The organism is Microbacterium mcarthurae, assembly GCF_046064585.1.
GTDB lineage: Bacteria > Actinomycetota > Actinomycetes > Actinomycetales > Microbacteriaceae > Microbacterium > Microbacterium mcarthurae.
Genome location: NZ_JAROCE010000002.1, coordinates 115343 through 230685, shown reverse-complemented (window position 1 = coordinate 230685; position 115343 = coordinate 115343). Strand labels below are relative to the sequence as shown.

The 115343-nt window shown below is 71.2% G+C and carries 102 protein-coding genes and 2 riboswitches (2 of these 104 running past the window's edge); of the genes, 69 read left to right on the top strand and 33 right to left on the bottom strand.

The features are described 5' to 3' along the window. The 3 genes in view from P5G46_RS07675 to P5G46_RS07665 are tightly spaced (at most 3 nt apart) and all read left to right on the top strand, a layout consistent with a single transcriptional unit that may run on beyond the window. Window positions 1–254, top strand: the 3' portion of a protein-coding gene (locus P5G46_RS07675; RefSeq protein WP_408905393.1) for a hypothetical protein. 148 nt of this gene lie to the left of the window's left edge; the window shows 254 of its 402 coding nt (coding positions 149–402); the start codon falls outside the window, past its left edge; the stop codon is at window positions 252–254. A 3-nt stretch (window positions 255–257) separates the two neighbouring features. Beyond that, window positions 258–668, top strand: a complete 411-nt coding sequence (locus P5G46_RS07670; RefSeq protein WP_239275634.1) for a phage holin family protein — start codon at window positions 258–260, stop codon at window positions 666–668. Further along, on the top strand, window positions 658–936 hold the full coding sequence (locus P5G46_RS07665) for a hypothetical protein (protein WP_239275636.1): 279 nt from the start codon (window positions 658–660) through the stop codon (window positions 934–936). Before P5G46_RS07670 ends, P5G46_RS07665 begins: the two co-directional genes overlap by 11 nt. A gap of 58 nt (window positions 937–994) precedes the next feature. Here P5G46_RS07665 and P5G46_RS07660 read toward each other — a convergent pair whose 3' ends face one another. After that, entirely contained in the window at window positions 995–1783 is a 789-nt protein-coding gene (locus P5G46_RS07660; RefSeq protein ID WP_408905392.1) for a bestrophin-like domain, read from the bottom strand. 203 nt (window positions 1784–1986) lie between these two features. On the opposite strand from P5G46_RS07660, the gene hemQ reads away from it, so the two are divergent. The 6 genes from hemQ (at window position 1987) to cofD (ending at window position 7961) form a co-directional block, all read left to right on the top strand. Further along, complete coding sequence (gene hemQ / locus P5G46_RS07655) at window positions 1987–2658, top strand: hydrogen peroxide-dependent heme synthase (RefSeq protein ID WP_408905391.1); 672 nt, start codon at window positions 1987–1989, stop codon at window positions 2656–2658. Next, the gene (gene hemC / locus P5G46_RS07650) at window positions 2655–3653 is read left to right on the top strand and encodes a hydroxymethylbilane synthase (protein WP_408905390.1); all 999 of its coding nucleotides are present in this window, start codon (window positions 2655–2657) and stop codon (window positions 3651–3653) included. Before hemQ ends, hemC begins: the two co-directional genes overlap by 4 nt. Further along, the gene (locus P5G46_RS07645; protein WP_408905389.1) at window positions 3650–4453 is read left to right on the top strand and encodes a uroporphyrinogen-III synthase; all 804 of its coding nucleotides are present in this window, start codon (window positions 3650–3652) and stop codon (window positions 4451–4453) included. The genes hemC and P5G46_RS07645 overlap by 4 nt, the downstream gene beginning before the upstream one ends. Continuing rightward, complete coding sequence (gene hemB / locus P5G46_RS07640) at window positions 4450–5433, top strand: porphobilinogen synthase (protein ID WP_408905388.1); 984 nt, start codon at window positions 4450–4452, stop codon at window positions 5431–5433. Before P5G46_RS07645 ends, hemB begins: the two co-directional genes overlap by 4 nt. Window positions 5434–5524: 91 nt before the next feature. After that, complete coding sequence (gene hemL / locus P5G46_RS07635) at window positions 5525–6865, top strand: glutamate-1-semialdehyde 2,1-aminomutase (RefSeq protein ID WP_239275647.1); 1341 nt, start codon at window positions 5525–5527, stop codon at window positions 6863–6865. A 130-nt stretch (window positions 6866–6995) separates the two neighbouring features. Continuing rightward, window positions 6996–7961 carry a 2-phospho-L-lactate transferase gene (cofD, locus tag P5G46_RS07630; protein ID WP_408905387.1) on the top strand — a complete coding sequence of 322 codons (966 nt, stop codon included), beginning with the start codon at window positions 6996–6998 and terminating at the stop codon, window positions 7959–7961. A gap of 1 nt (window position 7962) precedes the next feature. On the opposite strand, the gene cofC is transcribed toward cofD, so the two are convergent. The 4 genes from cofC to cofG all read right to left on the bottom strand — a co-directional run bounded on the left by cofC (window position 7963) and on the right by cofG (window position 13651). Continuing rightward, window positions 7963–8601, bottom strand: coding sequence for a 2-phospho-L-lactate guanylyltransferase (cofC, locus tag P5G46_RS07625; protein ID WP_239275651.1), 639 nt, complete (start codon window positions 8599–8601; stop codon window positions 7963–7965). A gap of 193 nt (window positions 8602–8794) precedes the next feature. Then, window positions 8795–9805, bottom strand: coding sequence for a glucose-6-phosphate dehydrogenase (coenzyme-F420) (fgd, locus tag P5G46_RS07620; RefSeq protein WP_375095102.1), 1011 nt, complete (start codon window positions 9803–9805; stop codon window positions 8795–8797). A gap of 40 nt (window positions 9806–9845) precedes the next feature. Further along, entirely contained in the window at window positions 9846–11309 is a 1464-nt protein-coding gene (locus P5G46_RS07615) for a flavin-containing monooxygenase (protein WP_408905386.1), read from the bottom strand. Next, window positions 11306–13651 (bottom strand): 7,8-didemethyl-8-hydroxy-5-deazariboflavin synthase CofG, encoded by a 2346-nt coding sequence (gene cofG / locus P5G46_RS07610; protein WP_408905385.1) that lies wholly within the window; start codon window positions 13649–13651, stop codon window positions 11306–11308. Before cofG ends, P5G46_RS07615 begins: the two co-directional genes overlap by 4 nt. 140 nt (window positions 13652–13791) lie before the next feature. On the opposite strand from cofG, the gene P5G46_RS07605 reads away from it, so the two are divergent. Next, complete coding sequence (locus P5G46_RS07605; RefSeq protein WP_239275659.1) at window positions 13792–14181, top strand: hypothetical protein; 390 nt, start codon at window positions 13792–13794, stop codon at window positions 14179–14181. A 27-nt stretch (window positions 14182–14208) separates the two neighbouring features. Here the strand turns inward: P5G46_RS07605 and P5G46_RS07600 are convergent, their stop codons facing one another. Both P5G46_RS07600 and P5G46_RS07595 read right to left on the bottom strand, forming a co-directional pair. Beyond that, a complete protein-coding gene (locus P5G46_RS07600; RefSeq protein ID WP_408905384.1) occupies window positions 14209–15027 on the bottom strand; it encodes an ABC transporter permease in 819 nt (272 codons plus the stop codon). Next, the gene (locus P5G46_RS07595; RefSeq protein ID WP_408905383.1) at window positions 15024–16262 is read right to left on the bottom strand and encodes an ABC transporter ATP-binding protein; all 1239 of its coding nucleotides are present in this window, start codon (window positions 16260–16262) and stop codon (window positions 15024–15026) included. Before P5G46_RS07595 ends, P5G46_RS07600 begins: the two co-directional genes overlap by 4 nt. Before the next feature lie 87 nt (window positions 16263–16349). Between P5G46_RS07595 and P5G46_RS07590 the strand changes: the two genes are divergently transcribed. The 8 genes from P5G46_RS07590 (at window position 16350) to P5G46_RS07555 (ending at window position 22914) form a co-directional block, all read left to right on the top strand. After that, window positions 16350–17414, top strand: coding sequence for an enoyl-CoA hydratase/isomerase family protein (locus P5G46_RS07590; RefSeq protein ID WP_408905382.1), 1065 nt, complete (start codon window positions 16350–16352; stop codon window positions 17412–17414). Window positions 17415–17421: 7 nt separating this feature from the next. Beyond that, window positions 17422–18303, top strand: a complete 882-nt coding sequence (locus P5G46_RS07585) for an LssY C-terminal domain-containing protein (RefSeq protein WP_408905381.1) — start codon at window positions 17422–17424, stop codon at window positions 18301–18303. After that, a complete protein-coding gene (locus P5G46_RS07580; protein ID WP_408905380.1) occupies window positions 18300–18821 on the top strand; it encodes a hypothetical protein in 522 nt (173 codons plus the stop codon). Before P5G46_RS07585 ends, P5G46_RS07580 begins: the two co-directional genes overlap by 4 nt. A gap of 183 nt (window positions 18822–19004) precedes the next feature. Next, the gene (locus tag P5G46_RS07575) at window positions 19005–19928 is read left to right on the top strand and encodes a DnaJ domain-containing protein (RefSeq protein WP_408905379.1); all 924 of its coding nucleotides are present in this window, start codon (window positions 19005–19007) and stop codon (window positions 19926–19928) included. A 113-nt stretch (window positions 19929–20041) separates the two neighbouring features. Further along, a complete protein-coding gene (locus tag P5G46_RS07570) occupies window positions 20042–20866 on the top strand; it encodes a DUF4397 domain-containing protein (protein WP_239275671.1) in 825 nt (274 codons plus the stop codon). 68 nt (window positions 20867–20934) lie between these two features. Then, a complete protein-coding gene (locus P5G46_RS07565) occupies window positions 20935–21564 on the top strand; it encodes a class F sortase (RefSeq protein WP_239275673.1) in 630 nt (209 codons plus the stop codon). Beyond that, window positions 21561–22139 (top strand): RNA polymerase sigma factor, encoded by a 579-nt coding sequence (locus tag P5G46_RS07560; protein WP_239275675.1) that lies wholly within the window; start codon window positions 21561–21563, stop codon window positions 22137–22139. Before P5G46_RS07565 ends, P5G46_RS07560 begins: the two co-directional genes overlap by 4 nt. Then, window positions 22126–22914, top strand: coding sequence for an anti-sigma factor (locus P5G46_RS07555; protein WP_239275676.1), 789 nt, complete (start codon window positions 22126–22128; stop codon window positions 22912–22914). Before P5G46_RS07560 ends, P5G46_RS07555 begins: the two co-directional genes overlap by 14 nt. Window positions 22915–22929: 15 nt before the next feature. On the opposite strand, the gene thiD is transcribed toward P5G46_RS07555, so the two are convergent. The 5 genes from thiD to P5G46_RS07530 all read right to left on the bottom strand — a co-directional run bounded on the left by thiD (window position 22930) and on the right by P5G46_RS07530 (window position 29049). Continuing rightward, entirely contained in the window at window positions 22930–24363 is a 1434-nt protein-coding gene (thiD, locus tag P5G46_RS07550; RefSeq protein WP_239275679.1) for a bifunctional hydroxymethylpyrimidine kinase/phosphomethylpyrimidine kinase, read from the bottom strand. Beyond that, entirely contained in the window at window positions 24360–25001 is a 642-nt protein-coding gene (gene thiE, locus P5G46_RS07545; protein ID WP_239275681.1) for a thiamine phosphate synthase, read from the bottom strand. Before thiE ends, thiD begins: the two co-directional genes overlap by 4 nt. After that, on the bottom strand, window positions 24998–25780 hold the full coding sequence (gene thiM, locus P5G46_RS07540; RefSeq protein ID WP_408905378.1) for a hydroxyethylthiazole kinase: 783 nt from the start codon (window positions 25778–25780) through the stop codon (window positions 24998–25000). Before thiM ends, thiE begins: the two co-directional genes overlap by 4 nt. Then, window positions 25772–25863, bottom strand: a riboswitch (TPP riboswitch). (Overlaps the previous gene by 9 nt.) 77 nt (window positions 25864–25940) lie before the next feature. Further along, the gene (locus P5G46_RS07535) at window positions 25941–27266 is read right to left on the bottom strand and encodes an HNH endonuclease signature motif containing protein (RefSeq protein ID WP_408905377.1); all 1326 of its coding nucleotides are present in this window, start codon (window positions 27264–27266) and stop codon (window positions 25941–25943) included. A gap of 154 nt (window positions 27267–27420) precedes the next feature. After that, entirely contained in the window at window positions 27421–29049 is a 1629-nt protein-coding gene (locus tag P5G46_RS07530; protein WP_408905376.1) for a D-alanyl-D-alanine carboxypeptidase family protein, read from the bottom strand. Between the two features lie 37 nt (window positions 29050–29086). Beyond that, window positions 29087–29196: riboswitch (TPP riboswitch) on the top strand. Here P5G46_RS07530 and P5G46_RS07525 point away from each other — a divergent pair. The 3 genes from P5G46_RS07525 to P5G46_RS07515 all read left to right on the top strand — a co-directional run bounded on the left by P5G46_RS07525 (window position 29189) and on the right by P5G46_RS07515 (window position 32063). After that, entirely contained in the window at window positions 29189–29827 is a 639-nt protein-coding gene (locus P5G46_RS07525; RefSeq protein WP_375095111.1) for an ECF transporter S component, read from the top strand. Its footprint overlaps the riboswitch before it by 8 nt. Continuing rightward, window positions 29827–31278, top strand: a complete 1452-nt coding sequence (locus tag P5G46_RS07520; RefSeq protein ID WP_239278342.1) for an ABC transporter ATP-binding protein — start codon at window positions 29827–29829, stop codon at window positions 31276–31278. The genes P5G46_RS07525 and P5G46_RS07520 overlap by 1 nt, the downstream gene beginning before the upstream one ends. Then, on the top strand, window positions 31275–32063 hold the full coding sequence (locus tag P5G46_RS07515) for an energy-coupling factor transporter transmembrane component T family protein (protein WP_408905375.1): 789 nt from the start codon (window positions 31275–31277) through the stop codon (window positions 32061–32063). The genes P5G46_RS07520 and P5G46_RS07515 overlap by 4 nt, the downstream gene beginning before the upstream one ends. Window positions 32064–32067: 4 nt before the next feature. Here P5G46_RS07515 and P5G46_RS07510 read toward each other — a convergent pair whose 3' ends face one another. Continuing rightward, window positions 32068–32553 (bottom strand): GNAT family N-acetyltransferase, encoded by a 486-nt coding sequence (locus tag P5G46_RS07510; protein ID WP_375095114.1) that lies wholly within the window; start codon window positions 32551–32553, stop codon window positions 32068–32070. A 137-nt stretch (window positions 32554–32690) separates the two neighbouring features. On the opposite strand from P5G46_RS07510, the gene P5G46_RS07505 reads away from it, so the two are divergent. The 4 genes from P5G46_RS07505 to P5G46_RS07490 are packed head-to-tail and all read left to right on the top strand — an operon-like array spanning window position 32691 to window position 36129. Beyond that, window positions 32691–33662: a hypothetical protein gene (locus P5G46_RS07505; RefSeq protein WP_375095115.1), complete on the top strand. Its 972-nt coding sequence runs from the start codon at window positions 32691–32693 to the stop codon at window positions 33660–33662. A 45-nt stretch (window positions 33663–33707) separates the two neighbouring features. Beyond that, entirely contained in the window at window positions 33708–34469 is a 762-nt protein-coding gene (locus P5G46_RS07500; protein WP_408905374.1) for an SDR family NAD(P)-dependent oxidoreductase, read from the top strand. After that, window positions 34466–35242, top strand: coding sequence for an enoyl-CoA hydratase/isomerase family protein (locus P5G46_RS07495; RefSeq protein WP_408905373.1), 777 nt, complete (start codon window positions 34466–34468; stop codon window positions 35240–35242). The genes P5G46_RS07500 and P5G46_RS07495 overlap by 4 nt, the downstream gene beginning before the upstream one ends. Then, entirely contained in the window at window positions 35239–36129 is an 891-nt protein-coding gene (locus tag P5G46_RS07490) for an SDR family oxidoreductase (protein WP_275438514.1), read from the top strand. The genes P5G46_RS07495 and P5G46_RS07490 overlap by 4 nt, the downstream gene beginning before the upstream one ends. Before the next feature lie 306 nt (window positions 36130–36435). On the opposite strand, the gene P5G46_RS07485 is transcribed toward P5G46_RS07490, so the two are convergent. After that, window positions 36436–37281, bottom strand: coding sequence for a Cof-type HAD-IIB family hydrolase (locus P5G46_RS07485; protein WP_239278463.1), 846 nt, complete (start codon window positions 37279–37281; stop codon window positions 36436–36438). Window positions 37282–37571: 290 nt separating this feature from the next. Between P5G46_RS07485 and rlmN the strand changes: the two genes are divergently transcribed. From rlmN to P5G46_RS07465, 4 genes are all read left to right on the top strand, one after another. After that, on the top strand, window positions 37572–38870 hold the full coding sequence (rlmN, locus tag P5G46_RS07480) for a dual-specificity RNA methyltransferase RlmN (RefSeq protein WP_239278473.1): 1299 nt from the start codon (window positions 37572–37574) through the stop codon (window positions 38868–38870). Window positions 38871–39059: 189 nt separating this feature from the next. Next, window positions 39060–40073: an aldo/keto reductase family protein gene (locus P5G46_RS07475; protein WP_239278475.1), complete on the top strand. Its 1014-nt coding sequence runs from the start codon at window positions 39060–39062 to the stop codon at window positions 40071–40073. 126 nt (window positions 40074–40199) lie between these two features. Beyond that, window positions 40200–41831 (top strand): DUF4407 domain-containing protein, encoded by a 1632-nt coding sequence (locus P5G46_RS07470; RefSeq protein ID WP_408905372.1) that lies wholly within the window; start codon window positions 40200–40202, stop codon window positions 41829–41831. After that, the gene (locus P5G46_RS07465; RefSeq protein WP_408905371.1) at window positions 41831–42295 is read left to right on the top strand and encodes an NUDIX hydrolase; all 465 of its coding nucleotides are present in this window, start codon (window positions 41831–41833) and stop codon (window positions 42293–42295) included. The genes P5G46_RS07470 and P5G46_RS07465 overlap by 1 nt, the downstream gene beginning before the upstream one ends. Before the next feature lie 200 nt (window positions 42296–42495). On the opposite strand, the gene P5G46_RS07460 is transcribed toward P5G46_RS07465, so the two are convergent. After that, window positions 42496–43470, bottom strand: a complete 975-nt coding sequence (locus P5G46_RS07460) for a zinc-binding dehydrogenase (RefSeq protein WP_408905370.1) — start codon at window positions 43468–43470, stop codon at window positions 42496–42498. 78 nt (window positions 43471–43548) lie between these two features. Here P5G46_RS07460 and P5G46_RS07455 point away from each other — a divergent pair, with 78 nt between their 5' ends. Continuing rightward, window positions 43549–44118, top strand: a complete 570-nt coding sequence (locus P5G46_RS07455) for a TetR/AcrR family transcriptional regulator (protein WP_239276918.1) — start codon at window positions 43549–43551, stop codon at window positions 44116–44118. 5 nt (window positions 44119–44123) lie between these two features. Here P5G46_RS07455 and P5G46_RS07450 read toward each other — a convergent pair whose 3' ends face one another. Then, entirely contained in the window at window positions 44124–44438 is a 315-nt protein-coding gene (locus tag P5G46_RS07450) for a YbjQ family protein (RefSeq protein WP_138178090.1), read from the bottom strand. 116 nt (window positions 44439–44554) lie between these two features. On the opposite strand from P5G46_RS07450, the gene P5G46_RS07445 reads away from it, so the two are divergent. Beyond that, window positions 44555–45745, top strand: coding sequence for a thiolase family protein (locus P5G46_RS07445; RefSeq protein ID WP_408905369.1), 1191 nt, complete (start codon window positions 44555–44557; stop codon window positions 45743–45745). Between the two features lie 138 nt (window positions 45746–45883). On the opposite strand, the gene P5G46_RS07440 is transcribed toward P5G46_RS07445, so the two are convergent. Continuing rightward, window positions 45884–49621 carry a choice-of-anchor I family protein gene (locus P5G46_RS07440; RefSeq protein ID WP_408905368.1) on the bottom strand — a complete coding sequence of 1246 codons (3738 nt, stop codon included), beginning with the start codon at window positions 49619–49621 and terminating at the stop codon, window positions 45884–45886. 182 nt (window positions 49622–49803) lie between these two features. Here P5G46_RS07440 and P5G46_RS07435 point away from each other — a divergent pair, with 182 nt between their 5' ends. The 3 genes from P5G46_RS07435 to P5G46_RS07425 all read left to right on the top strand — a co-directional run bounded on the left by P5G46_RS07435 (window position 49804) and on the right by P5G46_RS07425 (window position 52629). After that, window positions 49804–50526, top strand: a complete 723-nt coding sequence (locus P5G46_RS07435) for a VIT1/CCC1 transporter family protein (RefSeq protein ID WP_375095125.1) — start codon at window positions 49804–49806, stop codon at window positions 50524–50526. Window positions 50527–50608: 82 nt separating this feature from the next. Then, window positions 50609–51772 carry an acyl-CoA dehydrogenase family protein gene (locus P5G46_RS07430; RefSeq protein WP_239276914.1) on the top strand — a complete coding sequence of 388 codons (1164 nt, stop codon included), beginning with the start codon at window positions 50609–50611 and terminating at the stop codon, window positions 51770–51772. 68 nt (window positions 51773–51840) lie between these two features. After that, window positions 51841–52629: an enoyl-CoA hydratase-related protein gene (locus P5G46_RS07425; protein WP_408905367.1), complete on the top strand. Its 789-nt coding sequence runs from the start codon at window positions 51841–51843 to the stop codon at window positions 52627–52629. 78 nt (window positions 52630–52707) lie between these two features. On the opposite strand, the gene P5G46_RS07420 is transcribed toward P5G46_RS07425, so the two are convergent. Further along, window positions 52708–53235, bottom strand: coding sequence for a MarR family winged helix-turn-helix transcriptional regulator (locus tag P5G46_RS07420; protein ID WP_239276912.1), 528 nt, complete (start codon window positions 53233–53235; stop codon window positions 52708–52710). A gap of 134 nt (window positions 53236–53369) precedes the next feature. Here P5G46_RS07420 and P5G46_RS07415 point away from each other — a divergent pair, with 134 nt between their 5' ends. Next, window positions 53370–54347, top strand: a complete 978-nt coding sequence (locus P5G46_RS07415) for a cytochrome b/b6 domain-containing protein (protein ID WP_408905366.1) — start codon at window positions 53370–53372, stop codon at window positions 54345–54347. A gap of 55 nt (window positions 54348–54402) precedes the next feature. Here P5G46_RS07415 and P5G46_RS07410 read toward each other — a convergent pair whose 3' ends face one another. The 3 genes from P5G46_RS07410 to P5G46_RS07400 all read right to left on the bottom strand — a co-directional run bounded on the left by P5G46_RS07410 (window position 54403) and on the right by P5G46_RS07400 (window position 56500). Further along, window positions 54403–55065 (bottom strand): hypothetical protein, encoded by a 663-nt coding sequence (locus P5G46_RS07410; RefSeq protein WP_375095128.1) that lies wholly within the window; start codon window positions 55063–55065, stop codon window positions 54403–54405. A gap of 8 nt (window positions 55066–55073) precedes the next feature. Further along, on the bottom strand, window positions 55074–55727 hold the full coding sequence (locus P5G46_RS07405; protein WP_408905365.1) for a hypothetical protein: 654 nt from the start codon (window positions 55725–55727) through the stop codon (window positions 55074–55076). Window positions 55728–55924: 197 nt separating this feature from the next. Next, complete coding sequence (locus P5G46_RS07400; RefSeq protein ID WP_408905364.1) at window positions 55925–56500, bottom strand: TetR family transcriptional regulator; 576 nt, start codon at window positions 56498–56500, stop codon at window positions 55925–55927. Window positions 56501–56555: 55 nt separating this feature from the next. Between P5G46_RS07400 and P5G46_RS07395 the strand changes: the two genes are divergently transcribed. Genes P5G46_RS07395 through P5G46_RS07385 form a run of 3 tightly spaced genes read left to right on the top strand, consistent with a single transcriptional unit; the run spans window position 56556 to window position 58434 of the window. Continuing rightward, window positions 56556–57164 (top strand): biotin transporter BioY, encoded by a 609-nt coding sequence (locus P5G46_RS07395; protein WP_239276907.1) that lies wholly within the window; start codon window positions 56556–56558, stop codon window positions 57162–57164. Continuing rightward, window positions 57161–57844, top strand: a complete 684-nt coding sequence (locus tag P5G46_RS07390; protein WP_408905363.1) for an energy-coupling factor ABC transporter ATP-binding protein — start codon at window positions 57161–57163, stop codon at window positions 57842–57844. Before P5G46_RS07395 ends, P5G46_RS07390 begins: the two co-directional genes overlap by 4 nt. Beyond that, complete coding sequence (locus tag P5G46_RS07385) at window positions 57838–58434, top strand: CbiQ family ECF transporter T component (RefSeq protein WP_408905362.1); 597 nt, start codon at window positions 57838–57840, stop codon at window positions 58432–58434. Before P5G46_RS07390 ends, P5G46_RS07385 begins: the two co-directional genes overlap by 7 nt. A gap of 46 nt (window positions 58435–58480) precedes the next feature. Here the strand turns inward: P5G46_RS07385 and cofE are convergent, their stop codons facing one another. Continuing rightward, window positions 58481–59257: a coenzyme F420-0:L-glutamate ligase gene (gene cofE / locus P5G46_RS07380; protein WP_408905361.1), complete on the bottom strand. Its 777-nt coding sequence runs from the start codon at window positions 59255–59257 to the stop codon at window positions 58481–58483. Between the two features lies 1 nt (window position 59258). After that, window positions 59259–59765: a GNAT family N-acetyltransferase gene (locus tag P5G46_RS07375; RefSeq protein WP_239276903.1), complete on the bottom strand. Its 507-nt coding sequence runs from the start codon at window positions 59763–59765 to the stop codon at window positions 59259–59261. 147 nt (window positions 59766–59912) lie between these two features. Between P5G46_RS07375 and P5G46_RS07370 the strand changes: the two genes are divergently transcribed. After that, on the top strand, window positions 59913–60473 hold the full coding sequence (locus tag P5G46_RS07370; RefSeq protein WP_408905360.1) for an acyl-CoA thioesterase: 561 nt from the start codon (window positions 59913–59915) through the stop codon (window positions 60471–60473). Between the two features lie 143 nt (window positions 60474–60616). Here P5G46_RS07370 and P5G46_RS07365 read toward each other — a convergent pair whose 3' ends face one another. Continuing rightward, entirely contained in the window at window positions 60617–61597 is a 981-nt protein-coding gene (locus tag P5G46_RS07365) for an acetylxylan esterase (RefSeq protein ID WP_408905359.1), read from the bottom strand. A 251-nt stretch (window positions 61598–61848) separates the two neighbouring features. On the opposite strand from P5G46_RS07365, the gene P5G46_RS07360 reads away from it, so the two are divergent. Together P5G46_RS07360 and P5G46_RS07355 are read left to right on the top strand one after the other, a co-directional pair. Then, on the top strand, window positions 61849–67350 hold the full coding sequence (locus P5G46_RS07360; RefSeq protein ID WP_408905619.1) for an alpha-L-arabinofuranosidase C-terminal domain-containing protein: 5502 nt from the start codon (window positions 61849–61851) through the stop codon (window positions 67348–67350). Window positions 67351–67473: 123 nt separating this feature from the next. After that, window positions 67474–71076: a proline dehydrogenase family protein gene (locus tag P5G46_RS07355; protein ID WP_408905358.1), complete on the top strand. Its 3603-nt coding sequence runs from the start codon at window positions 67474–67476 to the stop codon at window positions 71074–71076. Window positions 71077–71134: 58 nt separating this feature from the next. On the opposite strand, the gene P5G46_RS07350 is transcribed toward P5G46_RS07355, so the two are convergent. Further along, entirely contained in the window at window positions 71135–73231 is a 2097-nt protein-coding gene (locus P5G46_RS07350; RefSeq protein ID WP_408905357.1) for an RICIN domain-containing protein, read from the bottom strand. A gap of 190 nt (window positions 73232–73421) precedes the next feature. On the opposite strand from P5G46_RS07350, the gene P5G46_RS07345 reads away from it, so the two are divergent. From P5G46_RS07345 to rocD, 8 genes are all read left to right on the top strand, one after another. Next, complete coding sequence (locus P5G46_RS07345) at window positions 73422–74432, top strand: LacI family DNA-binding transcriptional regulator (RefSeq protein ID WP_375095138.1); 1011 nt, start codon at window positions 73422–73424, stop codon at window positions 74430–74432. A gap of 132 nt (window positions 74433–74564) precedes the next feature. Continuing rightward, window positions 74565–75827: an ABC transporter substrate-binding protein gene (locus P5G46_RS07340; protein WP_408905356.1), complete on the top strand. Its 1263-nt coding sequence runs from the start codon at window positions 74565–74567 to the stop codon at window positions 75825–75827. A gap of 182 nt (window positions 75828–76009) precedes the next feature. After that, window positions 76010–76861: a carbohydrate ABC transporter permease gene (locus P5G46_RS07335; RefSeq protein ID WP_375095140.1), complete on the top strand. Its 852-nt coding sequence runs from the start codon at window positions 76010–76012 to the stop codon at window positions 76859–76861. Next, window positions 76858–77751 (top strand): carbohydrate ABC transporter permease, encoded by an 894-nt coding sequence (locus tag P5G46_RS07330; protein WP_239276893.1) that lies wholly within the window; start codon window positions 76858–76860, stop codon window positions 77749–77751. Before P5G46_RS07335 ends, P5G46_RS07330 begins: the two co-directional genes overlap by 4 nt. A gap of 11 nt (window positions 77752–77762) precedes the next feature. Beyond that, complete coding sequence (locus tag P5G46_RS07325) at window positions 77763–79019, top strand: family 1 glycosylhydrolase (protein ID WP_408905355.1); 1257 nt, start codon at window positions 77763–77765, stop codon at window positions 79017–79019. Continuing rightward, window positions 79016–80536: an arabinosylfuranosidase ArfA gene (arfA, locus tag P5G46_RS07320; RefSeq protein ID WP_375095142.1), complete on the top strand. Its 1521-nt coding sequence runs from the start codon at window positions 79016–79018 to the stop codon at window positions 80534–80536. Before P5G46_RS07325 ends, arfA begins: the two co-directional genes overlap by 4 nt. 322 nt (window positions 80537–80858) lie before the next feature. After that, window positions 80859–81743, top strand: a complete 885-nt coding sequence (gene ddaH / locus P5G46_RS07315; RefSeq protein WP_375095146.1) for a dimethylargininase — start codon at window positions 80859–80861, stop codon at window positions 81741–81743. Beyond that, window positions 81740–82954: an ornithine--oxo-acid transaminase gene (gene rocD / locus P5G46_RS07310; RefSeq protein ID WP_408905354.1), complete on the top strand. Its 1215-nt coding sequence runs from the start codon at window positions 81740–81742 to the stop codon at window positions 82952–82954. Before ddaH ends, rocD begins: the two co-directional genes overlap by 4 nt. A gap of 84 nt (window positions 82955–83038) precedes the next feature. On the opposite strand, the gene P5G46_RS07305 is transcribed toward rocD, so the two are convergent. Beyond that, on the bottom strand, window positions 83039–83971 hold the full coding sequence (locus P5G46_RS07305; RefSeq protein ID WP_408905353.1) for an SDR family oxidoreductase: 933 nt from the start codon (window positions 83969–83971) through the stop codon (window positions 83039–83041). 182 nt (window positions 83972–84153) lie between these two features. Between P5G46_RS07305 and P5G46_RS07300 the strand changes: the two genes are divergently transcribed. The 6 genes from P5G46_RS07300 to P5G46_RS07275 all read left to right on the top strand — a co-directional run bounded on the left by P5G46_RS07300 (window position 84154) and on the right by P5G46_RS07275 (window position 90811). Continuing rightward, the gene (locus P5G46_RS07300; RefSeq protein WP_239276887.1) at window positions 84154–84996 is read left to right on the top strand and encodes a helix-turn-helix transcriptional regulator; all 843 of its coding nucleotides are present in this window, start codon (window positions 84154–84156) and stop codon (window positions 84994–84996) included. A gap of 121 nt (window positions 84997–85117) precedes the next feature. After that, entirely contained in the window at window positions 85118–86284 is a 1167-nt protein-coding gene (locus tag P5G46_RS07295; RefSeq protein ID WP_408905352.1) for an alpha/beta fold hydrolase, read from the top strand. Between the two features lie 103 nt (window positions 86285–86387). Next, window positions 86388–87431: an acyl-CoA dehydrogenase gene (locus P5G46_RS07290; protein ID WP_408905351.1), complete on the top strand. Its 1044-nt coding sequence runs from the start codon at window positions 86388–86390 to the stop codon at window positions 87429–87431. After that, on the top strand, window positions 87425–88825 hold the full coding sequence (locus P5G46_RS07285; RefSeq protein WP_408905350.1) for a PIG-L family deacetylase: 1401 nt from the start codon (window positions 87425–87427) through the stop codon (window positions 88823–88825). The genes P5G46_RS07290 and P5G46_RS07285 overlap by 7 nt, the downstream gene beginning before the upstream one ends. Continuing rightward, window positions 88822–89541, top strand: a complete 720-nt coding sequence (locus P5G46_RS07280) for a glycosyltransferase family 2 protein (RefSeq protein ID WP_408905349.1) — start codon at window positions 88822–88824, stop codon at window positions 89539–89541. The genes P5G46_RS07285 and P5G46_RS07280 overlap by 4 nt, the downstream gene beginning before the upstream one ends. A gap of 94 nt (window positions 89542–89635) precedes the next feature. After that, window positions 89636–90811 carry a zinc-dependent alcohol dehydrogenase gene (locus tag P5G46_RS07275; protein ID WP_408905618.1) on the top strand — a complete coding sequence of 392 codons (1176 nt, stop codon included), beginning with the start codon at window positions 89636–89638 and terminating at the stop codon, window positions 90809–90811. Between the two features lie 102 nt (window positions 90812–90913). Here P5G46_RS07275 and P5G46_RS07270 read toward each other — a convergent pair whose 3' ends face one another. Continuing rightward, on the bottom strand, window positions 90914–92137 hold the full coding sequence (locus P5G46_RS07270) for an ATP-grasp domain-containing protein (RefSeq protein WP_408905348.1): 1224 nt from the start codon (window positions 92135–92137) through the stop codon (window positions 90914–90916). Window positions 92138–92241: 104 nt separating this feature from the next. Between P5G46_RS07270 and P5G46_RS07265 the strand changes: the two genes are divergently transcribed. The 3 genes from P5G46_RS07265 to P5G46_RS07255 are packed head-to-tail and all read left to right on the top strand — an operon-like array spanning window position 92242 to window position 95728. Further along, entirely contained in the window at window positions 92242–93960 is a 1719-nt protein-coding gene (locus P5G46_RS07265) for a circularly permuted type 2 ATP-grasp protein (protein WP_239276724.1), read from the top strand. Continuing rightward, the gene (locus P5G46_RS07260; protein ID WP_228161577.1) at window positions 93954–94886 is read left to right on the top strand and encodes an alpha-E domain-containing protein; all 933 of its coding nucleotides are present in this window, start codon (window positions 93954–93956) and stop codon (window positions 94884–94886) included. Before P5G46_RS07265 ends, P5G46_RS07260 begins: the two co-directional genes overlap by 7 nt. Continuing rightward, on the top strand, window positions 94883–95728 hold the full coding sequence (locus P5G46_RS07255) for a transglutaminase family protein (protein WP_239276723.1): 846 nt from the start codon (window positions 94883–94885) through the stop codon (window positions 95726–95728). The genes P5G46_RS07260 and P5G46_RS07255 overlap by 4 nt, the downstream gene beginning before the upstream one ends. Here P5G46_RS07255 and P5G46_RS07250 read toward each other — a convergent pair. Then, complete coding sequence (locus P5G46_RS07250; protein WP_408905347.1) at window positions 95712–97295, bottom strand: DHA2 family efflux MFS transporter permease subunit; 1584 nt, start codon at window positions 97293–97295, stop codon at window positions 95712–95714. The two genes, P5G46_RS07255 and P5G46_RS07250, sit on opposite strands and share 17 nt — an antisense overlap. A 170-nt stretch (window positions 97296–97465) precedes the next feature. On the opposite strand from P5G46_RS07250, the gene P5G46_RS07245 reads away from it, so the two are divergent. Beyond that, window positions 97466–98899: a helix-turn-helix transcriptional regulator gene (locus tag P5G46_RS07245; RefSeq protein ID WP_239276721.1), complete on the top strand. Its 1434-nt coding sequence runs from the start codon at window positions 97466–97468 to the stop codon at window positions 98897–98899. A 10-nt stretch (window positions 98900–98909) separates the two neighbouring features. On the opposite strand, the gene P5G46_RS07240 is transcribed toward P5G46_RS07245, so the two are convergent. Both P5G46_RS07240 and P5G46_RS07235 read right to left on the bottom strand, forming a co-directional pair. Further along, entirely contained in the window at window positions 98910–100286 is a 1377-nt protein-coding gene (locus P5G46_RS07240) for an MFS transporter (protein WP_408905617.1), read from the bottom strand. 5 nt (window positions 100287–100291) lie between these two features. Then, a complete protein-coding gene (locus P5G46_RS07235) occupies window positions 100292–100753 on the bottom strand; it encodes a MarR family winged helix-turn-helix transcriptional regulator (RefSeq protein ID WP_239276720.1) in 462 nt (153 codons plus the stop codon). Window positions 100754–100840: 87 nt separating this feature from the next. On the opposite strand from P5G46_RS07235, the gene P5G46_RS07230 reads away from it, so the two are divergent. The 9 genes from P5G46_RS07230 to P5G46_RS07190 all read left to right on the top strand — a co-directional run bounded on the left by P5G46_RS07230 (window position 100841) and on the right by P5G46_RS07190 (window position 110910). After that, window positions 100841–101689, top strand: coding sequence for an alpha/beta fold hydrolase (locus tag P5G46_RS07230; protein WP_408905346.1), 849 nt, complete (start codon window positions 100841–100843; stop codon window positions 101687–101689). Window positions 101690–101801: 112 nt separating this feature from the next. Beyond that, a complete protein-coding gene (lplAB, locus tag P5G46_RS07225) occupies window positions 101802–102851 on the top strand; it encodes a lipoate-protein ligase LplAB (RefSeq protein ID WP_375095163.1) in 1050 nt (349 codons plus the stop codon). Beyond that, on the top strand, window positions 102848–103816 hold the full coding sequence (locus tag P5G46_RS07220) for a DNA-methyltransferase (protein ID WP_408905345.1): 969 nt from the start codon (window positions 102848–102850) through the stop codon (window positions 103814–103816). Before lplAB ends, P5G46_RS07220 begins: the two co-directional genes overlap by 4 nt. Before the next feature lie 61 nt (window positions 103817–103877). Then, window positions 103878–104861, top strand: a complete 984-nt coding sequence (locus tag P5G46_RS07215) for an LLM class F420-dependent oxidoreductase (protein WP_408905344.1) — start codon at window positions 103878–103880, stop codon at window positions 104859–104861. A gap of 216 nt (window positions 104862–105077) precedes the next feature. After that, a complete protein-coding gene (locus tag P5G46_RS07210) occupies window positions 105078–106103 on the top strand; it encodes a LacI family DNA-binding transcriptional regulator (RefSeq protein WP_408905343.1) in 1026 nt (341 codons plus the stop codon). Further along, window positions 106100–107410 carry an ABC transporter substrate-binding protein gene (locus P5G46_RS07205; RefSeq protein ID WP_408905342.1) on the top strand — a complete coding sequence of 437 codons (1311 nt, stop codon included), beginning with the start codon at window positions 106100–106102 and terminating at the stop codon, window positions 107408–107410. Before P5G46_RS07210 ends, P5G46_RS07205 begins: the two co-directional genes overlap by 4 nt. Before the next feature lie 106 nt (window positions 107411–107516). Continuing rightward, the gene (locus tag P5G46_RS07200; RefSeq protein ID WP_408905341.1) at window positions 107517–108443 is read left to right on the top strand and encodes a carbohydrate ABC transporter permease; all 927 of its coding nucleotides are present in this window, start codon (window positions 107517–107519) and stop codon (window positions 108441–108443) included. Continuing rightward, the gene (locus tag P5G46_RS07195; protein ID WP_239276686.1) at window positions 108440–109318 is read left to right on the top strand and encodes a carbohydrate ABC transporter permease; all 879 of its coding nucleotides are present in this window, start codon (window positions 108440–108442) and stop codon (window positions 109316–109318) included. The genes P5G46_RS07200 and P5G46_RS07195 overlap by 4 nt, the downstream gene beginning before the upstream one ends. Continuing rightward, window positions 109315–110910: an alpha-amylase family glycosyl hydrolase gene (locus P5G46_RS07190; protein WP_408905340.1), complete on the top strand. Its 1596-nt coding sequence runs from the start codon at window positions 109315–109317 to the stop codon at window positions 110908–110910. The genes P5G46_RS07195 and P5G46_RS07190 overlap by 4 nt, the downstream gene beginning before the upstream one ends. Window positions 110911–111000: 90 nt before the next feature. Here the strand turns inward: P5G46_RS07190 and galK are convergent, their stop codons facing one another. Both galK and galT read right to left on the bottom strand, forming a co-directional pair. Further along, a complete protein-coding gene (gene galK / locus P5G46_RS07185; RefSeq protein ID WP_408905339.1) occupies window positions 111001–112152 on the bottom strand; it encodes a galactokinase in 1152 nt (383 codons plus the stop codon). Further along, on the bottom strand, window positions 112149–113324 hold the full coding sequence (galT, locus tag P5G46_RS07180) for a galactose-1-phosphate uridylyltransferase (RefSeq protein ID WP_408905338.1): 1176 nt from the start codon (window positions 113322–113324) through the stop codon (window positions 112149–112151). The genes galK and galT overlap by 4 nt, the downstream gene beginning before the upstream one ends. A gap of 49 nt (window positions 113325–113373) precedes the next feature. Here galT and P5G46_RS07175 point away from each other — a divergent pair, with 49 nt between their 5' ends. Beyond that, a complete protein-coding gene (locus P5G46_RS07175) occupies window positions 113374–114333 on the top strand; it encodes a LacI family DNA-binding transcriptional regulator (protein WP_408905337.1) in 960 nt (319 codons plus the stop codon). Window positions 114334–114446: 113 nt separating this feature from the next. On the opposite strand, the gene P5G46_RS07170 is transcribed toward P5G46_RS07175, so the two are convergent. Next, window positions 114447–115343 carry the 3' portion of a glycoside hydrolase family 35 protein gene (locus P5G46_RS07170; protein WP_408905336.1) on the bottom strand. It continues 822 nt past the right edge of the window, so the window shows 897 of its 1719 coding nt (coding positions 823–1719); its start codon lies off the right edge, out of view; its stop codon occupies window positions 114447–114449.

Genomic DNA, 115343 nt, shown 5'->3' with positions numbered 1-115343 from the left:
AGGCCTTCGGCGTCTCCGCGCTCAAGACCGTCCCCGGTGTCGTCTGGAAGGGCGCGAAGTCCGTCACCGGAGCGGCGTCGCAGTCCGGGAGCGTCTCCGAGCGTGCAGAGCGCGCCGGTCGCGCCGCGAAGGCATCGGCCGGTGAGGTCGCCGAGGCCGTCGAGGGTTCGGTGGACGACGCCAAGGACGCCGAGAAGAGCGCGACAACGCGCGCGCAGGCGAGCAAGAACAGCTCCACGTCGTCGGAGAGCTGACGCATGACCACTCCCCGCGGTTTCCGTGATCGCGCCGACGACAGCCTGTTCACGCTCCTCGGCGACATTCCCGAGCTCGTGCGCAACCTCGTCGTCGCCGAGATCAACGGGGCGAAGGCGTGGGCGCAGCGGACGGCCAAGGACGCCGGAATCGGCGCGGGATGGTTCGTCGGTGCCCTGATCGTCGTGTTCTGGGCCGTCCCCGTGTTCTTTGCGTTCGTCATCGCCGGACTGTCGTCGTGGTGGCCCGTGTGGCTGTCGGCGCTCGTGGTCTTCGGCGTGATGATCGTCATCACCGCGATCCTGGCGCTTCTGGGGTACTTGCGTTTCAAGAAGCTGGCGAACCGCGAGAATCCGGGCCAGGCCATCGCACAGGACGTCCGCATCGTGAAGGAGGCTGGCGATGAGTATTGAGCGTCCCGTTCCCGTGCCGCGCACGGCGGTGCCCCTCGGCATCACCGACCCCGTCGAAGAAGCACGTGCCGAGCTCAAGGCGGCATTGGCGGCGATCGAGGTGAAGGCGAACGTTCCGCGTCGCGTCAGCGAAGCGGTCGACGTGCGCGTCGCCGAGGCCCGCGAAGCCGCGCGGCGTAACCCCGGCGCCGCCGCGGCCGTGGTCGCGGGCGTCGCCGCCGCGGTCGGCCTCACGGTCTGGGCCCTGGTCCGCGCTTACGCGCGCTGATCCCCGCCCGCGGCATCCGTCGGTCCGCCGAACGCACACGTTCGGCGCGCCCGCGGGGCTAGGGCTCGTTGGCGAACAGGCCGTCGAGGAGGTCCTGGAAGTAGTCGGGGGTCACGGCGATCGGGCCCGCGTAGGCGTGATCGAAGCCGGCGATCGCGTAGAGCAGCAACGCCACGAAGAGGGCGAGCAGACCCGCCATCAGCAGGTGCACGCGAAGGTTGCGCACCTCGATGAGCGCGATGAGCACGGCGTTCAGCACGGCCCCCACGCTCAGGACGATCCACAGCACACCGGGGAGTGCGAGGTGCGTGAGCGCAATACGGTCACGCCGGTTCTCCACGAGCAGCTGGAACTGATCCAGCGACTGCTGCACGGCGAGGATCTCGGCGGGGCTCACCGGCTGCACGCTCCCGATCGCCTGCTGCATCGCCGAGATGTTGGCATCCGTCTCCACCGGGATCTGGAGCCGCTGCTGCAACGGCCAGTCCACGTCGATGACGTTGCGCGTGTAGCCGATGATCTGCTCCTGCAGTTCGCTCGCCTGCGGCTCGGGAAGCAGGGCCGCCGTGCGATAGAGGGATGCCAGTGACGACGACTCCTGCAGCACGATGCCGTCGACCTCGGTGAAGTTGCCGTACGCGGCGGCCGCGATGAGGGCGAGGGTCACACCGTAGAACACCCCGTACGCGCCCACCGCGTAGCTGAGCACGCGGTCCCACTCGTCTCCCTGCGGAGCGACCCTGCTCACCCAGCGGCGGAGGAGCAGCAGGATGCCGCAGGAGCCACCCACGACGAGCACGATGAACAGCGGCATCCCCACCGCCATCGGGAGTTGGTACAGCCACATCGGGCAAACCCTTCCGAGCGGCATCCCCCGATGCCGTCGACGCACATTACCAAGGCCGCCCCGCGGCCCCGGGCGTCCGGTCGCCGCCGTGCGCATCGGATCGCCGCCGCGCGCAGCGGAGCGCTCTTCACCCGCGTCGCCGGGTGCTCCACCGCCGAGTCAACGGGTTTGGCCGCCCGCGCCCGCAGCGCGAGACTTGACCCATGGCTCAGGACGACTCCTCCTCCGTGTACACGCTGTGGGCGGTGCTCCGCCGCGATCCCGAGAATCCCGTGACCGCCGTCGACGCCACCGAGCTGGCCGACCTCACCGCCCTGATCGAGGCGGACGGCGTCACGATCCGCGGGTTCTACGACGTCAGCGGCCTCCGTGCCGACGCCGACCTCATGGTGTGGATGTACGGCGAAGACCCCCAGGCGCTGCAGCGCGACCTGCGACGCCTGCGCCGCACCGAGCTGTTGAAGAACCTCCTGCCCACGTGGAACGCGATGGGGGTGCACCGCGACGCGGAGTTCAACCGCTCGCACGTGCCCGGCTTCCTCCGCGGCATCGACGCGAAGGACTGGCTCTGCCTGTACCCGTTCGTCCGCAGCTACGAGTGGTACCTGCTGCCCGAGGCGGAGCGCCGCGAGATGCTCATCGAGCACGGCAAGAAGGGCTCGCAGTACACCGGCGTGATCGCCAACACCGTGGCATCCTTCGCGCTCGGCGACTACGAGTGGCTGCTGCCGATGGAGTCCGACGACCTGACCGACCTCGTCGACATGATGCGCGACCTCCGCTACACCGAGGCCCGCCGTCATGTCCGTGAAGAGGTGCCCTTCTACACCGGGCGTCGCGTCACTCTCGACGAGATCCCCGAGATCCTCCAGTGAACGCCGCCCTGCGCCTGGGGACGCGGCGCAGCGCGCTGGCGATGGCGCAGTCGCAGATGGTCGCCGACGCGGTGGCCGAGGCATCCGGTCGTGCCGTCGAGCTCGTTCCCATCGTGTCCGAGGGCGATGTCAACCGCGCTTCGCTGTCGCAGCTGGGGGGACGCGGCGTGTTCGCCAACGGTCTGCGCGAGGCGCTCGCGGCGGACCGTTGCGACTTTCTCGTGCACTCGCTCAAAGACCTTCCGACGCTGCAGCCCGACGGTCTCGTCATCGCCGCGACCCCGCCGCGCGAGGACGCCCGCGATGTCGTCGTGACGCGCGACGGCACCGCCCTGTCGGCGCTGCCCGCCGGGGCCAAGGTCGGCACCGGATCGCCGCGCCGCATCGCGCAGGCCCTGCGGCACAACCCGGGGGTCGACATCCACGACATCCGCGGCAACGTCGATTCCCGACTCGCGCGCGTGCGCGACGGAGAGCTGGATGCCGTCATCCTCGCCGCCGCGGGCATCGCCCGTCTCGGGGGCGACCTGGGCGGACTGTCGGCCGAGTACCTCGGACTCGCGGAGTGGCCGACCGCGCCCGGCCAGGGGTCGCTCGCGGTCGAGACGCGCGCCGACATCGCACCCGAGATCCTCGCCGCGCTCGCCGCGCTCGACGACACCGCGACGCGCGTGGAGATCACCGCCGAACGCACCATCCTCTCGGTCCTGGATGCCGGATGCCACGCGCCCGTCGCCACACACGCGTCGCTGACCGACGGCGACCTGCGCCTGCGGGCCATCGTCTACGCCCTCGACGGCTCGCATCGGATCGGTATCGATCGGACCGTGCGCCTGGAGCCGGGGTATGGTGGGGAACCTGGCAGTGGCAATGGTGCGAATGCTGCCGACGACGGGGGACCCATCGCGCGAGCCTCGCGCGCGGGCCAAGAAGCCGCGCGTCGGTTGCTCGAACGCGGGGCGGCCGACCTGGTACCACGAGAGTCGACCACATGAATGAAGGCCATCGGCACACGCCGACCCCAGACAAGCCGCTCGCCGGCCGGCGCGTCCTCGTGCCCCGCGGCGGTCCGTGGGGTGACGGTGTCGCCGCCAGCCTTCGCCAGCGCGGAGCCGTTCCGGTCATCGCGCCACTGATCAACTTCGCGCCGACGAACGATCAGGCGACCCTCGAGCAGGCGCTGAGCGACCTCGCCGACGGGGCGTTCGACTGGCTCACGCTGACCAGCGCGACGACGGTCGACGTCCTGTACGCCTACCGCGCCGTGATCCCGGCCAGCACGAAGGTCGCCGCTGTCGGCGAGACCACCGCCGCGGCCATGCAGGCCGTGGGCTACCGCGTCGACCTCGTTCCCGACCGCGACAACTCGGCGCAGGGCATGGCCGAGCAGATGATCTCGCTCGAGACCGAGCCGCGCAGCGTACTCACGCTCCGCAGCGAGATCGCCAAACCCGTGCTGACGCGTCTGCTGATCGAGGCCGGCCACCACGTCCGCAGCGTCGTGGCGTACCGCACGGTCGGCGTCCCCGTGACCGAGAAGATCGCCACCGACGTCCACTCCGGCCGCATCAACGCGATCCTCGTCACGAGCGGTTCGGTGGCCGAGCAGGTCGTCGAGCAGTTCCCCGACATCCCGGCATCCACCGTCATCGCCGCCATCGGACCGCGCACCGCGAAGGATGCCAAGCGCGCGGGCCTCGCCGTCGACGTCGTCGCCGAGCGGCAGACGGTCGAGTCGTTGATCGACGCCGTCGCCCGCTTCACCCTCCCCCCGGAGTCCGAGACCCCCGCATGAGCTTCCCCGAGTACCGCCCGCGGCGTCTGCGCCGCACCCCCGCGATCCGTCGTCTCGCGCGTGAGACGCACCTCGTGCCGTCGCAGCTCGTGCTGCCCCTCTTCGTGCGGGAGGGCATCTCGGAGCAGGTTCCGGTGACCTCGATGCCCGGTGTCGTGCAGCACTCCCTCGACACCCTGCGCCGCACCGTCGCCGAGGCCGCGGCGGCCCGGATCGGCGGCGTCATGCTCTTCGGTGTGCCCGCCGAGCGCGACGCGGTGGGATCCGGCGCCGATGACCCGAACGGCATCCTGAATCTCGCGACCGAGGCGGTCGTGTCCGAGGTGGGCGACGCGCTCGTCGTGCAGACCGACCTGTGCCTCGACGAGTTCACCGACCACGGCCACTGCGGCGTGCTCCGCGCGGACGGCGCGGTCGACAACGACGCGACCCTCGAGCGGTACACCGCCATGGGGCTCGCCCAGGCCCGGGCGGGGTCGGCGATGCTCGGACTGTCGGGGATGATGGACGGCCAGGTGGGCGCGGTGCGCGAGGCGCTGGATGCCGAGGGGTTCACCGACACCCTGCTCCTGGCGTACTCGGCGAAGTACGCGGGAGCGTTCTACGGTCCGTTCCGCGAGGCCGTGGACTCGCAGCTGAAGGGCGACCGCCGCTCGTACCAGCTCGACCCCGGCAACGGCCGCGAGGGCGTGCGCGAGGCGCTGCTCGACGTCGAGGAGGGCGCCGACGTCGTGATGGTCAAGCCGGCGCTGCCGTACCTCGACGTCCTCGCCGACGTGCGCGCGGCCGTCGACGTGCCGGTGTGGGCCTACCAGGTGTCGGGCGAGTACGCGATGGTCGAGGCCGCCGCGGCGCACGGCTGGATCGACCGCCGCGGCGCGATCCTCGAGAGCCTGCTCGGCATCCGTCGCGCCGGTGCCGATGCGATCCTGACCTACTGGGCCCTCGAGGCCGCGCACTGGCTGCGCGCCGACCTGTAACGCGCGCGAGTCGCCAAGATTTGTCGCTTCGCTGACCGCGGAAGCGACAAATCTTGGCGACTCACGCCCGTGCGCACGGGAGAATTGACACATGACAGACCTCAACGATCAGTGGTTCGCGCGCGCCAAGGACGTCATCCCGGGCGGGGTGAACTCGCCGGTGCGGGCGTACGGATCCGTCGGCGGGACGCCGCGGTTCGTGCAGTCCGCCGCGGGCGCCCGGATCACGGATGCCACGGGTCGCGAGTACGTCGACCTCGTCGCCTCGTGGGGTCCGGCCCTCCTCGGGCACGCGCATCCCGAAGTGGTCGGGGCCGTGCAGTCGGCGGCATCCCGGGGTCTGTCCTTCGGCGCTCCGACGGGGGCCGAAGTGGAGCTCGCCGACCTGATCGCGAACCGCGTGCGGGTCGGCGACCTGGCGCCGGTCGAGAAGGTGCGTCTGGTCTCGACGGGCACCGAGGCGACGATGACCGCGATCCGCTTGGCGCGCGGGGTCACCGGCCGCGATCTGCTGATCAAGTTCGCCGGTCACTACCACGGGCACTCCGACGGTCTGCTCGCCGCCGCCGGTTCGGGCGTCGCGACGCTCGCGCTCCCCGGTTCCGCGGGGGTGCCGGCGCCGATCGCCGCGCAGACGCTCGTGCTGCCGTACAACGACGTGGATGCCGTGCGCGAGGCGTTCGCGGTGCACGGCGAGAACATCGCCGCGATCATCGTCGAGGCGGCATCCGCGAACATGGGTGTCGTCCCGCCGCTGCCCGGCTTCAACGCCGCGCTCGCCGACATCGCGCACAGCCACGGTGCGCTGCTGATCATGGACGAGGTGCTCACCGGCTTCCGCGTGCACCCCGCCGGCTTCTGGGGGCTGCAGGCGTCGCAGGGTGAGACGTACCTCCCCGACATCCTCACCTTCGGCAAGGTCGTCGGCGGAGGGATGCCGCTGGCCGCCCTCGGCGGCCGCGCCGACGTCATGGACCAGCTCGCCCCGCTCGGCCCCGTGTACCAGGCCGGCACCCTGTCGGGGAATCCGCTGTCTGTCGCCGCGGGCCTGGCGACCCTGCGCCTGGCGACACCGGAGGTGTACGCCGCGGTCGACGCCTCGGCCGCCCGCATCGCCGACGCCCTCGACGCGGCGCTCACTGCCGAGGGCGTGGTGCACACGGTCCCGCGCGCGGGGTCGCTGTTCGGTGTCGCGTTCCTGCCCGAGGTGCCCCGCGACTACGCCACGGCGCTCACGCAGCAGTCGTGGCGGTACGCCCCGTTCTTTCACGCGATGCTGGATGCCGGCATCTCGCTGCCCCCGAGCGTGTTCGAGGCGTGGTTCCTCACCGCCGCCCACGACGACCTGGCTCTCGAGCGGATCATCGACGCACTGCCCGGCGCCGCGAAGGCCGCGGCGGGCGCGGCGGATCCGACGCTGCTCGCGCAGTAACCGGTCCGTGCGCGCCCGTCCATAAACGCCATCCACGCGCATAAACGGCGTGTGCACGTGTTTCCGCGCGCCGATCGCGTTTATGCCCGTGGGCCCGCGGCCCCGTCAGCGCGGGTGGAAGACTGGACGGATGCCAAACCCTCAGACCCGCGTCGTCGTGCTCGCCGGCGGTGTCGGCGGATCGAAGTTCACCCTCGGTGTCCGTGCCGCCCTGCGGCGGCTCGGGGCGCCCGAGGCGACCGTCGTGGTCAACACCGGCGACGACCTGTGGCTCTCGGGCGTGCGGCTGCAGCCCGACGTCGACTCGATCACCTACGCCCTCGCCGGGGTCAACGACACCGTGCGCGGGTGGGGCCGCGCGGGCGACACCGAGCGCGTGAACGAGGAACTGCAGGCGTGGGGTGCGGGCTGGCCGTGGTTCACGCTCGGCGACCTCGACCTCGGCACCCACCTCGCGCGCACGGGGTGGCTGCGCGAGGGCCTCACTCCGACCGAGGTCCTCGGTCGGATGGCGGAGCGCTGGCCGCTTGGCATCCGGCTGCTCCCGATGACCGACAGCGAAGTCGACACGCACGTGCACGTCGAGGACGGACGGCGTCTGCACTTCCAGGAGTGGTGGACCCGTTACCGAGCCGCCCTGGTCCCGACGCGGTTCGAGAACCCCGGGATCCTGGATGCCACGCCCGCCCCCGGCGTCGTCGAGGCGATCGCGCGGGCCGACGTGGTGCTGCTCGCCCCGTCGAACCCGGTCGTCTCGATCGGTCCGATCCTTGCGGTTCCCGGCGTCCGGGAGGCGCTGCGGTCGACGGCGGCGCGGGTGGTCGGTGTGTCGCCGATCATCGGGGGCCGGGTCGTCCGCGGCATGGCCGATGTGTGCCTGACGGCGATCGGCGTCGAGACCTCGGCCGCCGCCGTCGCCCGGCACTACGGCGCGCGATCGGCCGACGGCGTGCTCGACGCGTGGTTGCTTGCGGAGGAGGATGCCGCTGCGGCATCCGAGGTGCAGGCGGCGGGGATCCGCGTCCTCGTCGCGCCGCTGTGGATGCGCGACGAGGACGCGTCGGCGGCGATCGCTGAGGCGGCGCTGGGGGCGTAGGTCAGGCCGCCGCAGCCGCCAGCACCGCCGCGGTCCGCGGCCCCACGCCGAGGGCTACGGCCTCGGCGAGCTGCGCGGCGGTGTCGACGTCGCGCCGCAACGTCGACCCCCGTGACACCGCGAGGTCGGTGCACCCCAGGAGACGGTGGCGGGCCGCGGAGTCGGCGCCGAAGGCCGACACCCACACCGCGCCTGGTCGGGCGGTGACGAGGGTGGAGCCGGTGCCTTCGGCATCCGGGACGAGGCCCCGTTCGACCTGACCGGCCAGTTCGAGCGCGGCGTCGAGGTCGTGGGGCGTCAGGGCCGGGACGTCCCCCAGCAGCGCCGCCCGGGGCGCCCCCTGCCCGGCAGATACCGTGCCAAGCGCGATCGCGGCATCCAGGCCCCGGACGTCGCCCTCCGCGATCACGTCGACCGCCGGCCACTGTGACACCAGGGCCGACACCTCGGCGTCGTCGGTCACGACGAGCACGTGCGAGACGCGGGGGGTGGCCGCGGCGGCCGCGATCGTATCGAGCGCAATGGCGCGGGCAAGGGCCTCGCGGTCGGTGCCCGCGGCGGTCAGCCGCGTCTTGCCGAGCGCGGCGGGCTTCACCGGCACGACGACGGTCCAGCCGTCGCGGATCTCAGAAGTGCTCATCGCCTCCATTGTGTGCCGGATTCTGGACATTTCCGGCTGGGGGTAGCGGTGCGCCCGTGAATCGTGCTGCGGCGGCGGCTCTGGCGAGGCGAGATGACCCGCGATCGCCGAGATGACGGACCATTCGTGCGAATCAGGGGGCCGCTCGCGAATCGCGGGTTATCTGGCGCCCCCGCGGCGCGGCGCCCCCACCTCAGGCGAACCGCGCCCGCAGCCGCGGCAGGATCTCCGCGCCGTACATCCGGAGGAACTCCTCCTGGTCGTGGCCGGGGTCGTGGAACACGAGGTGACGGAAACCGAGGTCGACGTAGTGGGCGATGCGCTCGACGTGCTCGTCGGGGTCGGTCGAGACGATGAACCGGGATGCCGCCCGCTCGATGGGGAGTTCGTCAGCGAGGCGCTGCATCTCGAGCGGGTCGTGGACGCTCATCTTCTCTTCGGCCGAGAGGGCCAGGGGCGCCCAGAAGCGGGTCTTCTCGAGCGCGGTGTCGTGGTCGGGGTGGTACGAGACCTTGACCTCCATGAGCGTGTCGATGTCGTCGCGGGTGCGCCCCTCCTTAGCGAGGCCTTCGTCGAGGGCGGGCAGCAGCTTCCCGGTGTAGAGCTCGGGGTCCTTGCCGCTGGTGGTGATGTAGCCCTCGGCGATGCGGCCCGCGAGCCGTGTCGCCGCGGGGCCCGAGGCGCCGATGTAGATCGGCACCTTCTGCTCGGGGCGGTCGTAGATGGTGGCATCCTTCACCGAGTAGTAGGTGCCCTCGAACGTGACCCGGTCTTCGGTCCACAGCTTGTCGATGAGGGTGATCGCCTCTTTCAAGCGCTGGAAGCGCTCGGGCGGCTCGGGCCACTCCAGGCCGAGGGTCACTTCGTTGAGCGCCTCGCCGGTCCCGACGCCGAGAGCGACGCGGCCGGGGAACATCACGCCGAGCGTCGCGAACACCTGCGCGATGACGCCGGGGTGGTACCGGAACGTGGGGGTGAGCACCGAGGTGCCGAGCATGACGCGCTCGGTGCGCGCGCCGAGCGCGCCCAGCCACGGGAGGGCGTTGGGCGCGTGCCCGCCCTCGTGCCGCCACGGCTGCAGGTGGTCGGAGAGGAAGACCGAGTCGAAGCCCATCTCCTCGGCGAGCACACCGAAGTCGAGCAGCTCGTTCGGCCCGAACTGCTCGCTCGAGGCCTTGTATCCGAATCTCAGCGGAACGCTCATGACTCTCCTCCTTCGTGACCCGCGCGCGCGGGGCGATGCGTCAGCCGCGCACGGGGCTGTGCACGGGTTCGAACTCCGAACCGTCGGTACCGGTCAGTCTCTCGTGGAACGCCTGCACGGTGCCGGGCCACAGCAGGGTCAGCCGCCCCGACCTCTCGTCGACGTACCAGTTGCGGCATCCGCCGGTCATCCAGGGGGTGGATGCCGCGGCGGCGGCGATCTCTTCGGTGTAGGCCGCCTCTGCCTCGGGGCGGACGCGCAGCACGCGATCGGCGCGACGGTCGCGCTCGGCGAGAGCGCGGACGACGTACGCCGCCTGCTCCTCCATCATCAGCACCGCCGAGTTGTGGCCGAGGCTCGCGTTGGGGCCGTTGAGCACGAAGAGGTTCGGGAACCCCGCGACCACGGTCGAACCGAACGAGGTCATGCCCGTGCTCCAGTGCTCGGCGAGCGTTCCGTCTTCTCCGCGCACGAGGTCGGCGTACGGCTGTTGCGTCGAGGCGAAGCCCGTCGCCAGCACGAGCACGTCGGCCTGGTGCTGCCGACCGCTCGCGGCGGTGAGCGTCGCCCCGTCGACGCGGTCGAGCGCGGTGGGTTCGAGCGTGACCCGGTCGGATGCCACGGCGGGGTAGAACGCGTCCGAGAGCAGCACGCGCTTGCACCCGAAGGCGTAGTCGGGGGTGAGCGCGGCGCGCAGGGCCGGGTCGGCGACGTGGGCGTGCAGGTGGGCGAGGGCGGCGTCACGGGCGGCCGCGGAGGCCGCGGGGTCGCCGGAGCGCGAGGCGAACCGCGCCTCGCCCTCCGCGTAGAGCTGGGCGCGCAGACGCGCGAGGGCGCCCGGGTTCTGAGCGAGGCGTTCGCGCTCGGCCTCGGGGATCTCGCCGCCGCCGCGCGGCACGATCCAGGCGGGCGTCCGCTGGAACAGTGTGACGTGGGCGGCGCGCTGGGCGAGTTCGGGCACGAGCTGCACGGCGCTCGCCCCCGTCCCGACGACCGCGACCCGCTTCCCGGTGAGGTCGACGTCGTGATCCCACCGCGCGGAATGGAACAGAGGCCCCGGGAAGGACTCCAGGCCCGGGATGACGGGGACGTGCGGTTCGGTCAGCCGTCCGCACGCGAGGACGAGCGAGCGTGCGCGGAGGGTCTCGGCGCCGGTATCGATGGTCCACACTGAGGTCTCGGCATCCCACTCCGCTCCCATGAGCGGCGTGTGCAGCCGGAGGCGGTCGCTGACGCCCGCCGCCACCTCCCGCAGGTACTGCTGGATCTCGTGGCCCTCGGCGAAGGTCTGCGACCAGCCCGCGTGCGGATGCGCGGCGTAGCTGTACAGGTGCGCGGGCACGTCGCACGCGACGCCCGGGTAGGTGTTGTCGCGCCACGTGCCACCGACGTCGCCGGCCCGCTCGATGATCACGATGTCGTCGCGGCCCGCGCGGCGGAGAGCGCCGGCCATGCCGAGTCCCGCGAAGCCCGCGCCCACGACGACGACGTCCACGACGCTCACGCGGGTGCTCCGGCGGCGGTGGGCGCGACCGGCGAAACGCCGTAGTCGGTCGTCCGCAGACGGAACGGTCGCATCAGGCTGCGCGCGAGGCGCTCGGCGTCCGTGACCGGCAGCTCGAGGCCCTGCTCGATCCCGGTGTCGGGCAGCACCCGTCCGTCGTAGAGCGTCCCGCCGAGGTCGTCACCGCCGGAGCGCAGCAGCACGGCGGCGGTCTCGCGACCCACGCGGGTCCACGGGATCTGCACGTGCGCGATCGAGCCCGACAGCAGCAGCCGCGACACGGCGACCATCGCGCGGTGCTCGTCGAGCGGGGAGCGCCCCGGGACCAGCGGAACGTCGCCGCCGGGCAGCGGGATGGGCACGAACTCGGCGAAACCGCGCGTCTCGGACTGGATGCCGCGCAACAGCCGCAGGTGAGCGATGCGCTCTTCCGCAGTCTCGACGTGCCCGTAGAACAGCACCGAGGTGGACCGGAACCCCGCGCGGTGCGCCGCCGTGATGCCCTCGATCCAGCGGTCGATCTCGAGGTCGCCGGGCGCGACGAGCCCGCGCACGCGCTCGCTCAGCACCTTGACGCCGGTGCCCGGCACCGTGTCGACGCCCGCGTCGCGCATCGCCGCGAGCGCACCGTCGAGCCCGAGCCCGCCGCGGTCGGCGAGGTCGCGCACGTCGAGCGGACGATAGGCATGGACATGGATGCCGGGAGCCCCGCGCTTCACGGCCTGCACGAGGTCGAGATACCCGGTGGGGTCTTCGTCGGCGGAAAGCGCACCCTGGATGCAGATCTCGGTGGCACCGAGGTCGGCGGCATCCGCGGCGATCGCCTCGGCATCCGCGAGGTCGAACTCGCCGGCACCGCTGCGGCCCGCGCGGCGGAACCCGGTCGAGGTGAGGTTGCGGTTGCGGACGAGGGTCACCGGCTCGCCGACGGTGTAGCGGCGTGCGTCGTCGGCGGTGGCGGTGAGAGCGTCGAGCTCGGCGCCCGTCGCCTGCAGCAGCCGCGTCCAATCGGCGTCGTCGAGCGCGAGCGGGTCGGCGGCCGCCGTCTCGGCGAGGCGGAGCACGCCGGGGTCGACGGTCCTGGCGCTGGCGCTCACGGCACGGGGGATCACATCGGCCGCGAGGCCCGTGGCATCCGCCAGTCCCCGCACCGGGGCGTGCAGCGCAGGGTCGATCCAGGTCGTCGCGTCGCGCACGTACTCGGGGTGGGCGGTGAGGCGCTCGCGGAGCGCGAACCCGTGGGCCGCCGTCTGCGCGGCGAGGTCGTCGATGTGCGGCCACGGGCGCTCGGGGTTCACGTGATCGGCCGTGAGCGGCGAGACCCCGCCCCAGTCATCGATCCCCGCGCCGATCAGCAGCCCGAGTTCGCGCGGGTCGGAGAGGTTCGGCGGCACCTGGATCCGCATGTCGGGCCCGAACACGAGCCTCGCGACGGCGACCGTCGCGAGGTACTCGTGCATATCGGCATCCGGGGCCCCCTGCATCGCGGTGCGGGGCTTCGCACGGAAGTTCTGCACGATGACCTCTTGCACGTGGCCGTGACGATCGTCGAGGTCGCGCAGGGCGACGAGCGATTCGGCCCGATCGCGCACCGTCTCGCCGATGCCGACGAGGATGCCGGTCGTGAACGGGATGCCGGCGGCCCCCGCATCGTCGATGACGCGCAGGCGCAGGTCGGGGTCTTTGTCGGGGGAGCCGAAGTGCACCTGGCCGGGCTCTTCGTACAGGCGGCGCGAGGTGGTCTCGAGCATCATGCCCATCGACGGCGACACCGGACGCAGCGTCGCGAGCTCATCGGGGTGCATGACACCGGGATTGGCGTGCACGAGCATGCCCGTCTCGGCGGTGATGAGGCGCGCGATGTGTGCGACGTAGTCGATCGTCGAGGCGAAGCCGTGCTCATCGAGCCACGCGCGCGCTTCGGGCCAACGCTCTTCAGGGCGGTCGCCGAGGGTCAGCAGCGCCTCTTTGCAACCGAGCGCCTGCCCCTGTCGGACCACCGTGAGCACCTGCTCGGGGCTCATGTACGCGGGCTTGCGCAGGAGCGCGAGCTGGCCGGGGGTGTCGACGAAGATGCAGTAGTGGCAGCGGTCGCGACACAGCGTCGTCAGCGGGACGAACACCTTGCGCGAGTAGGTGATGACGTGCGGCCGGCCGGCGTGCTTCAGCCCCTCATCGCGAAGGAGGGCGGCGGCGCGGGACAGCGCATCGAGCGGGGCGTGGAGCAGCCGCTCGGTCTCGTCGACGTCGGGCCGGTGCCCGTCGCGCACCCGCGCGAGGAGGTCGTCGATCGAGACGCCCCGGGCCGGTGCGGCCTGCGGCGCAGCGCTGCCCGTACTCATCGCTCCAGGCTATCCCTCCGCCCCGACATCGGGGCCGCGCGGCGGGGGCCCGGCCGCGAGGCGGCACCCGCCGCGGATCGTTGCGCTCTCGTGAGGCGCCGGGGCCGACGGCATCCGCCTCCGCTGGCAGGATGGATGCCATGGTGACCCTGCTGCTCGATCAGACGCAGCTCGAGGTCGTGCTCTCGCCGACCGAGCGTGCCCTGTCGTTCCGCAAGCGCAACATCGTGGTGCCGCGCTCCACGATCGACCGCGTGCAGCTCACGGACGACGCGTGGACCTGGCTGCGCGGCGTCCCCAACCCCGGCACCAACCTTCCCGTCGCCGTCGCGGCCGGCACGTGGAAGTCGGCGGGAGGCAACGACTTCGTCATCATCCGCCGCCGCAAGTCCAGCGTCGTCATCGACCTCCGCGGCCACGACGAATTCGAACGCCTCGTCCTGACCACCAAGCACGGCGTGGCGTTGCTGAAGGCGCTGCGCCTCGAGGTGGCATCCGAGCCCGAGGACGTCGCCGACCTGGTCTCCTGACCCGCCCGCGCCCCCGCCGCCCGGACGTCAGTCGACGTCGCGGCGCCAGGTCGTGACGAGGCCGACCGCCACCAGCACCACGGCGTAGCCGAGCAGCACGAGGCCCCCGAGCCACCACTCGAGCTGCTCGGAGCCGCCGGCGCCCACGGCACCGAAGATCGTCTGCCCCACGAGCGCGTCGCTCGCGGCGCTGGGGAACCACCGCGCCACCGCGTCGAGGCCGTCGACGACACCGGCGATGGTCCGCACGATCGGCTCGATGAACAGGGTCACCGCCAGCACGATGACGATCGCCGCCACCTGATTGCGGACGACGGTCCCGACGCCGATGCCCACGACGGTCCACAGCGCGAAGGCGAGCAGCATGCGCCCCACGAGCACCCACGTGTCGGACGAGCCGAGCTGCGTGTCGAGCCCGAACACCGCGAACACCCCCGCTCCCGCGCCGATCGCGGCGAACGAGCCGACCACGCCGTACAGCAGTCCCACGAGGATCCCGACGACGAACTTCCCGACGAGCACGACACCGCGCCGCGGCGTCGCCAGGAACGTGGGGGTCAGGGTCTTGTGCCGGAACTCCGTCGTGACCATGAGCGTCCCCGCCAGGAGCGGGAAGACGTATCCGACGGCGCTCGCCGAGCTGTAGACCAGCGGCGCCAGATCGTCGGCGGGCGGCGTCGGGCCCTGCGCCCCCGGGAGCGCCCCGGATGCCACGCCCCCGAACGCGAGCGCGAGCACTCCCGCCGTGAAACCGACGTAGACGACGAGCACGATGCCCAGCACCCACCAGCCGGCGGTGCTGAACTGCTTCGTGTACTCGGACCGAGTGGATGCCACCAGGCTCATCGCGACACCTCCGCGTCGTCGTTGCGAGCCCCGGTGGCGGGAACGATGTCGATCACGCCGGTCGAGGCCACGGCGTACGAGGGGCGCGGACCGGGATCGGGCTCCGTCGGATAGGGTTCCGTCGGATCGGGTTCCGTCGGATCGGGTTCCGTCGGATCGGGTTCCGCCGGGGGAGCGGCGTCGCGCGCGGCGGGAACGACCGGCACGAGGTCGGTCGACGGCGCGGGCGCAGCCGTAGCCGCAATCGCAGCCGCGGGCGCGGCGGGCGCGGTGCTGCTCGGCTCTGGCGTCGGGGGCGTGGCATCCATCGCCGCGATGGGGCCGGCTGCGCTCGCGTGCGTCCGGACGCCGCTGACGAGTTCGAGGAAGATGTCCTCGAGGCTGGCGCCCTTGCTTTGCAGGTGCGAGAGCGCGACGCCGGCGCCGGCCGCCACCGCCCCGATCTCCACCGGCTCGTGATGCCGAATGGTGAAGCCGTTGCGCAGCAGCTGATACTCGATGCCGCGCTCGTCGAGCAGACGCGACAGGGCCTCGCGGTCCGGCGAGTCGACGACGGTGGAGTACTCATCGGGGTCGGCGAGATCCTCGGTGCCGCCCTGGAACACCAGGCGGCCCCGCGAGATGATCAGCAGCGCGTCGACCGTCTGCTGGACCTCGGCGAGCAGGTGCGACGAGATGAGCACCGTTCGTCCTTCTTCGGCGAGGTGGCGCAAGAGGGAACGCATCCAGCGGATGCCTTCGGGGTCGAGTCCGTTCGATGGCTCGTCGAGCACGAGCACGCCCGGGTCGCCCAGCAGCGCGGTGGCCAGTCCGAGGCGTTGGCGCATGCCGAGCGAGTAGCCCCCCACGCGTCGTCCGGCGACGTCGGCGAGACCCACGAGCCCCAGCACCTCGTCGATGCGTGAGAGCGGCAGGCGCGCCGCGCGGGCGTAGGCCTTGAGATGGTTCGCGGCCGATCGGCCCGGGTGGAAGCTGGATGCCTCGAGCGCGGCGCCGACGGTCTGCAGGGGGCGCTCGATCTCGGCGTAACGGCGGCCGCCGATGGTCGCCGAACCGGAGGTGGGCCGCACGAGTCCGAGGAGCATGCGCAAGGACGTGGTCTTGCCCGCGCCGTTCGGGCCGAGGAAGCCGGTCACCAGGCCCGGCTCCACGCGCGCGGTCAACCCGTCGACGGCCGACACCGCGCCGAAGCGCTTGGTCAGCCCGGAGAATTCCAGCACCTGTCCCTGGGGCATCGAGGACCTCTCGTTCGGCGGGCGTTCTCCCCATCCTCCCCGATCCGAGGCCGAAAACACATCTCGCGCTCTGTGTAACGTGGCAGCGTGAACGCACAGCGATCCGACGACGACGAGGTCTTGGCGCGAGCCTGGCGCGGCGTGGGTCATCTGACCCTGAACCGCCCCCGTGCGATCAACGCCGTCGACGTGGGCATGATCCGCCGCATCGCCATCGCGCTCGACCGGTGGGAGCACGACTCCGACGTCGACCTGGTGCTGCTCGACGGTGCCGGTGACCGGGGTTTCTGCGCCGGGGGCGACGTACGCGCGCTCTACGAGTCCGTGGTCGCCGGTCGCACCGACGAGGTGCACACGTTCTTCCTCGAGGAGTACGCGCTGAACCACCGCATCGCCACCTACCCGAAGCCGATCGTCGCGATCGCCGACGGCGTGACGATGGGCGGCGGCATCGGACTCGCCGGGCACGCGCGTATCCGTATCGTGACCGAGCGGTCGCAGCTGGCGATGCCCGAGACGCGCATCGGCTTCACGCCCGACGTGGGCGGGTCGTGGCTCCTCGGGCGCGCCCCCGGCCGGGTGGGCGAGTACCTAGGGCTCACCGGAGCGACCATGGATGCCGCGGACGCGCTGTACGCCGGCTTCGCCGACCACCTCGTGCCGGTCGCCCACCTCTCGGCTCTGGAGGAGGCGTTGCAGTACCGCGCCGATCCGTCGAGCCCCACCGAGCTCGTACTGCTGTTCGACGAGAGCCCGGAACGGTCGAACCTCGAGACGTGGCGTCTGTGGATCGACGATGCCTTCTCGGCCGACGACCTCGACGGCATCCTGCACCGCCTCCGCCAGCGCTGGGAGCCCGAGGCGCACGCCACCGCTGATCTGCTGGAGGCGTCGGCCCCGACCGCCGTGACCGTCACGCTGGAGGCGGTGCGTCGGGCGCGGGCGCTGCCGTCGCTGCGCGCCGCCCTCGCGCAGGAGTACGGTCTGGTCATGTGGTTCGCCACCACCCAGCCCGACCTCGCCGAGGGGATCCGGGCGCAGCTCGTCGACAAGGACCGCTCGCCGTCCTGGTCGCCCGCGCACCGCGCCGATCTGCCTCCCGGACGTGTCGCCGAGGCATTCGCCTACGAGCCGAGCCCCGCACTGTGGTGACCGTGGAATGAACGGGCGCAGGACGCGGCGGTGGTCGGTCGGGCGGCTGCTCGACGGGTTCTTCTTCGTCTTCGCGGGTCTCGCGGCCGTGTGGCTCGCGTACCTCAGTTTCACCCAGACCTTCACCATCGGGTGGGGTGGCATCCTCATGGCGATCGTGTTCTGGGGGCTCCTGGCGTACCTCGTCCTGCCGCGGCTGCATCGCATCCTGACCGCGATCTACGTCCCCGACTACTTCATGGGGCGCACGCGGACGTCCGACGGGTTGCTCGGCGACCCGGTGAACCTCGCCTTTCAGGGCGAGCGCGCGCAGATCGAGGCCGTGATGGCCGCGGCGGGGTGGATCCGCGCCGACCCCGTGAGCCTGGCCTCGTCGTGGCGCATCGTGGCCTCGACGCTCCGCCGACGCAGCTACCCCACGGCACCGGTCAGCCCGCTGTTCCTGTTCGGCCGCATGCAGGACCTCGCGTACCAGCAGGAGGTTGCCGGGTCGCCCGCGCAGCGGCACCACGTGCGACTGTGGCGCTGTCCCGACGGGTGGCTGCTCCCGGGCGGGCGCAGGGTGGACTGGCTGGCCGCGGGCACGTTCGACCGCGCCGTCGGCCTCTCGCTGTTCACGCTGCAGGTGACGCACCGCATCGACGCCGACACCGACATCGAGAGGGACCACATCGTCGCCACCGTGCAGACCGTGCCCGGGGTGGCCCTCGATGTCATCCGCGACTTCTCCACCGGCTATCACTCGCGCAACGGCGGCGGCGACACCATCTCCACCGACGGCGACCTGCCGATCCTCGACGCGCGCGGCGTCGACCCGCTGACGCTCCTCCCTGCGACGGGACAGAGGGATGCCGTCGGCCCCCGCGGCCCGGGGGAGGTGCGGCCGTGACCGAGAAGCATCCCCGCAAGAGGGCGGCGTTCGAACCCCTCGCCGCGCCGGTCGCGCACGACCCCGCGATGCGCCGCCCTGCTGCCACCGTCGCGGGCGGAGTGCTCGTGCTGCTGCGCGCGGCGGCGGGCATCGTGTGGGGCCTCACCGTCGCGTTCGAGCTGCCGCCGTGGGTGCAGGCGGTCGCCGGCGCCGCCGACGGATCCGGGGCCGAGCCGACCCTGACCCTCTCGGACCTCGGCCTGAGCGCGGGGGTGTTCTTCGGCATCCTGGGCGTGATCACGGTGATCCAGGCGGTGTTCGGCATCCTGCTGCTGCGGGGAAGCAACGTCGCCCGCGTCCTGGTGATGCTCGTGTCGACGGTCTCGATCGTGAGCGCGTTCGTGGGCTGGTGGGAGCTCGGGCAGGAGATCACGGTCGGCACGACCCTCGTCACGGTGAGCCTCGACATCCTCGTGCTCCTCGCCCTTTCGAGCCGGGATGCCGCCGCCTACGCCCGTCGCAACGAGCGACGCTGACGTCGGTCCGTCCGCACGGCTCCTGCAGAACCGATGCGCCGGCATCTTGCGACGGGGGCCGCCCGCACATCTGCCGGAGTTGTGCCGCCGTCAGCGAAACCTCGGGCGCATCCCGGGCGTTGCCCAGACGGCGGCGGATAGCCTGGATGTCGCCGCGCCCGAGCGGCAGAACGGATGACGGACGTGTTCGACAGCCCCATGTCGCTCTCGGCATACGAGGTGCTCCGCGTCGACGTCGATATCGACGACGAAGGTCTGCGGCGCGCCTATCGCGTGCGGCTGCGTGAGACGCACCCCGACACCGGCGGGGATGCCGCGCTGTTCGTGCAGGTGCAACGCGCGTGGGAGCTGGTGGGCACGCCCGAAGCGCGCGCGGCGTACGACCGTGGCCGAGGGGACGCCGCATCCGAGTGGAGCGGCGGGGGCGCGGCATCCACCCCGTCCCGTCCGGACACCCGTCCGCGGGCGCGCGCCTACGGGCAGCCCGGCGGGTGGCGGCGGGAGAGGTACCTGTCGCTCATCCGCGAGTGGGTGGGGCGCGGCGTCGACATCACCGACCCGTACGACCCGGCGCTGGTGCGCTCGGCACCGCCCGAGATCCGGCACATCCTCGCCGACGCGCTCGCCGAGGAGGAGACCGCGCGGCTGGTGGCCGACCTCGGCATGGGCTACACGGTGTGGCACGACGTATTCGCGGATCGCGACGGCGTCGACCCCGAGCAGAAGGTCGACCATCTCGTGCTCGGGCCGAGCGGCCTGTACGCGATGCTGAGCGAGGACTTCGGCGGACCGGTCGGCGTGCGCCGCGGCGAGATCAGCGGACCGAACGTCATCGGGGCACCCGTGACGCAGTTGGTCTCCCGGGCCCGCGTCATCGCGCGCGCCGCGGGTGTGCGGTTCAGCGGGGCGATGGTCGTCCTTCCCGACGACGCGATCCTCGATGCCGTGACCGAACTCGGCAAAGTACGCGGCACCCCGGTGGCGCTCGTCACCCGCAGCGCCCTCACGACGCTGCTGCGCCGTGGCATCCCGGGCGCCCGAGAGGTCGGCGGGACCGAGCTGTTCGACATCCGCACCCGCCTGCAGCAGCGCGTCCGTCACGTCTGACGCTCGTCCTCGCCCTGGACCCGAAAATTCTGGTGCGGGTGCATCCGCGACACGGTCTCCGGCGGAACAACTCCACAACGGGCGGACCACCGCCCCCCGCCAAGGAGGAAATCGTGCGTAAGACTCTCACTGCCGGGATCGCCACCGGCCTCGTGCTGGCAGCCGGTGTCGCCCTGCCCGCTCATGCCATTTCGTCATCGAGTGCAGACCTGTCGGTCCTGCACGCGATCCCCGGTCTGACCGTCGACGTCTACGTCGATGGCGCCCTCACCCTCGATGACTTCACCCCGGGAACCCTCGCGGGCCCGCTCGATGTGCCCGCCGGCGAGCACGTCGTCGCGATCACCGCGGCCGACGCGGCCGACGACAGCGCACCGGTTCTCGGCCCCGTCACCCTCAACCTGGCCGCCAACTCCAGCTACACCGCCGTGGCGAACCTGGACGCTTCGGGGAATCCCACGCTCAACAACTTCACCAATGACATCAGCGCGACGAAGGCGGGCGAAGGCCGCTTGACGGTCCGCCACACGGCGGCCGCTCCCGCCGTCGACGTGCTGGCGGGTGGTTCGCCCGTCGTCGAAGGGCTGGAGAACCCCAATGAGGCGACGCTCAACCTCCCCGCCGGCACCGTGTCCGCGGCCGTCGCGCTCGCCGGAACCACCGATCCGGTCCTCGGGCCGACGGACGTCACCATCAAGGACGGCACCCTGACCGTCGTCTACGCGTGGGGCAGTGCCGAAGACGGCAACCTCGCCCTCGCGGTGCAGGAGATCACGACCGCGCACTCGAACCCGGGCGGGGTCCCCTCCGGAACCGCGGGCTACGCCGCGCAGCAGGATGCCACGAACCAGGCCCTCTGGGTGACCGGTCTCGCGCTCGTGCTGGCCGGCGGCGTCGCCGCGACGGTGATGGTGCGCCGCCGCCGCGTCCAGTCCTAACTGTCCGGTCGCGGGGTGCGTCTCCCAGCGCGCCCCGCGGCCGGCGCCCGTCCCTTCAGGTGAGCTCCGTGAAACGTCTCTTTCCCGCTGTCCTGGCCGTCCTGCTCCTCGCCGGATGCTCGTCGCCGGCTCCGCCCGCCGCCTCTCCCGCGGCCGAGGTGTCGTCGACTCCTTCGTCGACGCCGGTTCCCCGGCCGACGGCGACGGTGGAGGTGCCCCGCTCGGCGGCCACGCCAGCGCCTGCGGCATCCGACCCTCCTGCCCGAGTGTCCATCGAGGCCCTGGGGATCAGTGTTCCCATCGTGCCCGTCGGCGTCGACGACGTCGGCTTCATGGAGATCCCCGAGGACCCCGCGATCGGCGGGTGGTATCGCTTCGGTCCCGAGCCCGGCACGGGAAGCGGCAACACCGTCATCGCGGCGCACATCGATTCGCCCGACTACCCGATCGGCCCCTTCGCGTCGTTGCGCGACGCGCCCGCCGGTGCCGAGGTGCGGGTGGTGTCCGAAGCGGGTGTGGAATCCCGGTGGTCCGTGCAGACCGTGACCTACTACGCCAAGACCGACCTCGACACGGATGCCCTCTTCGCCCGGACCGGACCGGCCGCGCTCGTCCTCGTGACCTGCGGGGGCGAGTTCGACGCCTCCACCGGCAGCTACCGCGATAACGTCGTCCTGGTCGCGACGCCGATGTCATGACCGGGGGCGAGCTCATGGGTGAGGAGTCGGCTCGGGCCGAATCGGCCCTCGACGCGCGCTTCCGCGCCGGAGACGAGAGTGCGCTGGGGGAGATCTACCGTCGCTGGTCGCCGGTGGTGTACACCTTCGCGCTGCGCTCGTTGGGGGATCGCGCCGACGCCGAGGACGTGACCCAGAAGACGTTCGTGTCCGCGTGGACGTCGCGCGCGACGTTCGATTCGTCCAAGGCGCAGTTGTCCACGTGGTTGATCGCGATCGCCAAACGCCGCATCGCCGACACGCACGAAGCGCGAGCGCGTATCCGCGCGCTGCACGAGCAACTGCAGCGCACCGCTGCGGCCGATGAGATCCCTGGGCCGGAGATCGACCTGAGTGAGACCATCCTCCTGGCGCGCGAGCTTGAATGCCTCGAGCCGGACGCCCGACGCGTCATGCGCCTCGCCTTCTTCGACGACCTCACTCACCAGGAGATCTCGGACCGTCTGCACATGCCCCTGGGAACCGTGAAGAGTCATATACGTCGCAGTCTGCTCCGCATGAAAGCCCGTCTGGAGGTGAGCCATGTCGCATCTTGAACCGGAGATCCTCGCTCTCATGGCGATGGGCGAGTCGGTGGCGTCGGCCGAAGACCGCGCCCATATCGAAGACTGCCCGGGATGCCGGAGCGAGCTCTCGCTCCTCCGGCATGCGGTCACCGTCGGACGCGCGACCATCGACGTCGGCGAGCTGGAGACACCGGATGCCGCCGTCTGGTCGCGTATCGCCGACGAACTGCGTCTGAGCGACGAGGCGCGAGCGGTCGTGGCGCCTCCCGCGGTGGGCGTGCCGGGATCTGCCCCGCCGCGGGACACCCTGTCGACCCCCGTGGTGGACACGGCGACGCGCCGGTCGAGGCGTCCTTCGACGCGCCGGCGATCCGCTTCCCGTGCGTCCTGGGTGTTGGCGGCATCCCTCGCGCTGCTGGTCGGTTTGGGCGTGGGTTCGTGGGCCCTCGTGCGTCAGCTCGCCCCCACGCCCATCGCGCAAGCCGCCTTGGAGGCGTTGCCCGACCACCCCGGTGCCAGTGGATCGGCGGTCGTCGACCGGGACCGTGAGGGAAGCGACACCGTGACCGTCACGCTGGACGCCCCGAACGACCCGAACGGCTACCACGAGGTGTGGCTCATCACCGCCGACGCGTCGGCGCTGGTCAGCCTGGGCGTGCTCGCCGGCAGCGAGGGAACCTTCACGATCCCCGCGGGCGTCGATCTGAACGAGTACCGGCTCGTGGACATCTCGGACGAGCCGGTCGACGGTGATCCGACCCACTCGGGCGACTCGATCGTGCGCGGACAGCTCGCCTTCGGCTGACGGCGGAGGGAATGTTCAGGCGCTCAGCGGCGCCTCGAAGAACGCCAGCTCCCGCTGCATCGACCGGGCGTACGCGGCTGACATCAGGGAGCGGACGGTGGGGGATGCCGCTCGGGCGGCGGCATCCGCGATCCGGGACGCCTCGGTCGATGACGCCGCGAACACCTCGTCGCCGTACGCCGTGAGCCAGTCGGCGTACGCGTGGTCGGGGGCGAAGGTGCCGCGCCAGCGGGCGCCGATGTCGGTGTACAGCACGAAGCACGGCAGCACGGCCGCGACCAGCACCGCGTAGGAGCCGCTCGCCGACACGGCGTGCAGGTGGTCGGTGTAGGCGGTGGTATCCGCCGCGGGTTCGAGGCCGGTGGCATCCACGTGGCTCTCGTGCAGGCGTGCTTCCTCGGCGAGGCACGACGCCGACGCGGACGCCCAGAAGCGCTGTTCCTCGGTCGAGGGCGCGAGCGCCGCCGCGCGGGCGAGGACGCGGGCGTACTCGCGCAGATAGAGCAGGTCCTGCCCGAGGTACCAGGTGAACGCCGCACGATCGAGATCGCCGGATGCCAGCCCTCGCACGAAGGCGCAATCGTCGACGTCGGCGCGCACCGGCGCCGCCTCGGTCCACGCGGCGGAGCTCCACGAGGAGCCGAGATCGAGGTGCGGCCGCAGCTCGTGGAAGTGGTCGATGGGGCCGTTGCCGCGCCCCACGTGGAGTCCGGAGGCGTGTTCGAGAGCGCCGGTGAGCCACGGCTTCGCGCGCTCCAGCGCAGCGGACCAGTCCAGACCGTGCGCCGCGAGCGTCGCCATGGCGGACGAGAGCGAGCAGCCCGTGCCGTGCGTGTGCGGGGTGTCGACCCGGCGGCCGGGCACCGGGTGGATGCCGGTCGCGTCGACGATGGCATCCGGACTGTCCGCGCTCCGCAGGTGGCCGCCCTTGAGCAGGATCGCGGCGTCGGTGCGGGTCGCGAGGCTTCGTGCCTGCCGGAGCGCGGTGTCCCAATCCGTCGCGACGGGTTCGTCCACCAGGACCGCGAGCTCGGGCAGATTCGGGGTCACGAGGTCGGCGAGTCGACACAGATCGCGGACGGCCGCCTCGGCGTCGGCGTCGAGCAGCCGATCACCGCTCGTCGCGATCATCACGGGATCGAGCACGACGACCGGCGGCCGCACCTCGGCGAGCCACGCGGAGACGACCGCGACGACCTCGGCCGAACCCAGCATCCCGATCTTCACCGCGTCGATGACGACGTCGTCGCTGACCGCCCGGAGCTGCGCCCTGAGGAACTCGGTCGGCGGCACGTGCACCTCGCGCACGCCGCGGGTGTTCTGCGCGACGAGCGCGGTCACGGCGGCCATCCCGAATCCGCCGAACGCCGAGATGCTCTTGAGGTCGGCCTGGATGCCGGCACCCCCGGTCGGGTCCGTTCCGGCGATGCTCAGGACGCGGGGGATCATGACCACGCCTCGCGTAGCGCGCGGCTCGCCGCGGCGGGGTCGTCGGCACCGCTCACCGCTGAGACGACGGCCACGCCCGCGGCCCCGGCTCGCCGGAGCGCGGCGATGTCGTCCAGCCCGATCCCTCCGATCGCGACGCACGGCAGGACAGTGGATGCCACGAGCGCGGCGAAACCGTGCACGCCGAGGGGTTTCGGGTGGTCGGGTTTGGTCGAGGTGGCCCGGATGACGCCGACACCGAGGTAGTCGAGCGTGCCCGGGGGCAGCGCGTCGGCCGCTGCGAAGTGCTCGGGGGTGTTCGCCGTCCATCCGATGAGCGACTTCGTACCCAGCAGGCGACGGGCGGAGGCGACGGGGAGATCGCTCTGGCCGAGGTGCACCCCGTCGACGCGCACGCCCGCGTCGCGGGCCGCGAGGGCGATGTCGACGCGGTCGTCGATGACGAACGCCGCTCGGCCGGCGATCACATCGGCGAGAGCGGTCGCCCGATCGAACAGCGCACGTCCGCTCGCGGTCTTGTCGCGGAACTGGATGACGCCGACGCCGGCTCCGGCCGCCGCATCGACGACCTCGACCACACGCGCGAACGGCAGGCGGTGGTCGGTGACGAGGTGCAGCGACAGGTCGATGGTGTTCACGCCGTGACCCGCCCGTCGAGCTCGGCGGGCTCGAGGGTCGCGAGGGCGTCGAGGAATGCCACCGCGAAGGACCCGGGTCCTCTCGAGGCCACCTCGGCCCGCTCGGATGCCACGGCCCAGATCGCGCTCGCCGTCGTCGCGGCGGTGAAGCCGTCGGTCACCGCGAGCAGTCCCGCCATCGCGGCGCCCAGGGCGCAGCCGCCGCCGGTGACCTTGGTCAGCAGGGCGCTGCCGCCGGGAACGAGCGCGGTGCGTTCGGCATCCACGATGAGGTCGACCGGACCCGATACCGCGACCGTCCCGCCCGTGCGGACGGCGAGGGATCGGGCGGCCTCCCGCGCGGCCTCGGGGGAGTCTGTGGAGTCGACCCCGCGACCGCCGGCGCCCGCCCCGGCGAGGGCGAGGATCTCCGACGCGTTGCCGCGCACGATCGTCGGTCGTGACGCGAGCAGCTCGTGGGCCAGCGCCGTGCGGACGGGCAGGGCGCCCACCGCGACCGGGTCGAGCACCCACGGCGTCCCGACGGCGACGGCTTCGCGCGCGGCGTCGCGCTGCTCGGCGGTCGGGGTGCCGAGGTTCACCAGCACGCCCCCGGCGATCCCGGCGAACAGGCCCGCCTCGCCGGGGATGTCGCACATCGCGGGTGAGGAGCCGAGCGCCAGGAGCGCATTGGCGGTGAAGTTCGTCACCACCGTGTTGGTGATGCACTGCACGAGCGGCGGGGTCGCCCTCAGCTCGGCCAGGGCGGTGGACGGAGACGACGACGTGCGAACGACCATTCGCGACATCCCTTCGCTAGTACGAACTAGATCAGGTTCGACGGGTGTGTTCTCAGCCCCAGAGGGCACCCCGTGTCACTGCGGGCGACGCTAGCACGACGGAGGGTGTCTCGTCGTCCACTCGGACGCGCGCGGGCAACGTCGAGACGAGCACGACGTGTCAGAAGGGTGCGGGTTCTTCACCCGGTTCGGGCGGGGCGGGATCGTCGGGGACGAAGCGGACGGCCGGCGAGTAGGCGAGGGGCTCGTCGGTGTAGGTGCGGCCGGTGGGGGAGGTCCATTCCAGCACCCCACCGGGCAGCTGCCGGACCCTCCATCGGGTGAACTGCTTCTGGCTGTGATGGCGCTGGCAAAGGTGCGCGAGGTTCGTGACGTCGGTCGGACCGCCGAGCGCGTAATCGTGGGTGTGGTCCACCTCGGCGCGGACGGCGGGCACGGTACAACCGGGCCATCGGCAGCGGCGGTCGCGGGCGCGGAGGAACCGGTCGATCGCGGTGGTGCGATGGTAGGTGTCGGTGTGGAGAACGGCGCCGGAGACGGGATGGGTAATCACTCGGTCCCAGGGGAGCGAGGTCGCCTCGGCGAGAGCACGCGCGGTGTCGGCGTCGAGGGGGCCGTGGCCGACGAGTTCGGCGGGATCGCTGTTCTCTCGCTCGGGGGCGAGCAGGGTGAGCGCGGGGACGACGACCTGCACGCGCGCGCGGATGCCGCCGAGGATGCCGGGTCCGTCGTCGGTGCGGGTGGGGTCGGCATCGGGGGCGGCGGTCAACAGAACGTCGGCGAGGATGTCGGCGCGAAGCTGCGCCATGGTGCGTTCGTCCGAGCCGGGCTCGGAGGCCTCGTCCCGCGCGTCGATGACAGCCCGGGCCTGCCGGGTGAGGCGGTCGTAGATGCCGACCGCGAGCACCGTCGGCATCGTCGCGACCAGATCGGACATGCCGTCCTGCCCGCTGACGATGCGGACACATCGTGCCTCGCGACCGCGCCGGTGACGTTCGCTCAGCGTGGTCGGCTGGAGGCGTTCGGCGAGGGCGGCGAGGCGCGAGCGCAACCGGCCGGGGCTGAGCCCGTCGGCGGTCGCGACGGCGAGCAGGTCGAACTCCTCGCGCGCCTCGACAGGCAGGGGGGAGCCGACGTCGATGATCGCGTGGACGTGCGCACGCGTGATCACGCCCGCCTCCCAGGCGGCGAGGGTCTGCGGATAGTCGTCGACCAGGGTCATGGCGTGGCTGATCTGGGACTGCACCGTGCGATCGGACAGGCACTCGGCCGAGGCGAGTTCGGAGGCGACCTCGCGCAGCGCCATCTCGGAGGCTCGAGCGTGCTCCCGTCGATCGGCCATCACGTCGAGTGCGAGGTGCCCGGCCGCGGCGAGAGCGCGGATGCGGGCCGCCTCCGCAGCGGCCAGCTCGGCACCGGTCCGCAGGGCCTCCGCGAGCACCGCAGACAGGCCCGCCGGGGCCGCGGAGGACGGATCGGAGTACATGTGTGCATGCTAGCGACGGCCTCCGACATTACCCCCGGTCCGCCTGCCTTTCTGGGGATGGATGAGGTCTCCCGAAGTATGGGGAGGAGGTGTGCCGGATCCCCCGGAGGCCGCGGCGCTCGCGGGGTATCGGCGCACCGCAGCCGGTCGACTCTCAGTCGTTGAGGCCGAAGAGGTCGAGCGGGTGCGTGAGTCGCCACCACGGGCTCGGTGGGTCGATGTCGGTCTCGAGCTGCACGTCGACGGTGTCGGCGTCGAGGGGTCCCGTCAGCACGAGCTCCCCGACCGAGGCGCCCGCGTCGCGGGCCTCACCGAGGTCGAGGGCCGTTCCCGGTTGAGCGGCCGCGCCGTTCCACAGCACGTTCTGCGCGTCTTCGGCCGTGACGAGCGCGACGTCCTCGCCCCACAGCGTCGACACGCGACCGACGACGGTTCCCGCGGGCACCGACGTCCGCAACTGAATCTCCTCGGCGAGACGCGCGTAGAGGTCGCGGCTGGCCTGATCGCGTGACTCCGGCCCGGGCTGTCCGAGGACGGCGGCGTAGACGCGCACGGTGGTCGTGCCCACGGTCAGGTCTTTCGCCGACAGCAGGTTCCAGGCATCCAGAGTCCCGGTCTTGATGCCCACGACGCCGGGGTCGGCGAGCAGCGGGTTGCCGTTGCGGAAGGATCCGGCCCCCGGCAGTGACAGCTCCGGGGTGCGCACGATCTCGGCGATCACCGGGTTCTGCAGTGCTTTCTCGGCGAGCGTGATGAGGGCGGCCGGGGTGGCGGTGTTGCCCGCCTCGATGCCGGTCGGGTTGACGATCGTGATGCCCGTGATCCCCCGCTCGACGAGGTACCGGTCGGCTGCGGCGACGAAATCGGCGTTCGAGGGCCAGATATCGGATGCCAGGCGCTGGGCGTAGTTGTTGGCGGACGCGATGAGCATGCCCTGCAGCATCTGCAGCTGGGTGAGTGTGCCGTCAACCGGGACGTCGAGCGAGGACTCGCCGCGGGCCCGGTACTGCCAGTAGTCGTCGCTGTCGGCCTGCGTGAAGGCGTACGTCGGCCCCTGTTCGCCCGGCGCGAGGGGAAGGCGCTCGAGCACGAGCAGCGCGGTCACGACCTTGGTGATGCTCGCGATCGACTCGGGGGCGTTCGCCGACGACAGCACATCGGGCATGCCCTGCACCGCGATGGCTGCTTCGCCCTGCCCGGGCCACGCCGGTTCGGCGGCGGGGGCGGCGATCGGCTGCACGACGAGCGGCTGGATGCGCGGGACGACGGCGTTCAGCGGCCACAGCAGCGTGACCGCGGCGTACACCGCGACCAGCAGCATGAGCAACAGGGGTGGTGCGACGGTGCCGGGCCGGAGGGCGCGGCGGCGGCGACCCGCGAGCAGGTCGGGGGAGCGCGGGCCGGTGGGTGTCAGCGCGAACTCGGGCGCGGAACGCGGCGCCGTCGCCGCGACCGGATCGACCCACGTCAGAGCGATCGGGCCACCGATGAGGACGCGCTCCGAGGACGGCGCAGCGGCCTCTCCGGCGGAGGCCACGGGGGCGGCGGAGGCCTCTGCGGCGGAGGCGGCGGGGGCGTCCGCGACGGGGGCGGCGGGGGCCTCCGGGGCCGGGAGGTGTGCGGCGGAAACATCTCCGGCGGGGGCCGGCCCGTCGGGGTGGGCCGGGGTGCGCGCCAGTTCTGGCATGGACGCCGCTGCCGGCTCCTCCGCCCCGGTCGCCGTCGACCGATCGGCCTGGGCGGCGCGGAGCTCGCGCCGCGTGGCCGGGGTCTGGTCGTGCACCCGCCCACGCTACCCCGGTGACGGCTCTATACTCGGGAACCACAACCACGGGAGTCCGGTGAGCCGGGCTGAGAGGAAGCGACCCACGCTTCGACCGTCGAACCTGATCCGGATCATGCCGGCGCAGGGAGGAGAGAAAATGCACACGTCCACGTCTGCCCGGACGGCGCCCGCCGTCGTCACGTCCGATCGTTTCCGGTGGCGGGTGGTCGACATCGTCGTCGCCGCGGTCCTCGGTGTCGCGATCGGCCTGATCTTCTGGGGCTGGAACACCGTCGGCGGCCTGTGGTTCGCCGCGATGGATGGCCTGACGCCCGGCCTCGGCGGCATCGCCGTCGGCATCTGGCTCCTCGGCGGCGTCGTCGGGGGCCTCGTGATCCGCAAGCCCGGCGCGGCGCTCCTGGTCGAACTGGTCGCCGCGATCGTGTCCGCCCTCATCGGCAACGTCTGGGGCATCAGCACGATCTTCTCGGGCCTGGCCCAGGGCCTCGGCGCGGAGTTGATCTTCCTCGCCTTCCTCTACCTGCGCTTCACTCTTCCCGTGGCGATGCTCGCCGGGGTGGGCGCCGGAGTCGGAGCGTGGGTGCTGGAGTTCTTCTGGGGCAGCTCGCCGAACATCCTGAAGACGCTCGAGTTCAACCTCCTGTACCTCGGCACACTCGTCGTCTCGGGCGCCGTGCTCGCGGGTGTCGTGGGGTGGCTGCTGGTGCGGGGTCTCGCCGCCAGCGGCGCGCTCAGCCGGTTCGCCGCGGGACGCGAACGCCGCCGCGAGGTCTGATGCCGCATCCCGCGCGCGTCGAGGTCGACGGCTGGGGGTGGAGGTACGCCGGCCGGCGTCTTCCCGCGACCCGAGACATCGACCTCACCATCGAGCCCGGTGAGCGGGTGCTTCTCCTCGGGGCCTCCGGTGCGGGGAAAACGACGCTCCTGGCGGGGCTCGCCGGTCTCCTGGGCGGCAGCGACGAGGGCGAAGCCACCGGTGCCATCCGCGTCGACGGTGCCGCGCCCGAGGCGCAGCGCGGTCGCATCGGCCTCGTCCTGCAGGACCCCGAGGCCGGTGTCGTGCTCTCGAAAGTCGGCGACGACGTCGCTTTCGGGTGCGAGAACCTCGGTGTGCCCGCCGACCAGATTCCGGGCCGCGTCATCGAGGCCCTGGCATCCGTCGGACTGGACGTGCCCCTGGATCGCCCGACGAAGGCGTTGTCCGGCGGACAGAAGCAGAGGTTGGCGCTCGCGGGCGTCCTCGCCATGCGACCGGGCCTGCTGCTGCTCGACGAACCGACCGCCAACCTCGACCCCGACGGTGTCCGCGAGGTGCGTACGGCGGTGGAGAGGGTGGTCGCGCGCGAGGAGACGACCCTCGTGCTCATCGAGCACCGCACGGCGGTGTGGGCCGACATGGTCACGCGGGTCGTCGTCCTCGCCCCGGGGGGAGGGCTCCTCGCCGACGGACCGCCCGCCTGGGTCTTCGGCCAGCACGGCGACGCACTCGCCGCGGCAGGGGTGTGGGTTCCCGGACGCGCGGTCGACCTCCCCGTGCTCGCGCCGGTGTCGTCGACGAGGGATGCCTCGCTGCAGGCGACGCGCCTCGCCATCGGTCGCGAGCGGCGGGCGCCGGTCCTCTCGGGGCTCGACGTCGCCGTGCCGGAGGCGGCGGGGACCGTGGTGACGGGACCCAACGGCGCCGGAAAGTCGACGCTGGCGCTGACCCTCGCAGGACTCCTGCCCGAGCTCGACGGCGAGGTCGTCGCGGCCGATCGCCTCGCCGCGCGGGGCGTGCGGCGGCCGTCGCGGTGGCGTTCGACCGAGCTCCTGACCCGCATCGGCACGGTGTTCCAGGAGCCCGAGCACCAGTTCCTCGCGACCACGCTGCGCGACGAGCTCGCCGTCGGCCCCCGGGCGCTGCGGATGCCGGCGGCCGAGGTCGACGCGATCGTCGATGAGCTGCTCGAGCGGCTCGACCTGGCATCCCTCGCCGAGGCGCACCCCTTCACGCTCTCGGGCGGGCAGAAGCGCCGTCTGTCGGTGGCGACCGTGCTGGCGTCGTCGCCGGAGATCATCGTGCTCGACGAGCCGACCTTCGGGCAGGACCGCCGGGGGTGGAGCGAGCTGGTCGGCCTGCTCCAGCGGGAGATCGCGCGAGGACGCAGCGTCATCGCTGTCACGCACGATGCCGATGTCGTCCGTCATCTGGGCCAGCACCGCGTCACACTGGCGGGTGCGGCGTGACGGCGACGATCACGTCTCGTGACCGCTCCGTCGCCTGGATCGACGGGGTCAACCCGGTCACGCGCATCCTCATCGCGCTCGCGCTGTCGGTGCCGTTGTTCGTCACGCTCGACGCGGTCAGCGCGGCCACCGCGGTCGTGCTGGAGCTCCTGTGCGTGCCGCTGACCGGACTCACCTACGCCACGGTGCTGCGTCGCATGATCCCGGTGGCCGTCTTCGCTCCCGTCGCCGCGCTGAGCATGCTGCTCTACGCGCAGCCCGGCGGCACGGTGTACGGAACGTTCCTGTTCGCCACGGTCAGTGACGACTCCATCGCCCTGTCGGGCGCGGTGCTCGTCCGGGTGCTGGCGCTGGGGCTGCCCACCATCCTGCTCTTCGGACGTACCGACCCGACGGAGCTGGCCGACGCCCTCGCGCAGGTGGCGAAGCTCCCCGCACGGTTCGTGCTCGGGGTGCTCGCCGGAGCGCGGACGGTGGGGCTGTTCGTCGACGACTGGCGCACCATGACGCTCGCGCGTCGCGCGCGCGGACTCGGCGACCGCGGCGCCCTCCGCCGCTTCCTCTCCATGGCGTTCGTGCTGCTCGTCTTCGCCGTTCGCCGCGGCACCACCCTCGCCACGGCGATGGAGGCCCGCGGATTCGGCGCCCCCGCCGAACGCACGTGGGCCCGTCCGTCGCGGCTGCATCCCCGCGACGGCGCCGCCCTCTTCGGTGCGGTGGCGCTCATGGCAGCGGCGTTGACCGCCGCCGTGACGACGGGGGCGTTCCGTTTCGTCGGGGGGTGAGCGCTCAGAGCACCCGTTCGAAGCACAGCGACCGCGGCATCGTCGCGATGTACGGCTCATAGACCGGGATGGGTGTGAAGCCCGCCGCGACGTACAGGGCGAGGGACTCCGGTTGCATTCGACCGCTCTGCAGGATCACCCGGCGTGCGCCGCCGTCACGCGCCATCGACACGACGGCGTCGGTGAGGGCGCGACCCACTCCGCGTCGGCGTGCTGCGGCCGTGACGATGAGGCGCTTGAGCTCCCATTCCTCCCCGAGTCGGCGCAGCAGGACGTGCCCGATCGCGGTGCCGTCGGCATCCACCGCGAGGAGGGTCGCGATCACGTCGTCGCCGTGCACGGCCAACGCCGCCGCCCGTTCCTCGGCCATCCCGGGCGGGTCGTCGGCGTCGGCGTCGCGGTAGCGTTCGTCGAGATCGGCGTCCAGGATGCCGCGGAGTGCGACCGCGCGCGGATCGTCGAGCGCGACCCGCTCGAGGTGGAAGGGCATCCCTCGAGCCTAGAACGCGCGACCGAACGATGGGGTTATGGATCGGGTGAACGCGGCCCGACATCGAGGGCGTGCGGGCTACGCTGTAGGCCGCGCGACCGGGTACCCGGGGCGACCAGCGGGGGGAGACGTGCGTTGTGGCACTGTTGCTCACGTTGATCGTCATCAGCGTCGCGGTCGTCGCTGCGGTGCTCATCGTGACCATGCTCCACCTCGGCACGCCGGGGACGCTCACGCTGTTCCTGCGGTTCGTCGCCGCCGCGGGCATCGCCGCCGTCGGCGCCAGCGTGCTGTACCTCGTGTACGGGAGCGGGGGAGGGGTCGCCTCGCTCGCGGTCGGCGACATGTGCATGGTGCTCGTCCCGCTCCTGCTCCTCGTGGCGGTGCGCACGCTCGACGGGGCGGCGTTCCTGTGGCCGTCGATCATTGCGTTCCTCCTCGCCATCGGTGTCGCCGGTGTCACCGCTTTCGTTCCTCTGCCGGGCTCGCTGGGGGTGAAGGTCGCGGTTCTCGCGGCGACCTGCGCGGCGTGCGCGTGGGTCGCGGCGCGGTCGCTGGCGCTGCCCGCCTCGGCGATGCGGATCATCGCTTTCGCATCGGGGGGTTACGCCGTCTTCTCCGTCCTGCGTCTTGTCGTCGCCGCGGTCGCGGGGTGGGGATCGCGACTCTATGCCGCGATGTTCTCGTTCGTCCCGGCGACGGTGGTGGGCGGGTTGGTCGTGCTGGCGCTCGGAGTGGCCGTGCTGCAGCTGCGAACGGCGAGCGATCCGTCGCCGCAGGCGCGTCGGGATCGGGCCCCCGGAGCGATCGTCGTCATCGGCGACTGGAGGCTCGCCTCGGCCGCGTACGGCCCCGACCGGGTTCGAGGTCTGGTGCGCGATCTGCGCGCCGCGGCTCGCTCCCTCGACCCCGACGCCGTCGACGTGCCCCGCGGCGTCGAGGTGAGTCTGTCGCACGCGGTCGTCACACTGGCCGAGGTGGCGCGGGCTGAGTACGGGTGGAGTGCCGACGAGGTCGCTCTCCTGGCCGACGGCGTGTCCACCGCCGCGGTGCGTACGCATCCGGTGCGGCTGCGCTCCTGGCGTCGAGGTCGTTCGCTGCGATCCTGAGTCCCGGGTAAAGTGACACTCGGTTTCTGCTTCGAAGGAGAACGCATGGACATCACGGGTGCATCCGCCCTCGTCACCGGGGGCGCTTCCGGACTCGGGCTCGCCACGGCCCGCCGCCTCTCCGCCGCCGGCGCCCGGGTGACGATCGTCGATCTGCCCTCTTCGGCGGGGTCGGAGGTCGCGAGCGAGGTCGGCGGGCTCTTCGCCGCGGCCGACGTCACCGATGCCGACCAGGTCGCCGCGGCCGCGGCCGTCGCCGCCGGATCGGGCCCCTTGCGGGTCGTCGTGAACTGCGCGGGCATCGCCCCGCCGGCGAAGGTGCTCGACCGCGATCTGCGGCCCACGCCGCTCGCCGATTTCGAGCGGCTCGTGCGCATCAATCTCGTCGGGACGTACAACGTCATCGCGCAGACCTCCGCGATCATGGCAGCCGATGAACCGAGCGAGGGCGGCGACCGCGGCGTGATCGTCAACACCGCCAGCGTCGCGGCCTTCGATGGGCAGATCGGGCAGCCCGCCTACGCCGCCAGCAAGGGGGGCGTTCACGCGATGACACTGCCGATCGCGCGGGAGCTCGCGCGTCACGGCATCCGGGTCGTCACGGTCGCCCCCGGCATCATGGAGACCCCGATGCTCAAGAGCCTGCCGCAGGCCGCTCAGGACTCCCTCGGTCAGCAGGTGCCGTATCCCTCCCGCCTCGGCGCCCCGGACGAGTACGCCCGGCTCGTGCTCGCGATCGTCGACAACGGCTACCTCAACGGCGAGACGATCCGCCTCGACGGCGCGATCCGGATGGCGCCGAAATGACCGACGGCATCCTGCTCCGTGTCGAGGGCTCTCTCGCGCGCGTCACCTTCGACCGCCCCGCCTCGCTCAACGCGATGGACTTCCCCATGGCCCGCCGCTGGCGCGATGTCGCGCACGAGGTCACGTCGGATCCCTCAATCGTGGCGGTGATCCTGGATGCCAACGGCCCCGCGTTCTGCGCCGGCGGCGACGTCGTGGCGATGGCGACCACCGGCGCGGCTGGGGCGGAGGTGACGGCGACCGCGGAGGCGATCCACGACGGCATCCGCACGTTCGTCGAGGCGCCGCTGCCGATGGTCGCGGCTGTCCAGGGGGCGGTCGCCGGCGGGGGACTCGGGCTTATGCTCACCGCCGACTACGTCGTCGCCAGCGACAACGCTCGCTTCGTCAGCCGCTACGCCAACATCGGACTGACGCCCGACCTGGGCGTGTCGACGCTGTTGCCCGCGGCCATCGGGCAGCGCCGAGCGCTTCAGCTCCTCCTGCAGGACCGCATGCTCGACGCCGCGGAAGCCCTCGACTGGGGGTTGGTCGCCGAGGTGGTGGCATCCAGTGATCTTCCGACGCGGGTCGAGCAGATCGCCCGGTTCTGGCTCGACGGGGCGACGGCCGCTTTCGGCCAGGCGACGCGCTTGGTGCGCGTCGGTGCGGGGCGGTCGTTCGCCGACAATCTCGCCGATGAGGCCGCCACGATCGGCGCGGCCTTCGACACCCCCGAGGCGCGGGCGCGGGTCGCCGCCTTCGCCGCCGCCTCCGCGAAAGGACGCTCATGATCCCCACCGACCCTCCAGCCGCCGCCGGTGCGGCGCCCGGAGCCTCCGCCGGCGTGGGCCCACTCACGGGCAAGACCATCTTGATGTCCGGCGGGAGCCGCGGCATCGGGCTCGCGATCGCTCTGCGGGCGGCACGCGACGGCGCGAACGTCGCCCTGCTGGCCAAGACCGACACCCCGCACCCGAAGCTCGAGGGCACCGTCCACACCGCGGCCGAGGCGATCCGCGCCGCGGGCGGCCGGGCCCTGCCCATCGTGGGTGACGTGCGCGACGAGGAGTCGATCACCGAGGCGGTCCTCCGCACGGTCGGTGAGTTCGGCGGCATCGACATCGTCGTGAACAACGCCAGCGTGATCGACCTGTCGGGGTCGCTCGACCTCGCGACGAAGAAGTACGACCTCATGCAGGACGTCAACGTCCGCGGAACGTTCCTGCTCTCACGCGCGGCGATCCCGCAGCTGAGGGATGCCGCGAACCCCCACATCCTCTCGCTCTCGCCGCCGCTGAACGTCACGCCGAAGTGGCTCGGAGCGCACACCGGGTACTCCCTCGCGAAGTTCGGCATGACCATGGCGACGCTGGGCATCGCCGAGGAGTTCGCCGGCGACGGTATCGCGGCCAACACCCTGTGGCCGCGGACGACGATCGCGACCGCGGCGGTGCAGAACGTCATCGGAGGCGACCGGCTCATGGCCGTGTCGCGGACGCCCGAGATCTACGCGGATGCCGCGTACGAGGTGCTGACGTCGCCCTCGCGCGAGCTGACCGGCCGGACATTGATCGTCGAGGACGTGCTCGAGGCCGCCGGGGTGACGGACTTCTCCGGCTACGCCGCGGTGCCGGGCACCCCCGACGCCGCGATGTACCCCGACATCTTCCTGGACTGACCCGCTGCCCTGCGGTCGGGGTGCGCCGTTCCGCCGGGGCCGCCCGGTCGGTCGTGCGCGGTTCCGCCGGGCCGTCCGCCCGGTCCGTGGCGCGCGGTTCCGCCGGGTCGGCCGCCCGGTCGGGGGTGCGCCGTTCCGCCGGGTCGGCCGCCCGGTCGGTGGTCCGCGGTTCCGCCGGGTCGGCCGCCCGGTCGGTGGTCCGCATAAACGCTTTCGGCGCGCATAAACGCGTGGGCAGCGCGTTTCTGCGCGCGGACAGCGTTTATGCGGGGTGGTGATGCCTTCGCGCGATCGCGGCCGGCGCCGTCAGAGCAGACCGAGCTCGGCGAAGGCGTTGTGCACACCGTCCTCGAGCACCGACGTGGTCACGCGACCGGCCAGGCGCTGCAGCTCGACCGGGGCGTTGCCCATCGCGACGGGGGTTCCGACGACCTCGAACATCTCGACGTCGTTCCAGCTGTCGCCGATGCCGATGGCATCCGTCGCGTCCAACCCGAGGATGCCGAGCACCTCCACGATCGCCGAGCCCTTCGTGACACCCGCCTGACCGATCTCGCCGTTCGAGCCGCCCGGAAGCGGGATGGACCCCGGGATGACATGAAACCCGGGGCCGAGCTCCGCGGCGGCGTGAGCGACGGTGTCGGTCGAGGGACTGACGAACACGGCCTTCGCGACACGGTCGCGGTCGACCTCGGCCAGCGGCCGGGTGCGCGGGATCGGGCCCGTCGCGGGCGCCGGGTGTCCGAGCGCGGCGAGCTCGGCCGCGCGGGCCGCGAGACGCTTCTGCACGTACTCGCGCATCACCGGCTCGACGCCCGGGGAGGCGAACACCGCCTCGTGCGTCTGCAGGAAGTAATGGATGCCGTGCGCCTCGAAGTACGTCTCGATCGCCGCCACATCGTCGCGGGGCATCGGGTGCTCCACGAGGAGGGCGCCGTCACGTGTGGCGTACGCGCCGCCGTTGCTGATCGCCCCGTCGAAGCCGATCGCCCGGACGTCGGGATGGATGTCGCCGTCGGCGCGCCCCGTGCACAGCCACACGAGGTGGCCGTTCGCGCGAGCCTGGCGGATGGCGGTGATCGTCGAGGGGGCGATCGCCGAGCCGTGCTCGATGATCGTGCCGTCGACGTCGAGGAAGGCAATACGGGGCATGTGTTCTCCGTGGGGTGGGCGGCGGACCCGTGCTCCGCGCGCGGCGGGGCCCGCGCGGCGGTGCCCGCGGGGCGGGGCTGCGGAGCCGGGTCGCTGCCACCGTACCGGTCGCCGGTGTCCGAGCCGCCCGAGGACACAGCGGAGGAGAAACGGCCGCACAACTCCGGCAAGACCGCAGGATGCCGGGGCGCCCGGGCTGTGGCATCCGGATCTTCCTGCGTTGTGTCGTGCCCTGATGGTCCCCGGGGCGTCCAGCCGCGGCGCAGGTGGCCGCCGGTACCCTGGAAGATATGACCGATCAGACCCCCGTGCGCGAGACCACGCCCCGGCAGGCGCGCCCCGCGGGGGCGCCGGCCGACACCGCGATCCGCGAGACGAAGCCGCGCCAGGTCCGCCCGAAGACCGAAGGCTGGCAGCAGGCGAAGGACGAGACAGGGCGTCCGCTCCTGCAGTTCGCCAGCCCCAAGCGCGGTAAGCCACCCGTTCACCTCGCCGACCTCACCGCCGAAGAGCGCGTGGCCAAGGTCAAAGAGCTGGGCCTTCCGGGCTTCCGCGCGAAGCAGCTCGAGAAGCACTACTTCACCCACTACACGTCGGATGCCGCTGCGATGACCGACCTGCCGGCATCCGGTCGTGAAGAGCTCGTCGCGGGGCTCCTTCCGCCGTTGCTCACCGAGGTGCGCCGCCTCGAGACCGACCGTGGCGACACGATCAAGTTCCTGTGGAAGCTTCACGACGGTGCGCTGGTCGAGTCGGTGCTCATGCGCTACCCCGGACGCATCACGCTGTGCGTGTCGAGTCAGGCCGGGTGCGGCATGAACTGCCCGTTCTGCGCGACCGGTCAGGCGGGCCTCACCCGCAACATGTCGGCCGCCGAGATCGTCGACCAGGTGGTGCGCGCGAACGCGCTCATCCGCGCGGGCGGGCTCGGCGACCCCCGAAAGGTGGGGCACGAGGACGAGCGCGTGACGAACATCGTCTTCATGGGCATGGGCGAGCCGCTCGCCAACTACGCCCGGCTCATGCAGTCGGTGCGCGTGATGGTCGACAAAGAGCACGGCCTGGGCATGAGCGCGCGCGGCATCACGGTCTCGACCGTGGGTCTGGTGCCGGCGATCACGAAGCTGTCGAACGAGGACATCCCGGTGACCTTCGCCCTGTCGCTGCACGCTCCCGACGACGGTCTGCGCGACGAGCTCATCCCGGTCAACTCCCGCTGGAAGGTCGATGAGGCCCTGGATGCCGCGCGCGCCTACTTCGACAAGACCGGGCGCCGCGTCTCGATCGAGTACGCCCTCATCAAAGACATGAACGACCACGCGTGGCGTGCCGATCTGCTGGCCGAGAAGCTCAACGCCCGCGGCCGTGGCTGGGTGCACGTGAACCCCATCCCGCTGAACCCGACGCCCGGGTCGATCTGGACCGCGTCCGAGGTGCCCGTGCAGAACGAGTTCGTGCGCCGTCTCAACGACGCCGGCATTCCGACGACGCTGCGCGACACCCGCGGCAAAGAGATCGACGGCGCGTGCGGGCAGCTCGTCGCGACCGAGGACGACGAAGCGGCCGCGGCCGAGACGCCCGTCGGCTGACGCCCCGGCGCCGCGGGGACGCCGGTGGGAAGTCAGTCTGCCGCGCATAAACGCGATCTATATGCAGAAACGCGTTCTCAGCGCGTTTATGTGCGCCGGTCGTGTTTATGCGTAGCGGCATTCGGGCGTCGGGCGATTCGGAACGCGGGCAACGGGCCCGATGTCGGATGCCGCCGATAGCGTGGACCCATGGTCGGTTATCGCTACCTCGGCAACAGTGGATTCAAGATCTCGGAGATCACCCTCGGCAACTGGGTGACGCACGGTTCGCAGGTCGGTGACGACGCCGCCATCAAGACGGTGCACGCCGCGCTCGACGCCGGCATCACGACGTTCGACACCGCCGACACGTACGCCAACACCGCGGCGGAGGTCGTGCTCGGCAAGGCCCTCGAGGGTCAGCGGCGCGAGTCGCTCGAGATCTTCACCAAGGTGTACTTCCCGACCGGTCCCGGCGGCCCCAATGACACGGGCCTGAGTCGGAAGCACATCATGGACTCGATCAACGGTTCCCTGAAGCGTCTCGGCACCGACTACGTCGACCTCTATCAGGCGCACCGCTTCGACTACGAGACCCCGATCGAAGAGACCTTCCAGGCCTTCGCCGACATCGTCCGCCAGGGCAAGGCGCTCTACATCGGTGTGTCCGAGTGGACCGCCGAGCAGCTGCGCGAGGGGCACGCGCTGGCGAAGCAGCTCGGCATCCAGCTGATCTCGAACCAGCCGCAGTACTCGATGCTGTGGCGTGTCATCGAGGGCAAGGTCGTGCCCACCAGCGAAGAGCTCGGCATCTCGCAGATCGTGTGGTCGCCGATGGCGCAGGGCGTGCTGAGCGGCAAGTACCTGCCCGGTCAGCCCGTGCCCGACGGATCCCGCGCCACCGACGAGAAGAGCGGAGCGACCTTCATCAAGCGGTTCCTCCGCGACGACGTGCTCGAGGCCGTCCAGCGGCTCAAGCCGATCGCCGAAGGGGCAGGGCTCTCCCTGCCGCAGATGGCGATCGCGTGGGTGCTGCAGAACCCGAACATCGCCGCCGCGCTCGTGGGTGCCTCGCGTCCCGAACAGCTCGCCGACACCGTGAAGGCCTCCGGTGTGACGCTCGACGCCGACACCCTGGCGGCGATCGACACCGCACTGGGTGACGCGGTGTTCTCCGACGCCGACAACACGTACGAGGTGTCGCCGAAGAAGCGCCTGGTCTGACAGGCGGACGGGCGGGCCGGGCGGTGGCGCCCGGCCCGCTTTCGCGCATCCGGGCGCTGCGCTGCTCCGGGGTGAACCCCCGGCCCGCTCAGGAGAGCAACAGGATGGGCGTCGTACCCTGTGCGAATGTCCTTTTCCGCTCACCGGCCGGGCCGCTTCGGTTCCGACGGCCGCATCGAGTTCACGACGGACGATGACCGCGAGCCCCAGTACCTCGACGACATCCTCGCCCAGCAGCGTGACGACGCCGGCTCCGCCTCGGCCGACGACGTGACCCCCGGCGATCCCACCGAACCCTGGGGTGCCCCGCCCGCCGGCGACGGCGACACGGCCCCGTTCGAGTGGCCGGATCCGGAGTTCGAGGAGGCGCCGCGCGCCGCGGTCCCCGCCGACACCGAGCCCGCCGACACCTCGCGCCCCGACACCTCGCGCCCCGACGTCGAGTCCGCGGCGCCCGAAGCGGCGCCGTTCCCCGCGCCCGTGGCATCCGACCCCCGCCCGCCGCGGCTGCGGCGTGCCGACCCGCGTCGGCCGAGCCTGTCGCTCGTGCGGCGCATGGCGGTCTTGGGCGGTGCCGACAACGACGTGCTCGACGAAGTGCCCGAAGAGGTTCCGCGTTTCGTTCAGATGTTCCTCGTGCTTCTGGGCACTGCGCTGGTCTCGGCCCTGTCGATGATGTTCGCCCTGCTCACCGGTGTGCGTGTGAGCATCCTGCTCGCGATCCCGCTCGCGCTGGTGTGGGGTCTGATCATCTTCAACCTCGACCGCTTCCTCACCTCGACGATGCGCTCGACGAAGAACATCTTCCGGCTCCTGGGCCTGGCGTTCCCGCGCGTCATCATGGCGGCGCTCATCGGCATCGTGGTGGCGGAGCCTCTCGTGCTGCAGGTGTTCCAGAACGACATCAACCGCGAGGTGAACTCCACCAACGTCACGCAGGCGCTCTCCGACCAGGATGCCGTGGCCAACGGCCCCGAGAAGCAGGCTCTGGATGCCGCCAGCGCCCAGGTCGCCGCGCTGGAGAATCAGGCCGCGACGGGCATCGTCGCCGGCACGTCCTCCACCTCGGCGGAAGCCGCCGCGGCGCAGCAGAGCGTCGATCAGCTCACGCAGCAGCTCGCCGCGCAGCAGCAGGTCATCGATCAGGCCCGGGCGGTGTACCAGTGCGAGCTGACGGGCGAGGGTGCGGGCGAGGTGCCCGGATGTACCGGCGTCGCCGGCGACGGGGCGAGTTCGGATGCCGCGCAGGCCCAGCTCGCGCAGGCCCAGTCGGCGTACGACGCCCTGTCGGCGCAGTTGCAGCAGGCGCAGTCGGGTCTCGCCGCGGCGAACTCGGCGGGTGCCGAGGCGGCCGCCGCATCGGCGGACCGGAACAAGCAGCAGGCGCAGGATCAGCTGCCGGCGGCGCGTGCGCAGTACGAGGCGGCGCTCACGGCCTACAACGATCGAGCGGCGTCCGTCGCCGACGGCAACGCCGGCGCCGTGGGCCTGCTGAGCCAGATCTCGGCGCTCGAACGGCTGTCGGAGCGTGAACCGACGCTGCGCTGGGCGCACTGGCTCATCGCAGCCCTGTTCTTCATGATCGAGCTGCTTCCGGTTCTGGTGAAGGTGCTCACCGGTTTCGGCGGCCCGTCGCTGTACGAGAAGGCCGAGCGGATGCGCACCCAGGTCGCACTCGACCGCGTCACCGCGAGGACGTTCCGAAAGCGCGCGGACGTGATCGCCGACGAAGCGGTCCGCATCCCGGCGGGCGTCTGATGGCCGCGTGGAGTGCGGGACTGCTGCTGTACCGGCGGCATCCCGCTCTCGAGGTTCTCATCACGCACATGGGCGGACCGTTCTGGGCCCGCAAAGACGACGGTGCGTGGTCCATCCCGAAGGGCGAGTTCATTCCCGGCGACGAGGAGCCCCGGGATGCCGCGTTCCGCGAGTTCCGCGAGGAGCTCGGCCTCGAACCCCCGGCCTCGGAGTGGGCCGAACTGGGCACCTTCGCGGCGTCATCGAGCAAGAAGCTCGTGGTGTTCGCCGCCGATGGCGCGGCGTTTCCGGAGTCGGGCTTCACGTTCGGCGAGTTCGAGATGGAGTGGCCCCCGCGCTCGGGCCGCACGGCATCCTTCCCCGAGGTCGACCGCGCGGAGTGGACGGGTCTGGATGCCGCCCGCGACCGCCTCGTCAAGGGCCAGCGCCCCCTCCTCGACGCGCTCGAGCGCCTGCTCGCGTAGCCGACCGGCGGCGTAGGCGAGCAGCGGGGCGGCGCCAGCGCGGGGTGCGGGGCGCGGGGTCGCGTTTCGGCGTTGAGTGTCCAAGACATGCGGCGCGGGGCGGGGTGTGTCCGCGTGTTGTGGACACTGAAGTGCGGGGCGGGCCCTGGCGCGGGGCGCGGGGCGGGCGCCGACCCAGGGGCGGCGGCGCCCGCCCGGGCTCACGGGCGCAGAAGCACCTTGCCGACGCGCGGCGACAGGCTCGCGGTCACGGCCTCGCGGATGTCGTCGAGGTCGAAGGTCGCCGCGACGGGCAGGGTGACCGTACCGTCGGCGAGGTAGCGCGACAGCTCGCCGAAGAGGGCGCCGCGGGTTTCGGCATCCATCGTCTTGCTGACGACGCTGCCCCAGAATCCCTTCACGGTCGCCTGGCGGAAGATGATGTCGCCGGTGGAGAGTTCGAGCTTCCCGGCGCCCATCGAGCCGAAGATGACGAGCGTGCCGTTGTCAGACAGCAGCGACAGCACGTCGTTGCTCGCCGAGCCGCCCACCGAGTCGACGCCCGCGACGATCCGCGCGCCGTCGGCGATCGCGAGAGCCTTCTCGCGCCAGTCGTCGGCGTCGGTGGACACGACGTTGTCGATGCCCTGCTCGGCGAGCTCGTCGACGGCGCTCTGTCGACGGACCAGCCCCAGGACGTGGATGCCACGCGCCCGCGCGATCTGCGCGACCATGCGCCCGACGGCTCCGTTGGCGGTGTTCTGCACGATCCAGTCGCCGGGTGTGAGGTCGAGGGAGTGCAGGAGGCTGATGGCGCTGAACGGCATGGATACGAGCTGCGCGGCCACCTCGTCGGGGAGGGCGTCGGCGACGGGGATGAGGCCCGCGGCCGGGGCGACGACGTACTCGGCCCAGACGCCGAAGGTGCCGCCGGTGGCGACGCGCTGGCCCACCTCGAGCCCGTCGACGCCCTCGCCGATCGCGTCGATGATGCCGACGGCCTCGGTGCCGGCGCGGGCGGGGAGGTCGGGCTTGAAGCCGTAGTCGCCGCGGATCGTCCACAGGTCGTGGTTGTGGATCGGCGAGAGCGTCACCCGCAGACGCACCTGGCCGGGGCCGGGCTCGGGGGTCGCGACCTCATCGACGGTCAGAACATCGGCGGGTTCGCCGATCTGGGGGTGCACGATCGCGCGCATGTCTCTCCTTGCGTGGTTATTTTGTAACGACCGGTCTAATATAGGCCTCGACCGGGAAGAAGGAAACCCATGGGCAGGATGCCGACATTCGACCGCCGCGCCGTCGTCGACGCCGCGCGCGATGTGTTCTGGCAGCACGGCTACGCCGAGACGGGGATCGCCGAACTCGAAGACGCCACCGGCCTGACCCGCTCCAGCCTCTACAACGCGTTCGGCAGCAAGCGCGGACTCTTCGACGCGGTGCTCGCCGGATACCTCGACGATGTCGTGCGAACGCGCCTGCGACCGCTGGGCGGGGGAGACCCGGGCGCTCTCGAGGCCTACGTCGAACAGATGCGCGCGGCGATCGCGGCCGACAGTTCCCGCGCTCGCCTGGGATGCCTCCTGCTCAACGCCGGAGCATCGCCACTGGCGTCGGACGACGACGACATCCGCGCGCTCGTGTCCGGCTACGCCGCCGAGATGCGGGCCGCCATTCGCTCCGCCGTCGCCGACCGTCGCCCCGATCTCTCGCCGGATGCCGTGGACGCCCTCGCCGGCGTCTGCGCGTCGCTCGTCGTCGCAGCGCTCACCCTCGCCCGCGCCGACCGTGACGCGGCCGTGGCGACCCTGGCATCCGTCCCGACGACGCTGGAGTCCTGGCGCTGAGCCCCTCAGCCGAGCTTCACGGCCGTGCCGTACGCGACGACTTCCTGGAAGTTCTGTGCGACCTCGCTGGTGTCGAAGCGCATCGCGATCACGGCATCCGCGCCGAGGGCCTGTGCCTGCTCGATCAGGCGCTGCTTGGCTTCATCGCGGCTCTCCTGGAGCTGTTTGGTGAGCCCCTCCAGTTCACCGCCGAAGATCGACTTGAGCCCCGCGCCGAACTGCACGCCGATGTTGCGGGCGCGCACCGTCAGGCCGGTGACCTCTCCGTAGACCTCGACGATCTGACGGCCGGGGACATCGTTCATGGTCGTGACGAGCATGCGGTCAGTCTGGCAGCGGCCCTGGGGCGCCCGCCAGTGTCGCGCGGGCCATCGCATGCCCCCGGATGCCGCGCGAGGCACAATGCTGTCATCCCCGCTTCTTCCCGGAGGTCCCCATGGCGCCGAACGCTTCTCGCATCGTCCTCGTCTCGGGCGCGCGCACCCCGATCGGCTCGTTCGGCGGCGCGCTGTCGAGCGTAGACGCGCACAAGCTCGGGGCCGTTGCGGTCACCGCGGCGCTCGACCGCGCGGGTGTGCCGAAGGATGCCGTGGACGAGGTCGTCATGGGCTGTATTGCGCAGAACGGACCCGACGCGTACAACGCCCGCCGCGTCGCGCTCGCGGCGGGGCTGCCGACCCGCGTCCCGGCCTTCACCGTGAACCGTCTGTGCGGGTCGGGGCTTCAGGCGATCTGGTCGGGGGCGCAAGAACTGCGGTGGGGCGGCGTCGACGTCGTGGTCGCCGGTGGCGACGAAAGCATGTCGCGCACGCCGTTCCTCGAGTACGGTGCCCGCGGCAACGCGAGGCTCGGCGACCGGACGCTCCTCGACGGCACGCTCGCCATCCTCACCGACCCCTTCAGCGGCCGGCACATGGGCACGACCGCTGAGACCGTGGCATCCCGGTACTCCGTGTCGCGGGAAGAGCAGGACGCCTTTGCCGTGGAGAGCCAGCGGAGGGCTTCGACGGATGCCGCCCGGGCGGCGTTCGCGGAGGAGATCGTGCCCGTGACGACCGGCGGGAAGAGGCCGGTCGAGGTGTCGGTCGACGAGCATCCGCGGCCCGGGACGACCAGCGAGGTGCTCGCGGGGCTTCGGCCCGCGTTCGAGCGCGAGGGGACGGTCACGGCGGGGAACTCGTCGGGGATCAACGACGGTGCCGCCGCGACCGTGCTGATGCGCGAGGACGACGTGCGCGCACAGGGCCTCGCGGGCCTCGCGACGCTGGAGGCCGTCACCACGGCGGGCGTCGACCCCGAGATCATGGGCTACGCCCCGGTGCTCGCGCTGCAGCGGTTGTGGGAGCAGACCGGACTCACCCCGGCCGACGTCGATGTGATCGAGCTGAACGAGGCGTTCGCGGCGCAGGCGGTTGCGGTGATCCGTGACGCGGGCCTGGATGCCGAGAAGGTGAACCCGTACGGCGGCGCGATCGCCCTCGGCCATCCCGTCGGGGCGACCGGCGCGATCCTCACGGTCCGCGCCGCCCTCGACCTCCAGCGCCGCGACCTCGAGTACGCCGTCGTGACGATGTGCATCGGCGGCGGCCAGGCCCTCGCCGCGCTGCTCCGGCGCTTCCGTTCGTAGGGCGCGAGTCGCCAGGATTTGTCGCCTCGGGCCCCGCCCGGGCGACAAACCCTGGCGACTCGCGCGCGCAGGCGCGGCGCCGCCGCGAACGGGAACGGCCCCCACCCCGGAGGGGTGAGGGCCGTTGCCGCGCCGGGGTCAGGCCGTGCGGCGACGACGCAGGGCGAAGGTCAGACCGCCGGCGACCAGCAGGAATCCACCCGCCAGCGCGACGCCCCACGGAGCCTGGGCGCCGGTCGCGGCGAGGGTGCCCTTGCGGAACACCTCGATCGCGAGCGGGCTCAGCACCGTGCCGTCGGCGCGCGTGATGACCACCGTGTGCGTCCCCGGCTCGAGCGCCACGGGGACGTTCACGCGGAACGTGACCGATCCGTTCGCGTCAGCGGCCGGGATGCCGGTGATCGCGGTCGGCGTGCTGTTCAGCGTCGCGGTCAGCTGCTCGCCGGCGTTCAGGCCCGCGACCGTGACGGTGAACGACCCGCCCTGCTCGACGCGCGTCGCGCTCGCCGTGACGCTCACCGCGGCGGGCGAGGTCGTCGGCTGAGTGGTCGGGGTCGGGGTGGGGGTCGGAGTCGGGGTCGGCGTCGGCGTGGGCGTGGGCGTGGTGCCCTCGTCGACCGGCTGCGCCCCCTTCAGGTACGCGCGACCCAGGGGCGACGGTGCGACCGTGCCCTTGGCGGTGAAGTAGTCCACCGTGGCCTGCAGGTCGATCTGACCCGAGTCGGCCTTGCCCGTCCCCTGCGCGAAGGTGGTGAAGTTGTCGCCCCCCGCCGCGAGGAACGAGTTCGTGACCACGCGGTACGACTTCGTCAGGTCGATCGGCGTGCCGTTGAGCGACATCGCGAGGATGCGCGAACCCGCTGCGGCGTTGGGGTCGTACTCGAACGCGAATCCCTTCGACACGCCCAGCGCGAGCACGGGACGCGAGGCGCCCTGCGGCTGCCACTGCTGCTCGAGCACCGACTTCAGCTGCGCACCCGTGAGCGAGAGGGTCACGAGCGTGTTGCCGAAGGGCTGCACGTTCGCCGCCTCGCGGTACGAGACCGAGCCGTTGTCGGTGCCGTACAGCAGGTCGGCGCGAAGGCCGCCGGGGTTCATGAACGAGATCTGCGCGTCCTGACCGTTGAACGAGGGGTTCTCGCTCGTGGCCCACAGGTACACGTCGGCGACGGTGTTGCCGAGGGTCGAGTAGGCGCCGCGGTCCTCTCCGCCGGTGTTGTTCTTCGCCCGGGTGATGTCGCCGGTGATCCGGCCCACCTCGACCTGGCCCTTCACGTCGGCGGTGGCCTTGGCATCCGCCACGATCTTCGCGACCTGCGTCTGCGGGTACGCGACCCACTGCGAGACGGTGGAGTCGTACAGCGACCGCACCCCCGGCGTGATCGAGACGAGCTCGCCGGCGTCGTCGAGGTCGATGTCGAGCGTGCCAAGGTTCGTGCCGTACTGACCCGCCTGGATGACGGAACGTCCGCCGATCTCGCACGCGTACTTCTGGTGCGTGTGCGCCGAGACGATGGCATCCACGTCGCTCGATGCGCCGCGGACCATATCGCCGAAGTCGCCGGACTCGGTGGCGATCTTCGTGCAGTCGGTGCCCTCGGAGCCTTCGTGGGCGAGGACGATCACGATGTCGGCGCCCGCTTCGCGAGCGTTCTTCGCCTCGCGGTTGGCCGCTTCGACGAGGTCGCCGAACTCGATCTCGGCGATCTTCGACGGGTCGACCATGCCGGCGGTCTGCCGGGTCACGGTGCCGACGAAGGCGACCTTGGTGCCGTCGACCTCCTTGATCGTGTACGGCTTGAGGGCGGGCGTCTTCGTGCCCTTCTCGTACACGTTGGCGCCGAGCGCGAAGTCGCTGAAGTCACCCGTGTTGCCGCCGTACGCCGGGATGACCCGGTCGGTCAGGTCGGCGAAGCCGCGGTCGAACTCGTGGTTGCCGACCGCGCTGATGTCGAGGGTCGCGGCCTTGAGCGCCTTGATGGTCGGGGTGTCCTGGTCGATGAACGACTCGAACGCGCTCGCGCCGATGTTGTCACCGGCCGAGACGAACAGCGTGTTCGGGTTCTGCTGCCGGTACTTCTCGACCGCGCCGGCGAGAACACCGGCGCCCGCGACGCCACCGCTCTCCTGAAGCAGACGACCGTGGAAGTCGTTGATCGTCAGGATCTGCAGGTCGGGGGTCTTCGGCTGCGTCGGGCGCACCTCGAAAACGGTGGTCGACCCGGACACCTCGTTGCCGGTGATGAGCAGCGGGATGCCGGTGGGAGAACGCAGCGCCGAGACGAAGGTGATGCCCTCGGGACCGAGGTCGCCCGCGGCGGCCGTCTTCACATCGGCGGAGGCGTCACGGTTGTTGACGTACGTGACGTACGTGGCGTTCTTGGGGTCGGTGATGTCGTAGACCATCACGCCGCCCGCCCGCTCGAGGCCGATGAAGGCGTACGTGCGGCCGTCGACGACGCCGATTGCAACGTTCTCGGGCTCGGGACCCTTGTCGTCGCTGCGGTCGTCGACGGTGTTGTTGTCGTTCGACACGTTGAACAGCTCGGGCGCGACCTCCTTGAGCTTCTGCTCGAAGTCGTCGCCGGAGTCGAAGACGAGCGTGCCCTTGGTGTCCCAGATCGAGAACGAGCGGCCGCCGTACGCGTAGAGCTCGCTGTAGCAGCCGTCGGCGGTCTTGCCGAGGTCGGTGACGACCTTGAGGCGTCCGAGGTCGGCATCCGCGGAACGGCCGGCGAGCGGCGAGGTCTCGCAGATGGCCGCGAGGTCCTTCTTGCCGAGGTCCTTGATGCGGGCCTCGTCGATGAAGTCGCCCCACTCGCGTCCGTCGCCCTCGTTCGCGGTGACGAGGTAGGTCCCGGCCTTGCCGTCGACGTTCGCCGAGTACGACGCGATCCCGTCGGGCATGTACAGGCCCTTCAGGCCCGAGACCGCGCGGATGTCGATCCCGCCGTCCTTGTCGCTGGTGTCGAGCGCGCTCGCACCCCAGTCCTTGTAGCCCAGGGGCAGGATGCCGGTCACCTCGGCCTTGGCGAGGTCGACCGTTGCGACGGCGTTGGCCTCCTGCAGGGTGACGTAGGCCACGGTGCCGTCGACGGTGATGTACTCGGGCTCGAGGTTGCGCGAGACGCGGTTCGCCGACAGCGGCGTGGAGCCCTGGTCGGGTGCGGCGACGTCGGGACCGAACACGCGGACCTTGGGGTCGAGCGTCTTGGTGCCACCGGGCTCGAACGCGCGGAAGCCCGCGGTCTTCACCGCGCTCTGCGCGGGAGCGGTGAGGGTGGATGCCACGGCGACGACGCTCACCGATCCTTCGGGGTCGGTGGAGAAGTCGTCGGCGGGTTCGCCCTCGTTGGCCACGACGGCGTACGCGCCGTCCTTCGAGAACGTCACCATGTCGGGGAGGGCGCCGACGGCGACTTCGCCGAGCACCGCGGATGCCGCGTCGTCCTTGTTCGCGTCGAAGAAGACGAGGTGGCCCGCGGCGGTCTTGTCGTCGGCTTCGAAGGCGATGACGCCCAGGCCGTCGTCGCGGACGGCGACGGAGTTGGCGACACCGTTCGAGGCGACGTCGAAGAGCTTCACCGGCTTCGTCGGATCGCTGTTGTCGAGCACCGTCACGGTGCCGGCCTGCGCGTTCACGACGAAGAGGCGGTCGCGGTAGGCCTGCACGATCTCGGCGGCCGACTCCTTGTAGACGCCGGTGTCGTACGAGCCGACCGGCGTCAGGCCGATCGCCGCGCCGGGGGCGCTGTTCGAGACGGGGGCGGGGACGATGGCGGCCGAAGCCGCCGTTGCGCTCGTGAGAGCGAGCGCGCACACCGCCGCGGTGGTCGCGGTGAACGCGACGGCGCGGCGAAGGAACGTCGAAGGCATGGATGTCCTCGGGGTGTCGGGTGGGATGACACGATCGACGGAGGCGTCGATCTCTCTCACTGTGCCCAGCGGCGGTGACGGCGGGGTGAACACGACGGGAAGGGACGGGGCGGTGCGTGCGCGAAGTCACCTCGTCCTTCACCGCGGGCGGCCGGTGGGTGAGACAGGACTAGCCTGGCCGCGTGACCAACTCGCCGGCGGGAACCCATCCCGATGAACCCCACCGCCAAGGGCTCGCGCAGCGCCTGAACTGGCTGCGGGCGGGCGTTCTCGGCGCGAACGACGGCATCGTGTCGACGGCCGCGGTCGTCGTCGGCGTCGCGGGTGCGACGAACCAGGTCGGGCCCGTGCTGGTCGCGGGGCTCGCCGCCCTGGTCGGTGGGGCGATCTCGATGGCACTCGGTGAGTACGTCTCGGTGTCGAGTCAGCGCGACAGTGAGCACGCGCTCATCCAGAAGGAACGCCGCGAGCTGGCGGAGGACCCCGAGGCCGAATTCGCCGAGCTCGTCGGGCTGTACGAGGCGCAGGGGCTCAGCCGTGACACCGCGACACGCGTCGCGACCGAGCTCACGGCATCCGATGCGCTGAAGGCGCACCTCGCCGTCGAGCTCAACATCGACGCCGAAGACGTGGTGAGCCCGTGGGCTGCCGCGCTCGCCTCGGCCGTGGCGTTCACCGTCGGGGCGATCCTGCCGATGCTGACGATCCTGCTCGCTCCGGTCGCGGTGCGTGTCCCGCTGACGTTCGTCGCGGTGCTCGTGGCGCTGGCGATCACGGGGTACCTGGCCGCATGGATCGGCGGCGCACGGCGGGGCCGGGCGATCCTGCGCACCGTCATGGGCGGCGCACTCGCGCTGGGAGCGACGTACGCGGTCGGAGCGCTGTTCGGGGTCGCCGCCGCCTGATCTTTTGTCATCCTCGCAATTACTTGGACGTCCATCTAAAATCGCTCTCGCGACGATGCTGTCGCCGACGAAGGAGAGCCGCATGGACACCACCCCCGCCCCCGCGCTCGACGCCCTGACCGCTGACGACCGCGCCGCCATCCTCGACGCCGTCCGCGAGTTCGCCGCGACCGAGCTGACCCCCCACGCCCTGGAATGGGATGCCGCGAAGCACTTCCCCCGCGACGTTCTGCGCCGCGCCGGCGAGCTGGGACTCGGCGGCGTCTGCGTGCGCGAAGAGTCCGGGGGTGCGGGCTTTCCGCGTCGTTTCGCGGTGGAGATCTTCGAAGAGCTCGCCGCGGGCGACCCGACGGTCACCGCTTACCTCACGATCCACAACATGGTCGCCTGGATGATCGACGCCTATGGCGACGACGCACAACGCGAGCGGTGGCTTCCGGGCCTGGTCTCGATGGAGCATCTCGGCGCGTACTGCCTCACCGAACCGGGGGCGGGGTCGGATGCCGCGGCGATCACGACCTCGGCCATTCCCCACGGCGACACGTTCGTGCTCACGGGCGTGAAGCAGTTCATCTCGGGTGCCGGCGAGGCATCCGTCTACGTCGTCATGGCGCGCACCGGCGAGCCGGGCGCGCGCGGTATCAGCGCGTTCCTCGTTCCCGCCGACGCCCCGGGGCTGTCGTTCGGTCCCAGCGAGAAGAAGATGGGCTGGAACGCCCAGCCGACGCGGCAGGTCGTGTTCGACGAGGTCCGCGTTCCCGCCGAGAACCTGCTCGGCGGTGAGGGACGCGGATTCGGGATCGCGATGGCGGCGCTCAACGGCGGCCGCCTCAACATCGCGGCGTGCTCTCTCGGCGGCGCGCGCTGGGCGATGGAGCGTGCGGTCGCCTACGTGCACGAGCGGTTCACGTTCGGCGAGCCGCTCGCCGAGAAGCAGTCGGTCGTCTTCTCCGTCGCCGACATGGCCACCGAGCTGGAGGCGGCGCGGCTGCTCGTGCACGCCGCGGCGGAACATCTGGATGCCAAGGCGCCCGACGCGCCGACCCGCTGCGCCATGGCCAAGAGGTTCGCCACCGATGTCGGGTTCCGGGTCGCGAACGAGGCGATGCAACTGCACGGGGGCTACGGGTACCTGCAGGACTACGGGATCGAGAAGGTCGTGCGCGATCTGCGCGTGCACCAGATCCTCGAGGGGACGAACGAGATCATGCGGCTCATCGTTGGGCGGAGTGTCCTCGCGGCGTGAGCGGAACCCCCTCCGCGATGTCGGGGACGCGTGCGACGATGCCAGCAGGACGACACGAGGGGAGCGGCATGACCGATCACGCCGGCGAGTACGAGACGATCCGGGTCGAGCAGCGCGGACGGGTGGGGTGGATCACCCTCGACCGGCCCGAAGCGCTCAACGCCTTGAACACCCGCTCGATGGTCGAGGTGGTCGCGGCGGCGACGGCGTTCGACGACGCGCCCGACGTCGGCGCGATCGTCGTCACCGGGTCGGAGAAGGCGTTCGCCGCGGGCGCCGACATCAAAGAGATGGAGGGCAAGTCGGGGCTCGACATGACGCTCACCGACCACTTCGGCGCGTGGAGTCGCTTCGCCGCGGTGCGCACGCCCGTCATCGCGGCCGTCTCGGGATACGCCCTGGGCGGCGGGTGCGAGCTGGCGTTGATGTGCGACATCATCCTGGCCTCCGATCAGGCGAAGTTCGGTCAGCCCGAGATCCAGCTGGGCGTCATCCCCGGCATGGGCGGGACGCAGCGGCTCGTGCGGGCGCTCGGGTATTACAAGGCCGCCGAGATGGTGCTGACCGGGCGCATGATCGATGCGGCCGAGGCCGAGCGCGCCGGGCTCGTCTCGCGGATCGTCCCCGCCGCCGAACTGCGGGAGGAGGCGGAGTCGGTCGCGCGCACGATCGCCGAGAAGCCCCTGCCGGCGCTCTACGCGGCAAAGGCGGCGCTCGATGTCGCGCTCGAGTCGACGCTGGCCGAAGGGGTGCGGTTCGAGCGTCAGGCGTTCGCGGCGCTGTTCGACACCGCCGATCAGAAAGAGGGCATGGCGGCGTTCCGCGAGAAGCGGGCCCCGAACTTCATGCACCGCTGAGTCGGCGGCGCGTCGACCCGAGGGTGCGGCGTCGGCGACCGCGCGCTGCCGGAGACACCGGTACGCGGGTCGTGCGCGTCACAGGGGGTCGGGAGTCGGCGACGGGTCGGCGAAATCGCCGGCCGCCTTGCGGAACCGCGCGATGATCCGCACCAGCTCGGTGGCGTCCGCGGGCGCGAGCCCCGGGTCGCGGAAGACGACGTTCAACGCGTCGGTGGCGTCATCGACGCGCGAGCGACCGGCATCCGTCAAGACGAGCAGGGCCGCGCGGCCGTCCGTCGGATGCGCTTCTCGCGTCAGGAGACCGTCGCGGGCGAGGCGTTCGACGGTGTTGGTGACACTCGTGGGGTGCACCTGCAGGCGCGCGATGGCGCTGGCCATCGGCATCCGTCCCTCACGTGTAAAGGCCAGCAGCCGCAGCATCTCGAACCGCGAGAACGTCAGGTCGAGCGGTTTCAGCGCGCGATCGATGGATGCCATGAGCAGCTGGTGCGCGCGGATCACCGACGTCACCACGGTCATGCCGTCGGCGGCGTCGTCCCAGCCGTGCGCGACCCACTGGCGTCGGGCCTCGGCGATCGGGTCGACCGGTAGGCGTCTGGCCATCCGTCCTCCTCCCGCTTCACGGTACCGCGCTACCACCATTCGCTCCGGCGACCAAGGGCGAGCCCTGCGTGGGGAGAGGCCGTTCGATCCCGGTATCGTCAGAGGTCGGTCCTCGCTCCAGCCCCGAGAAGTAGATGGCGTCCACACCCCGCACCCCGCAGCGCGGGTCTTCGCGCGTCGAGCCGCGCCGCATCGGCGAGCTGACGATCGCCCAGTGGGCCGGATCGCTGCTCCTGCTGGGGGTGCTGGCTCTCATCCTCGCGACGTTCGTCGTGCTGATGGCGCGCGTCGTCGTGTCACTCGGACCCGTGCGCGAGTTCCTCGCCGTCTACCCCGGGGCGTACGACCTGCCCGCCGCGGCTCCCGTCGGAATTCCCGCGTGGCTGGGGTGGCAGCACTTCCTCAACAGCCTGTTCCTGCTGCTCGTCATCCGGTCGGGGCTGCAGTTCCGTCGGCAGAAGCGGCCGGACGTCTTCTGGTCACCGCGGGGCAACAAGCGCCGCCGCATCAGTCTCGCGCTGTGGTTCCACCAGGCCATCGACGTGCTGTGGATGGTCAACGGCATCCTCTTCGTCGTGCTGCTCTTCGCGACGGGGCAATGGATGCGCATCGTCCCGACGTCGTGGGAGGTGTTCCCGAACGCGATCTCGGCGGCCCTGCAGTACGCCGCCTTGGACTGGCCGACTGAGAACGGGTGGGTGAACTACAACAGCCTGCAACAGCTGTCGTACTTCACGATCACCTTCGTCGCCGCGCCCCTCGCGATCGTCACGGGAGTGCGGCTGTCGGGCGTGTGGCCGCGCGACGCGGAGCGGCTGAACCGACTCTTCCCCGCGGAGTGGGCGCGTCGCATCCACTTCCCCGTCATGGTCTTCTTCGTCGCCTTCATCGCCGTGCACGTCTTCCTCGTGCTCGCCACGGGAGCGCTGCGGAACCTCAATCACATGTATGCCGCTCGCGGCTCGGTCGACCCCGACGCGTTCGCGTCCGATCCGACCGGACTCCTGCTGTTCGCGGCATCCCTGGTGGCGATGGCGGCCGCGTGGATCGCGGCGCGCCCGTCGCTGCTCATTCCGATCGCGCGCCTGTTCGGAGACGTGAAGCAACGCTGAGGTGACCGGTGCGGTGCTCGCCTGCTGGGGAGGCATCCCGGGCGCCGCGACGCTGTCACGTGGCCAGTTCGTCGAGCCACGACGATCGCAGACGCAGAGCGCGCTCTCCGCTCGCGATGACGACGGCCACCGTGATGGCGGCATTCATCGCGGGCGGGAGGTGGAGCGGGGAGACGAAGGTGCCGAGCGAATCCGCGATGAGGGGGATCCGCGAGACCGCCTCGATCACCTGAGGGACGGTCAGGCAGGCGCCGATGGTGACGATCACGGCCGAGGCCACACCGATGGCCCGACTGACCCGCGGGTGCGTGCGGTCCAGTCTGGCCCGCAGCCCTTCGCCGGAACGGGGGTGAGGCGTCAGCGCCCGCTCCTGGCCCGACGAAGACACGAAGTGGCAGCGCCGGAGGCCCGAGGCGCGTGCGGCGACCTCGATGTGCCCGCCGGGAACGGGAAATCGGGCGGGGAGACGCGACACCGCCTGCAGCGCGCCGTCGCGATAGAGTCGCGCCCGGATCTCGCCGTCCTCTCGATCGCCGAGTGTGCGGACGTCGATCGCGTAGCGAGTCGGTGACGTGGCGGATGTCGGGAGCGTGAGAAGGAACAGGGAGCGGCTGAGCGTCTGCCACCAGCGGAACGGGGCGAGGGGACGGCCGTCGCCCGGTCGGACTCGCCGCTCGGCCATGCGGGCGCGCCAGCCTCCGCGGGTGCGTCTTGGCATCCGCATGATCAGAGCAGGATCTGGCTCAGAGGATGGACCAGGTACCGCAGCGACACCGCCTCCCACGCGGCCCCGACGACGAGAAGCAGGAGGGCGGGGAGAGCCAGCAGCCCGAGGCTCTTCAGCCCCCGCACGTAACCGCGGCGCCGGGTGGGGGCGCCGACCCGGTTCGGTTGCAGCCAGCTCCGCCCGAGGAGGTAGCTCCCCAGGAGGAGCAGGATATAGGCCTGCAGCTCGATCAGCACCGTGAGGGAGTGCGGAATGAGCGCCACCCAGCCCACCGGCGTGGACTGGACGAGAGTGATGCCGGTCACCACGACCCACCATGCGAAAAACGCCAGACCGGCGAACGGCACGATGAGCGAAGGCAGGACGATGGTGAGCAGGCTCAGACGGAACACGTTCACGGCGAGGATCACGAGCGCGAAGAGCGGCGCAGACGAGGCGACCGCCGTGACGAGCTCACCGGTCCCGTCGGTCTCCAGGGTGGCGGCTCGGGCAGCGGGCAGTTCGGGAAACAGCAGCCCCACGGCGAACCCGGCGGCGAGCAGTCCGTAGGCGGCCGCGTTCAGGGCGAGGTAGGCGCGTCGGTTCTCGCGGATGACGTGGAACGGACGGCGCCAGAACGGCGTCGGGGAGGGGGCGTGACGGGAATCGGACATGATTCCATCGCAGTCGCTACCGCCCTGCGGCGACAGTGCCGCGACGTCACGACCGAGGGTGACATTAGTCAGTGACTGCCCCGAGCGCACACGATCCGGTCGAACGCTCATGCAACGGTCGCCCCGAAAGTGTGCGCTCAGCCCTCGCCGCGGCCGAGGCCGCGGCCCGGCGGGGGCGCCAGGGGGGGCAGGGGCGGCTAGGCCGGGCGGGGGGCGGTGGCGTGCAGGCCGCGGTGGATGAGGTCGACGCCGAACAGGAAGTCGGCCTCCGGCGGGTGGGCGACGCCGGGAGTGACCACGCCGACGCTGTCGTACTGCAGCCGCTGCTGCTCGTGCCACACGTGGCCGAGGACGAAGTGCAGCAGCGTGGTCGCGGCGCGGGCCGCGACGTCGTGGGCGAAGCCCTCGGCCGCAACGGCGGCTGTCAGCCGATCCCGCGCCGCGGTCGAGCCGAGGCCCAGCGCGAGCGTGCTCGAGACGACCTCGGCGCCGTCGCGGTAGGCCAGGAGCGCGTCGCGCAGGGCTCGCGCCTCCGCGGCGACCCCGGAGCCGCGCAGGAGGGATGCCGCCTGCGCCACGATCCGGTCGGAGAGCTCCGCCAGCAGCGACTGCTTGTTGGGGAAGTGCCAGTAGAGGGCGCTCGGCTGCACATCGAGGCGCGTCGCGAGGCGGCGCATGGTGAGGTCGGCGAGGCCGTCGTCGTCGAGGATGCGCAGTGCTGCGCGCGCCACGTCGTCGGCCGAGTGGCCGCGGCCGCGTCCGGGAGGGGTCACGGCTCCGAGTATAGTGAACGCCGTTCAGGTGAACGCTGTTCAGGTAAGGACCGACATGCCCTCTTCCTCTCGCACCCCGGATGCCACCGACTTCGCGCGCGTGGCCGTCTTCGCCGCGCTCATCGCGGCGCTCGGCCTTCCCGGAAGCTTCCCGGTCTTCGGCGGCGTGCCCATCACGGCGCAGACCCTCGGGGTGATGCTCGCCGGCGCGATCCTCGGGCCCTGGCTCGGCGCCCTGTCGGTGACGATTCTGCTGACCCTCGTCGCGGTAGGCCTGCCGCTGCTGGCCGGCGGACGTGGCGGATTCGCGATCTTCCTCGGACCCACCGCGGGGTACGCCCTCGGGTGGATCCTCGGCGCGATCGTCGTCGGGCTTATCGTTCACGCGGGGCACCGCCGTCCCGTGTGGTGGCGCACGGCGGTCGCGATGATCGCCGGGGGCGTCGTGGCGATCTACGCGGTCGGCATCCCGGTGCAGAGCCTGGTGACGCGACTTCCGCTGGCAGAGACCGCGCTGACGAGCCTGATCTTCCTGCCGGGCGACCTGCTCAAGGCGGCGATCGCGACGGTCGTCGTCACGCTGCTCGTGCGGGGGTACCCGCGGGGCTTCCGCCGCGCGTGGCGCACGGAGGCCGCGTCGGAGCCGGCCCCCGTCGCCGCGTGATCCTGCACTGCCGCGACCTCGGAGTGCGGCTCGACGGGCGAGACGTGCTGCGCGGAGTGAGCCTCGATCTCGACGCGCGCACCATCGCGGTGGTGGGAGACAACGGGTCGGGCAAGTCGACCTTCGCCCGTGTGCTCGCGGGTCTCGTCCGACGGCACGCGGGCGACCTGCGGATGGGGGGTCTCGATCCGGACGCGGATGCCGGGGAGCACCGCCGCCGCGTGGCCCTCGTGCTCAGCAATCCCGACGCGCAGATCGTGATGCCCGTCGTCTCCGACGATGTCGGGTTCTCGCTGCGCGCCCAGCGCCTGTCGCGGTCGGAGCGCGCGGAGCGGGTAGCGCGCACCCTGGATCGTTTCGGGCTCACGGGCATGGCCGAGCGCCCCGCGCACGACCTGTCCGGGGGGCAGAAGCAGCTGCTGGCGCTGTGCGGTGCGTTCGTGCGCGAGCCCGACGTGGTCGTCGCCGACGAGCCGACGGCCTACCTCGACGCCCGCAACGCCCGCCGCGTCGCCGACCATCTGCTCGCCGAGACCGGGCACGCACTCGTGCTCGTCACCCACGATCTGGCCCTCGCGCGACGTTGCGACGCCGCGGTGCTGTTCGCCGACGGGGGAGTGGGTACCGCGGGTGCGGCATCCGAAGTGGTCGACGCCTACGAGAGGGCTCTCGTGTGCTGAGCCTCTACCGGCCCGGCACCGGGGTGCTGCATCGCCTGACCGCGGGGCCGAAGATGCTGCTGCTCGCCGCGGCCGCGATCGGTCTTTCGGCGCTGCCGACCGCGGCGTGGACGGCGGCGGTCTGCGCGGTCGCGGTGTTCTCGGCCTACGTCATTCCGGGCGTCGGAGTGCGCACGCTGGGCCGTGAGATGTGGGGGCTGCGGTGGGTCCTCGCGGTCACGGCGCTCGGGCAGCTGATGTTCCTCGGCCCGGAGCCGGCCCTCGCCAACACGGCGCGGGTCGCGGCTGCCCTGCTGGTGGCCGCGCTGCTCCCGTTGACGACGCGCGTCGACGACCTGCTCGACGCTCTCGAGAAGGGCCTGCGTCCTCTCCGGAGGATCGGGATGGATGCCGACCGCGCGGCGGTGCTCCTCGCGGTGACCATCACGACCGTTCCGGTGCTCGCGCGGCTCGCCGCCGAGGTGCGCGACGCCCAGCGCGCCCGGGGCGTGCGGCCGTCGCTGCGTGCCGCCCTCGTGCCGTTCGTCGTGCTGTCGCTGCGGCACGCCGATCAGCTCGGCGAGGCGCTCGCGGCCCGCGGGGTGCGGTGAGACGCCGGTCGCGCGGCAGCGCCGGAGGGGCCGTGGACGAGACGTCTCAGTCCGCGGCAGCGCGCCCGGCCTCGAACCCGGCCGCGTAGGCCTCGTCGGCGCCGAGGTGGAACATGTCGCGCTCGGCCGGCCGGACGATCGACCGCGCGCCGGGAAGATCGAGGTCGCCGACCAGGTCTTCCCGCCCGCGCACGACCGCGACCGGCAGGCGCGCGGCCTTGCCCTTGACGAGGTCGGTCGCCGCGGCGATCTCGTCGGCCACGCACGGCAGTGTCACGATGAGCGGCCGGCCTTCGGCATCCGTCGTACCGCGCAGATCCTCGAACACGTGCACCCCGGCGGCGCCGATCGCATGGTCGGTCTGGCCCTCGCGCCACGCGCGGCCGAGCGTGTCGGTGATGAGCACGCCGACGCGGGCGCCCGTGGCCTGCCGCAGCCCCGCCGCGAGGGCACGCGCCGAGGCGTCGGGGTCTTCCGGCAGCAGCAGGACGGTGCCTTCCGGAGTGTTGCTGGCGTCGACGCCTGCCGCGGCCGACACGATCCCGAGGCGGTTTTCGACAATGCGGGTGACGTGCCCGGCGGGCGAGGTCCGGGATGCCACGAGCCTCACCGTCTCGCGCGTGATGGCGTCTTCGCGGTCGTCGGCGCGCAGGAGGCGTCCCTCCGCCTTCGACACGATCTTGCTCGTGACCACGACGATGTCGCCGTCGCGCAGGTCGGCGTCCGCGCGGGAGTCGGCGTCGACCGCGGTGCGGATCACCTCGACCAGGTCCGCGCCCGGCGAGATCTCACCGATGCCGGGCAGCGCCCAGATCTGCAGCACGTCAGCGGACGAAACGCACCTCGGTGAGCTCCTCACCGAGGAAGGGCTGCACCTGGGTCGCCCCGTCGAGCGTGAACCCGTTGCGCGTGTAGAAGCGATGCGCGCGGGGGTTGTCGTCCGCCACCCACAGGTACAGACCTTCGCCCTCTTCGACGGCGGCGTCGAAGAGCTGCTGGCCGATACCGGTGCCGTGGAACTGGTCGAGCAGGTAGATGAAGTACAGCTCCCGCGGTCGCGGAGCGTCGTCGTCGCGGGCCGGGCCCGACCCGACGAAGCCGACGATCTCGCCGTCGACGAGCGCCGCGTGCATGCGGTAGTCCTCGCCCTGCGCGGCCCAGTGGGTCCACAGCTCGGCCATGCGTTTGGGGGACACCGCTTCGAGCGCGGCCTTGCTGATCAGGTGGTCGTACGTCTCGTGCCAGCACGTCGCGTGCACACGGCCGAGAGCCTCGGCATCCACGTCACGCACCGGACGGACGACGATGTCGGCTCGGGTTTCCGCAGTCATGGCGTGACTCTACGCGCGGCTCCGGCCAGTCGGAAATCGGCGGAATCGGGGGTCGGAATGCGGTACAAGCGGTGACGCACGGTGCCCTTTGTAGGTCATGCACACCGATCTGGCCCGACCGTCGTCGAAACGCTACGCTCGCCCGTCGTGAACGTCCTGTGGCGCACCCTCCTGGTCCTCTTCCGTGCGCGTCGACGCCTGCGGCGAGAAGGTCCCGTCGACCCGAACTCGGTCGGGCGCATGCGCTTGCGCGTGCTTCCCACCGACATCGATCTGCTCCGGCACCTCAACAACGGCCGCTACCTGTCGCTGTTCGACCTGGGGCGGTGGGATCTGCTCACCCGCACCGGGATCGCGGGGGCCATGGCGTCGCACGGCTGGTACGCCGTTGTCGCGGCGGAGACCATCACGTTCCGTCGGTCGCTGGAGCTGTGGCAGCGATTCGACCTCGAGACGCGACTGCTCGGCCACGACGACCGCGCCGTGTACCTCGAACACCGCGCGGTCGTGAAGGGCGAGATCTACGCGCGCGCCATCATCCGGGCGCGCATCCTCCGACGCTCGGGCGGCACGGTCCCGCACGACGAGCTGTTCGCGGCCGTGGGGCGTCCCGAGGGTGTGCCCGACGTCGAGGCGTGGGTGCATGAGTGGGCTGCGGCGTCCGCGCTGCCGTCGACCAAGCGCCCGGCGCCGAGCGACTGGCGCTGACCCGTCGCCCCTTCCGTGCGCGAGTCGCCACGATTTGTCGCCTCTGAGCGCGGTCAGGCGACAAATTTTGGCGACTCGCGCCACCCGGGGCGTCAGCCCCGGGGCGACTTGTGCGGCCGGGGCGACTCGCGCCACCCGGGGCGTCAGCTCACGCTGAAGCGGGCGTCGAGCCAGGCGACCTGGCGAGCCCAGTGGCGCGTGCCGCCGCCCTCGTGGCCGTTGTAGGGGTACACCTCGATCGCCGCGTCCTCGGATGACAGCGCGTGGAAGGCGGCGAACACCCCCGACGGCAGCACGATGTCGTCCATGAGGGCGACCGAGAAGAACGCCGGGGCGGTGATCCTCCGCGCGAGGACGGCGCCGTCGATGTGCGACAGGGTGTGCAGGGCCGCCGCGGTGTCGTCGCGGTGGATCGACAGCCAGCGCGTGACCTCGGTGAACGGCGCCGAGGGGGTGCGGACGATCGCGTTCGGGATGTCGCACAGGAACGGCACATCCGGCAGCACGGCCGCGACGGTGTCCGGGCACAGGGCCGCGGCGGCGATCGCGAGCGCGCCGCCCTGACTTCCGCCGGTCACGGCGATGCGCGTCGCATCCACCCCGGGGAGCTCGCGCACCACGTCGAACAGCCGCGCGGCGTCGGTGTAGAGGCGGCGGTAGTAGTACTCGCGGGGGTCGTGGATGCCGCGGGTCATGACGCCCGGGTAGGCGGCGGTGGAGCCGTGGGGGTCGGGGGTGTCGCCGATGCTCCAGCCCGAGCCCTGGCCGCGGGTGTCCATGATCACGTGCACGTAGCCCGCCGCGGCCCAGGCGATCTTGTCGCCCGGGAGGCCGCGCCCACCGCCGTAGCCGATGAACTCCACGACCGCCGGCAGTGCCTCGTCGCCGTGCGGGCGGACGACCCACCCGCGGATCTCGTCGCCGGCGAACCCGGTGAAGGTCAGGTCGCGGATCGACAGGGCCCGCACCGGCGTGGGCACCGGCAGGAGCGTCGCCGGCCGCGCGGCGGCGCGGGCCTCGGCGAGGGTCTCGGACCAGAAGGCGTCGAGACCTTCGGGTTCCGGCAGCTCCGGGCGGTATTCGCGCAGCAACTCGAGCGGCATGTCGGTGAAGGTCTGAGCCATAGCGGTCTCCAGGGTCGGGGCGACTCGACAGTAGCGAACACGGACCGTCGCGCTGTCGGATCGAGACGAACGGCGACATCGTCGCCGTGAAGTGTGAGGCCTCACATCAGACGAAGTTGGGAGCGATACCACAGATATTCCGTTTGACAGCCGATGTACAGCCCATCGAAGATGGTGCGAAAGTGAGCGCTCACATTTAGCGCCCCTCTGCCGGTCCACCGGCCCACCCATCGTCGAGGAGGACGATCTTGGTGCTGTCACACCCCCGAACCGAGGAGGCCGCGCGCGGGAAGACCATCCGCCGCGCCGGCTCCCTCCTTGCCGCCGTCGCCGTGGTGCTGAGCGGCCTCGTCCCCGCCGCCGCTGTCGCCGCGGAACCGCTGCCCACGCCCATCGCCTCGTATGACTTCGCAGGCACCACCGGTACGACCGTTCCCGACGCGTCCGGCAACGGGCGCGACGCGACGGTCCGCGGAACCGGGTTCGCGATCGACGGCGATGCGCTGTCGCTGCCCGGTGGGGCTGCGGGATCGAGCGCCGCCTACGTCGAACTGCCGACCGGGCTCTTCGACGGGCGCAGCACGGTGACAGTGTCGGCGTGGCTTCAGGACCGTACCGGCGCGGGCAACCAGGCGGCGATGTTCTTCGGGACGACCGAGAACCTGCCGCAGCAGTACTGGTTGCTCAACCCGTCCAACCCCGCAGGGCGGGTCAAGTCCGTCCTGACCGATGGTCCGCGCATCGGACAGCCGTGGACGCTCGAGCGCGGCATCTCGCCCACCGACGCCTCGCGCGGCGTCGCGGGCCCTGCGGCGACCGACGCGTGGGCGCTGTACACGACGGTGATCACGCCCACCTCGATCACGGCGTACCTCGACGGCACGAAGCTCGGCACCGTGGCATCCACGCGAACCGTCGCCGACTTCGGGACCGGCCTGGTGTCGTACATCGGCAAGTCGTCGTACCCCGACCGGTTCTGGAAGGGCGGCGTCCGCGACGTCGCGATCTACGACACCGCCCTCACCGACGACGATGTGAAAGCGCTCGTCGCCGAGGGCACGCCCTCGAACCAGGAGGACGTAGATGCCGCGGCGGCCGCGCTCGCCGTGCCCGGGGCCGACGACGTGCGGGGCAACGTGACGCTGCCCACGAGCGGGCAGAACGGCACCACCGTCGCGTGGGCGTCCTCCGACGCCGCCGTCGTGACGGCGACCGGCGAGGTGACGCGTCCCGCGCACGGTGCCGCTGCCCGGACGGTCGAGGTCACAGCGACCGTGAGCAAGGGGTCCAGCTCGGCGACCCGCAGCTTCTCGCTCGTCGTGCAGCCGCTGCCCGCGGCGCAGGAGCTCGGCGCCTACTTCTTCCCCTTCTTCACCGGCGAGAGCACGACCACCGACGAAGAGATCTCGTTCGCGACGTCACGCGGTAACGACCCGCGCAGCTGGCTCACCCTGAACGACGGGAAGCCCGTCCTCACCTCCGACCAGGGCGAGGAAGGCATCCGCGACCCGTTCGTGCTGCGTTCGCCCGACGGCGACCGTTTCTACATGCTGTCGACCGACCTGAACATGTTCGACCGGTACAACGGCGACTTCGGCCGGGCGCAGGAAGTGGGCAGCCGGAAGCTCAACGTCTGGCAGTCGAACGACCTCGTGACGTGGAGCCCGCTGCGGCAGATCACGGTGTCGAGCGCCCTCGCGGGAAACACCTGGGCGCCCGAGGCCACGTGGGACCCGGAGCGCGGCGAGTACGTCGTCTACTGGGCCTCGAACCTGTACCCGAGCGCCTCGACCGACGGTCGCCGCGCCGCCGACAGCTACAACCGGATGATGATGGTCACGACGCGCGATTTCGTGACCTTCAGCGAGCCCCAGCCCTGGGTCGACGTGAAGCGCGGTGCGGGCAAGGGCACGATCGACGCCACGATCGTGCGCGACGGCGACGTCTTCTACCGGTTCATCAAGGACGAGGCATCCATGACCGTCCGTCAGGAGCGCTCGACCGACCTCACCGCGACCGTGACCGGGTCGCTCCCCACCACCACCTCGACCCCCGGCTGGCAGCTCGTCAAGGAGCAGATCGGCGTCGGCCAGCCCAACCCGTGGGGTGGCACGTTCACCAACGGCGAAGGTCCCACGGTGTTCGCCGACAACGCCGAGGCCGGTCACTGGTACATGCTCGTCGACCAGCCCAGCTACCACGGCGGCCAGGGCTACATGATGTTCGAGACGCGCGACATCGCGTCGGGGAACTGGACGTCGGTCCCGGATGCCGAGCTGCCGACGCGTCCGCGGCACGGCACGGTGCTGCCGATCAGCGCGGCCGAGCAGCAGCGTCTGCTCGAGGCCTACCCGACCGATGAGACCGCGGACTACTCCATCACCGCGTCGCCGGACGACGAGGGCGCCGAGATCTCCGACGAGATGTACGGCGTGTTCTTCGAGGACATCAACAACGCCGCCGACGGCGGGCTCTACGCGGAGCTCGTGCGCAACCGCTCGTTCGAGTTCCTGCCCGTCGACAACCGCGACTTCACCGGCATGACCGCGTGGACTCCCGTCGGCGTCGGGGGCAGCGGCTCGGCGCAGCCGGTGAACGATGCGTCGCGCATGAACGACCGCAACCGCACCTACCTGCAGCTGGATCTGACCAGCACCGGCGCGGGCACATACGGCGTCGAGAACGCCGGCTTCGACACCGGCATCGCGCTCACCTCCGGCGCCGTGTACGACGTGTCGTACTGGGCCCGGACGACGGCTCCCGTCGGTACCGCCGTCTCGCTGGTGCTGCGCACCGCCGACGGCACCCCGGTGTCGAACCCCTTCACCGCGACGGTGGCCGGCGACGGCTGGGTGAAGTACACCGGGACGGTCACCGCAACCGCGACGACCGACCGCGCCCGTCTGCTCCTGCAGGCCGGCGGCACCGGAACACTCCGCGTCGACGAGGTGTCGTTGTTCCCGCAGGACACGTTCATGGGGCGCCCCAACGGTCTGCGCAAGGACATCGCGCAGAAGATCGCCGACCTGCACCCGAAGTTCGTGCGGTTCCCCGGCGGCTGCATCGTCAACGTCAACAGTCACGAGGACTACTCCGCGGCATCCGGGTACGAGCGCGCCCGGTCGTACCAGTGGAAGGACAGCGTCGGGCCGGTGGAGACCCGGGCCACGAACGCCAACTTCTGGGGCTACAACCAGTCGCTCGGCCTGGGGTACTTCGAGTACTTCCAGTTCGCCGAGGACATCGGCGCCAAGCCCGTGCCGGACGTGCCCGCGCTGCTGAACGGCTGCGGTCAGGCGCTGCAGCCGACCGACCCGGCTCTGCTCGAGCGGCACATCCAGGACACGCTCGACCTCATCGAGTTCGCTAACGGCGGCGTCGACACGACGTGGGGCAAGCTCCGCGCCGACATGGGGCACCCGGAACCGTTCGGTCTCGACCGCATCGAGATCGGCAACGAGGAAAACTACCCCGAGGCGTTCATGGCGAACTTCGTGAAGTTCCGGGATGCCATCAAGGCGAAGTACCCCGACATGATCCTGATCAGCAACTCGGGGCCGGACGCCGAGGGCGCGACGTTCGAGAAGCACTGGGAGCAGAACCGCGCGGAGAAGGTCGACATGGTCGACGAGCACTACTACCGCGACCCGTCGTGGTTCCTGTCGCACAACGCTCGCTACGACGCGTACGACCGCAACGGACCGGACGTGTGGATCGGCGAGTACGCCTCGCGCGACAACCGCTTCTTCAACGCGCTGTCCGAGGCGGCGTACATGACCGGAATCGAGCGCAACGCCGACGTGGTGAAGATGGCGTCGTACGCGCCGCTCCTCGCCGACCAGAGCAGCACGCAGTGGCGACCCGACCTCATCTGGTTCGACCGCGACCAGGTGTGGGGCTCGGCCAACTACGAGGTGCAGAAGCTGTTCATGCGCAACACCGGTGACCGCGTCGTGCCGACCGAGGCCGGGGGAGACCTCGCGCCGACGAGCCTCCCCGGCGCCGTGGGCCTGTCGACATGGAGCACGTCGGCACGCTACGACGACGTCAAGGTCACGACCCCCGGCGGGGAGACGCTGTTCGCGGACGACTTCGCCGACAAGAACGACGACGGCTGGACGAAGCTCGCCACCGCGGGCTCGTGGTCGGCGGCCGACGGCAGCTACGTGCAGTCGTCGACGACGGCGAACAACACGCTCGTCGCCGGTCCCGCCCTGGATGCCACGGACTACGACGTGTCGCTGAAGGCGACCAAGCTCGCCGGTGCCGAGGGCTTCCTCGTCGGCTTCGGTGTGCAGGGGTCGGCCGACTACCTGTGGTGGAACCTCGGCGGATGGGGCAACACCCGCAGCGTGGTCGAGAAGGCCGTCGGCGGGGCGAAGTCGATCGTGACCGACACCGGGACGCCCCGGGTCGAGACCGGGCGCACGTACGACCTGCGCATCCAGGTGCGCGGTCCCGAAGTGACGCTGTTCGTCGACGGACAGCAGGCCGGGGAGTTCACCAACACCGCGGTGGAACCCTTCGCGCAGGTGATGACGACGGACGAGGCGACGGGTGATGTCATCCTCAAGGTCGTCAACGCGCAGGCGAAGGAAGCCGTCACCGAGATCGACCTCGGCGGTCTCGCGGTGCTCCCCACCGCGCAGATGACGGTGCTGGCCGCGGCCCCGGGTGCGGTGAACACCGCGGATGCCACCCCCGTGGCGCCGGAGACCACGGAGGTCGCCGTCAGCGGCACCTTCACGCGGACGTTCGCGCCGTACTCGGTGACCTTCCTGCGGATGCACACTCGCACGCCCGACACCCAGGCGCCGACGGTGTCGGTCGCGGCCACGCCCGCCGCGCCCGACGGAGCGAACGGCTGGTACGTGTCCCCGGTATCGGTCTCGGCTACCGCGACCGACGACACCGATGACGCTCCGCGCCTGGAGATCAGCGCCGACGGTGGGACGACGTGGGCGGCGTACACCGGCGCGTTCACTCCGGTCGACGGGACGGCGGACCTCGCGTTCCGGGCGATCGACGCCGCCGGCAACGTCTCGGCATCCGTCACCGCGGTAATCCGCCTGGACCGTCTCGCCCCGACGGCGACGAGCGAGGTGGATGCCACGACCCGCACCGTGCGTCTCACCGCGAGCGACCAGGGCTCGGGGGTCGACCGCATCGAGTACCGGGTGGGAGACGGCGGTGCCTGGACGACGTCCGCGGGCGCTGAGGCCACCGTCACCGTCCCGGAGGGCGCGACCGCGGTGACCTACCGCGCCGTGGACCTCGCCGGCAACGTCGGGGGGACCGCGTCGGCCGCGATCGGCACCGAGGCGGGCGACCCGACGCTGGCGGTGTCGGGCGACCTCGTCGCCGGTGGCGTCCTCACCGTCTCGGGCACGGGATGGCCCGCCGACACGGACGGGCGTCTGGAGCTGCGCTCCACACCGGTCGACCTGGGCGCCGTGCGCACCGACGCCGCCGGAGCGTTCCGCGTCACCGTCACCCTCCCCGCGGACGTCACCGCGGGACGGCACGAGCTGGTCGCCCTCATCGGGGACGAGCGGGTGTCGGTGCCCCTCGAGATCCGCGCCGCCGGACCCGGCGTGACGACGCCGCCGGCGAGCGTCCCGGCCGCTCCGAACGCGGGGCCGTCGCTGGCGGTGACGGGCGGAGCGCTGTCGCTCGGAGCCGTCGTCCTCGGGCTCCTGGCGGTGGGTCTCGGCCTGGCGCTGCGTCGTCGCCGCCGCGTCAGCGAGAACTGACGTCTCCGACGAAGCCCCGGCCGCCCGCTCGTGCGGCCGGGGCTTCGTCGATCTCGCTGTCGTTGTGCGGGCGGACCGGCGGGCCTCGGGTCGTGGGCACGCGCTCTGCTTAGGCTGTGGAGCATGAGCGAGAACGATCCGCAGACGCACGGTTCCCTGCTCTCCGGCGACGCCGTTGAGCGCGCCGTCGCCCTCGTCGAGTCGGGGCCCCTGCCGCCGGCACCGGACGCCAGTCGCTTCCTCGCGGACGCCGCCGACGGCATCCTGCGACCGGAGGGGACGACCGCTCCCGCCGCCGCGCTGCGCCGGGTGGCTGCGGACGTGCCCTCGACCGTTCCCTGGATGCTTCGCGGCGCCGTGCAGCTCGGCGGTGCGGTCGCCCCGGTTCTGCCGACGCCGGCCGTGCCGCTCGTGCGGCGGGCGCTCGCCGACGCGCTCTCCTCCCTCTTCCTCGACGCGCGCAGCGACCGCCTCGGCCCCGCGCTCGCGGCCTGCCGAGAGGACGGAGCCGTCCCGGACGTGCGGCTCACCGCGCCGCAGGTCCTCGGCGAGAGCGCCGCACGGCACCGCTTCGACGGCATCCGCGCCCTCGTCGCCCGAGACGACGTCGACCGGGTGTCGTTCGCGGTCCGCGAGGTGGTCACCGGCATGTCGGCGTGGGCGTTCGAGGCGGACGTCGAGCACGCCGCCGAGCGTCTGCTGCCGTTGTTCGTGGACGCCGAAGCGTCGGGCACACACGTCACCCTCGTCGTCGAGGGGCGCGACGACCTCGATCTCACCGTTGCTGTGCTCACGCGTGTGCTCGAGGAGGCGAGCGCGGCGTCGGCTTCCGCCGGCATCGCGCTGCCCGTCGCCGTCCCCGAGACGTTCGGAGCGTTGCGGGAGCTGGCCGCGTGGGCGGGCGTGCGGGCGGCCGCGGGGGGCGCGCCGCTCGTCGTCCGCCTCGACGACGCCGTTCCTCTCACCGACGACGCCCTCCGTGCCGCGCGGCACGGGTGGCCCGCCCCCGTCGCGACCTCGACCGCCGACCTCGACGCCCTCACCGTCGCGGCCGTGCGCGAGGCGCTCGGACGCCGCGGTGCCGAGGGTCTGCGGGTGGAGGTGGCCACCAGCGATCCGGTGCGCGCGGCGTTGGCGCAGACGCTCGCCGAGTCCGTCGGCGCGAGCATCGACCGGGCGGTGCCGCTGGGCGTCGAGCCCATCGCCTCGGGGCCGAGGATCGTCCTGGCTCCCGTCGTGCACCCCGACGATGTCGACGCGGTCATCGCCCCGCTCGCGGCGCGAACGGTACCGCCCCGCGCAGACGACACCGACGTCCGCGACCGGATCGCGGCCGCACTCGCGACGCCCGACGCGACGCCGGCGCCGCGGCGGGTCGGGCAGCGCGCGGCGACGCCGTCCCCCGCACTCCTGCGCGAGCCGGCCGTGGACGACCCCGCCGACCCCGGGCTCACGCAAGCGGTGCTCGGCATCGCCCGCGACGCCGCCCCGGGGGACACGTCGGCTCTCGCCCCCGACGTGCAGCAGATGCTCTTCGGCGGGCAGGCCTTCGTCGACACCGCCGTGTTCTCCATCCGCGAGACGACCGAGCTCGCGGGCGCGGCGCCGGGATTCCGCAACACCCCCGCCACCGACCCGGGCGTTCCCGAGGACCGCGCGTGGGTGCACGAGGTGTGGGCGGCGGTCGACGGATCGACGGCCGGCGACGCCACCGCGGCCGGCGGGCGCGTGGACGACGAGGCCGGACTGGACGCCGTGCTCACCCGGGTGCGCGAGGCCGCGACGGAATGGGGCAGCCGTGCCGCGGCCGACCGCGCGGTGGTGATCGGTGCGGCATCCCGGTCGCTCGCCGAGCGCCGCGCCGCTCTCGTAGAGGTCCTGGCCTCCGAGAGCGGTGCGCTGTTCGCCGAGGCGGATGCCGAGGTCGACACCGCCGTCGACGCCGCGGCGTACTACGCGGTGACGGCGAAGGAGCTCGACCGCGTCGCCGGGGCGGTGTTCTCGCCCGATCGGGTCACCGTCGTCGCTCCGCGCTGGAACTCCTCGGTCGGGCTGTGCGCCGCCGAGGCCCTCGCCGCGCTCGCCGCCGGCTCCGGTGTCGTGCTCACACCGTCGCCGCGCGCGCGACGAGCCGGGGCCGTCGTGGCCGAGGCGCTCTGGGCGGCGGGCGTCCCGCGCGACGTGCTCGCCTTCGTCGACCTCAACGAGGAGGCATCCGGTCGCGCGCTCATCGTTCACCCGGGTGTCGATCGCGTTCTGCTCGCGGGTGCGCGGTCGACCGCCGAACGCTTCGTCGCCTGGCGGCCCGACCTGCCGATGCAGGCCCTCACCGCCGGCCGCAACGCGGTCGTCGTCACGCCGTCGGCCGACCTCGACCGTGCCGTCGCCGACATCGTCGAGGGCGCTTTCGCGCGTGCCGGTCAAGCCGCCACCGCGTCCTCGCTCGTGATCCTCGTGGGCGCCGCGGGGCGCTCGACGCGGTTCCTCGCGCAGCTGAAGGATGCCGTGTCATCGTTGCGCGTCGGCCCCGCCGATGACCCGTTGTCCGACGTCGGTCCGCTGGTCGAGGAGCCCACCGGCGACGTGCGTCGTGCGCTGACCGTGCTCGCCGACGGTGAGCGCTGGCTCGTGGAGCCGCGCGAGCTCGACCTCGGGCCCGAGACCGCGGGACGCTTCTGGACGCCCGGGGTTCGCACGGGTGTCCACGCCGGTTCGCACCTCACCCGCGCCGCGGTCGCGGCGCCGGTGCTCGGCATCCTGCACGCCCCCACGCTGACGCGCGCGATCGAGCTGCAGAACCTCGTCGGGTCGGGTTTCGTCGCGGGGCTCCACACCCGCGACGCCGCCGACCTCGACCTGTGGCTCGACACCGTCGACGCGGCGGTGCTGCGCGTGAACCGCCCGACCACGGGAACCGTCGTGCAGCGGGAGCCGCTGGGCGGATGGGGACCGGCGGGCGTGGGACCGGGGGCGATGTCCGGCGGGCCCAACCGTCTCGTCGCCCTGGGGTCGTGGCGCCCGTCGTCGGGCGGACCCGCGTCGACGACGCTGCACCTGCGCGGGCTCGACACGCGCATCTCGACGCTGATCGAGGCGGCGCAGCCGACCCTCGACTACGCGGCGTTCGAGTGGCTCCGTCGGGGCGCGCTCTCGGACGCGGTGGCGTGGGACCGCGAATTCGGCCGCGTCAAGGACGCGTCACGTCTCGTCCTCGAGCGCAACCTCCTGCGGTATCGGCCGACGGACGTGGCCGTACGCGCCACCGCGGACGCCCCGTGGCACGCGGTGCTGCGCGTCCTCGTGGCCGCCGTGCGGTCCGGATCCTCGTTCGGCCTGAGCACCCCCGTGGGACTCCCCGCCGCCGTGCGGCACCTCCTCGGTGAGACCGGGGTGCCCGTCTCGGTCGAGACGGACGCGGAGTGGCTGCAGCGCATGGCGGGTGGCATCCCGGATGCCGAACCGGCCGACGACGGCACCCCCGTCGACGTCGCGCCCGCCGGGCCCCGCGCTTCGCGCGTGCGGCTCATCGGAACCCCCGCGTCGGTCGAGACACTCCGCGTGGCCCTGGCCGAGACGGTCGGCGGCGACCCCGCACTCACGGTCTACGCGGGCGAGGTCACGACGGCGGGCCGCATCGAGCTGCTGCCGTTCCTGCGGGAGCAGGCCGTCTCGATCGAGGCGTTCCGCTTCGGTCGCCCGGATGCCTGGAGCGCCGAGGTCATCTGACGCGACGGTCGTCCGCGGGCGCCCTGGTCGGAGGGCGGCCCGCGGACGACTGTTCTCGCTACTGGATGCCCTCCCGCGTGAGACGCCACTGCTGGCACGTGAGCCCGTTCGCGGGCCACTGCTGCGCGACCGCGCCGTCGGCCGTGGCGCATCCGTCGATCTCGAGGAGCTTGCCACTGTTGACGTTGGCGAAAGTCCACCATCCGCCCGCGGTGGACGCGTTCCACCGCTGCGTCGCGCTCCCGGTCGGCCCCCACTGCGCGGCGTCGGCACCGTCCGCGGTCGATGCCGCCGGGATCTCGAGGAGCTTGCCGCTGTTGAGGTTCGTCAGCTGCGTGCTCGTCCCCGACGGTGTGAGGGTCCACCGCTGCGTCGGGTGGGCGGTGGGGCCCCACTGGCCGACCGCGGCGCCGTCCGCCAGCGACGCGCCGAGGACCTCCAAGAGCTTGCCGCTGTTGCGATTGGTGATCTGGAACTGCGGATCCAGACCGGCGGTGCGCCACACGCGGAGGGTGTCGAGTTCGGCGAAGTTCGTCCCCTTGCCGAAGCGGATCGTGTTCGCGCCCGCGTTGAGCGTCACGGTCTTCTGCGCCCAGGCATAGCGTCCCCAGTCGACCGTGGGCGGGTACGAGATGGACGAGGCGCTTCCGCCGTTGACACTCACGGTGTGGCTGGCGGTGCTGCCGTATCCGTTGGCGTAGCGCACGTCGAGGGTGTAGGTGCCGGCAGAAGGCACCCGGACGGTGAACTGGACGGCACTGCCGCTGTTGTTGATGTTGCCGATCTTCTGCCCGTTCGCGGCCTGCGGGTGCACGACGACCGCGGCATCCGTGACGGTGGCCTTCTCCGCTTCGTACTGTTGCGCGTCCACCGGGATGGAGCCGACGCGGATGTCGTTCAACGCCGTCGCCGTGTTCTCGACGTTCGTGGCCTGATACAGCGTCCGGCCGTCCGTGCCGATGTCGATGCCCTGCGCGAATCCACTGAAGTTACCGCCCTGGGTGTCGCTGGCGTCGTACGTCACGGCCATGGGGAGCCGCTCCCACGGGCCTTCGCCGAGGTTGTAGTTGACGTAGAAGTTCTGGCCGCCGTCGATCGCACCGGTTGCCGTCAGCGACCACTTGGATGCCACGATCACCGTGCCCTTCGGTCCGCCGCTGGGCACCCATTTCACGTAGGGCGATGACCCGATGCCTCGGCCGTCGGCGAGCCGCACGGGCGTGCCGATGCTGGTCGTGTCGCCCCAATTCAAGCCGTCCGCGGAGGTCTTGAAGTACACCGGTGCGGTGTTCTGGGACTGGCTCGGGCGGTTGACCACCTCAAAAGTGGCGAGGTATCGACCGTCGGGGAGTTTCGTGACGGTGATCATGCCGGGACGGTCGCTCTGGTTCGGTGGTGCGGACACGTTCACCAGCGGCCCCCACGTCTGGCCTCCGTCGACCGAGCGGCGGTACGACACCGCTTGCAGCACGCCCGCAGACTTCTGGCGTTCGTCCGAGTAGTAGGCGACGAGTCCGCCGCCCCCATCCACCGCGAGCGACGGCTCCCACACCGTGGTCGTCGTCGACGTGGGGCTCGGGTCGTAGACGGCGGGGCCGCCGGCGTCGATCGTGCTCAAGGGTGTCCAGGTGGCGCCGCGGTCGGTGCTCTTGTAGACGACGAGCCGGCTGGAGGATCGATCCTGCGGCATGATCATCCCGGTCAGGAGCAGTGTTCCGGCGGCCAGCGATCCTGACGCTTGGGGCATCTCGTACAGGAACGGCTGCGCCGTGCGGGTGTAGCCGGGGAAAGCGACGCTGGGATCGACGTCGGCGATCTTCGTCCAGGTTGTCCCGTTGTCGGTGCTCCGGTGGATCGGATACACCTGCTTGCCGTTTTGCAGCACGAGTTTGTCGTAGGTCACCAGTTGGGTGCCGTTGGCGGATCCGTTGTTCTTGAGGACGATGATCTTCGCGTACGTCGTGCCCGCCGGAACTCCGCCTTCGGGGTTGAAGGACGAGCCTGCCGGTGGCGCGTACACGACGGAGCCGTTCCCGGTCGTGACGGCAGAGGCGGACATCGGGGCCGAAACGGCCGCGAGCGTGAGGGCCGCGGCCGCCAGGGCAGCGGTGAGCGCGCGGCGGTGTGGTCGGCGGGGATTCGGGGAAGGGGACATGGTTCCTGCTCCTCTGTCGGGGAGGTCGGAGCCGGCACGCGCCCGCGTCAGCGCAGCGACCCGCTCTCGCGTGGGATGCGCCCTACGACTACAACGTTGTAGAGCGATCCCGAAGCTAGGGGACGACGGGGGGTGCGTCAAGAGTTCTTCTGCAACGTTGTAGAGTCGGCACGGAACCGGGAGGGATGCCATGAGCGCAACGCTGCACGATGTGGCCCGCGCGGCCGGGGTGTCGATCAAGACGGTCTCGAACGTGATCAACAACTACCCGCACGTGCGGTCGGCCACGCGAGAGCGCGTCGAGGCTGCGATCGACGAGCTGCAGTATCGGCCGAACCAGGCCGCTCGAAGCCTGAGATCGGGGCGGACGGACATGATCGGCCTGATCGTTCCGGACCTTCGGAACCCCTACTTCGCCGAACTCGCCGACGATGTGATGCGCGCCGCCCGCGCGCACGGCTTCTCGGTCCTGATCGAGCAGTTCGACGCCGAGCGGGACAGCGAGCTCGCGGCCCTCCGGGGCGCACGCCGCCGAGGGTTGGATGGAGTGCTCTACTCCGTGCTCTCCCTGGGTGAAGACGATGCTGCGCTGCTCGACGACGTCGGGATGCCGATGGTTCTGCTGGGAGAGCGGATCTTCCACTCCGCGCACGATCACGTGACCATGCGCAACACCGAGGCGGCGCACGCCGCGACGGCGCACCTCATCACGTCGGGTCGCCGGCGCATCCTCGCGCTGGGGTCGCACCCGGGCGAGGTCGTCGGGTCCGCGGGCCTGCGGCTGCGAGGATACGAATCGGCGCTCGCGGAAGCCGGGCGTCCGGTCGACCCGCAGCTCGTCGTGCCGGTCGATCGGTGGCATCGGATTGATGGTGCCGATGCCATGCGGGCGGTCCTCGATGCGGGGATCGAATTCGACGGCGTCGTCGGATTCAACGATTCACTCGCTCTGGGGGCGATGCGTGTCCTCCTCGAGCGCGGTGTCCGCATCCCGGAGGACGTGGGGATCGTGGGTTTCGACGACCTCGACGAGACCCGGTACTCGTTGCCGGCACTGACCACCATCGACCCTGGTCGCGATGAGATCGCGCGGGTCGCCGTCGAGCTGCTCGTGGAGCGCATCGCGGGCAATCACGACACCGCGCCGCGCGAGATCCTCGCGGATTTCCGGCTCGTCGAACGCGAGTCCACCCGGGGCTGACGCCGACGCTTGACAATCACAGCACGTCGAGCAATCATCCTTTTACAACGTTTACCTACATCGTTGTAAACAGCATTGCCCCTTGCTCGACTGGGGCGCACCCGACGACGCAGTCACAGAAAGGCATCGAAGATGATGAACCGCACCGCAGCCGTCCTCGCGACGGTGGGAGCGACGGCCCTCGTGCTGGCAGGATGCTCCGGCTCCTCCAGCCCGGCCACCGAGGGCCCGGTCCAGCTCACGTTCTGGCACGGCTACACCGAAGCCGACGGCGAGGTCCTCGACCAGATCGTCGCTGACTTCAACGCGTCCCAGGACGCCTATGTCATCACCCCGGAGACCAAGACGTGGGCGGTCATCGACGACACCCTCCTCCCGGCGTTGACTTCCGACCAGGGCCCGGACATCGTGGCCATGCCGGCCGAGCGCATGCCCGTGTACGCGGATCGCGGTGCCTTCGCCGACCTCACGGACTTCTACGCCAACGCCGACAGCAACACCGCCGACCTCGTCCCCCAGGCCGTGGACATGGTCACGGTGAACGGCACGTCGTACGGGGTCCCGACCGGATTCGTGCCGCTGGCGATGTTCTACAACAAGGCGCTGTTCGCCGAGGCCGGCATCACAGAGGCGCCCACGACATGGGACGAATGGGTGGCGGATGCCACGCAGCTGACCGTCGACGAGAACGGCGACGGCACGCCGGAGCAGTACGGCGTGGCGATCCCCGACCACGCGACGGTCGCCAACGGCCTGTGGCCGAGTCTCCTGCTCAGCGGCGGAGGTCAGATCGTCGAGGGCACGGACGAAGCAGTCATCGATTCGCCCCAGAACGCCGAGACGCTCGCCTTCTGGACCGACGCGATCACGAATGACAAGATCTCTCCGACCGGCCTCGACGGCATCGGCGCGGACGAGCTGTTCAGCTCCGGCAAGGCCGCCATGCACGTGGGCGGTCCGTGGATGGCATCCATCGCCAAGGACAACAACATCGATTACGGGATCGCCGCGATCCCCGCGGGTCCGGCCGAGCAGGCCGCCTCGGCCATCGGCGTCGCCATGGGCGTCACCGAGCAGGCCGACGAGGCGAAGAAGGCGGGTGCAGAGGCGTTCTTCGCCTACTTCTTCCAGGAGGACGTCGCCACGGAATGGTCGCTCGCGTCCGGTTGGCCGCCGCTGCGCACCGACATCCCGCTGAGTGAAGTCTCGTCCAACCCCGTGGTCGCTGCCCTGAGCGAGATCGCCCCCACCGGTCGTGCGCTGCTCCCGGGGGTGGTCAACAGCGTGGACGTCATCACATCCATCGACGAGCTGACCCAGAAGGCCGTCGCCGGCGGGGACATCGACGACCTCTTGCAGACCGCTCAGAGCCAGATCCAGCAGGCCATCGAGTGATCGACGGCACGGGAGGGGCGCCCGCGTCGCCCCTCCCGTGTCTCCCGAACCACCCCACGGACAGGAACTCCATGACCACGCACGCCCCGAGTGCGCCCGCCCGACGCCCCGGCGCCTATCGGCCTCCGACGCCCCTCGGGGGCCGCGGGCCCCTCCGCCACAGCCCCCGGCACCGTCTCACGGTGATCGCCTTCCTCACGCCCGCGATTGTCATCCTCACGGTCTTCGTCGCGTGGCCGATGATCTCGGCGCTGCGGTTGTCGTTCACCGATTCCAGCGGCTTCGGCCGCGAAGAGTTCGTCGGCCTCGAAAATTACGTGCGGGTCTTCACCGACGGCGACATCCTGCGGGCCATGGGCAACACCGCGCTGTACGCGGTGCTGTTCACCCCCCTCGCGATCGCCATCGCGCTGGCCTTCGCGTTGTTGCTGAACAACCCGTCCCTGCCCCTGCGCGGGCTCTTCCGAACGGCGCTTTTCACGCCGTTCATCGTGTCGTTGGCGGTCGCGGCCTTCGCCTGGTCGTATCTGCTGGACCCCCAGATCGGGCTCCTGAACTTCTGGCTGCGCGGTGTTGGCATCCAACTGGGCAACGTGCTGCAGGACCCCACCCTCGCCATGCCCGCCGTGGTGCTGGTCGCCGTCTGGAAGAGCTTCGGGTTCTACATGGTGATCTTCCTCGCGGGCCTGCAGGACATCCCGACGAGTCTCTACGAGGCGGCCCGCGTCGACGGGGCCACGGCGTTCCAACGATTCCGCAACATCACCTTGCCGATGCTCGCGAACACCATGGGTTTCGTCGTCATCGTCGCACTCATCGCCGCCCTGCAGGCGTTCGACCAGATCTACGTCATGACCGGCGGCGGGCCCTACGGAACGACGCAGACCATCGTGATGGAGATCTACCAGTCCGGGTTCCGCAAGCTCGAGCTCGGTTTCGCTTCCGCTCTGTCCTACGTGCTCCTGCTCATCACGCTCGTGCTGAGCCTGGCGCAGTTCCTCTTTTTCTCTCGTCGGGAGAAGGACGCCGCATGACCGCTCTCGCGCCCGCCCCCTCCGTTCCCGCGGCCGTCGCTCTCCGCCGCCGACCGTCGCCGCACGCTCGTCGTCGGCGTGCCGTTTCTGCGCTTCTTCTCGTCGTCGTCGGTATCGCGACGCTGGCTCTGATGCTGCCGATCCTCATCATCGTGTTCACGGCGTTCAAGCCGGTCGCCGAGGTCAACGCCTACCCGCCGACGCTCCTGCCCGCAGAGTGGACGCTCGACAACTTCACGCGCATCTTCACCGACCTGCCGTTTGCGCGCCTCATTCTCAACAGCTTCGTCTTCGCGGGCGGCGTGACCGCGTTCGCGTTGGTCTTCGACTCCCTCGCGGCCTACGCGCTCGCGCGACTGGACTTCCGCGGCAGCCGCGTGCTCTTGATCGCCATCATCGCGAGCCTGATGATCCCGTTCCAGGCCACCCTCATCCCGATCTACCAGCTCGTCGCCGACCTGGGGTGGGTGAACTCCTACGCCGGGCTCATCGCTCCGCGCGCGGCCGATGCGTTCGGCATCTTCTTCCTGCGGCAGTTCTTCCTCTCTCTGCCCCGTGATCTCGACAACGCCGCACGGATCGACGGAGCCAGCGAACTGCGCATCTTCCGCAGCATCGTGTTGCCCAATGCGGTCCCCGCGCTCCTGACGCTTGGGATCTTCACCTTCGTCAACAACTGGAACGACCTGCTGTGGCCGCTGGTGTTCACCACGCAGGCCGAGATGGGCACGGTCACCTCGGGATTGACGCTTCTGACGGGCCCGGGCGGGATCATCCCGCAGGGCGTCATGATGGCCGGCTCGCTCATCGCCGTGCTGCCGCTGGCCATCCTCTTCCTGATGATCCAGAGGCGGTTCGTCGAAAGCGTCGGAACGTCAGGACTGAAATGAGAGAGCAACGGATGCCGACCACCCCCTGGTACCGCGACGGCCGCCTGCACTTCGGGGCGGGCATCGAAAACACGTTCGTGCCCCAGGAGCGCGCGGGAGAGCGCGCCATCGACGAGTACGCGCTCACCGATCACTACGCCCAGTGGAGCGGCGACCTGGATCTCGCGGTTTCGGTCGACGCGGAGTTCCTGCGATGGGGGATTCCCTGGCACGTCGTGTCGCCGGAACCCGGGCGATGGGACTGGTCGTGGACCGATCGTGTGCTCGACGGCTTCGCCGCGCGGGGCCTGCGCCCCATCGTCGACCTGCTGCACTACGGCACGCCGACCTGGATCGAAGGCGAGTTCGCCCACCCGGACTATCCGTCCTTCGTCACCGAGTACGCGGCGCGGGCGGCGGAACGGTATCGCGATCTCGCGACGGACTACACCCCCGTCAACGAGCCGATGCTGCACTCCCTGTTCAGCGGCGAATACGGCTACTGGCCCCCGTATCGCTCCGGCCCGGCAGGACTCGTCCAGATCGCGACGGCGATCGCGCGCGGATTCGTCGGCACCCAACGTGCCGTCGCGGACGTCCTCGGGCACGAAGCCACGTTCGTGCACGTCGACGCCTCGATGCGGTACGCGGGTGATGTCGACGCCCCCGAGCATCGCGAGACCGCGTACCGGTACGCGCACCAGGCGTTCCTGGTCGAGGATCTCGTGACCGGCCGGGTCGGACCGGACCACGCGCTGCTGCCCTTCCTTCTCGCCCACGGTCTCGACGACGACGCGTTGACGTGGTTCGCCGACAACGCGGTGCAGCCGGACGTGATGGGAGTCAACTACTACCCCCGCCACTCCACGGAGCTGTTCGAGTCCGGCATCCATCACGGAGGTGGATTCGCCGACCCCCGTCCGACACGGGACGACGGCGTCGAGGGACTCGAGGAGATGTTGCGGACGTACGCCGAGCGCTACGGCGCCCCCGTCATGCTCGCCGAGACGTGCGTCACCGACGACGTGCCCACGCGACTGGCCTGGCTCGACGCGTCTGTGGCCGCCGTCAACGGTCTGCGAGCCGACGGCGTCGACGTGGTCGGCTACACATGGTGGCCGCTCTTCGACATGTACGAGTGGACGTACCGCCACAGCGAGTTGCCCCGCGCCGCTCATCTCTTGACCATGGGCCTTCACGATCTCGTGGAGACCCCGACCGTTCTGGCACGCCGACGCAACCCGGTGGCCGACAGATTCGCCGAACACGCATCCCGAGGAGCACGATGACCACCGCCCGCTTGACCATTGACGCGCGTTTCCCCATCGGGGAGGTGCGGCGTCGCCTCTTCGGCGGCTTCGTCGAACATCTCGGACGTCACGTTTACGACGGCATCTACGAACCCACCCATCCCGACGCCGACGAACAGGGGTTCCGCCGTGATGTGCTCGAGCTCGTGCGCGAGCTCGGCGTCTCGATGATCCGGTACCCCGGCGGCAACTTCGTCTCGGGCTTCCGCTGGGAAGACAGCGTCGGGCCGCGAGAGCAGCGGCCCCGCCGTCTGGACCTCGCCTGGCACTCCACCGAGACCAACGAGGTCGGCCTGCACGAGTTCGCCGACTGGCTCGACAAGGCCGGCAGCGAGCTGATGCTCGCGGTCAACCTCGGAACGCGCGGCACGCTCGAAGCGATCGACCTGCTCGAGTACAGCAACCTCCCCGGCGGCACCACGCTGTCGCAGCAGCGCATCGACAACGGCCGCCAGGCGCCGTTCGATGTGCGGGTGTGGTGCCTCGGCAATGAGATGGACGGACCCTGGCAGCTCGGGCACCGCTCCGCGGAGGACTACGGCAAGCTGGCCGCGCAGACGGCGAAAGGCATGCGACAGCTCGACCCGTCGATCGAACTCGTCGTGTGCGGGTCGTCGGGCGCGCAGATGCCGACCTTCGGCGAGTGGGAGCGCGTTGTCCTCACCCACACGTACGACGAGGTCGACATGATCTCGTGCCACGCGTACTACCAGGAGCACGACGGCGACATCGACTCGTTCCTGGCGTCCTCGGTCGACACCGACCGCTTCATCGAGGCCGTCGTGGCCACCGCGGATCACGTCGGCGCTGTGCGCGGCAGCGACAAGCGCATCGACATCTCGTTCGATGAGTGGAACATCTGGTACCAGACCCGCTTCCACGACGTCGACCAGCTGAGCGGCATCGACAACTGGCCCGTCGCGCCGCGTCTGTTGGAGGACGTCTATTCGGCCGTGGATGCCGTGGTGTTCGGCAGCCTCATGATCTCGCTGCTCACCCACGCCGACCGGGTGGCATCCGCCTCTCTCGCTCAGCTGGTGAACGTGATCGCGCCGATCATGACCGAACCCGGCGGGCCAGCCTGGAGGCAGACGACGTTCTACCCGTTCTCGATCACCTCGCGGCTCGCGCGCGGCGAGGCGCTGCGCGTACAGGTGGAGGCCGGGACGATCGAGACGGCGAAGTACGGCACGGTGTCGGCGGTGGATGCCGTCGCCACCCACGACGCCGAGACGGGTGCCGCCGCGGTGTTCCTGGTGCACCGCGGGCGGCACGAGCCCGTCGACATCGCGATCGACATCAGCGGCTTCGGGGACGTCGAGCTCGTCGAGACGCACGTGCTGCACGATGACGACCCCTCCGCCAGCAACACGCTGGAGCAGCCCGATCGTGTGCAGCCCCGCCCGCTCGAGGGAGCGCACATCGAGGGCGGCATCCTGCACGTGACGCTGCCGCCTATCGCCTGGGCGGCGCTCGCGCTGAAGCGCATCGGCTGACGCCGGGAGGAACGTCCCTCCACTGCGGGCCCGCGAGGGTTCGTGGCGGAGGGGCGTTCCGTGCGCGGTGCGGTGGTTCCGGGATGTGCACTCCCGCCGTCGGACCGAGATGGATGCCACTGACCGCGCGCATCACGGACGTTGTGCGCCGCGAACGCCCCTCACCCGCCCGCATTCGCACGCGACGGGCGCCGTTGGGTGCACAATGGAATCGGCGTGCCCGGACCGACCTTTCCCCGCACGGCGCAATCGGCGCCGCCGGGTCGAAGGGCCACCGGGCCCAGAGGACAGCGTCCGCCGCACCTTCTCCTGAGGAGCAGAGATGTCCGCGAACCCCACCGCCGCCGCCGTCGAGACCGAGACGAACGAGCGCGTGCAGCAGCACCGCCGGTACCTCATGTGCCGGCCCGAGCACTTCACCGTCAGCTACAGCATCAACCCGTGGATGGAGCCGTCGCGCCCCACCGACACCGACCTGGCCCTGCGCCAGTGGCAGTCGCTCTACGACACGTACGTCGCGCTCGGTCACGAGATCGAGCTCATCGACCCCGTCGAGGGTCTGCCCGACATGGTCTACACCGCCAACGGCGGCTTCGTCATCGACGGTGTGGCGTACGGCCCGAAGTTCCGCTTCCGCGAGCGCGCCGACGAGGCTCCCGCGTTCATCGACTGGTTCGCCGCGAACGGCTTCGAGGTCGCCGAGCCCGTCGAGGTGAACGAGGGCGAGGGTGACTTCCTGCTCGTCGGCGACACGATCCTCGCGGGCACCGGTTTCCGCTCCACGGGCGACAGCCACCGCGAGGTGGGCGAGGTCTTCTCGCGCGAGGTCGTGTCGCTCACGCTCACCGACCCGCGGTTCTACCACCTCGACACCGCGATCGCCGTGCTCGACCCGGTCGAGGGCGTCGGCGGCGTCGAGAAGGCCAACATCGCGTACCTGCCGAACGCGTTCGACGAGCGCAGCCAGGCGATCCTGCGCGAGCGCTACCCGGATGCCATCCGGGTCTCGGATGCCGACGGCGCGGTGTTCGGCCTGAACTCCGCCAGCGACGGCAAGAACGTCATCATCTCGCCCCGCGCGAAGGGCTTCGAGGCGCAGCTGCGCGAGCGCGGGTACACCCCGGTTCTGGTGGATCTGTCCGAGCTGCTGCTCGGTGGTGGCGGCATCAAGTGCTGCACGCTGGAGCTGCGCGGAGGCACCCGATGAGCACCGCCGTCGACGACCTCGGCGCGCAACTGATCGCCGCCGAGAGCGCGCACGTCGCGCACAACTACCACCCGCTCCCGATCGTCGCCGCGCGCGCCGAGGGCGTCTGGGTCACCGACGTCGAGGGCAAGCGCTACCTCGACCTGCTGTCGGCGTACTCCGCGCTGAACTTCGGCCACGGCCATCCGGCGATCCTCGCCGCCGCCCGCGAGCAGTTGGATCGCCTGACCCTCACGAGCCGCGCGTTCCACAACGACAAGCTCGGGCCGTTCGCGACCGCTCTCGCGCAGCTGTGCGGCAAAGATCTGGTGCTGCCGATGAACACCGGCGCCGAGGCGGTCGAGACGGGCATCAAGGTCGCTCGCGCGTGGGGCTACCGCTCCAAGGGCATCGCGCCCGACGCCGCCACGATCATCGTCGCCAACGGCAACTTCCACGGCCGCACCACGACGATCGTCGGGTTCAGCGACGACCCGGTGGCGCACGACGACTTCGGTCCGTACGCGCCGGGCTTCGTCCACGTGCCGTACGGAGACGCGGATGCCATCGCCGCCGCGATCGACGAGAACACCGCCGCGGTGCTCGTCGAGCCGATCCAGGGCGAGGCCGGCGTCGTCATCCCGCCCGAGGGGTTTCTCCGCCGGGTGCGGGACATCTGCACCGAGAACGGTGTCCTCTTCATCGCCGACGAGATCCAGTCGGGACTCGGCCGCGTGGGCGAGACGTTCGCGTGCGACCGCGAGGGCGTCGTGCCCGACATCTACCTCCTCGGCAAGGCGCTGGGTGGTGGCATCCTGCCGCTGTCGGCGGTCGTCGCGAACGAGGACGTCCTCGGGGTCATCCGGCCCGGCGAGCACGGGTCCACGTTCGGCGGCAACCCGCTGGCCAGCGCCGTGGGCTTGCGGGTCGTCGAGATGCTGGCATCCGGCGAGTTCCAGACCCGCGCCAAGGCGCTGGGCGAGCATCTCGCGCAGGCACTGCAGGGCCTCGTCGGTCACGGCGTGACCGCGGTGCGGGTGGCCGGGCTCTGGGCCGGTGTCGACATCGATCCCGCCGTCGGGAGCGGCCGCGAGATCGCCGAGAAGCTGCTCGCCCGGGGCGTGCTGGTCAAAGACACGCACGGGCAGACGATCCGCATCGCACCCCCGCTGACGATCCGGGCGACCGAGATCGACTGGGCGATCGAGCAGCTCCGCCACGCCCTGTCCTGAGGAGCGCGAGTCGCCAGGATTTGTCGCCCCGGCATTGCCGTAGGCGACAAAACCTGGCGACTCACGCGCGGTCGGTGCGGCCAGTCACGCGCGGAGCGCGACGCCGGTCAGACGCCGCGACTCCTCCCACACGCGCGCGGCCTCGGTGAGGTCCCGAAGCGGTCGGTACAGCGCGTGCGTCGTGGGGGCGCCGCCGAGGTTGAGCGGCCCGCGCGGGCCGTAGAGCACGTCACTGCGCGGTTCGGTCGTGGCGGCGAGCAGGGCGGGTTGCGCCGCGGAGCGGACGGTCCCGAGCAGGATGCCGTGACGCGACATCCAGCGGATCACCCGAACGCTCGACAAGTCGGCCGCGCGCCCGATCTCAGGGCGTACCGCGAGCAGATTCGTGGGGGCCACGCCCGGATGCGACAGCACGCTCCGAACGCCCCACCCGGCATCCCTGCTTCGTCGGTCGAGCTCCCGGGCGAACAGGCCGAGGGCGATCTTCGAAGCCGAATACGCCCGCTGCCCGTCGTACGCGCGCTCGGACTGCACGTCGTCCCAGTCGATCCGTCCACTGCGCGCGGCGATGCTCACCTGCGTCACCACGCGCGCCCGCCCGGCGGCGAGGAGCGGAAGGATGCCACCGACGAGGGCGACGTGTCCGAGGTGATTGGTGCCGAGCTGCAGCTCGAAGCCGTCCGCCGTCGTCTGCCGCGCCGGCGGCGTCATCACACCGGCGTTGTTGACGAGAAGGTGCACCGGGCGCCCGTCGGTGCGAAGCCCCTCGGTGAACGCGGTGACGCTTGCGAGCGACGACAGGTCGAGGTCGTGGAGTTCGAGGCGGGCGCCGGGTACCCGTTCGCGGATCGTCTGCACCGCACGGTCACCCTTCGCACGGTTGCGGACGGGAAGCACGACCTCGGCACCGGCGGCGGCGAGCCGCTCGGCGATCACGAGGCCCATGCCGTCGCTGCCGCCGGTCAGCACAGCGCGGCGGCCGGCGAGGGAGGGAAGGGGGATGTCGATGTCGGTCACGGTGTCTCCTCGGTCGGGGTGGATCCCACAGTGCGCCGCGCTCCGCGACTCAACCAGGACCCGTCGATCCCCGGCTGAGCCGACCGCCCTTCCCGGTCGACCGCCGCGACTCCCGGGCGGACCGCCGAAGGGGGGATCGCCGCATCCTGGTTCGGCGGCCGGCCGGCGGGTAGACAGGGAACATGATCGACCGGACGGCTCTCGCGGACTTCCTCCGCACGCGGCGCGAGGCGCTGCAACCCGAGGACGTCGGGATGCCGCGTGGCATCCGTCGCCGTACCCCGGGACTGCGTCGCGAAGAGGCCGCGGCGCTCGCGCACATGTCGACGGACTACTACGCCCGGCTCGAACGGGAACGCGGACCGCAGCCGTCGCCACAGATGCTCGCGGCCATCGCGCAGGGATTCCATCTGACGCGCGCCGAGCGCGACCATCTGTTCCGTCTCGCCGGGCACGTGCCCGACGAGCGCTCCGCGGCGGGGGAGCACATCAGCCCGGGACTGCTGCGCATCCTCGATCGTCTCGATGACACGCCCGCCGAGATCATCACCGAGCTCGGCGAGACCCTCCGCCAGTCGCCGCTCGGGGCCGCGCTCAGCGGCGACGCGTCGCTGCGGAAGGGCCCGGCACGCAGTCTCGGCTACCGCTGGTTCACCGATCCGGCGGCGCGGGAACTGTACGCGCCCGAGGAGCACGAGTTCCTCAGCCGACTCTTCGCGTCAGGGCTGCGCGAACTCGCCGGTCGCCGCGGCCGTGAGTCGCGTGCCGCAGCGCTCGCCGACGCCCTGCTCGAGCGGAGCGCGGAGTTCCGCTCCCTGTGGGCGGCCCATGAGGTGGGTCTCCAGCCCCGTCAGACGAAGCGTTTCGTGCACCCCGCCGTGGGCGCTCTCGACCTGCATTGCCAGTCGCTGATCGATCCCGAGACGTCGCACTCGCTGCTGGTCTACACCGCCGTGCCCGGCAGCGAGAGCGCCGAGAGGCTGCGCTTGCTGGCGGTCCTGGGTCCGCCCGTCCCCACCGCGTGAGTCGCCAAGATTTGTCGCCTGAGACGGGTCTCAGGCGACAAATCTTGGCGACTCACGCTTCGTGCGGCGTGCGGAGGGCCGCTTCGTGCGGCGCGCGGGGGCGCGGGGGTAGCGTGCAGGGGTGGGAGAGAACGTCAGGGTGCTGCGGCGCCCGGCAGCGGACGGGGCGCCGCCGTTCGAGCTGAGCTACGTCCGCACCGGTCCGCGCACGTCGACACCGGCGCTGATCATCCCGGGCGGGCCGGGGCTGGCATCCGTCCTGCCCTACCGGGGACTCCGCCGGCGCGCGGCGAGCGGCGGACTCGACGTCATCATGGTCGAGCATCGCGGCGTCGGACGTTCCCGCCGCGACGACGCCGGGCGCGACCTTCCGCCTGTAGCGATGCGGATCACCGCGGTCCTCGATGACCTCGCTGCGGTGCTCGACGCCGAGGGCGTCGACCGCGCGCACATCGTCGGCTCCTCGTACGGCAGCTACCTCGCGTCGAGCTTCGGGGCTCGGCATCCCGATCGGGTTGCGGGGATGCTGCTCGACTCCGCCCTGCAGCGCGCCGACGACCTCGACCTCGAGCGTGCCCGCCTGCGGGCCCTCTTCTGGGATGCCGACGACGACCTCGCGCGCGGCGTGAGACGCCTCGTCGCCGACGGGATCGACGAACGGGTCGTGCTCGATGTCGTCCGCGCGGCGTACGAGCTCGTCGGCCCCGAGCTCGTCGAGCCGCTCGTCCGGCACCGCCCCGGACTCGCGTGGCGCGCGCTCGCGACCTACGCGACGAGGGACGGTTCCGTCGCCCGGATCCCCCGCATCTACGAGTTCGACATCGTCGGCACGATCGCGTTCCGTGAGCTGCACTACGGCGCCCCGCCCGACGGACGCCCGTTCGACCCGGCGCTGACCTACGCGCCGCTCGCCGGACGGTACCCGGCGTTCGCGGGCGAGCCCTACGACCTCGCGTCCGAGGTCGCGCGATTCGCGTGGCCGCTCGTGCTCCTGTCGGGCGACCGTGACCTGCGGACCCCGCCCGAGATCGCCGAACGCGTCGCCCGAACGGCTCCGGATGCCACCCTCGTGCGCCTCCACAACGGCCACAGCGCCCTGGACACTCACCCGATGGCGCTGCTGAACGCCGTGCGCAGGCTCGTCCGCGGCCAGCAGTACCGGCTCCCCGGCGAGGAAGCAGCGCTGGACCGCCTGCCTCGCACCGGTGTTTCCGCATCATTCCCGCGGCTCCTGCGGCCACTCGCGCACATCGACGCCCTTCTGCACACGCGCCTTCCGGGTCGCTGACGCGCCGCGCGGCGCGGGGGTTCGGCGCCGTGCAGGAAGCGGGGTGCGACCGGTGCCGCTGTCAAGCCTCGGCGGATCCCGCCGGTACGGGAAGAATCGGACGATGAGCGCTCCCGTTCATCCCCCCTTCCCCCTCCTCATCCCCGACGACACCCCGGCTCTCGACGACGTCCGCGCCGCCCTCGCGCGAGCGGATGCCGTGGGCGAGCTCGGCACCGACCTCGCCGCCACGCTCGCGTGGGTCGTCGGTGTTCCCCGGCCGCGCTCGGTCGCCCTGACCTGGGAGCTGCTGGCGTCGGTCGCCGCCCGTGACGTCACCGCCGCCCGCATCCTCGAGCCGCACCTCGACGCGCTCGGCATCCTGGACGAGGCCGCCGTCGCCGGATACCCGACTCCGGACCCGGCCGGCTCGTGGGGCGTGTTCGCCGCCGAGAGCCCCGGCACGCGGCTAGAGGCGCGTGAGGATGCCGGGACCTGGACGCTGCACGGCACGAAACCGTGGTGCTCCCTCGCGGCCGACCTCACCCATGCGCTGGTCACCGCGTGGGTCGACGATGAACGGCGACAGCTCTTCGCCCTGGACCTGCGCGACCCGGCGGTGACGGCGCGAACCGGTCCCTGGCACGCGCGAGGACTGGACCGCGTCGTGAGCGCCCCGATCGATGTCGACGGCGCGGTCGCGGTGCCGGTCGGTGAGCCCGGGTGGTACCTGCGCCGCCCCGGCTTCGCGCACGGCGGCGTCGGGGTCGCCGCATGCTGGTGGGGCGGGGCCGTTCCGCTGCGGTCGGCTCTCGCCGCAGCGGCGCGGGCGGATCGGGCCGATCAGCTTTCGCGCGTGCACCTCGGCCGAGCCGACACCGCGCTGTGGGCAGCCCGCGCCGTGCTCGTCGAGACCGCGCAGGTGTTCGACGCCGGGGGCTCGGCATCCGAGAGCCTGCGTGCCGCGCGCGCCCGCGCCGTCATCGTCGACGCGGTCGAGACGACGCTCGCGGAGGCCGCGCACGCTCTCGGGCCGCTTCCGCTCGTCGCCGACGAGGCGCACGCCCGGCGCGTGGCCGACCTGCAGGTGTACGTGCGGCAGCATCACGCCGCGCGCGACCTGGCGAAGATCGGCGGCGACGTGGCGGAGGGTGCGAACGCATGGTGAGCTTCGACCACCGCGACCCCGGCACCGACGAGGACACCTGGACCGCGGCCCTCGCGCGTCCCCTTCCCGCACTCGACCTCGACGTGGACCGTGTCGTGGTCGTGGCCGCGCACCCCGACGACGAGAGCCTCGGTGCCGCGGGGCTTCTGGCAACCGCGGCGGAGCGGGGGATCGCGATCGATCTGATCGTGGTGACCGACGGTGAGGGATCGCATCCGGATTCCCCCACACACAGTCCCGCGACGCTCGCGCTGCTGCGTCGCCGCGAACTCATCGACGCCGCTCGCATCGTCGGCCTCTCCCACGACCCGCTCTTCCTCGGTCTGCCCGACGGCGGAACGGACGACTACCGCGACGACATCGCCGCCGCGGTATGCGCGACGCTCGACCGGTCGGACGCGGACCGTGTGCTCGTTCTCTCGACCTGGCGCGGCGACGGCCACCGCGATCACCGCGTGGTCGGTGAAGTCGTCGAAGCGGTGTGCGTGGCGCGGGGTGTGCGCTCGCGCGCCTTCCCGATCTGGCTGTGGCACTGGGGAGCGCCCGGCGACGTGCCGTGGCACCGCGCCGAGCGTCTGGCGCTTCCCGCCTCGGCTCGGGATGCCAAGGCGCGGGCGCTCGAAGCGCACGCGAGCCAGCTCCGGCCGCTGTCGGCCGCGCCCGGCGACGAGCCCATGATCCACGCCGGTATGCGCGCGCACTTCGCCCGGGACGCCGAGGTGTTCTTCGCCCCGGAACCGTCCGGCGAGGGACCCTCGGTTCGCGCCCCCTCCGAAGCGAAGGGCGGGGGAACGGTCGGTCAGGACTACTTCGACGACATGTACACGCGGCACGACGACCCCTGGGGCTTCGACTCCCGCTGGTACGAGGAACGCAAGCGCGCCACCCTGCTCGCCGCGCTCCCGCGGCGCCGGTATCGTTCGGCGTTTGAGGCCGGATGCGCGACGGGCGCCGTCACCGCACATCTCGCGGACCGCTGCGACCGCGTGCTGGCCGTCGACCTGGCGCCGGCGGCCCTGGATCGAGCTCGCCGGCGCCTGTCGGACCGCGAGAACGTCGAGGTGCGTCGCGCCGTCCTCCCCGACGAGTGGCCGGAGGGCGAGTTCGACCTCCTCGTGCTGTCGGAGGTGGCCTACTACTGGGGCGGCGCCGACCTCGACCGTGGACTCGCCGCGTGCGTCGGTTCTCTCGCCGCCGATGGGCACCTCGTGGCCTGTCACTGGCGGCATCCGGTCGTGGAGTACCCCCGCGACGGGGACGACGTGCACGACGCACTCGCGGCGCGCGGCGATCTGGTGTGCCTCGTCCGACACGAGGAGGCGGACTTCGTGCTCGAGGTGTTCGGGCGCCCCGGCGCACGCTCCGTCGCGGCCGAAGCGGGACTCGTGCCGTGAAAGCCGTCGCGGTCGTGATCCCCGCCCACGACGAGGCGGCGCTCATCGGGCGCTGCCTGACGTCGGTGTCGCACGCCGTGGCCCGGGCGCGGGAACGCGAGCCGGGCCTGGTCGCGACGGTGACCGTCGTGCTCGACGCGTGCCGAGACAGCACACCGGTGCAGGTGCGGCGGTGGCCGGTCCAGGCCATCGAAATCGCGGCCCGCAACGTCGGCACCGCCCGCCGCGTCGGTGTCGCGCACGCCTGCGCGGGCGTTGACGCGCGTCCCGAGGACACGTGGATCGCGATGACGGATGCCGACACCGTCGTTCCGCGTGACTGGATCACGCATCAGCTGGACCTGATGGATGCCGGGATCGACCTCGTCCTCGGCACGGTGCGCCCGGATTTCGCCGACCTCAGCCCCCGCCATGCCGCGCACTGGCGGGCGACGCATCATCGGGGCCGTCCGGCGGGGAACGTCCACGGCGCCAACCTCGGCGTGAGGGCCAGCGCGTACGCCGAGGCCGGCGGTATCCCGGATCTCGCTGAGCACGAGGACGTCGCCCTCGTCCGAGCCCTCCGGGCCATCGGGGTGCGGGAGCACGCGAGCGACGTGCACGAGGTCGAGACGTCGGGGCGCTTCACGGGACGGACGCCGGGCGGCTACGCCGCGTTCCTGCGGCGGGTGCACGCGTGGATCGACGCCGCGCCGGTCGCGGCGCCGAGAGTGTGACGCACCCTGAGGCCTCGGCATCCATTCGTCAACCGCCTCGGCCGTCGGGCGGGCGGCGACCAGACTGGTGGCCCCCGGAACGAGAGGCATGACCATGAAGGCACTGACCTGGCAGGGCAAGCGCGACGTGAGCGTCGAGGAGGTCCCGGACCCGCAGATCCTCGAACCCACCGACGCGATCGTGAAGATCACGTCGACCGCGATCTGCGGCTCCGACCTCCACCTGTACGAGCTCTTCGGGCCCTTCATCGACAAGGGCGACGTGCTCGGCCACGAGCCGATGGGCGTCGTTGTCGAGGTGGGCTCGGCCGTGACCGACCTCGCCGTGGGCGATCGGGTCGTCGTCCCGTTCAACATCTCGTGCGGGCACTGCTTCATGTGCCGTCGCGGTCTGCAGTCGCAGTGCGAGACGACGCAGGTCCGCGAGTACGGCAGCGGGGCAGCGCTGTTCGGATACACCAAGCTCTACGGCCAGGTGCCGGGCGGTCAGGCCGAGTACCTGCGGGTTCCCCTGGCCGACTACAACCACATCCGCGTCGGTGACGACCTGCCGGACGACCGGTATCTCTTCCTCAGCGACATCGTGCCGACGGCGTGGCAGGGCGTGCAGTACGCCAACGTCCCCGAGGGCGGCACGTTGGCGGTCATGGGGCTCGGGCCGGTCGGACAGTTCGCCGCCCGCATCGGCGTGCACCTCGGCTACCGCGTGCTTGCGGTCGAGCCCGAGCCGGAGCGCCGCGCGATGGCCGAGCGGCACGGCGTGCTCACCTACGACCTCACCGACACGGTGGTCGACGAGCTGATCGACCTGACCGAGGGCCGCGGTGCCGACGGCGTCGTGGATGCCGTGGGCATGGAGGCGCACGGAAACGGTGGCATCCGGCTGGCGCAGAACGCGGTCGGACTGCTCCCGGACGCGCTCGCGCGGAAGGCCATGGACAAGGCCGGTCTGGATCGCCTCGCCGCCGTGTACTCGTCGATCGACCTCGTCCGTCGCGGTGGCACGGTCTCCCTGAGCGGTGTCTACGCCGGTGAAGCCGACGTCCTGCCCATGAAGACGATGTTCGACAAGCAGATCAACTTCCGCATGGGCCAGTGCAACGTGAAGCGGTGGATCGACGATCTGCTGCCGCTGGTCGAGGACCCCGCCGACCCGCTCGGCGTCATGGACCTCGTGACGCACAGCGCCCCGCTCGAGGACGCCCCCGGTCTATACGAGACGTTCCAGAAGAAGGAGGACGGCTGCATCAAGGTCGTCCTGCGCCCGTGACCTGAAGGCGTGAGTCGCCAGGATTTGTCGCCCGGGAGGCCTCCCAGGCGACAAATCCTGGCGACTCACGCCCCGGCGGGGCGGGGGACGGGGCGGGGCGGGTCAGACGCGACCGGCGTGGACGGACTCCAGAGCCGCGGCATCCGCCTCGCGCATGCCCTCGATCGGCTCGCCGTTCCAGACGATGTCGTCGCCGAGCGCGGCGAGCATCTCCTTGCGGTCGCCGTGCGAGATCTTGGCGCCGTGCACGAGGGTCGCCGGGCTCCACAGCATCGCCGCTCCGTCCCACCAGCCGGCGCCGACGTCGCGGACGTGCAGCAGGTCGTGCAACGTCGTGGGCAGGTGCTTGAGAGGCTCGGTGAAGGCGTCTGCCAGCACCGCCAAGGTGATCTGCCGCTCGGTGCCGGGAACGGCCACGACCGTCTGATCCACCGCTCCCTCGATCGCGCGCGAGACGTCCTCGGCCTCGAGCAGGATGACACCGTTCGTGGGCCGCGGGTTGCACTCGATGATCTTGTAGTCCGGCGTGACCTCGGTGCCGTGGTCGACGAAGTCGAACGAGATCTGCCCGGTGAACCCGGGGTCGAGCGTGTCCACCAGCTGCTGCGTGTAGCGCAGCGTGTCGGTGCTGTCGACGGCGATGAACGCGATCGCGGTGCTGTGCGCCCACTGCTCCGCGGCCTTGTACGTCGTGTGGGCGGTGACCCGGCCGTCGACGACGACGCTGTAGGTGCACACCATGGGGCCGTCGACGAACGGCTGCACGAGCCAGGGCTGCTCTGGCGTCGGCACGCAGTCCTCGACCGGCACCTTCCCCGCGAGGGGCCCGGTGTTGGTCAACAGCCCGACGCCGCCGCGCGAGAACGCCGCGCGAGCGAAGTACCGGGGGAAGCTGTCGATCGCGGCGCGCAGCTCGTCGGGGGAGGTGACCACCACGGTCTCGGGGATGGGGACCCCGGCCTCCTGCGCCAGGCGCTGGAAGCTCGCCTTGTCGTGCAGGCGCGCGAGGTCGGCGAAGCTTCCCGCGTACAGCTCCACGCCGTCGGGCAGATCGGCGACGCGGGCAGCGAGATAGAACACCTCCTCGAAGGTGGGGAGGATGACATCGATGTCGTGAGCGCGCACGTAGTCGCTGACCGCGGCGATGAAGGCATCCGTCTCGAACCGGGGCGACGGCGTGACCAGGTGCCCGGCGAGGAAGCGCGAGTGGTTGCCGACCGCCCCGTCGTATGTATCGCTCGCGAAGACGGTGTGCCCGACGCTGCCGAGCTTGCGGATGAGGTCGAGAGCGAACGTGTTGCGGGAACTGGTGACGAGAACGCGCATGGGGGCACCCTTGGTCGAGCCGGCTGATGTCGGCTCAGCCTAGCCACGGCGGTGCCCGCGCGGGGGAAACACCTCCGCAACACGGGCCTGGGTAGGCTCGGGGCATGGGTGACCTGTTCGACGGTTACGGCTCCACGTTGGCGCCGCGCAAGACCGCATCCGGCATCCCGGCCTACGACGAGATGTTCGGTGTCCCCGCCGCCCCCGGTGACGCCGCGCCCTCGCGGGAGGCGTATCGGGAGCTCTACCAGACGCTGGCGCAGATGACCCAGGAAGAGTTGCGCGGCCGCACCGACTCGCTCGCGAGTTCGTACCTCGCCCAGGGCGTCACGTTCGACTTCGCGGGAGAGGAGCGTCCTTTCCCTCTGGATGCCGTGCCCCGGGTCATCGCCTACGACGAGTGGTCGCGCATCGAAGCGGGTGTGAAGCAGCGGGTGCGGGCCCTGGAGGCGTTCCTCGACGACGCCTACGGCAATCAGCACTGCGTGCGCGATGGCATCCTTCCGGCGGGGCTCATCTCGTCGTCGCAGTACTTCTATCGTCAGGCCGCCGGCATCCGCAGCGCCAACGGGGTGCGGATCCAAGTGTCGGGTATCGACCTCATCCGCGACGAGCACGGTGAGATGCGCGTGCTCGAAGACAACGTGCGGGTGCCCTCGGGTGTGTCCTACGTCATCTCCAACCGGCGGGTCATGGCGCAGACGCTGCCGGAGCTCTTCGTCTCCATGCGCGTGCGCCCGGTGGGCGACTACCCCAACAAGCTGCTCGCGGCGCTGCGCGCCTCGGCCCCGCCCGGTATCGACGACCCGAACATCGTGGTGCTCACCCCCGGTGTCTACAACTCCGCCTACTACGAGCACACGCTGCTCGCGCGGCTCATGGGCGTCGAGCTCGTCGAGGGCCGTGACCTGCTGTGCATCGGCGGGAAGGTGTTCATGCGCACGACCCGCGGTCCGCAGCGCGTCGACGTCATCTACCGCCGCGTCGACGACGATTTCCTCGATCCGCTGCAGTTCCGGGCCGACTCGATGCTCGGCGCGCCGGGCCTCATGCTCGCGGCGCGCCTGGGCAACGTGACGATCGCGAACGCCGTGGGTAACGGCGTCGCCGACGACAAGCTGCTGTACACCTACGTGCCCGATCTGATCCGGTACTACCTCGCCGAGGAGCCGATCCTGAAGAACGTCGACACGTGGCGGTTGGAGGATCCGGGGGCGCTCGAAGAGGTGCTCGACCGTCTCGACGAGCTCGTGGTCAAACCCGTCGACGGCTCGGGCGGCAAGGGGCTGGTCGTCGGGCCGGATGCCTCGCCGGCAGAGCTCGAGAAGCTGCGTCGGCGTCTGCTCGCGGACCCGCGCGGCTGGATCGCGCAGCCCGTCGTCATGCTCTCGACGATCCCCACCCTCGTCGAGGATGGGATGCGTCCCCGCCACGCCGACCTTCGGCCCTTCGCGGTCAACGATGGCGACGACATCTGGGTGCTGCCCGGCGGTCTCACTCGCGTCGCCCTTCCCGAGGGGCAGCTCGTGGTGAACTCGAGCCAGGGCGGCGGCTCGAAGGACACGTGGGTCGTGGGCGGGTCCGCCCCCTCCCACGTCGAGTACGGCCAGGGCAACGGGGTTTCCGGGCTCGTCGCAGATCAGGCGGCCGTGACCGAGGCGATCCCGATCGTCTACGACGGCCAGCCCGCCCCCGCGACGGCGCCGCGGGATCTGCGCGCCGACCGCGATCAGCAGGAGCAGCAGCAGCAGGCCGACGCCGGCGTGCAGCACGGGCCCCAGGCCGAGCAGCAACAGCAGCAGGGGGAGGTGTCGTCGTGCTGAGCCGCATCGCCGAATCGCTGTTCTGGATCGGCCGCTACATCGAGCGGTCCGACGGCACCGCGCGCATCCTCGACGTCCACCTCCAGCTCCTCCTCGAGGACCCCTGGATCGACGAGGACACCGCATGCCGGTCGCTGTTGAGCGTGATGGGGTCGGCCTTCCCCGAGAACGTCGACAGCGTGCGACGCGACGACGTGCTGGCGCGACTCGCGGTCGACCGCATGAACCCGTCGAGCATCGCGTACTCGCTCACCGCGGCACGAGAGAACGCCCGCCGCGCGCGCGAGATCGTCTCGACCGAGCTGTGGGAGATCCTCAACACGACGAACTCTCGGATGCCACGGCGCCTGCAGACCGACAAGGTGCACGAGTTCTTCCAGTGGGTGCGCGAGCGCGCGGCGCTCGCAATCGGCATCGTCGACTCGTCCACGAACCGCGACGAGGCATGGCAGTTCTTCACGCTCGGCCGCAGCATCGAGCGCACCGACATGACCGCCCGGTTGCTCGCGACCCGGTCGCTCACCGAGGTGTCGGGTCCGTCCTGGACGACGATCCTCCGCTCGTGCGGGGCGTACGAGGCATATCTGCGCACCTATCGGGGTATGCCGAGCGCCCGCAACGCCGCGGAGTTTCTGTTGCTGGACCGCCTCTTCCCCCGGTCGATCATCTATTCCATCCAGCGCGCCGAGGACTGCATGAGCGCCATCGATCCCCGTGCCGACCGCGTGGGCCACTCCAACACGGTGCTCCGGGCGCTGGGACAGATCCGCAACGATCTCGAGTACCGCCCGATCAGCGACATCCTCGCGGAACTCCCCGAGCACATGCAGCGCGTGCAGACCGTGACCCGAGAGGCATCCGAGGCCATCCGTTCGCGGTTCTTCCCCACGCAGGCCGAGCCCGCCTGGATCGGAGAGATCTCGTGAAGCGCCTGCGCATCGAGCACCAGACCGGGTTCACCTACCCGGGTGACGTCGTGGCCTCGTACAACGAGGCCCGCATGCTGCCGGTGTCCACGGACAGCCAGTTCGTGCTGAGCTCGTCGCTCGACATCGAGCCGTCGACGTCGGTGAACCAGTACGTCGACTACTTCGGCACGCGGGTCGCGGCCTTCGACGTGCTCTCGCCGCACTCGGGGCTGACGATCACGGCCCGCTCCCTGGTCGAGGTGCGCCCGCGCCCGATCGAGCACGCCGACATCACGTGGGAGGAGTTGCGAGAGCAGGCATCCAAGTCCATCGCCACGGTCGAACAGCTCACTCAGACACGACGGACGACGCCGCACCCCGAGGTGGCGGAGATGGCTCGCGCGGTCGCGGCCCGCCATGACCGTCCGGGGCCGGCCGCGCACGCGATCGCCGAGGCCGTGGGTGAAGCGATCGACTACATGCAGGGCGTCACGGGCGTGCACTCCACCGCCGTGGACGCGTGGGAGGCCCGGAAGGGCGTGTGTCAGGACATCGCGCACATCACCCTGGGGGCGCTGCGCGAAGTCGGCATTCCCGCGCGGTACGTGTCGGGCTACCTGCACCCCAAACCGTCCGCCGAGGTCGGCGAGGCCGTCACCGGCGAGTCGCACGCGTGGGTCGAGTGGTTCGCCGGTGACTGGCAGGGCTTCGACCCGACCAACAACATCGAGATCGGCGACCGGCACGTGCTCGTCGGACGTGGACGCGACTACAACGACGTCCCGCCGCTGCGCGGCGTCTACGCCGGGCCGGGGAAGAGTCAGCTCAAGGTCAGGGTCACGATCACTCGCGAGACCTGACCCGGGCCGTCCCCAGCGTCAGCGTCGAGGCCAGGCCGAGCGTGAGGAAGCCGGCCGCGGTGAAGGCGGCGGCGCGCGTGCCGTCGCTGAAGGCGGCTCGCGCGTCCTCGGCGATGTCGCGTGTCTGCGGCGACTGCTCGAGCCCGAGGATCGCCCCACCCGCGCTGTCCACCACCTGCGACACCACCTGGTCCCGCTGCTCGGTCGGCAGCCCGCGGTTGTCGAGGGAGGCCGCGAGAACGCCGGACGTGGTCGAGAACAGGACCGTCCCGAGGATCGCCACCCCCAGTGCCGCCCCCAGTTGGCGCGACGTCGATTGCGTCCCGGACGCGGCTCCGCTCTCGCCCGCGGGGACCTCGGCCAATACGACCCCGGTGAGCTGCGCCGTGGCGAGGCCGACTCCGACGCCGTAGATGAACAGGAACGGGATGAGCGGGCCCCATGTGGCATCCGGTCCGATGGTCAGGGCGACCCCCGCCACCCCGATGATCTCGGCCGCGAGGCCCGCACGTACGATCCACACCGGCGCAGCGCGACCGCTCAACGCGCCCGCGATACCGCTCGCGACGAACGACCCGATGGCGAGCGAGAGCAGCAGGAGCCCCGTCTGCAGGGCGTCGAAGCCGACGACGAACTGCAGCCACAGGGGCAGGGCGAGGATGATGCCGAACTCGCCGAGGGAGACGACGGCAGCGGCGATGTTGCCGTTGCGGAAGGACGCGATGCGGAACAGGCCGAGAGCGAGCAGGGTCGAGCGCCCGGTGCGCTGGCGGTGGGCGCCCCACGCGACGAAGGCGACGAGCGAGACGGCGGCCAGCGCGAAAGCGATCGGCACGGGCGACAGGGGCAGCGACCATTCCCAGGGGCCGATCTGCGGCGTCTGCTCGACCGTCCACCAGCCGTAGGTGCGGCCCTCGATGAGTCCGAAGACGAGCGGGGCCATCGTCGTCACCGACAGCACGGCGCCGATGCCGTCGATCGACTCCCGCCTGTCGCTGCGCGACTCGGCCACCGTGAAGAGCACGCCGATGACGATGAGGATGCCGAGGGGGATGTTGATCCCGAAGGCCCAGCGCCAGGAGAAGGCGGTGGTCAGCCATCCGCCCAGCAGCGGTCCGACGGCGGCCATTCCGCCGATTGTCGACCCCCACACGGCGAACGCGATGCCGCGCTCGCGTCCGTGGAACGTGGCGTTGATGAGCGAGAGGGTCGTGGGGAGGATCATTGAGCCGCCGATGCCCTGGACCAGCCGGGCGAGGATGAGGAGCCCGCCGCTGGGGGCCACGGCGGCCGCGATCGAGGCGAGAGCGAACACGGTGACCCCGATGAGCATGAGGCGTCGTCGTCCGACCCGGTCCGCGAGGCTTCCGAACACCAGGAGCAGCGACGCGAAGACGAGGGTGTACGCCTCCTGCACCCACTGAACCTCGGTGGAGGAGATGCGGAGCTCCTCGACGATGGACGGTACGGCGACGTTGACGATCGTCGAATCCACGATGATCAGCGACACGGCGATGCTGATGAACACCAGTCCCGCCCACCGGCGGGGGATCTCTCCTTGACTCACATCGCTAGCTTATCTAGCGAAAAACACCGGAGGAAGGGGATGCCGCGACGCCGTGCGCTGCGCCCTGCACTTTCCGCATCGCCCTGCATCGCCCGGAACGATGACCGGACGAAACGTTGGGACGAATAGCGCAAGATGATGGCCTACCATCGCAGCGAGGGGAGCTCACCGTGGCTGAGGAGTCGACAGTCGAGAACGTCAAGGCCGCGGTCGACCGCGTCGTCCGCAGCGTGCTTCCCACAGCCCCGGCGCCGGCCATCGCCGATCTGCGCACTCTGGCCGACATCGAGGCCGGACCCGCTCCTCGTGTGTGGGTGGATGCCAGCGCGCATACGCTCGAAGCGTTGCTCATCGCCCGGTCCCGCTTGGACCACGTCGACGAGGCGTTGCAGCTCATCGACGCGCACTTCGCCAACGGGCGCCTGCGCGGACCGAGTCGCCTCGAGGCGACCACCCGCTCCACTCTCTTCTCCGCGGTGTCCGAGGCCTACGCCGCCGCGGGGTGGGTACAGCGCGCCGCCGAGTACGCCGCCTCCGCCATCGCGTATGCGAACGGTCCGGTGGCGCTGTACCGCGCCCACGCCGTCCGCGGTCTCACGGCCGCCATCAACGGGGAGTACCTCGTCGCCGCGGACAGCCTCCGCGAGTGCGAGGACGTGGCATCCCGGTCCGGCTGGGAGATCGTGCACCCCGACTACGACCTGCTCCTCGCCCGCATCCTCCTCGCCTCCGCCGACCTCGACGCGGCGGCTTTGGGTGTGCTCGCGGAAGAGCTGCGAACCGGGTCGCCCGGCGACCCGTTCTGGCTGTACTCCGCGCGCGCGGCCGAGGCGATGCGGGCTCTCATCCGTCGCGACTACGCCGAAGGGATGATGCTCGTCGCGACGCTGGCCGGTGGAACCGATGCGCACTCGGGCCACACGATGGTGCGGGGCTTCGCCCAGGGGGTGTACGCTGACCTGCTCCTGGCCCGGGGGGAGCCGAGGCGAGCGCTCGCGGTGCTCGAGGGGCGGCAGTCGCCGCCCGGGCACGCCCTGTGCTTCGACATGCAACGCGCCGCGGCGCTCATCGCGCTAGGGCGTGAGCGAGAGGTACTGGAGTCCACGGACCCGTGCATCCGGATGGGCACGGAGCACTGCGTCCGTACGCTGACGCCGCTGTTGCTGCGGCGTGCCGTCGCCCACGTCCGGCTGGGCAATCACGAGGCCGCCTACACGGTTTTCGCGGAGGGGTTCTCGCTCTCCGAGAGCCTGGGCGGCTCGCTCACCCCCTACCTGACCCTCCCGCAACCCGAGGTGCGCGCCCTGCTGGAGCGGCTGGCGACGCTTCACCCGGAATCGGCCGAAGCCGCGGCACGCGTCTGCGCGGCGCTGTCGTACGTGCCCGCGCGGGAGCCGCGTCCACCGCTTCCGGCGCTGAGCCCTCGCGAGGAGCGCCTGGCGCTGTTCCTGCGCGGGCCGCGCAGTCTTCCGCAGATCGCGGAAGCGCTCGAGGTGTCACCCAACACCGTGAAGTCTCAGCTGCGGTCCATCTACGCGAAGCTCGAGGTGTCCGGACGCGATGCTGCCGTGGCGGTGCTGGAGGCGCACGGCTTCTACGTGTGACGCGGTCCGCTCAGGCCGAGGGGCGCGGGTGAGGGTCGGGTCGCGTGCGGCCGGCGCCGCGGGGACGCTCCGTCGGCGGCAGCGGAATCGGTGTGGTTCCCGCGATCTCGTCGCTGAAGTCCTCCGGCTCGACCGGGACGGTGGCCAGCGGGCGCGTCTCGTCGAGGGTCAGGCGGAACCGTTTGGTCTCGTGCCGGTGCAGGCGCCCCGACGCCAGCGTCCAGGTCACCCCGACCCCGCACGCGATGAAGGCGACGACGGCGGCGAGACCGATCGCCACGCGCGGCCCGAGCTCCTCGGCGACCGCTCCGACGATGGGAGCTCCGACCGGCGTCCCTCCGAGCAGGATCGCCATGTAGAGCGCGAGCACGCGACCGCGCAGCGCCGGATCGGTGGTGGTCTGGACGTAGCCGTTGGCCGTGGTGAGCATGGTCACGACGCAGAAGCCCGTGAGGACGAGGGTCGCCGCGTACGTCTCGTAGCTGGGCGCCACCACCGAGAGACCGGATGCCACGGCGAAGCCGCCGGCGCCCAGGATCACCACGCGCATGCGGGCGCGGTCCCGTCGTGCGGCCAGCAGGGCTCCCGCGAGCGAACCGATCGCGACAAATGAGCTGAGCAGCCCGAAGCCGTCGGCGCCCCGCCCGAATTCCAGCGCCATCGTGGACGCGAAGATGGGGAAGTTCATGCCGAACGCGCCGAGGAGGAAGACCATGGCGAAGATCACCACGAGGTCCGGACGTTTCGCGACGTAGCGGAAGCCGTCCGCCAGACGCGCGGGTCCGCCGCGGCGGTGGTGGACGACCAGCTCGTGAGGTCTCATGAGCAGGAGCGCCGCGATCATGCCGAGGAATGTCACGGCGTTGACCAAAAACACCCAGCCGGTTCCGACGACCACGATCATCAGGCCCGCCACGGCCGGCCCGATCAGCCGGGCCGTGTTGAAGGAGGCGGCGTTGAGGGCGACGGCATTCGAGGCGTTCTCGCGCGCGACGAGGTCGGAGACGAAGGCCTGTCGCGCGGGGTTGTCGAACGCCGTGATCAGACCCAGCGCGAGAGCGAAGACGAACATCAAGGGCAGCGTCATCACGCCCGTCACCAGCAGGATGCCGATCGTGACGGCCAGCAGCAGCATCGCGCCCTGCGTGCACATGATGAGCTTCCGGCGGTCGAAGCGGTCCGCGACCCACCCGGTCACCCCCACCAGCAGCAGCGGGGGAGCGAACTGCAGGGCCATCGTCACGCCCATGGCGGCGGCGTCGTTGGCGGTGAGCTCGGTCAGGACCACCCAGTTCTGCGCCGTCGCCTGCATCCACGCGCCGATGTTGGACACGAGCGCGCCGACGAACCAGACGCGGTAGTTGTAGACCGACAACGAGCGGAACATCGCACTCACGTGTCTGCCACCTTTCGCATGATCTCGGCCGCCGCCGCGAGCGTCTGCCGCTCATGGCCGGACAGGTCCGCCAGGGCCTGCTCGAGCCAGGCGTCCCGACGCCGAACGGTCTCGTCGACCACGAGGCGACCGGCATCCGTCAGGGCGATCGTGACCTTGCGGCGGTCGTCCTCGTCGGGGGTGCGCGAGACGTACCCCGCCTCCTCGAGCAGCGAAACCGTGCGGTTCATCGACGGGGCCGTGACGCGCTCGCGCTCCGCGAGCTGGCCGAGGGTGTGCTCACCGTGCATCGTGAGCGCGGCGAGCACGGCGAACTGTCCGTCGCTCATGGTGTCGACCGCGCGTTGGGAGCGCAGGCGGCGGGCGAGTCGGAACGTCGCCATCCGCAGCTCGGAGGCTGCGGAACGGAGGGCGTCACGCGAGTCGGATCGGGGGGATTCGTCGACGCGGTCATTCATGGTTCTCGATAGTTAGCGTATCTGATTAGTCTTGCTAACGGTTCGTTTCGTCGTTTTCCGGCCGAGCGCCGCCCCTAGACTCGCCGCATGCCCGAGTTCGTCGACGCCTACGGCATCCCGATCGTCTACGACGTGTACCCGGCGGAGTCGCCGCGGGCGGTCGTGCAGCTGCTGCACGGGGTGGGGGAGCACGCGGGCCGGTACGACAGGCTCATCGAGGCGCTCGTCGCCGACGGCTACACCGTCTACGCCGACGACCACCGCGGACACGGTCGCACGGGCCTGCGCCAGTGGAACGGTGACCACCGCAAGCTCGGTCGGCTCGGCCCGGGAGGCCTCGGTGCCGCGCGCGACGCCGTGTGGACCCTGACGCAGATCATCCGCGAGGCCCACCCCGATCTCCCGCTGGTGCTCCTCGGGCACTCGTGGGGTTCGTTCCTCGCGCAGATGCTGGTGGACCGGCATCCGGATGCTTTCGACGCGGTCGTCCTGAGCGGATCGGCCTTGCGCTGGCCCGGTGCCCTCAACGCGGGCGACCTGAACGCCCCGTGGAAGCACGTGCGCGGCTCGGGCATGGAGTGGCTCTCGAGCGACGAGCAGGTCGGGCGGGACTTCGTCGCCGACCCTCTGACGACATCGACTCCGCTCCTGCGGCTGTTCGGCCCGCTCGAAACCCTCAGGCTCCTCGGCCGCCCCCGGCGCGATCTCGGGCACGACGTTCCGATGCTGCTCATGGTCGGGCGTGACGACACCGTCGGGGGGCCGCGCAGCGTCCATCGGCTGGCGGACGCCTATCGCACGCGTTCCGGACTCACCGACGTCACGACCCTGGTCTATCCCGGCGCGCGCCACGAGATCTTCGCCGAAGTGCGGCAGGCCGAGGTGCGTGCCGACCTGCTGGCCTGGCTCGACACCCGGTTCCCGGCGCGAGCCTGACCGCCCTCACCGGGCCACCGCGGCGCCGCGGCATCCGGGAGCGCTGCGCGTGGCGCGGCATCCGGCGGTCGCCGCACCCCAGTGCGTCCGTCGTCCGCCGTAGGCTGAGGGGATGCACGGCGAGTACAAGGTCCCCGGCGGAAAGCTGGTCGTCGTCGACCTCGAGGAGAAGGACGGCCGCATCGCCGGCTTCCACCTCGCGGGCGACTTCTTCCTCGAGCCCGACGACGCCCTCGATGACATCGACGCGGCCGTCAACGGGCTGCCCGTGGAGTCCGACGTCCCGACCATCGCCGCGGCGATCCGCGCCGCGCTGCCCGAGGGGGCGCAGCTGCTGGGGTTCACGCCCGAGGCCGTCGCCACGGCGATCCGCCGCGCTCTGGTCACCGCGCCGGGCTGGGGCGATTTCGAGTGGGAGGTCGTGCACGATGCGGCGGTCTCTCCCCGCATGAACCTCGCCCTCGACGAGGTGCTCACCGCGCGGGTGGGGGCGGGCCTGCGCAAACCGACGTTGCGCCTGTGGGAGTGGAACGAGAACGCCGTCGTGATCGGCTCGTTCCAGTCGTTGCGCAACGAGGTGGACCCCGCCGGGGCTGCGAAGTTCGGCTTCGACGTCGTCCGTCGCATCTCCGGCGGCGGCGCCATGCTGATGGCCGCGGACTCCATCGTCACCTACTCGCTCTACGTCCCCGCCTCGCTCGTCGCGGGGATGACGTTCGCCGACTCGTACGCCTTCCTCGACGACTGGGTGCTGCAGGCTCTTCGCTCGCTCGGCATCGACGCGGTGTACCAGCCGCTCAACGACATCGCGGGCCCCCACGGCAAGATCGGGGGAGCGGCGCAGAAGCGCCTCGCCAACGGCGGGGTGCTCCACCACGCGACCCTCAGCTACGACATGGACGGTCAGATGCTCACCGAGGTGCTGCGCATCGGTCGCGAGAAGCTGAGCGACAAGGGCACCGTCTCGGCGGCGAAACGCGTCGACCCCCTGCGCAGTCAGACGGGTCTTCCGCGGGATGCCGTCATCCAGCGCTTCATCGACACCTTCACGACGCTCTACGGTGCGACCACGGGTCACATCACCGAAGAGGAGTACGCCGAGGCCGAGGCGCTCGTCGCGTCGAAGTTCGCCACCGACGCGTGGCTGCAGCGCGTTCCGTGAGCGGGCAGACCCTGGCCGGTGTGCTCGACCACGGCACCGTCGAGATCCACCACGCCGACAACCTCGCCGTGACCCCGGCCCTCGCCGACGGCTCGTTCACCCTCGTGTACCTTGACCCGCCGTTCAACACCGGCCGCACCCGATCGAAAGCGGTGGAGTCGGCCCGCCGGGCGCCGGCGGCGGACGAGACAGCGGAGGTCGAGGAGCCGCTCGTCCTGGCATCCGAACCTCCCCGTGACCCGGCGATGCTCGTCTTCCCCGGCGAAGAGGAGCCCGCGCCCGCCCCCGTGATCCATCGCGGTTTCCACGGTCGTGAGTATTCGCGGCTGCGCGGCGACCTGCGGACGTACGACGACCGGTTCGACGACTACTGGGGGTTCCTCGAGCCGCGGCTCGAGGAGGCCTGGCGCCTCCTGGCCGATGACGGCACGCTCTACCTGCACCTGGATTACCGCGAGGTGCACTACGCCAAGGTCATGTGCGACGCGCTCTTCGGGCGCGAGCGTTTCCTCAACGAGCTCATCTGGGCCTACGACTACGGGGCGAAGACGCGCCGCCGGTGGCCGACGAAGCACGAGACGATCCTCGTGTACGTCAAGAACCCGTCGGCGTACTTCTTCGATTCGGATGCCGTCGACCGTGAGCCGTACATGGCGCCGGGGCTCGTGACCCCCGAGAAGGCGGCACGCGGCAAGCTCCCCACGGACGTGTGGTGGCACACGATCGTGCCGACCACGGGTCGTGAGAAGACGGGATACCCGACGCAGAAGCCCGAGGGGGTGCTGCGCCGCATGGTGCAGGCGTCCAGTCGCCCCGGCGACCGGGTGCTCGACATGTTCGCCGGCAGCGGCACGCTCGGCGCCGTCGCGGCGCCCCTCGGCCGGCACTCGGTGCTCATCGATGACAATGCCGACGCCGTCGCGGTGATGCGCAAGCGGCTGCCCGGGGCCGCGTTCCGCGGCTGACGGTCGCGCCCCGGAGGCGAAACGCGACGCGCACGCCGAAGACGGGCCTAGGGTGAAACGCATGGAATTCGGCATCTTCGTCCCGCAGGGTTGGCGCTTCGATCTGGTGGGCATCGACCCCGCCGAGCAGTGGCGCGCCATGAGCGCTCTCGCCCAGAGTGCCGACGAGGGCCCGTGGGCCTCGATCTGGGTCTACGACCACTTCCACACCACGCCGGTGCCGAGCGCGGAGGCCACGCACGAGGCATGGACGCTGATGGCCGCGTTCGCGGCGGTCACCGACCGCGTGCGGCTGGGGCAGATGTGCACGTGCATGGGATACCGCAACCCGGCGTACCTGGCCAAGGTCGCCGCGACGGTCGACCTCATCTCGGGCGGTCGCGCCGAGATGGGCATCGGCGGCGGCTGGTACGAGCACGAGTGGCGCGCGTACGGATACGGATTCCCGCCCATCGCCGAGCGCCTCGGGCGCCTCCGCGAGGGCGTCGAGATCATGCACCAGGCCTGGACCTCGGGCTCGGCGACCCTCGACGGGAAGTACTACCAGGTCGATGGCGCCATCGTTCAGCCGCAGCCGCTGCAGGCCGGTGGCATCCCCCTCTGGATCGCGGGCGGTGGCGAGAAGGTCACGCTCAAGGTGGCGGCGAAGTACGCCTCCTACACGAACTTCGGCGGTTCGCTCGAGGAGTTCGAGCACAAGTCGGAGGTTCTGCGCGCCCACTGCGACACCCTCGGACGGGACTTCACCGAGATCACCCGCTCGACGAACTTCAACACGATCATCGCGCCCACCGAGTCCGAGGCCGACGAGCGCCTCGCCGCGGTCGTCGCGCGCCTGCGTCCCCACGTCGGTGACGAGCGGGCGGATGCCATCGAGGCCGACTACCGCTCCTCCGACACGTTCGGCACCCCCGAGCAGATCGTCGAGCGTCTGCGTGCGCGCGCCGAACACGGCCTCGGCTACGCCATCCAGTACTTCCCGGAGGCGGCCTACGACACCTCGGGCATCTCGCTGTTCGAGCGCGAGGTCGTCCCGAACCTGTAGGTCGCGTCCGGTCCTCCGGCGAACCGCCCCTGCCCCGGGAAACGCACACAGCGCGCGTTCCCCGGGGCAGGGGCGTTCACGGCGGGCAGCTCGCTTCGGGCGTCCTGCTCCGACCCGCTGACGTTTCGTAAACGTTTGCGTGGTTCGGGGTCGATTTTCTAGCGTCGAGCCCGCAAACGATTGCGTTCGCTGCCGGGCAGACCCAAGGGAGGGCTCATGACGACGATTCGTGATGTCGCCCGTGTCGCCGGCGTCTCGCCCGCCACCGTGTCGCGCGTCGTCAACGGACTGATCGGCTACTCCGCCGAGACGCAGCGCCGCGTCGAAGACGCGATCGCGCAACTCGGGTACGAGCCCGACACCTTGGCACGCGGACTCCGGACGAAGCAGACGGCGGTCATCGGCGTGCTCGCCCCGGTGGTGTCGGACGCCTTGGCATCCGAGATCATGAGCGGTGTCGAGGCGGCCGCCCGCGTGCGCGGCTACTCCGTGATGCTCGGCAGGACCGGCCCGGGATCGACGTTCGCCCCCGGCTACCTGCGCACCCTGCGCACGTATCGGGCAGCGGGCGTGATCCTCATCTCCGCCGCGATCACGCCCGAGATGCGTCGCGCGCTCGGATCGGGCATCCCGCTCGTGTCCGTCGCCATCCGCGATGGGCAGCGCTTCCCGAGCCTCGCCATCGACGACGAGGTCGCCGCCTACGACGGCACGCGACACCTGATCGCCCTCGGACACCGACGCATCGGCCTTCTCGCCGGTGATCCCGACTCGGTGCTGGTGAACACCGCGCGCAAGCGCGGCTACCTGCGGGCGATGTCCGAAGCCGCTCTGGCGCCGGTGATCGCCCACGGCAACTCGCTGTACGACTCGGCTCCGCCCGCGCTCGCCGACCTCCTGGCGCGGGATGCCGGGCTCACCGCCGTCTTCGCGCTCAGCGACGAGATGGGGCCCGCCGTCGTGAACGAGCTGCAGCGGCGCGGCCGGCGTGTTCCGGACGACGTGTCCGTCCTGGGGTTCGACAACACCCGCACCTCTCAGCACGTCCACCCCGCCCTCAGCACGATCGCTCAGCCGCTCGAACGCATGGGTGAGCTGGCGGTCGAGCGGCTGCTGACCGACGGCCTGCCCTCCACCGGCCCGGTCCCTCGCATCCTGCCCCATCGGCTCATCGAGCGCGGCTCGACGGCGCCGATCCGACCCGCACGACCGAATCCCCCTCGCAACAAGGAGCAATCATGATGCAACGACGCCGTGATCGACGACTCGTCGGCCTCGCGCTCGCCGCCACCGCGGCGATCACCCTCACCGCCTGTTCGGCCTCCGACTCGGGAACGAGCGCGCCGGCAGAAGAGGCGGAACTGGAGGGTCGAGGTCCCATCCAGTACGTCTCGAGCCCCGACGCCTCCGGCGCCGCCCAGGCGACCATCGACGCCTGGAACGCCGACCACCCCGACGAGCAGGTGACGTGGGTCGAACTCCCGCTCGACGCCGACCAGCAGCGTCAGCAGATGGTCCAGAACGCCCAGGTCGAAGGCGACGCCTATTCGGTGCTGAACCTCGACGTGGTCTGGACGAGCGAGTTCGCCGCGAACCGGTGGATCACCGCCCTCCCGGAGGACGCGCTGCCGGTGGACGAGTTCGTCCCCGCCACCGTGGAGGCCGCCAGCTACCGCGACACTCTCTACGGCGCCCCGTACTACACGGACGGCGCGCTGCTGTATTCGCGCACCGATCTGCTCGCGGCCGCCGGAGTCACGGAGCCGCCGCGCACCTGGGCCGAGATGCAGTCCGCGTGCGACGCCGTCCTCGCCCTCCCCGACGCGGCCGGGATGTCGTGCTACGCCGGTCAGTTCGACAAGAACGAGGGGCTCACCGTCAACTTCAGCGAGGCGGTGGCCTCCGCCGGGGGGTCCCTGTTCGACGCCGAGGGTCAGCCCACGGTCGACACCCCTGAGGCGCGCGCGGCTCTGGACTTCCTCGTGAACGGATTCGCCTCCGGCATGATCCCCCGTGACGCCATCACCTTCCAGGAGGAGCAGGGTCGTCAAGCGTTCCAGGAGGGTGGGCTCGTCTTCCACCGCAACTGGCCCTACATCTACAAGTCGCTGTCCGCGGACGATGGATCATCCGCCGTCGCCGGGAAGTTCGGCGTCAGCGCGATCCCGGGCGAGAACGGACCCGGCGTCTCCACTCTCGGCGGCCGCAACATCGCCATCTCGAGCTTCGCGGAGAACAAGGCGACGGCCGTGGACTTCATCGCTTTCTTCACCAGCCGCGAGCAGGAGGAGGCGCGCCTCGCCCTCAGCTCGCGTGCACCTGTCATCCCGGAGTTCTTCGAGGACCCGACCGTGACGACGACCTACCCCTACCTGCCGACGCTGCTCACCTCCCTGGAGAACGCCCAGCCGCGTCCGAAGGTCGTCGCCTACGGGGCCACCACCGCTGCCATCCAGGACGAGATCTACGCCGCCCTCACCGGCGACAAGGATCCGGAGACGGCGCTGGCCGACCTCCAGGATGCGCTCACCGCGATCGTGAACGGTTGAGCAGACGCCGATGACGACCACCATCGCCCCTCGGGCGACTCCCCCGGGGCCCGCCCGCCGGCCGACCTCCCCCCGCGCGCGGGTGCGCGGGCCCCGAGAGGGGGGAATGGCGAGCTTGCTGCTTTCGCCGACCTTCCTCGTGCTCGCCCTCGTGATCGCCTATCCGCTCTTGTCGGCGGTGTACCAGTCGCTGTTCGCGGCGGAGTCCGGCCTGGATGCCGACGGCTTCGTCGTGGAGGGTGAGGCGTTCGTCGGGCTGGGCAACTACGTCGACATCTTCGCCGGCGCCGAGTCCGGTCGGTTCTACAACGCTCTGTGGAACACCACGCTGTTCACTTTCGTGACGGTCGCGTTGGAGACCGTCATCGGTGTCGCGTTCGCCGTCGCCATGAACCGCGCCTTCCGCGGACGCGGATTCCTCCGCGCCGCCATCCTGATCCCGTGGGCGATCCCCACGGCCGTCTCGGGCCTGCTGTGGCGCTGGATCTTCCAGTCCAACGGCATCGCGAACGATCTCTTGAACACCCAGGTGCTATGGACGGCCGAGGGCTTCGCCGCGCAGGCCGCGGTCATCATCGCCGAGGTGTGGAAGACCGCGCCGTTCATCGGGCTGCTCGTCCTGGCGGGAATGCAGCTCATCCCCGAGGAGGTGTACGAGGCGGCGAAACTCGACGGCGCGAACGCGTGGAAGCAGTTCACCACCATCACTCTGCCGCTCGTGCGGCCGGCGCTCCTCGTCGCCGTCCTGTTCCGGATGCTCGACGCCCTCCGGATGTTCGACCTGCCGTTCGTGCTGATCGGGCCGCGGAAGAGTTCCGTCGAGACGCTGTCGATCCTCGCGTGGGACGAGTCGAACCAGTTGCAGTACGGCACGGCGTCGGCGTTCGCGATCATCCTCCTCGTGTACGTCGCCGTCATCGCGTTCGTGTTCATCCGCGTGCTCGGGGCCGATGTCGTGGGCGACGCAGACAAGCAGGAACGGAAGGCGGCCCGCAAGCAGGCCGCACGAGCAGCCAAGGAGGCGTCACGATGACCGTGTTCGCGGAAGCACCCCCCGCCGCGAGCGCCGCGCGCAAGCGGCCACGTCGCGTCGGCGGTACGATCGCCCGAACGGCGGGCATCGCGGTCGTCGCCGTCTACTGCCTCGCGCCCTTCTACTGGATGCTGGTCTCCAGCTTCCGCACCACCAACGACATCTTCGACACCTCGTTGCTGCCCACCACCTGGTCTCTCGAGAGCTACGCGCAGGTGTTCGACGCGTCCAACGACTTCGGCCGGTCGCTGCTGAACAGTCTCGTCGTGGCCGGAACGACGACGGTCCTGGCGCTCGTGCTCGGGATCTTCGCCGCCTACGCCATCGCCCGGCTGAAGTTCCGGTTCAAGACGGGCATCCTCGCCGTCATCATCGCGACGTCGATGTTCCCGGGCATCGCGGTCGTCGTGCCTCTGCTCCGGCTGTTCACCGACATCGGCTGGATCAACACCTACCAGGCGATGATCGTGCCCAGCCTGTCGTTCGCGATCCCGCTCGCCGTCTGGAACCTGACCACCTTCATGCGGCAACTTCCGTACGATCTCGAGCAGGCGGCCATGATCGACGGCTGCACGAAGTGGCAGGCCTTCACCAAGATCCTCCTGCCGCTCGCCGCGCCGGGGGTGTTCACGACCGCGATCCTCACCTTCATCCACTCGTGGAACGAGTTCATCATCGCCCTCTCGATGGCCAACGACCCCGCGATCCAGACGGCGACCGTGGCGATCTCGAAGTTCACCGGCGCGAGCGACTTCCAGGCGCCCTTCGGTGCGCAGATGGCGGCCGGAGTGGTCGTGACCATCCCGCTGATGATCATGGTGCTCATCTTCCAACGACGCATCGTCGACGGGCTCACCTCGGGCGCCAACAAGTGAGCGGGTGGTGGGACGACGCCGTCGTGTACGAGGTGTATCCCCGGTCGTTCGCCGATGCGGACGGCGACGGGGTGGGCGATCTACGCGGGATCATCGCGCGTCTGCCCTACTTGGCGTCGCTGGGTGTGGAGGGCCTCTGGCTGACCCCGTTCCAACGCTCGCCGCAGGAGGATCAGGGCTACGACATCAGCGACTACTGCGATGTCGACCCCCTGTTCGGCACTCTCGCCGACTTCGATGAGCTCCTGGCATCCGCGCACGCCCACGGACTGCGCGTCCTCGTGGACATCGTGCCCAACCACACGTCGGTCGAGAACCCGTTGTTCGAAGCGGCGGTCGCCGCGGGCCCGGGATCGCCCGAGCGTGACCTGTTCGTGTTCCGGCGTGGCCGGGGCGAGGCATCCGAACTCCCGCCGAACAACTGGCTCAGCGTCTTCGGCGGCCCCGCGTGGCACCGTGCCGCCCCGGGTTCGCAGACGGACCCCGAGTGGTATCTGCACCTGTTCTCACCGGGGCAGCCCGACTGGAACTGGGAGAACCCGCGCGTCGGCGACTACTTCGAGCGGGTGCTGCGTTTCTGGTTCGACCGCGACGTCGACGGCATCCGTGTCGATGTTGCGCACGGCCTGTTCAAGGCCGAAGGGCTGCCCGACTCGCCGACCGTGCCGACCGTCATCGACGGGCTGCGGTCGAACCCGCTCGCCATGGACCAGGAACCGGTGCACGACGTCTACCGGCACTGGCGACGCGTGGCCGACTCGTATTCGCCGAGCCGGTTGCTCGTCGGGGAGGTGAATCTGCCTCCGGAGCGGTCGGCGCGCTACACCCGGCCGGACGAGCTCCACCAGACCTTCGCGTTCGCCTTCATCAAGCTCGGGTGGGATGCCGCGAGCTGGCAGGAGGTCGGCGCGCAGCTCGCGCGTGTGCGGGACGAGACGGGCTCATCGCCGAGCTGGGCGCTCGAGAACCATGACATCGTGCGGACCGCGACCCGGTTCGGAGGCGGAGTACGCGGCCGGCGCCGGGCGAGGGCTGCGCTGGCGGCTCTGCTCGGGCTTCCCGGCGCCGTGTACGTCTTTCAGGGACAGGAACTCGGCCTGCCCGAGGTCGACGTGCCGCTGGCGGATCGTGTCGATCCGATGTGGCACCACGGGGGCGTCAGCCGTGACGGCGCGCGCATTCCCCTGCCCTGGTCGGCCGACGCCGACGGTGCGCACGGTTTCTCCCCCTCCACGGGGGAGCGGTCGTGGTTGCCGACGCCCGAGGGGTGGGGGCGCTTCTCCGTCGAAACGCAGGAGGGCTCGGACGATTCCAGTCTGGCGCTGTTCCGCCGGGCCACGGTGCGACGGTCCGACCTGCACGCGTCCGGCAGATTCTCGACCGGCGAGGGGGTGTCGTGGAGAGCGGACGACGGCGGCACCGCGGCGAGAGACACCCCCGTGCGCCTCATCGCGCGACGCAGCGGTGGGGTGAGCGTCGTCGTGGCGATGGGGGACGGCCCGGTCGTGCTGCCACCCGGCGAGCTTCTGTTCTCGTCGGAGCCGCTGATCGAGGGGCTGCTTCCGCCCGACGCCACCGCCTGGGTCGGCTGACGCCGCCCGCCTCAACGCGTGAGTCGCCAGGATTTGTCGCCCGCGATGACTCGCCGGCGACAAATCCTGGCGACTCACGCACCGGGGGTGTCAGGCGTCGCGGCGGGCGCCCTCGGACGGCGTCACCGTGAACACGTTCGGGGCGCGGAAGCCGGATGCCGCGAACGCGGCGTGCACCGCCTCGGTCGCCGCGGGGACGAGCTCGGTGGGGATCAGCGCGATCGCGGCGCCACCGAAGCCGCCGCCGGTCATGCGCGCCCCGAGCGCGCCGGCGGACAGGGCCGTCTCGACGGCGAGGTCGAGCTCGGGCACCGAGATCTCGAAGTCGTCGCGCATCGAGGCGTGCGACGCCGTGAGCAGGTCGCCGATCGCGGTCGGCCCGTCGGCGTCGAGGGCCGCCACGGTGTCGAGGACGCGCTGATTCTCGGTGACGATGTGGCGCACACGGCGGAAGGTCACGTCGTCGAGGATCTCCGCGGCGCGGGGCAGATCGTCGACCGTGAGGTCGCGGAGGGCCGGGACGCCGAACGCCGCCGCACCCTGCTCGCACGAGGCGCGGCGTTCGCGGTAGCCGCCCGAGGAATGCGCGTGCTCGACGAGGGTGTCGACGACGAGGATCGCGAGCCCGGCCTCGTCGAAGCCGAGGGCGACCGGCCGGGTCTCGAGCGTGCGGCAGTCCAGGAACGTCGCCGCGTCGGCCTCGCCCAGCATGGACGCCATCTGGTCCATGATCCCGGTGGGGGCTCCGACCGCGTCGTTCTCCGCCGTGCGGCCCACCCGCGCGAGCGCGATCTTGTCGAGCCCGGCGTTCCACACGTCGTTGAGGGCGGATGCCACGGCGCCCTCGATCGCGGCCGACGACGACAGCCCCGCGCCCACCGGCACCTCTGACGCGAGGGCGATGTCGACGCCGCGGGGGGCGGCATCCGGCGCCGCGGTGCGCAGCGCCCACGCCACGCCCAACGGGTACCCCGCCCAGTCGAGCCCGCCGGCGGCGATGCGGGCGTCGAGCTCGGCGAGCGACACCTCGACCGAGCCGGGGGCGAACGTCGAGCGCACACGGATGACGTCGTCGTCGCGGAGCGCGACGGCGGCGACCGTCCTCTGCGCGATCGCGAACGGCAGCACGAAGCCCTCGTTGTAGTCGGTGTGCTCGCCGATGAGGTTCGCGCGCCCGGGCGCGGACCACACCCCCACGGCGGGACGGGCGAGCAGGGCGCGGGCGTCGTCGACGGCGGTCATGCCGTCACCTCCGGAACGGTGTCGATGGCGGCGCGCAGACGGTCGGCCTGCGCCTCGGGGGTGATGTCGCCGATCCAGGCGCCCATGGCGGCCTCGGATCCGGCGAGGTACTTGAGCTTGTCGGCCGCGCGACGCGGCGACGTGATCTGCAGGTTCAGCCGCACCCTGTCGCGCGCACGCCCGACCGGAGCCTGGTGCCACGCGGCGATGTACGGCGTGGGGGTGTCGTACAGGGCGTCGATGCCCCGCAGCAGCCGCAGGTAGAACGGGGCGAGCTCGTCGCGCTCGGCATCCGTCGTCTCGGCGAGGTCGGCGACGTGCCGGTGCGGCAGCACGTGCACCTCGATGGGCCACCTCGCCGCGAACGGAACGAACGCGGTCCAGTGCTCGCCGCGCAGTACGACGCGCGGACCGGATGCCTCGAACTCGAGGATGCGCTGGAACAGGTCGGGGGAGGTGCGCGCGACGGTGTCGAGCAGACGCTGCGTGCGCGGCGTGACGTACGGGTAGGCGTAGATCTGGCCGTGCGGGTGGGGGAGGGTGACGCCGATCTCCTGCCCACGGTTCTCGAACGGGAACACTTGCCGGATGCCGGGAAGCGCCGACAGCGCCGCCGTGCGGTCGGCCCACGCCTCGATGACGGTGCGGGCGCGGGTGCGGGAGAGCGTGCCGAACGAGCCCTCGTGCTCGGGGCTGAAGCACACGACTTCGCACCGCCCGACGGAGGTGCGGGTGCGGCCGAGGCCCAGGTGCTCGAGGTCGTCGTCGTCGCGGGGCGGATCGATCGCCGCGGGGGCGTCGCCGGTGGCGATGTCGAGCGCGGGGCCGAACGAGGGGGATTTGTTCTCGAAGACCGCCACGTCGTAGCGCGAGGGGATCTCGGACGGATTCGTCGGCGTCTGCGGCGCCAGCGGGTCGAGGTGCGCGGGAGGCAGGAAGGCACGGTTCTGACGATTGGATGCCACGGTGATCCAGTCGCCGGTGAGCACGTCCTGCCGCATGGTCGCCGTCGTGGGCCGGGGGTCGAGCGTGCGGGCGTCGACGGAGCGCTCGGCGCCGAGCGTGGTGTCGGCGTCGTCGAAGTAGATGAGCTCGCGACCATCGGCCAAGCGCGTGGGGCGCTTGACGACTCCGGCGCCGAGGGTCACCGGCAGGGGGTTGTCCGTGTTCACGATAACACGCTACAGACCGGGCGTGATATCGTCAACACGAGGGGGTGGAATGCGCGTATCGATGGCGGATGTGGCCGCGGCGGCCGGTGTGTCCGCGCAGACGGTCTCGCGCGTCGCGAACGGCAGTCCGCGCGTGGATCCCGCAACCCGTGCACGCGTGGAGCGGGCCATGAGCGACCTCGGGTATCGCATGCACCGCGCGGCCCGCGCCTTGCGCACCGGGCAGACCTCCACCATCGGACTGGTTGTGTCGACCCTGGCATCCGTCGGCAACTCCCGCATGCTGCAGGCGATCTCCGAAGCCGCCGCGGCACGCGACTACGCGCTCGCGGTGGTCACGGTGGGGGAGCGCGACATCCGCGAGGCCTTCGCCCGTCTGCGCTCGCAGGGCGTCGACGGGGCCGTCGTGCTCAACGAGGCGACCGAGCTCGCCCGCGACGTCGACCCGCCGGGCGACCTGCATCTCGTGGTCGTCGACTCGCCGCCCGACGAGCGGTTCTCGATCGTGCAGACCGACCACGCGGCCGGTGCGCGCGCGGCGGTCGAGCACCTGCTCGCGCTCGGCCACGGCACCGTGCACCACATCGCGGGTCCCGCGCGGTCCTTCGCCGCGACCGAACGCGAGCGGGGATGGCGCGCCGCGCTCGACGACGCGGGGCGGCGAGTGCCCGAGCCCGTGCGCGGCGATTGGACCTCGGCATCCGGTCATGCGGCCGTCGCGGCGCTCGCGGACGCGACGGCGGTGTTCGTCGCGAACGATCAGATGGCGCTCGGCGCGCTGCGGGCGTTCGCCGATGCGGGGCGGCGCGTCCCGCACGACGTCGCGGTCGTCGGCTTCGACGGCATCGTGGATGCCGCCGAGTTCCGGCCCCCGCTGACGACCGTGCGGCAGGACTTCGACGCCCTCGGTGCGCGGGCCGTGCAGGCGCTCGTCGCCGCGATCGAAGGCGGCGCGCACGCCAGCGAGACGGTCCCCGCGGCCCTCATCGTCCGCGACAGCACCCGCTGAACTCCCGTCGCCCCGCGGCTTGCGCGCGTCCCCTCGGCGGCGGGGCGCAAATCGTGCACCGGGGCGGTCACCGAACGCCCCGGTGCACGGATCCCGCCCCGAACGCCCGGTGCCTACTCCTCGAGCTGCCCCAGCGACGGCTGGGCGACGAAACGGACCACGGGCTCCACGGCCTGCTCGAGCTCGAGCACGACGATCTCGTTCGCCCCGGCGCGCAGCACCGGCGCGGGGACGTACAGCGTCCGCTGCGGGACGCTTCGCCAGTAGCGGCCGAGGAAGAAGCCGTTCACGAAAGCGAAGCCCTTGCCCCACGCCGCCGTGTCGAGGAACAGATCGGCGGGCGCGTCGAGGTCGAACGTGCCCCGCAACAGCGACCGACCCGTCGTCCCGGCGCCGGTCCCCGCGGCGGATGCGAGGTCGACGGGCGTCGCGGTCCACCCGGTGAGCGGGGCGCCGTCGAGGGTCGCGCCGCCGATGAGGCCCTTCGCCTCGCCGAGGCGATGCCCGTAGTTCACGCGGCCCTGATCCTCGACGAGGACGGTGAGCCGCGTGCCTTCCGGGACCGCCAGCGCCCGTTCATGAAGCGTGCGGGAGAGACGTCCGACCGGCACGCCGTCGACGTGGACCCACGCGAGGTCCCGTACCTCGGCGAAGGCGAGAACGGCGCGACCGTCGAAGGCGGGGAGGTCGACGTCGTAGCGCACGAGAGGGCCGAGATACCCGAGCTCCTCGAACGTCGCGGGGTCGTCGGAGACGGCACCGGAGGATGCCGGCATCCAGTCGCCCTCGCCCGAGAGCGCCACGTCGAAGGTCGGGGCGTCCGGGCGCGCGCGGGGCGCCACCTCGGGCACCGGCGCGTACTTCGCGATGACGTCGCGGAACGCGTGGAACTTCGCCGTCGGGTGACCCGCCTCGTCGATCGGGGCGTCGTAGTCGTAGGACGTGACGATCGGGTCGAAGCGGCCCTTGTCGTTCGCGCCGTTCGTGGTGCCGAAGTTCGTGCCGCCGTG

Coding starts and splice junctions, on each gene's coding strand:
- P5G46_RS07670 (WP_239275634.1), top strand. CDS start 258: ATGACCACTCCCCGCGGTTTCCGTGATCGCGCCGACGACAGCCTGTTC.
- P5G46_RS07665 (WP_239275636.1), top strand. CDS start 658: ATGAGTATTGAGCGTCCCGTTCCCGTGCCGCGCACGGCGGTGCCCCTC.
- P5G46_RS07660 (WP_408905392.1), bottom strand. CDS start 1,783: ATGTGGCTGTACCAACTCCCGATGGCGGTGGGGATGCCGCTGTTCATC.
- hemQ (WP_408905391.1), top strand. CDS start 1,987: ATGGCTCAGGACGACTCCTCCTCCGTGTACACGCTGTGGGCGGTGCTC.
- P5G46_RS07645 (WP_408905389.1), top strand. CDS start 3,650: ATGAATGAAGGCCATCGGCACACGCCGACCCCAGACAAGCCGCTCGCC.
- hemB (WP_408905388.1), top strand. CDS start 4,450: ATGAGCTTCCCCGAGTACCGCCCGCGGCGTCTGCGCCGCACCCCCGCG.
- hemL (WP_239275647.1), top strand. CDS start 5,525: ATGACAGACCTCAACGATCAGTGGTTCGCGCGCGCCAAGGACGTCATC.
- cofD (WP_408905387.1), top strand. CDS start 6,996: ATGCCAAACCCTCAGACCCGCGTCGTCGTGCTCGCCGGCGGTGTCGGC.
- cofC (WP_239275651.1), bottom strand. CDS start 8,601: ATGAGCACTTCTGAGATCCGCGACGGCTGGACCGTCGTCGTGCCGGTG.
- fgd (WP_375095102.1), bottom strand. CDS start 9,805: ATGAGCGTTCCGCTGAGATTCGGATACAAGGCCTCGAGCGAGCAGTTC.
- cofG (WP_408905385.1), bottom strand. CDS start 13,651: ATGAGTACGGGCAGCGCTGCGCCGCAGGCCGCACCGGCCCGGGGCGTC.
- P5G46_RS07605 (WP_239275659.1), top strand. CDS start 13,792: ATGGTGACCCTGCTGCTCGATCAGACGCAGCTCGAGGTCGTGCTCTCG.
- P5G46_RS07600 (WP_408905384.1), bottom strand. CDS start 15,027: ATGAGCCTGGTGGCATCCACTCGGTCCGAGTACACGAAGCAGTTCAGC.
- P5G46_RS07595 (WP_408905383.1), bottom strand. CDS start 16,262: ATGCCCCAGGGACAGGTGCTGGAATTCTCCGGGCTGACCAAGCGCTTC.
- P5G46_RS07585 (WP_408905381.1), top strand. CDS start 17,422: ATGAACGGGCGCAGGACGCGGCGGTGGTCGGTCGGGCGGCTGCTCGAC.
- P5G46_RS07560 (WP_239275675.1), top strand. CDS start 21,561: ATGACCGGGGGCGAGCTCATGGGTGAGGAGTCGGCTCGGGCCGAATCG.
- P5G46_RS07555 (WP_239275676.1), top strand. CDS start 22,126: ATGTCGCATCTTGAACCGGAGATCCTCGCTCTCATGGCGATGGGCGAG.
- thiD (WP_239275679.1), bottom strand. CDS start 24,363: ATGATCCCCCGCGTCCTGAGCATCGCCGGAACGGACCCGACCGGGGGT.
- thiM (WP_408905378.1), bottom strand. CDS start 25,780: ATGGTCGTTCGCACGTCGTCGTCTCCGTCCACCGCCCTGGCCGAGCTG.
- P5G46_RS07535 (WP_408905377.1), bottom strand. CDS start 27,266: ATGTACTCCGATCCGTCCTCCGCGGCCCCGGCGGGCCTGTCTGCGGTG.
- P5G46_RS07525 (WP_375095111.1), top strand. CDS start 29,189: ATGCACACGTCCACGTCTGCCCGGACGGCGCCCGCCGTCGTCACGTCC.
- P5G46_RS07520 (WP_239278342.1), top strand. CDS start 29,827: ATGCCGCATCCCGCGCGCGTCGAGGTCGACGGCTGGGGGTGGAGGTAC.
- P5G46_RS07510 (WP_375095114.1), bottom strand. CDS start 32,553: ATGCCCTTCCACCTCGAGCGGGTCGCGCTCGACGATCCGCGCGCGGTC.
- P5G46_RS07500 (WP_408905374.1), top strand. CDS start 33,708: ATGGACATCACGGGTGCATCCGCCCTCGTCACCGGGGGCGCTTCCGGA.
- P5G46_RS07495 (WP_408905373.1), top strand. CDS start 34,466: ATGACCGACGGCATCCTGCTCCGTGTCGAGGGCTCTCTCGCGCGCGTC.
- P5G46_RS07490 (WP_275438514.1), top strand. CDS start 35,239: ATGATCCCCACCGACCCTCCAGCCGCCGCCGGTGCGGCGCCCGGAGCC.
- P5G46_RS07485 (WP_239278463.1), bottom strand. CDS start 37,281: ATGCCCCGTATTGCCTTCCTCGACGTCGACGGCACGATCATCGAGCAC.
- rlmN (WP_239278473.1), top strand. CDS start 37,572: ATGACCGATCAGACCCCCGTGCGCGAGACCACGCCCCGGCAGGCGCGC.
- P5G46_RS07475 (WP_239278475.1), top strand. CDS start 39,060: ATGGTCGGTTATCGCTACCTCGGCAACAGTGGATTCAAGATCTCGGAG.
- P5G46_RS07470 (WP_408905372.1), top strand. CDS start 40,200: ATGTCCTTTTCCGCTCACCGGCCGGGCCGCTTCGGTTCCGACGGCCGC.
- P5G46_RS07465 (WP_408905371.1), top strand. CDS start 41,831: ATGGCCGCGTGGAGTGCGGGACTGCTGCTGTACCGGCGGCATCCCGCT.
- P5G46_RS07460 (WP_408905370.1), bottom strand. CDS start 43,470: ATGCGCGCGATCGTGCACCCCCAGATCGGCGAACCCGCCGATGTTCTG.
- P5G46_RS07455 (WP_239276918.1), top strand. CDS start 43,549: ATGCCGACATTCGACCGCCGCGCCGTCGTCGACGCCGCGCGCGATGTG.
- P5G46_RS07450 (WP_138178090.1), bottom strand. CDS start 44,438: ATGCTCGTCACGACCATGAACGATGTCCCCGGCCGTCAGATCGTCGAG.
- P5G46_RS07445 (WP_408905369.1), top strand. CDS start 44,555: ATGGCGCCGAACGCTTCTCGCATCGTCCTCGTCTCGGGCGCGCGCACC.
- P5G46_RS07440 (WP_408905368.1), bottom strand. CDS start 49,621: ATGCCTTCGACGTTCCTTCGCCGCGCCGTCGCGTTCACCGCGACCACC.
- P5G46_RS07430 (WP_239276914.1), top strand. CDS start 50,609: ATGGACACCACCCCCGCCCCCGCGCTCGACGCCCTGACCGCTGACGAC.
- P5G46_RS07425 (WP_408905367.1), top strand. CDS start 51,841: ATGACCGATCACGCCGGCGAGTACGAGACGATCCGGGTCGAGCAGCGC.
- P5G46_RS07420 (WP_239276912.1), bottom strand. CDS start 53,235: ATGGCCAGACGCCTACCGGTCGACCCGATCGCCGAGGCCCGACGCCAG.
- P5G46_RS07415 (WP_408905366.1), top strand. CDS start 53,370: ATGGCGTCCACACCCCGCACCCCGCAGCGCGGGTCTTCGCGCGTCGAG.
- P5G46_RS07410 (WP_375095128.1), bottom strand. CDS start 55,065: ATGCCAAGACGCACCCGCGGAGGCTGGCGCGCCCGCATGGCCGAGCGG.
- P5G46_RS07405 (WP_408905365.1), bottom strand. CDS start 55,727: ATGTCCGATTCCCGTCACGCCCCCTCCCCGACGCCGTTCTGGCGCCGT.
- P5G46_RS07395 (WP_239276907.1), top strand. CDS start 56,556: ATGCCCTCTTCCTCTCGCACCCCGGATGCCACCGACTTCGCGCGCGTG.
- P5G46_RS07375 (WP_239276903.1), bottom strand. CDS start 59,765: ATGACTGCGGAAACCCGAGCCGACATCGTCGTCCGTCCGGTGCGTGAC.
- P5G46_RS07365 (WP_408905359.1), bottom strand. CDS start 61,597: ATGGCTCAGACCTTCACCGACATGCCGCTCGAGTTGCTGCGCGAATAC.
- P5G46_RS07355 (WP_408905358.1), top strand. CDS start 67,474: ATGAGCGAGAACGATCCGCAGACGCACGGTTCCCTGCTCTCCGGCGAC.
- P5G46_RS07350 (WP_408905357.1), bottom strand. CDS start 73,231: ATGTCCCCTTCCCCGAATCCCCGCCGACCACACCGCCGCGCGCTCACC.
- P5G46_RS07345 (WP_375095138.1), top strand. CDS start 73,422: ATGAGCGCAACGCTGCACGATGTGGCCCGCGCGGCCGGGGTGTCGATC.
- P5G46_RS07340 (WP_408905356.1), top strand. CDS start 74,565: ATGATGAACCGCACCGCAGCCGTCCTCGCGACGGTGGGAGCGACGGCC.
- P5G46_RS07330 (WP_239276893.1), top strand. CDS start 76,858: ATGACCGCTCTCGCGCCCGCCCCCTCCGTTCCCGCGGCCGTCGCTCTC.
- P5G46_RS07325 (WP_408905355.1), top strand. CDS start 77,763: ATGCCGACCACCCCCTGGTACCGCGACGGCCGCCTGCACTTCGGGGCG.
- arfA (WP_375095142.1), top strand. CDS start 79,016: ATGACCACCGCCCGCTTGACCATTGACGCGCGTTTCCCCATCGGGGAG.
- ddaH (WP_375095146.1), top strand. CDS start 80,859: ATGTCCGCGAACCCCACCGCCGCCGCCGTCGAGACCGAGACGAACGAG.
- rocD (WP_408905354.1), top strand. CDS start 81,740: ATGAGCACCGCCGTCGACGACCTCGGCGCGCAACTGATCGCCGCCGAG.
- P5G46_RS07300 (WP_239276887.1), top strand. CDS start 84,154: ATGATCGACCGGACGGCTCTCGCGGACTTCCTCCGCACGCGGCGCGAG.
- P5G46_RS07290 (WP_408905351.1), top strand. CDS start 86,388: ATGAGCGCTCCCGTTCATCCCCCCTTCCCCCTCCTCATCCCCGACGAC.
- P5G46_RS07285 (WP_408905350.1), top strand. CDS start 87,425: ATGGTGAGCTTCGACCACCGCGACCCCGGCACCGACGAGGACACCTGG.
- P5G46_RS07275 (WP_408905618.1), top strand. CDS start 89,636: ATGAAGGCACTGACCTGGCAGGGCAAGCGCGACGTGAGCGTCGAGGAG.
- P5G46_RS07270 (WP_408905348.1), bottom strand. CDS start 92,137: ATGCGCGTTCTCGTCACCAGTTCCCGCAACACGTTCGCTCTCGACCTC.
- P5G46_RS07265 (WP_239276724.1), top strand. CDS start 92,242: ATGGGTGACCTGTTCGACGGTTACGGCTCCACGTTGGCGCCGCGCAAG.
- P5G46_RS07240 (WP_408905617.1), bottom strand. CDS start 100,286: ATGTTCCGCTCGTTGTCGGTCTACAACTACCGCGTCTGGTTCGTCGGC.
- P5G46_RS07235 (WP_239276720.1), bottom strand. CDS start 100,753: ATGAATGACCGCGTCGACGAATCCCCCCGATCCGACTCGCGTGACGCC.
- P5G46_RS07230 (WP_408905346.1), top strand. CDS start 100,841: ATGCCCGAGTTCGTCGACGCCTACGGCATCCCGATCGTCTACGACGTG.
- lplAB (WP_375095163.1), top strand. CDS start 101,802: ATGCACGGCGAGTACAAGGTCCCCGGCGGAAAGCTGGTCGTCGTCGAC.
- P5G46_RS07215 (WP_408905344.1), top strand. CDS start 103,878: ATGGAATTCGGCATCTTCGTCCCGCAGGGTTGGCGCTTCGATCTGGTG.
- P5G46_RS07210 (WP_408905343.1), top strand. CDS start 105,078: ATGACGACGATTCGTGATGTCGCCCGTGTCGCCGGCGTCTCGCCCGCC.
- P5G46_RS07205 (WP_408905342.1), top strand. CDS start 106,100: ATGATGCAACGACGCCGTGATCGACGACTCGTCGGCCTCGCGCTCGCC.
- P5G46_RS07200 (WP_408905341.1), top strand. CDS start 107,517: ATGGCGAGCTTGCTGCTTTCGCCGACCTTCCTCGTGCTCGCCCTCGTG.
- P5G46_RS07195 (WP_239276686.1), top strand. CDS start 108,440: ATGACCGTGTTCGCGGAAGCACCCCCCGCCGCGAGCGCCGCGCGCAAG.
- galK (WP_408905339.1), bottom strand. CDS start 112,152: ATGACCGCCGTCGACGACGCCCGCGCCCTGCTCGCCCGTCCCGCCGTG.
- P5G46_RS07175 (WP_408905337.1), top strand. CDS start 113,374: ATGCGCGTATCGATGGCGGATGTGGCCGCGGCGGCCGGTGTGTCCGCG.